Annotated in this window: 110 protein-coding genes and 5 pseudogenes (2 of these 115 running past the window's edge); 51 read left to right on the top strand and 64 right to left on the bottom strand. The window is 33.9% G+C overall.

Annotated features, from left to right (window positions below; translation table 11 throughout):
- Positions 1 to 984 carry the 5' portion of a glycosyltransferase family 9 protein gene (locus tag ACNC7R_RS14645; RefSeq protein WP_417941805.1) on the bottom strand. The gene continues 75 nt to the left of window position 1, outside the view, so the window shows 984 of its 1,059 coding nt (coding positions 1–984); the start codon lies at positions 982 to 984; its stop codon lies off the left edge, out of view.
- Positions 985 to 1,133: 149 nt separating this feature from the next.
- Between ACNC7R_RS14645 and ACNC7R_RS14640 the strand changes: the two genes are divergently transcribed.
- The gene (locus ACNC7R_RS14640) at positions 1,134 to 1,892 is read left to right on the top strand and encodes a lipopolysaccharide kinase InaA family protein (RefSeq protein ID WP_417941804.1); all 759 of its coding nucleotides are present in this window, start codon (positions 1,134 to 1,136) and stop codon (positions 1,890 to 1,892) included.
- A gap of 80 nt (positions 1,893 to 1,972) precedes the next feature.
- Here ACNC7R_RS14640 and ACNC7R_RS14635 read toward each other — a convergent pair whose 3' ends face one another.
- Positions 1,973 to 2,788 carry a 2,3,4,5-tetrahydropyridine-2,6-dicarboxylate N-succinyltransferase gene (locus ACNC7R_RS14635; RefSeq protein WP_223681478.1) on the bottom strand — a complete coding sequence of 272 codons (816 nt, stop codon included), beginning with the start codon at positions 2,786 to 2,788 and terminating at the stop codon, positions 1,973 to 1,975.
- A 255-nt stretch (positions 2,789 to 3,043) separates the two neighbouring features.
- On the opposite strand from ACNC7R_RS14635, the gene ACNC7R_RS14630 reads away from it, so the two are divergent.
- The 3 genes from ACNC7R_RS14630 (at position 3,044) to ACNC7R_RS14620 (ending at position 5,902) form a co-directional block, all read left to right on the top strand.
- Positions 3,044 to 3,673 carry a PAS domain-containing protein gene (locus tag ACNC7R_RS14630; RefSeq protein WP_417941803.1) on the top strand — a complete coding sequence of 210 codons (630 nt, stop codon included), beginning with the start codon at positions 3,044 to 3,046 and terminating at the stop codon, positions 3,671 to 3,673.
- A gap of 187 nt (positions 3,674 to 3,860) precedes the next feature.
- Positions 3,861 to 4,277, top strand: coding sequence for a Holliday junction resolvase RuvX (ruvX, locus tag ACNC7R_RS14625; protein ID WP_278009327.1), 417 nt, complete (start codon positions 3,861 to 3,863; stop codon positions 4,275 to 4,277).
- 125 nt (positions 4,278 to 4,402) lie between these two features.
- Positions 4,403 to 5,902 (top strand): malate:quinone oxidoreductase, encoded by a 1,500-nt coding sequence (locus tag ACNC7R_RS14620; RefSeq protein ID WP_417941802.1) that lies wholly within the window; start codon positions 4,403 to 4,405, stop codon positions 5,900 to 5,902.
- A gap of 47 nt (positions 5,903 to 5,949) precedes the next feature.
- Here the strand turns inward: ACNC7R_RS14620 and ACNC7R_RS14615 are convergent, their stop codons facing one another.
- Positions 5,950 to 8,169: an FUSC family membrane protein gene (locus tag ACNC7R_RS14615; protein WP_417941800.1), complete on the bottom strand. Its 2,220-nt coding sequence runs from the start codon at positions 8,167 to 8,169 to the stop codon at positions 5,950 to 5,952.
- Positions 8,170 to 8,354: 185 nt separating this feature from the next.
- On the opposite strand from ACNC7R_RS14615, the gene def reads away from it, so the two are divergent.
- The 3 genes from def to mazG all read left to right on the top strand — a co-directional run bounded on the left by def (position 8,355) and on the right by mazG (position 10,329).
- Complete coding sequence (gene def, locus ACNC7R_RS14610; RefSeq protein WP_417941799.1) at positions 8,355 to 8,945, top strand: peptide deformylase; 591 nt, start codon at positions 8,355 to 8,357, stop codon at positions 8,943 to 8,945.
- Between the two features lie 39 nt (positions 8,946 to 8,984).
- Complete coding sequence (locus tag ACNC7R_RS14605) at positions 8,985 to 9,464, top strand: DUF5606 domain-containing protein (RefSeq protein ID WP_163395075.1); 480 nt, start codon at positions 8,985 to 8,987, stop codon at positions 9,462 to 9,464.
- 94 nt (positions 9,465 to 9,558) lie between these two features.
- Complete coding sequence (gene mazG / locus ACNC7R_RS14600) at positions 9,559 to 10,329, top strand: nucleoside triphosphate pyrophosphohydrolase (RefSeq protein ID WP_417941798.1); 771 nt, start codon at positions 9,559 to 9,561, stop codon at positions 10,327 to 10,329.
- On the opposite strand, the gene ACNC7R_RS14595 is transcribed toward mazG, so the two are convergent.
- Positions 10,324 to 11,010, bottom strand: coding sequence for a Crp/Fnr family transcriptional regulator (locus ACNC7R_RS14595; protein WP_417941797.1), 687 nt, complete (start codon positions 11,008 to 11,010; stop codon positions 10,324 to 10,326). The genes mazG and ACNC7R_RS14595 overlap by 6 nt on opposite strands.
- A 202-nt stretch (positions 11,011 to 11,212) precedes the next feature.
- On the opposite strand from ACNC7R_RS14595, the gene ACNC7R_RS14590 reads away from it, so the two are divergent.
- From ACNC7R_RS14590 to ACNC7R_RS14555, 8 genes are all read left to right on the top strand, one after another.
- The gene (locus ACNC7R_RS14590) at positions 11,213 to 13,609 is read left to right on the top strand and encodes a heavy metal translocating P-type ATPase (protein WP_417941796.1); all 2,397 of its coding nucleotides are present in this window, start codon (positions 11,213 to 11,215) and stop codon (positions 13,607 to 13,609) included.
- 95 nt (positions 13,610 to 13,704) lie between these two features.
- Positions 13,705 to 13,896 (top strand): cbb3-type cytochrome oxidase assembly protein CcoS, encoded by a 192-nt coding sequence (ccoS, locus tag ACNC7R_RS14585; protein ID WP_417941795.1) that lies wholly within the window; start codon positions 13,705 to 13,707, stop codon positions 13,894 to 13,896.
- A 2-nt stretch (positions 13,897 to 13,898) separates the two neighbouring features.
- Positions 13,899 to 16,085: a cytochrome-c oxidase, cbb3-type subunit I gene (ccoN, locus tag ACNC7R_RS14580; RefSeq protein ID WP_417941794.1), complete on the top strand. Its 2,187-nt coding sequence runs from the start codon at positions 13,899 to 13,901 to the stop codon at positions 16,083 to 16,085.
- A gap of 7 nt (positions 16,086 to 16,092) precedes the next feature.
- On the top strand, positions 16,093 to 16,287 hold the full coding sequence (locus tag ACNC7R_RS14575) for a CcoQ/FixQ family Cbb3-type cytochrome c oxidase assembly chaperone (protein ID WP_278009334.1): 195 nt from the start codon (positions 16,093 to 16,095) through the stop codon (positions 16,285 to 16,287).
- Position 16,288: 1 nt separating this feature from the next.
- Positions 16,289 to 17,200 (top strand): cbb3-type cytochrome c oxidase N-terminal domain-containing protein, encoded by a 912-nt coding sequence (locus ACNC7R_RS14570; protein WP_417941793.1) that lies wholly within the window; start codon positions 16,289 to 16,291, stop codon positions 17,198 to 17,200.
- A 36-nt stretch (positions 17,201 to 17,236) separates the two neighbouring features.
- Complete coding sequence (ccoG, locus tag ACNC7R_RS14565) at positions 17,237 to 18,655, top strand: cytochrome c oxidase accessory protein CcoG (RefSeq protein WP_417941792.1); 1,419 nt, start codon at positions 17,237 to 17,239, stop codon at positions 18,653 to 18,655.
- 229 nt (positions 18,656 to 18,884) lie between these two features.
- Entirely contained in the window at positions 18,885 to 19,334 is a 450-nt protein-coding gene (locus ACNC7R_RS14560; protein WP_417941791.1) for a FixH family protein, read from the top strand.
- A 147-nt stretch (positions 19,335 to 19,481) separates the two neighbouring features.
- Positions 19,482 to 20,183, top strand: a complete 702-nt coding sequence (locus tag ACNC7R_RS14555) for a sulfite exporter TauE/SafE family protein (protein ID WP_417941790.1) — start codon at positions 19,482 to 19,484, stop codon at positions 20,181 to 20,183.
- Between the two features lie 90 nt (positions 20,184 to 20,273).
- On the opposite strand, the gene ACNC7R_RS14550 is transcribed toward ACNC7R_RS14555, so the two are convergent.
- The 6 genes and pseudogenes from ACNC7R_RS14550 to ACNC7R_RS14525 all read right to left on the bottom strand — a co-directional run bounded on the left by ACNC7R_RS14550 (position 20,274) and on the right by ACNC7R_RS14525 (position 24,067).
- On the bottom strand, positions 20,274 to 20,867 hold the full coding sequence (locus tag ACNC7R_RS14550) for a leucine-rich repeat domain-containing protein (RefSeq protein WP_417941789.1): 594 nt from the start codon (positions 20,865 to 20,867) through the stop codon (positions 20,274 to 20,276).
- Between the two features lie 149 nt (positions 20,868 to 21,016).
- The gene (locus tag ACNC7R_RS14545) at positions 21,017 to 21,508 is read right to left on the bottom strand and encodes a hypothetical protein (RefSeq protein ID WP_417941788.1); all 492 of its coding nucleotides are present in this window, start codon (positions 21,506 to 21,508) and stop codon (positions 21,017 to 21,019) included.
- Between the two features lie 9 nt (positions 21,509 to 21,517).
- On the bottom strand, positions 21,518 to 22,693 hold the full coding sequence (locus ACNC7R_RS14540; protein WP_417941787.1) for an ImmA/IrrE family metallo-endopeptidase: 1,176 nt from the start codon (positions 22,691 to 22,693) through the stop codon (positions 21,518 to 21,520).
- A 140-nt stretch (positions 22,694 to 22,833) separates the two neighbouring features.
- Positions 22,834 to 23,298: pseudogene (locus ACNC7R_RS14535) on the bottom strand (coproporphyrinogen III oxidase); the annotation flags it as partial.
- Between the two features lie 299 nt (positions 23,299 to 23,597).
- Positions 23,598 to 23,828 carry a type II toxin-antitoxin system RelE/ParE family toxin gene (locus ACNC7R_RS14530; RefSeq protein ID WP_417941786.1) on the bottom strand — a complete coding sequence of 77 codons (231 nt, stop codon included), beginning with the start codon at positions 23,826 to 23,828 and terminating at the stop codon, positions 23,598 to 23,600.
- On the bottom strand, positions 23,825 to 24,067 hold the full coding sequence (locus ACNC7R_RS14525; RefSeq protein WP_417941785.1) for a type II toxin-antitoxin system ParD family antitoxin: 243 nt from the start codon (positions 24,065 to 24,067) through the stop codon (positions 23,825 to 23,827). The genes ACNC7R_RS14530 and ACNC7R_RS14525 overlap by 4 nt, the downstream gene beginning before the upstream one ends.
- A gap of 204 nt (positions 24,068 to 24,271) precedes the next feature.
- On the opposite strand from ACNC7R_RS14525, the gene ACNC7R_RS14520 reads away from it, so the two are divergent.
- Positions 24,272 to 24,394, top strand: a complete 123-nt coding sequence (locus ACNC7R_RS14520; protein ID WP_417941784.1) for a hypothetical protein — start codon at positions 24,272 to 24,274, stop codon at positions 24,392 to 24,394.
- A gap of 317 nt (positions 24,395 to 24,711) precedes the next feature.
- Here the strand turns inward: ACNC7R_RS14520 and ACNC7R_RS14515 are convergent, their stop codons facing one another.
- From ACNC7R_RS14515 to prfB, 12 genes and pseudogenes are all read right to left on the bottom strand, one after another.
- Entirely contained in the window at positions 24,712 to 26,361 is a 1,650-nt protein-coding gene (locus tag ACNC7R_RS14515) for an HsdM family class I SAM-dependent methyltransferase (protein WP_417941783.1), read from the bottom strand.
- A gap of 1 nt (position 26,362) precedes the next feature.
- Positions 26,363 to 27,457, bottom strand: coding sequence for an AccI family restriction endonuclease (locus tag ACNC7R_RS14510; RefSeq protein WP_417941781.1), 1,095 nt, complete (start codon positions 27,455 to 27,457; stop codon positions 26,363 to 26,365).
- Positions 27,444 to 27,746 carry a helix-turn-helix domain-containing protein gene (locus ACNC7R_RS14505; protein WP_417941780.1) on the bottom strand — a complete coding sequence of 101 codons (303 nt, stop codon included), beginning with the start codon at positions 27,744 to 27,746 and terminating at the stop codon, positions 27,444 to 27,446. Before ACNC7R_RS14505 ends, ACNC7R_RS14510 begins: the two co-directional genes overlap by 14 nt.
- Before the next feature lie 271 nt (positions 27,747 to 28,017).
- Positions 28,018 to 28,245: pseudogene (locus ACNC7R_RS14500) on the bottom strand (tyrosine-type recombinase/integrase); the annotation flags it as partial.
- Between the two features lie 401 nt (positions 28,246 to 28,646).
- The gene (hemN, locus tag ACNC7R_RS14495; RefSeq protein ID WP_417941779.1) at positions 28,647 to 30,011 is read right to left on the bottom strand and encodes an oxygen-independent coproporphyrinogen III oxidase; all 1,365 of its coding nucleotides are present in this window, start codon (positions 30,009 to 30,011) and stop codon (positions 28,647 to 28,649) included.
- Positions 30,012 to 30,128: 117 nt separating this feature from the next.
- Entirely contained in the window at positions 30,129 to 30,605 is a 477-nt protein-coding gene (locus tag ACNC7R_RS14490) for a hypothetical protein (protein WP_417941778.1), read from the bottom strand.
- Between the two features lie 100 nt (positions 30,606 to 30,705).
- Positions 30,706 to 31,053: a hypothetical protein gene (locus ACNC7R_RS14485; protein WP_417941777.1), complete on the bottom strand. Its 348-nt coding sequence runs from the start codon at positions 31,051 to 31,053 to the stop codon at positions 30,706 to 30,708.
- A gap of 100 nt (positions 31,054 to 31,153) precedes the next feature.
- Positions 31,154 to 31,576 (bottom strand): DoxX family protein, encoded by a 423-nt coding sequence (locus ACNC7R_RS14480; protein ID WP_417941776.1) that lies wholly within the window; start codon positions 31,574 to 31,576, stop codon positions 31,154 to 31,156.
- Between the two features lie 119 nt (positions 31,577 to 31,695).
- Positions 31,696 to 33,324 (bottom strand): acyl-CoA carboxylase subunit beta, encoded by a 1,629-nt coding sequence (locus ACNC7R_RS14475; protein WP_417941775.1) that lies wholly within the window; start codon positions 33,322 to 33,324, stop codon positions 31,696 to 31,698.
- Between the two features lie 132 nt (positions 33,325 to 33,456).
- Positions 33,457 to 34,455 carry a UDP-3-O-(3-hydroxymyristoyl)glucosamine N-acyltransferase gene (gene lpxD, locus ACNC7R_RS14470; protein WP_417941774.1) on the bottom strand — a complete coding sequence of 333 codons (999 nt, stop codon included), beginning with the start codon at positions 34,453 to 34,455 and terminating at the stop codon, positions 33,457 to 33,459.
- A 557-nt stretch (positions 34,456 to 35,012) separates the two neighbouring features.
- On the bottom strand, positions 35,013 to 35,459 hold the full coding sequence (gene msrB, locus ACNC7R_RS14465) for a peptide-methionine (R)-S-oxide reductase MsrB (RefSeq protein WP_417941773.1): 447 nt from the start codon (positions 35,457 to 35,459) through the stop codon (positions 35,013 to 35,015).
- A gap of 86 nt (positions 35,460 to 35,545) precedes the next feature.
- A protein-coding gene (prfB, locus tag ACNC7R_RS14460; protein ID WP_417941772.1) for a peptide chain release factor 2 occupies positions 35,546 to 36,644 on the bottom strand; the annotation gives its coding sequence in 2 pieces (ribosomal slippage) (positions 35,546 to 36,580 and positions 36,582 to 36,644; 1,098 coding nt in all).
- A 140-nt stretch (positions 36,645 to 36,784) separates the two neighbouring features.
- On the opposite strand from prfB, the gene ACNC7R_RS14455 reads away from it, so the two are divergent.
- The gene (locus ACNC7R_RS14455; protein ID WP_417941771.1) at positions 36,785 to 37,804 is read left to right on the top strand and encodes a threonine aldolase family protein; all 1,020 of its coding nucleotides are present in this window, start codon (positions 36,785 to 36,787) and stop codon (positions 37,802 to 37,804) included.
- Positions 37,805 to 37,884: 80 nt separating this feature from the next.
- Here ACNC7R_RS14455 and ACNC7R_RS14450 read toward each other — a convergent pair whose 3' ends face one another.
- Positions 37,885 to 38,205 carry a YbaB/EbfC family nucleoid-associated protein gene (locus tag ACNC7R_RS14450; RefSeq protein WP_417941770.1) on the bottom strand — a complete coding sequence of 107 codons (321 nt, stop codon included), beginning with the start codon at positions 38,203 to 38,205 and terminating at the stop codon, positions 37,885 to 37,887.
- A gap of 149 nt (positions 38,206 to 38,354) precedes the next feature.
- Here ACNC7R_RS14450 and ACNC7R_RS14445 point away from each other — a divergent pair, with 149 nt between their 5' ends.
- Positions 38,355 to 40,415: a S9 family peptidase gene (locus ACNC7R_RS14445; RefSeq protein WP_417941769.1), complete on the top strand. Its 2,061-nt coding sequence runs from the start codon at positions 38,355 to 38,357 to the stop codon at positions 40,413 to 40,415.
- A gap of 71 nt (positions 40,416 to 40,486) precedes the next feature.
- Positions 40,487 to 41,527, top strand: a complete 1,041-nt coding sequence (locus tag ACNC7R_RS14440; protein WP_417941768.1) for a PLP-dependent cysteine synthase family protein — start codon at positions 40,487 to 40,489, stop codon at positions 41,525 to 41,527.
- 81 nt (positions 41,528 to 41,608) lie between these two features.
- Here the strand turns inward: ACNC7R_RS14440 and ACNC7R_RS14435 are convergent.
- The 4 genes and pseudogenes from ACNC7R_RS14435 to ACNC7R_RS14420 form a co-directional block, all read right to left on the bottom strand.
- Positions 41,609 to 41,995 (bottom strand): annotated as a pseudogene (locus ACNC7R_RS14435) (peroxiredoxin family protein); the annotation flags it as partial.
- A gap of 18 nt (positions 41,996 to 42,013) precedes the next feature.
- Entirely contained in the window at positions 42,014 to 42,775 is a 762-nt protein-coding gene (locus ACNC7R_RS14430) for a DUF4369 domain-containing protein (RefSeq protein ID WP_417941767.1), read from the bottom strand.
- 260 nt (positions 42,776 to 43,035) lie between these two features.
- Positions 43,036 to 43,476 carry a KTSC domain-containing protein gene (locus tag ACNC7R_RS14425; RefSeq protein WP_417941766.1) on the bottom strand — a complete coding sequence of 147 codons (441 nt, stop codon included), beginning with the start codon at positions 43,474 to 43,476 and terminating at the stop codon, positions 43,036 to 43,038.
- Between the two features lie 245 nt (positions 43,477 to 43,721).
- Positions 43,722 to 43,967, bottom strand: a complete 246-nt coding sequence (locus ACNC7R_RS14420; protein WP_417941765.1) for a hypothetical protein — start codon at positions 43,965 to 43,967, stop codon at positions 43,722 to 43,724.
- 86 nt (positions 43,968 to 44,053) lie between these two features.
- Between ACNC7R_RS14420 and ACNC7R_RS14415 the strand changes: the two genes are divergently transcribed.
- The 10 genes and pseudogenes from ACNC7R_RS14415 to ACNC7R_RS14370 all read left to right on the top strand — a co-directional run bounded on the left by ACNC7R_RS14415 (position 44,054) and on the right by ACNC7R_RS14370 (position 52,267).
- A complete protein-coding gene (locus ACNC7R_RS14415; protein WP_417941764.1) occupies positions 44,054 to 44,596 on the top strand; it encodes a hypothetical protein in 543 nt (180 codons plus the stop codon).
- Complete coding sequence (locus tag ACNC7R_RS14410; protein ID WP_278009350.1) at positions 44,596 to 44,742, top strand: hypothetical protein; 147 nt, start codon at positions 44,596 to 44,598, stop codon at positions 44,740 to 44,742. The genes ACNC7R_RS14415 and ACNC7R_RS14410 overlap by 1 nt, the downstream gene beginning before the upstream one ends.
- Positions 44,743 to 44,830: 88 nt before the next feature.
- A complete protein-coding gene (locus ACNC7R_RS14405) occupies positions 44,831 to 45,064 on the top strand; it encodes a hypothetical protein (protein ID WP_417941763.1) in 234 nt (77 codons plus the stop codon).
- A complete protein-coding gene (locus ACNC7R_RS14400; protein WP_417941762.1) occupies positions 45,036 to 45,428 on the top strand; it encodes a YchJ family protein in 393 nt (130 codons plus the stop codon). The genes ACNC7R_RS14405 and ACNC7R_RS14400 overlap by 29 nt, the downstream gene beginning before the upstream one ends.
- Before the next feature lie 110 nt (positions 45,429 to 45,538).
- Entirely contained in the window at positions 45,539 to 46,657 is a 1,119-nt protein-coding gene (locus ACNC7R_RS14395) for a vWA domain-containing protein (protein WP_417941761.1), read from the top strand.
- Between the two features lie 89 nt (positions 46,658 to 46,746).
- Positions 46,747 to 48,210 carry an AAA family ATPase gene (locus ACNC7R_RS14390; RefSeq protein ID WP_417941760.1) on the top strand — a complete coding sequence of 488 codons (1,464 nt, stop codon included), beginning with the start codon at positions 46,747 to 46,749 and terminating at the stop codon, positions 48,208 to 48,210.
- Positions 48,211 to 48,323: 113 nt separating this feature from the next.
- A complete protein-coding gene (locus tag ACNC7R_RS14385) occupies positions 48,324 to 48,998 on the top strand; it encodes a response regulator transcription factor (protein WP_417941759.1) in 675 nt (224 codons plus the stop codon).
- On the top strand, positions 48,999 to 50,402 hold the full coding sequence (locus ACNC7R_RS14380) for a HAMP domain-containing sensor histidine kinase (protein WP_417941758.1): 1,404 nt from the start codon (positions 48,999 to 49,001) through the stop codon (positions 50,400 to 50,402).
- 77 nt (positions 50,403 to 50,479) lie between these two features.
- Entirely contained in the window at positions 50,480 to 51,193 is a 714-nt protein-coding gene (locus ACNC7R_RS14375; RefSeq protein ID WP_417941757.1) for a hypothetical protein, read from the top strand.
- Positions 51,194 to 51,511: 318 nt separating this feature from the next.
- A pseudogene (locus ACNC7R_RS14370) lies at positions 51,512 to 52,267 on the top strand (bestrophin family ion channel).
- 415 nt (positions 52,268 to 52,682) lie between these two features.
- Here ACNC7R_RS14370 and ACNC7R_RS14365 read toward each other — a convergent pair.
- The gene (locus ACNC7R_RS14365; protein WP_417941756.1) at positions 52,683 to 54,107 is read right to left on the bottom strand and encodes a PLP-dependent aminotransferase family protein; all 1,425 of its coding nucleotides are present in this window, start codon (positions 54,105 to 54,107) and stop codon (positions 52,683 to 52,685) included.
- 101 nt (positions 54,108 to 54,208) lie between these two features.
- Between ACNC7R_RS14365 and ACNC7R_RS14360 the strand changes: the two genes are divergently transcribed.
- From ACNC7R_RS14360 to ACNC7R_RS14345, 4 genes are all read left to right on the top strand, one after another.
- A complete protein-coding gene (locus tag ACNC7R_RS14360) occupies positions 54,209 to 55,120 on the top strand; it encodes an EamA family transporter (RefSeq protein WP_417941755.1) in 912 nt (303 codons plus the stop codon).
- A 97-nt stretch (positions 55,121 to 55,217) separates the two neighbouring features.
- Entirely contained in the window at positions 55,218 to 56,072 is an 855-nt protein-coding gene (locus tag ACNC7R_RS14355; protein WP_417941754.1) for an EamA family transporter, read from the top strand.
- Between the two features lie 468 nt (positions 56,073 to 56,540).
- Positions 56,541 to 57,827, top strand: coding sequence for a Glu/Leu/Phe/Val family dehydrogenase (locus tag ACNC7R_RS14350; RefSeq protein WP_417941753.1), 1,287 nt, complete (start codon positions 56,541 to 56,543; stop codon positions 57,825 to 57,827).
- A gap of 131 nt (positions 57,828 to 57,958) precedes the next feature.
- Positions 57,959 to 59,182 (top strand): sterol desaturase family protein, encoded by a 1,224-nt coding sequence (locus ACNC7R_RS14345; protein ID WP_417941752.1) that lies wholly within the window; start codon positions 57,959 to 57,961, stop codon positions 59,180 to 59,182.
- 288 nt (positions 59,183 to 59,470) lie between these two features.
- On the opposite strand, the gene ACNC7R_RS14340 is transcribed toward ACNC7R_RS14345, so the two are convergent.
- From ACNC7R_RS14340 to ACNC7R_RS14330, 3 genes are all read right to left on the bottom strand, one after another.
- Positions 59,471 to 59,905, bottom strand: coding sequence for a DUF6526 family protein (locus tag ACNC7R_RS14340; protein ID WP_417941751.1), 435 nt, complete (start codon positions 59,903 to 59,905; stop codon positions 59,471 to 59,473).
- 97 nt (positions 59,906 to 60,002) lie between these two features.
- The gene (locus ACNC7R_RS14335) at positions 60,003 to 60,590 is read right to left on the bottom strand and encodes a DUF4142 domain-containing protein (RefSeq protein ID WP_417941750.1); all 588 of its coding nucleotides are present in this window, start codon (positions 60,588 to 60,590) and stop codon (positions 60,003 to 60,005) included.
- An 87-nt stretch (positions 60,591 to 60,677) separates the two neighbouring features.
- Positions 60,678 to 61,169: a DNA-deoxyinosine glycosylase gene (locus ACNC7R_RS14330; RefSeq protein ID WP_417941749.1), complete on the bottom strand. Its 492-nt coding sequence runs from the start codon at positions 61,167 to 61,169 to the stop codon at positions 60,678 to 60,680.
- Positions 61,170 to 61,339: 170 nt separating this feature from the next.
- Between ACNC7R_RS14330 and ACNC7R_RS14325 the strand changes: the two genes are divergently transcribed.
- Positions 61,340 to 62,365, top strand: a complete 1,026-nt coding sequence (locus ACNC7R_RS14325; RefSeq protein WP_417941748.1) for a helix-turn-helix domain-containing protein — start codon at positions 61,340 to 61,342, stop codon at positions 62,363 to 62,365.
- Between the two features lie 360 nt (positions 62,366 to 62,725).
- Here ACNC7R_RS14325 and ACNC7R_RS14320 read toward each other — a convergent pair whose 3' ends face one another.
- The 8 genes from ACNC7R_RS14320 to ACNC7R_RS14285 all read right to left on the bottom strand — a co-directional run bounded on the left by ACNC7R_RS14320 (position 62,726) and on the right by ACNC7R_RS14285 (position 74,513).
- Positions 62,726 to 63,469 carry a DUF2625 domain-containing protein gene (locus ACNC7R_RS14320; RefSeq protein ID WP_417941747.1) on the bottom strand — a complete coding sequence of 248 codons (744 nt, stop codon included), beginning with the start codon at positions 63,467 to 63,469 and terminating at the stop codon, positions 62,726 to 62,728.
- 153 nt (positions 63,470 to 63,622) lie between these two features.
- Complete coding sequence (locus ACNC7R_RS14315) at positions 63,623 to 65,314, bottom strand: AIPR family protein (protein ID WP_417941746.1); 1,692 nt, start codon at positions 65,312 to 65,314, stop codon at positions 63,623 to 63,625.
- A 210-nt stretch (positions 65,315 to 65,524) separates the two neighbouring features.
- A complete protein-coding gene (locus ACNC7R_RS14310; protein ID WP_417941745.1) occupies positions 65,525 to 66,724 on the bottom strand; it encodes an NAD(P)/FAD-dependent oxidoreductase in 1,200 nt (399 codons plus the stop codon).
- Positions 66,725 to 66,805: 81 nt separating this feature from the next.
- Entirely contained in the window at positions 66,806 to 69,604 is a 2,799-nt protein-coding gene (locus tag ACNC7R_RS14305) for an AsmA family protein (RefSeq protein WP_417941744.1), read from the bottom strand.
- A gap of 12 nt (positions 69,605 to 69,616) precedes the next feature.
- On the bottom strand, positions 69,617 to 70,435 hold the full coding sequence (locus ACNC7R_RS14300; protein ID WP_417941743.1) for an MlaD family protein: 819 nt from the start codon (positions 70,433 to 70,435) through the stop codon (positions 69,617 to 69,619).
- Between the two features lie 23 nt (positions 70,436 to 70,458).
- Complete coding sequence (locus tag ACNC7R_RS14295; protein ID WP_417941742.1) at positions 70,459 to 71,238, bottom strand: ABC transporter ATP-binding protein; 780 nt, start codon at positions 71,236 to 71,238, stop codon at positions 70,459 to 70,461.
- A gap of 1 nt (position 71,239) precedes the next feature.
- A complete protein-coding gene (locus ACNC7R_RS14290) occupies positions 71,240 to 71,998 on the bottom strand; it encodes an MlaE family ABC transporter permease (protein WP_417941741.1) in 759 nt (252 codons plus the stop codon).
- Between the two features lie 241 nt (positions 71,999 to 72,239).
- A complete protein-coding gene (locus tag ACNC7R_RS14285) occupies positions 72,240 to 74,513 on the bottom strand; it encodes a glycosyltransferase (RefSeq protein ID WP_417941739.1) in 2,274 nt (757 codons plus the stop codon).
- 348 nt (positions 74,514 to 74,861) lie between these two features.
- Here ACNC7R_RS14285 and ACNC7R_RS14280 point away from each other — a divergent pair, with 348 nt between their 5' ends.
- A complete protein-coding gene (locus ACNC7R_RS14280; RefSeq protein WP_417941738.1) occupies positions 74,862 to 75,950 on the top strand; it encodes a DNA topoisomerase IB in 1,089 nt (362 codons plus the stop codon).
- Positions 75,951 to 75,952: 2 nt separating this feature from the next.
- On the opposite strand, the gene ACNC7R_RS14275 is transcribed toward ACNC7R_RS14280, so the two are convergent.
- On the bottom strand, positions 75,953 to 76,465 hold the full coding sequence (locus ACNC7R_RS14275; protein WP_417941737.1) for a DinB family protein: 513 nt from the start codon (positions 76,463 to 76,465) through the stop codon (positions 75,953 to 75,955).
- Between the two features lie 5 nt (positions 76,466 to 76,470).
- Positions 76,471 to 76,860, bottom strand: coding sequence for a VOC family protein (locus tag ACNC7R_RS14270; protein ID WP_417941736.1), 390 nt, complete (start codon positions 76,858 to 76,860; stop codon positions 76,471 to 76,473).
- A 252-nt stretch (positions 76,861 to 77,112) separates the two neighbouring features.
- Here ACNC7R_RS14270 and ACNC7R_RS14265 point away from each other — a divergent pair, with 252 nt between their 5' ends.
- Positions 77,113 to 77,898, top strand: coding sequence for an IS982 family transposase (locus ACNC7R_RS14265; RefSeq protein WP_417943144.1), 786 nt, complete (start codon positions 77,113 to 77,115; stop codon positions 77,896 to 77,898).
- A gap of 36 nt (positions 77,899 to 77,934) precedes the next feature.
- On the opposite strand, the gene ACNC7R_RS14260 is transcribed toward ACNC7R_RS14265, so the two are convergent.
- From ACNC7R_RS14260 to ACNC7R_RS14210, 11 genes are all read right to left on the bottom strand, one after another.
- Complete coding sequence (locus ACNC7R_RS14260) at positions 77,935 to 78,144, bottom strand: hypothetical protein (RefSeq protein ID WP_417941735.1); 210 nt, start codon at positions 78,142 to 78,144, stop codon at positions 77,935 to 77,937.
- A gap of 11 nt (positions 78,145 to 78,155) precedes the next feature.
- Positions 78,156 to 78,536 (bottom strand): DoxX family protein, encoded by a 381-nt coding sequence (locus ACNC7R_RS14255; protein WP_417941734.1) that lies wholly within the window; start codon positions 78,534 to 78,536, stop codon positions 78,156 to 78,158.
- 347 nt (positions 78,537 to 78,883) lie between these two features.
- Positions 78,884 to 79,636, bottom strand: coding sequence for a GNAT family N-acetyltransferase (locus tag ACNC7R_RS14250; protein WP_417941733.1), 753 nt, complete (start codon positions 79,634 to 79,636; stop codon positions 78,884 to 78,886).
- 72 nt (positions 79,637 to 79,708) lie between these two features.
- Positions 79,709 to 80,314, bottom strand: coding sequence for a Crp/Fnr family transcriptional regulator (locus ACNC7R_RS14245; RefSeq protein ID WP_417941732.1), 606 nt, complete (start codon positions 80,312 to 80,314; stop codon positions 79,709 to 79,711).
- 378 nt (positions 80,315 to 80,692) lie between these two features.
- On the bottom strand, positions 80,693 to 81,202 hold the full coding sequence (locus tag ACNC7R_RS14240) for a hypothetical protein (protein WP_417941731.1): 510 nt from the start codon (positions 81,200 to 81,202) through the stop codon (positions 80,693 to 80,695).
- A gap of 243 nt (positions 81,203 to 81,445) precedes the next feature.
- On the bottom strand, positions 81,446 to 82,864 hold the full coding sequence (locus ACNC7R_RS14235; RefSeq protein ID WP_417941730.1) for a TolC family protein: 1,419 nt from the start codon (positions 82,862 to 82,864) through the stop codon (positions 81,446 to 81,448).
- A 129-nt stretch (positions 82,865 to 82,993) separates the two neighbouring features.
- Entirely contained in the window at positions 82,994 to 86,158 is a 3,165-nt protein-coding gene (locus tag ACNC7R_RS14230; protein WP_417941729.1) for an efflux RND transporter permease subunit, read from the bottom strand.
- An 11-nt stretch (positions 86,159 to 86,169) separates the two neighbouring features.
- The gene (locus tag ACNC7R_RS14225; protein ID WP_417941728.1) at positions 86,170 to 87,312 is read right to left on the bottom strand and encodes an efflux RND transporter periplasmic adaptor subunit; all 1,143 of its coding nucleotides are present in this window, start codon (positions 87,310 to 87,312) and stop codon (positions 86,170 to 86,172) included.
- 319 nt (positions 87,313 to 87,631) lie between these two features.
- Complete coding sequence (locus tag ACNC7R_RS14220; RefSeq protein WP_110348150.1) at positions 87,632 to 88,225, bottom strand: TetR/AcrR family transcriptional regulator; 594 nt, start codon at positions 88,223 to 88,225, stop codon at positions 87,632 to 87,634.
- Between the two features lie 189 nt (positions 88,226 to 88,414).
- Positions 88,415 to 88,615 (bottom strand): hypothetical protein, encoded by a 201-nt coding sequence (locus ACNC7R_RS14215; protein ID WP_417941727.1) that lies wholly within the window; start codon positions 88,613 to 88,615, stop codon positions 88,415 to 88,417.
- A gap of 280 nt (positions 88,616 to 88,895) precedes the next feature.
- Positions 88,896 to 89,312, bottom strand: coding sequence for a hypothetical protein (locus ACNC7R_RS14210; RefSeq protein ID WP_417941726.1), 417 nt, complete (start codon positions 89,310 to 89,312; stop codon positions 88,896 to 88,898).
- A gap of 319 nt (positions 89,313 to 89,631) precedes the next feature.
- On the opposite strand from ACNC7R_RS14210, the gene ACNC7R_RS14205 reads away from it, so the two are divergent.
- Complete coding sequence (locus ACNC7R_RS14205; RefSeq protein WP_417941725.1) at positions 89,632 to 89,913, top strand: cupin domain-containing protein; 282 nt, start codon at positions 89,632 to 89,634, stop codon at positions 89,911 to 89,913.
- Here the strand turns inward: ACNC7R_RS14205 and ACNC7R_RS14200 are convergent.
- From ACNC7R_RS14200 to ACNC7R_RS14180, 5 genes are all read right to left on the bottom strand, one after another.
- The gene (locus ACNC7R_RS14200) at positions 89,894 to 90,478 is read right to left on the bottom strand and encodes a hypothetical protein (protein ID WP_417941724.1); all 585 of its coding nucleotides are present in this window, start codon (positions 90,476 to 90,478) and stop codon (positions 89,894 to 89,896) included. The two genes, ACNC7R_RS14205 and ACNC7R_RS14200, sit on opposite strands and share 20 nt — an antisense overlap.
- Positions 90,479 to 90,493: 15 nt before the next feature.
- The gene (locus tag ACNC7R_RS14195; protein ID WP_417941723.1) at positions 90,494 to 90,907 is read right to left on the bottom strand and encodes a hypothetical protein; all 414 of its coding nucleotides are present in this window, start codon (positions 90,905 to 90,907) and stop codon (positions 90,494 to 90,496) included.
- A 76-nt stretch (positions 90,908 to 90,983) separates the two neighbouring features.
- Positions 90,984 to 91,898, bottom strand: coding sequence for an SMP-30/gluconolactonase/LRE family protein (locus tag ACNC7R_RS14190; RefSeq protein WP_417941722.1), 915 nt, complete (start codon positions 91,896 to 91,898; stop codon positions 90,984 to 90,986).
- Positions 91,899 to 92,352: 454 nt separating this feature from the next.
- Positions 92,353 to 92,895 carry a tetratricopeptide repeat protein gene (locus tag ACNC7R_RS14185; RefSeq protein ID WP_417941721.1) on the bottom strand — a complete coding sequence of 181 codons (543 nt, stop codon included), beginning with the start codon at positions 92,893 to 92,895 and terminating at the stop codon, positions 92,353 to 92,355.
- A 239-nt stretch (positions 92,896 to 93,134) separates the two neighbouring features.
- Positions 93,135 to 94,124, bottom strand: coding sequence for a LamG-like jellyroll fold domain-containing protein (locus ACNC7R_RS14180; protein ID WP_417941720.1), 990 nt, complete (start codon positions 94,122 to 94,124; stop codon positions 93,135 to 93,137).
- 399 nt (positions 94,125 to 94,523) lie between these two features.
- Here ACNC7R_RS14180 and gnd point away from each other — a divergent pair, with 399 nt between their 5' ends.
- The 4 genes from gnd to ACNC7R_RS14160 all read left to right on the top strand — a co-directional run bounded on the left by gnd (position 94,524) and on the right by ACNC7R_RS14160 (position 98,995).
- Positions 94,524 to 95,423, top strand: coding sequence for a phosphogluconate dehydrogenase (NAD(+)-dependent, decarboxylating) (gene gnd, locus ACNC7R_RS14175; RefSeq protein ID WP_417941719.1), 900 nt, complete (start codon positions 94,524 to 94,526; stop codon positions 95,421 to 95,423).
- 203 nt (positions 95,424 to 95,626) lie between these two features.
- Positions 95,627 to 96,946: a gluconate:H+ symporter gene (locus tag ACNC7R_RS14170; protein WP_417941718.1), complete on the top strand. Its 1,320-nt coding sequence runs from the start codon at positions 95,627 to 95,629 to the stop codon at positions 96,944 to 96,946.
- Positions 96,947 to 96,951: 5 nt separating this feature from the next.
- Positions 96,952 to 98,370: a gluconokinase gene (locus ACNC7R_RS14165; protein WP_417941717.1), complete on the top strand. Its 1,419-nt coding sequence runs from the start codon at positions 96,952 to 96,954 to the stop codon at positions 98,368 to 98,370.
- 121 nt (positions 98,371 to 98,491) lie between these two features.
- Entirely contained in the window at positions 98,492 to 98,995 is a 504-nt protein-coding gene (locus tag ACNC7R_RS14160; protein WP_278009392.1) for a hypothetical protein, read from the top strand.
- Between the two features lie 90 nt (positions 98,996 to 99,085).
- Here the strand turns inward: ACNC7R_RS14160 and ACNC7R_RS14155 are convergent.
- Positions 99,086 to 99,589: pseudogene (locus tag ACNC7R_RS14155) on the bottom strand (YiiX family permuted papain-like enzyme); the annotation flags it as partial.
- Positions 99,590 to 99,601: 12 nt separating this feature from the next.
- Positions 99,602 to 99,769: a hypothetical protein gene (locus ACNC7R_RS14150; protein WP_417941716.1), complete on the bottom strand. Its 168-nt coding sequence runs from the start codon at positions 99,767 to 99,769 to the stop codon at positions 99,602 to 99,604.
- A gap of 186 nt (positions 99,770 to 99,955) precedes the next feature.
- Here ACNC7R_RS14150 and ACNC7R_RS14145 point away from each other — a divergent pair, with 186 nt between their 5' ends.
- The 3 genes from ACNC7R_RS14145 to ACNC7R_RS14135 are packed head-to-tail and all read left to right on the top strand — an operon-like array spanning position 99,956 to position 103,978.
- Positions 99,956 to 101,374: a Gfo/Idh/MocA family oxidoreductase gene (locus ACNC7R_RS14145; RefSeq protein WP_417941715.1), complete on the top strand. Its 1,419-nt coding sequence runs from the start codon at positions 99,956 to 99,958 to the stop codon at positions 101,372 to 101,374.
- A 9-nt stretch (positions 101,375 to 101,383) separates the two neighbouring features.
- Positions 101,384 to 102,592, top strand: a complete 1,209-nt coding sequence (locus tag ACNC7R_RS14140; protein ID WP_417941714.1) for a Gfo/Idh/MocA family protein — start codon at positions 101,384 to 101,386, stop codon at positions 102,590 to 102,592.
- Between the two features lie 18 nt (positions 102,593 to 102,610).
- A complete protein-coding gene (locus ACNC7R_RS14135) occupies positions 102,611 to 103,978 on the top strand; it encodes a 3-keto-disaccharide hydrolase (RefSeq protein ID WP_417941713.1) in 1,368 nt (455 codons plus the stop codon).
- Positions 103,979 to 104,186: 208 nt separating this feature from the next.
- Here ACNC7R_RS14135 and ACNC7R_RS14130 read toward each other — a convergent pair whose 3' ends face one another.
- The 4 genes from ACNC7R_RS14130 to ACNC7R_RS14115 all read right to left on the bottom strand — a co-directional run bounded on the left by ACNC7R_RS14130 (position 104,187) and on the right by ACNC7R_RS14115 (position 106,904).
- Positions 104,187 to 104,534, bottom strand: coding sequence for a bleomycin resistance protein (locus ACNC7R_RS14130; RefSeq protein WP_417941712.1), 348 nt, complete (start codon positions 104,532 to 104,534; stop codon positions 104,187 to 104,189).
- A gap of 42 nt (positions 104,535 to 104,576) precedes the next feature.
- Complete coding sequence (locus tag ACNC7R_RS14125) at positions 104,577 to 105,122, bottom strand: hypothetical protein (protein WP_417941711.1); 546 nt, start codon at positions 105,120 to 105,122, stop codon at positions 104,577 to 104,579.
- A 426-nt stretch (positions 105,123 to 105,548) separates the two neighbouring features.
- Positions 105,549 to 106,418: a TolB family protein gene (locus ACNC7R_RS14120; RefSeq protein ID WP_417941710.1), complete on the bottom strand. Its 870-nt coding sequence runs from the start codon at positions 106,416 to 106,418 to the stop codon at positions 105,549 to 105,551.
- A 15-nt stretch (positions 106,419 to 106,433) separates the two neighbouring features.
- The gene (locus tag ACNC7R_RS14115) at positions 106,434 to 106,904 is read right to left on the bottom strand and encodes a group II truncated hemoglobin (RefSeq protein WP_417941709.1); all 471 of its coding nucleotides are present in this window, start codon (positions 106,902 to 106,904) and stop codon (positions 106,434 to 106,436) included.
- A 377-nt stretch (positions 106,905 to 107,281) separates the two neighbouring features.
- Between ACNC7R_RS14115 and ACNC7R_RS14110 the strand changes: the two genes are divergently transcribed.
- From ACNC7R_RS14110 to ACNC7R_RS14080, 7 genes are all read left to right on the top strand, one after another.
- The gene (locus tag ACNC7R_RS14110) at positions 107,282 to 107,830 is read left to right on the top strand and encodes a type 1 glutamine amidotransferase domain-containing protein (RefSeq protein WP_417941708.1); all 549 of its coding nucleotides are present in this window, start codon (positions 107,282 to 107,284) and stop codon (positions 107,828 to 107,830) included.
- Positions 107,831 to 108,373: 543 nt separating this feature from the next.
- A complete protein-coding gene (locus ACNC7R_RS14105) occupies positions 108,374 to 108,703 on the top strand; it encodes a hypothetical protein (RefSeq protein WP_417941707.1) in 330 nt (109 codons plus the stop codon).
- Positions 108,704 to 108,707: 4 nt separating this feature from the next.
- Positions 108,708 to 109,832, top strand: a complete 1,125-nt coding sequence (locus ACNC7R_RS14100) for a YncE family protein (protein ID WP_417941706.1) — start codon at positions 108,708 to 108,710, stop codon at positions 109,830 to 109,832.
- A 240-nt stretch (positions 109,833 to 110,072) separates the two neighbouring features.
- Positions 110,073 to 111,485: a leucine-rich repeat protein gene (locus ACNC7R_RS14095; protein ID WP_417941705.1), complete on the top strand. Its 1,413-nt coding sequence runs from the start codon at positions 110,073 to 110,075 to the stop codon at positions 111,483 to 111,485.
- Between the two features lie 187 nt (positions 111,486 to 111,672).
- Complete coding sequence (locus ACNC7R_RS14090; RefSeq protein WP_417941704.1) at positions 111,673 to 112,839, top strand: hypothetical protein; 1,167 nt, start codon at positions 111,673 to 111,675, stop codon at positions 112,837 to 112,839.
- Between the two features lie 32 nt (positions 112,840 to 112,871).
- Positions 112,872 to 113,792, top strand: a complete 921-nt coding sequence (locus tag ACNC7R_RS14085) for a hypothetical protein (RefSeq protein WP_417941703.1) — start codon at positions 112,872 to 112,874, stop codon at positions 113,790 to 113,792.
- A gap of 539 nt (positions 113,793 to 114,331) precedes the next feature.
- A complete protein-coding gene (locus tag ACNC7R_RS14080; protein WP_417941702.1) occupies positions 114,332 to 114,892 on the top strand; it encodes an REP-associated tyrosine transposase in 561 nt (186 codons plus the stop codon).
- Between the two features lie 408 nt (positions 114,893 to 115,300).
- Here ACNC7R_RS14080 and ACNC7R_RS14075 read toward each other — a convergent pair whose 3' ends face one another.
- A protein-coding gene (locus tag ACNC7R_RS14075; protein WP_417941701.1) for a hypothetical protein crosses the window boundary here: on the bottom strand, positions 115,301 to 115,343 show its 3' end. Its footprint extends 620 nt past the window's final position; only the last 43 of its 663 coding nucleotides appear in the window; its start codon lies beyond the right edge, outside the window; it ends in the stop codon at positions 115,301 to 115,303.

Raw genomic sequence — 115,343 nt, 5'->3', positions numbered from 1 at the left:
CGGGTTTTTTTCTATTTTTTTGCGTTCCTCAAAAGTAAAACTGTCAAATAGATTAGGTTTCATTTCCAGTAAATGGACAGAATGATGCAGTTTTCCATCTTCGAAACTTGCCCAGTGATCTTTGTTTACATAAGGAGAAAATATAGTAAATGTAGGCTTGTTTAAGGCCTTAGCAATGTGTACCGTTCCTCCTTCGTTAGAAACCAAAAGTGCAGATTGATTCATTAATTTAATGAAATCACGAATGTTTTTGGCATAAATATCTAAAATGATGTTGGATTTATTTCCACACATTTCATATATTTTCAAAGCTTCCTCTTTTTGATGCGGTGCATAATTGAAGAGGATATTTACATTATAGTTAGAAGCAATAAAATCAACCATTTTCGCTACATATTCATACGGCATTGATTTTTGTGGTGTACTTCCCAAAACTCCAAGAACAATCACTTTTTTATCAGCGTATTTCCCCAGCCAGTCTTCTTTTTTTTCTTCGTCAGTCAAAAATATTTTGGGATGGTAATCTATTGGTTCAAAATTACCAGCCTGACTTAATAAATGAATCCGGTCTTCGATTGCTTTGCCGCAGATTTTGGTTTTTTCTTTAGATATAGTTACCGGATGCGTGTAATAACCCCAATTTCCTAGTTTTTTTCGGCTTTTATGCCCAATTGTCTGTTTGGCTTTAGAAAATTTACAAATGAGTTTGCTTTGTGTTTTTGAATAAGGATCAAAAATAATATCATATTTCTCTTTTCTGATCTGGCGAATCAGTTTCAGCAAAACTGGAATTTTTTTCAGCTCTTTATCATTAATTGAAATGATTTTGTCAATGTTTGGGTTCTTCAAAATTACGCCGTGAGTAAAATCATAAGCCATAAAATGAACTTCACTTTCTGGATATTTCGCCTTAAAATTATTAGCAATTACTGAACTGATCAGGACATCTCCAATCCGTTTGTTTTGTATGATTAAAACTTTCATCCTAAAGTTATTTTTTTTTATTGACTTGGGCTTAGTTCTCAATATTGAGTTTATAATTCATCCTAAAAGAAAGTTCTGTTTCTTTTGATACATTACTTGGTGCAAAGTACTATTTTTTATACTTTTAAACCAAATTATAATTGTAAGCTGTGCCAATAATCATTCATTCGAAATATAAAAACAAAGAAGAAGCTATATTTCAGTTAGTTGCTGATTTTTTTACTAAAGGAAATATGATTGTTAAAGGCTCCCGCAATACAATCAAGTCGAATTTTCTTGGTGATGAAAAAGTAAATATCAAATTTTTTCAGAAACCCGGACTATTCAAATCAATTATCTATTCTTTTTTTAGAACTACCAAAGCTAAACGGTCTTTCGATTATGCCAATTATTTGACTTCCCATACTATTTTGACGCCTTTTCCAATTGCTTATATCGAAAACAGGAGTCGCTTAGGACTTTTACGGGATAGTTACTACGTTTCTCAGCAAATCGATTATGATTTTACGATTCGTGAACTAATTCACGATCCTCTGTTTCCGGATAGAAATGTGATTTTAGAGCAATTTACGGAGTTTACTTTTAAAATGCACGAAGCCAAAGTCAATTTTCTGGATCATTCTCCTGGGAATACTTTAATCGTAAAAAAAGCTTCGGGTCAATATGAATTCTATCTGATAGATTTAAACCGAATGAATTTCAAAAACTTATCTATCGAAGAACGAATGGATAACTTTAAGAAAATGTGGCTGTCCAAAAAAATGGTGAAAGTAATAGCGAAAGCTTATGCCAGATTAAGTGGTGAACCTGAAGAGAAACTACATGCCATTCTTTTGGAAAAAACGCTTCAGTTTAAAAGAAAAATCACCAAGAAGAAATACCTAAAAAGAAAGATAGGCAGGAAATAAAAACTGTATTAGAAAAGCAAAATCCAAATTCCAATCGATTTATCAATTGAAATTTGGATTTTTTATTTTGAGTAATCGGATTATACCGCTACGTCATATTCTCTTAACGCATTGTTCAATGAAGTTTTCAAATCAGTTGAAGGTTTACGTGTACCAATGATTAAAGCACAAGGAACCTGATATTCACCTGCAGCAAATTTTTTAGTATAGCTTCCAGGAATCACAACAGAGCGAGCTGGTACGAAACCTTTCATTTCAACCGGTTCATCGCCTGTAACGTCAATGATTTTTGTTGAAGCAGTCAAACATACATTTGCCCCTAATACAGCTTCTTTACCTACGTGAACTCCTTCTACAACAATACAACGAGAACCAATAAAAGCACCGTCTTCGATGATAACAGGAGCAGCCTGTAATGGTTCTAAAACCCCACCGATACCAACACCACCGCTTAAGTGAACGTCTTTACCAATCTGGGCGCAGCTACCAACAGTAGCCCAAGTATCAACCATTGTTCCGGCATCAACATAAGCCCCGATATTTACGTAGCTAGGCATCATAATTACACCGCTTGAAATAAACGAACCATAACGGGCAGAAGCTCCAGGCACTACACGAACTCCTTTGGCTGCATAGTCTTTTTTTAATTCCATTTTATCATGGTATTCAAAAACTCCTGCTTCCCATGTTTCCATTTTCTGGATAGGGAAATACATTACAACCGCTTTTTTTACCCATTCGTTTACCTGCCATCCGTCACCTTTTGGTTCAGCAACGCGAAGTTTTCCAGCATCTAATAATTCGATAACTTCTCTGATAGCATCAGTAGTTGCTGTTTCCTGCAATAAAGCTCTGTTTTCCCAGGCTTGTTCAATTATAGTTTGTAAAGAACTCATATGTTTAAATTTTTGGCAAAGATAGCGCATTTGAGTAAAATCAAAATAGCAAATCAATCTGAAAATGTTATAAATACAACTTTTTGTTTTTTATTTAAGGAATTATCACAAATTTAAATGTCTCACAAAATGTATTTTCTTTACTATTATTTCATGATAAAAATCAGATTTCATGATTTTTCTTCGAATTAATTTTGCGCCATAATTCCTGAGGTAATTAAAGGAATTGAAAGTACTAAATTAATCAGAACCAATATGAATCAGGAAAATCAACTTCAAAATCGGGTTACAGTTATTGACAAAGAGGTTACGTGGGACAAAACACAAGTAATTATGAGTAAAACAAATGCTTTTGGTATTATTGAATATGCCAACGAAGTTTTTGTTGATGTTTGTGGTTATGAAGATTATGAACTAATGGGACAACCTCATAATATTATTCGCCACCCGGATATGCCCAAGGTTATTTTTAAGGTGCTTTGGGAAAATTTGAAACAAGGGAAAAATTTTCATGCAATCGTAAAGAATCTGGCAAAATCGGGGAGGTATTACTGGGTAATAACTGATTTTGATATTGCAAGGGATGAAAATGGTGTTATCGTAAATTATTTTGCAAGAAGACAGGCCGTTCCTCAGGAAGTTATTTCGCAGCACATTGAACCTCTTTACAAAAAGTTGCTTCAAATTGAAGCAGCAAGTGGTGTTGAGTATAGCGAAAAATATTTAATTGGATTTTTGGAAGAAAAAAAGAGAAGTTATATCGAATATATTAAGGAGCTGATTTATGAACATGAAAAGGCTCAGTCGAAATTTGCTCAATATGAACTTAAGGAAGATGATGAAGAAGAGGAGAAAGGTTTTTTTGGCAGATTATTTGGCAGATAATACTGCTTTATAATGTTTTTTTAGTTGTTTTAAATTTGGTTAAAATCCGTTTTGAATTTTTCAGGGCGGATTTTTACTTAGTATTATAAAAATAATCATAATGATAAGCAATAAGGAAGTTTATATTTCTATTTGCTGCTGGGAATTTGAAAATTAAAATAGTTTATCTTTGAAAAAAAATAAAAAAATGCCCAGAATCCTTTCCATAGACTACGGACAAAAGCGTACCGGAATTGCGGTAACTGACGAAATGCAAATTATAGCGTCAGGTTTAACTACGATTCCAACCAATACTTTAATTGATTTCCTAAAGGATTATTTTGCTAAAGAAAAAGTAGAGGCGGTTTTAATTGGTGAACCGAAACAAATGAATGGTCAGCCATCTGAAAGTGCATCTGTAATAAAAGGTTTTGTAACTCATTTTTCGAATATTTTTCCGGATATGAAGGTCGTTCGTGTAGATGAACGCTTTACTTCAAAAATGGCTTTTCAGACCATGATCGACAGCGGACTAAGTAAAAAACAGCGTCAGAACAAAGGATTGATTGATGAAATTTCCGCAACGATTATGCTTCAGGACTATCTTTCTTCTAATCGTTTTTAGGTTTTAGGGCTATAAATTTCACTTTATTTAGAAAAAAATGTAATTATCTAACTATTATCTTTCAAAAATTAGTTTTTTTTTGGGATTATAAAAAGTACCTTTGCATTTTAAAATAAAATACTGTTATGCCTGACAATACAATACGTTCTAATAGTGAAGTAGTGCTTATTGGAGCTGGAATTATGAGTGCTACACTTGGAGTAATTTTGAAAGAATTACAACCTGATATAAAGATTGAAATTTACGAAAGACTGGATGTTGCCGCAGCTGAAAGTTCAGATGCATGGAATAATGCAGGAACAGGACATTCTGCTTTTTGTGAATTAAATTACACTCCTGAAAAAGCCGATGGCTCTGTAGATCCTAAAAAAGCCATTAGTATTGCCGAAGCTTTTGAGGTTTCGCGTCAGTTTTGGTCTTATTTAGTACAGCAAAACAAGGTGCCTTCACCTGAAAATTTTATTAAAAGTGTACCACATATGAGTTTTGTATGGGGTGAAAAGAATGTAAAATACCTGAAAACCCGTTTTGAGGCTTTACAAAAAAATCCATTATTTTCTGAAATGCTTTTTAGTACAGACTTTGAGCAATTAAAACAATGGATGCCATTAGTTATGGAAGGAAGGCAGCCTGACGAAAAACTGGCAGCTACTACCATGGCAATTGGGACAGATGTGAATTTTGGCGCTTTAACAAGAAGTATGTTTAATTATCTGGAAAAATTAGACGGTGTTTCTTTGTTTTTTAATCATGAAGTTAAAAAACTAAAGCAACGTGATGACAAATCATGGAGAATTAAAATAACAGATTTAGGTTCTGGCGAAAAAAGAAAGACTTATACAAAATTTGTATTTATTGGTGCCGGCGGAGGTTCATTGCCATTGTTAGAAAAAGCAAATGTACCTGAAGGGGACGGTTATGGAGGTTTTCCTGTAAGCGGTCAGTGGTTAAAATGTACCAATCCTGAAGTTATTGCAAAACATCAGGCAAAAGTTTACGGAAAAGCAAGTGTTGGAGCTCCTCCAATGTCTGTTCCGCACATTGATACACGTGTAATTGATGGAGAAAAAGCATTGCTTTTCGGACCTTTTGCAGGTTTCTCAACCCGTTTCTTAAAAAACGGATCCTATTTAGATTTGCCATTATCAATTAAGGCAAACAACCTTATCCCCATGTTATCAGCAGGGTATAATAATATTCCTTTAACAAAATATTTAATAGAACAGGTTCGTCAGTCTCCAAAAGACAGAATAAAAGCTTTACGCGAATATTTGCCAACAGCAAGATCTAAAGACTGGGTTTTGGAAAAAGCAGGCCAGCGCGTTCAGGTAATCAAAAAAGGTGAAAATGGTGGTGGAGTTTTAGAATTTGGTACCGAAGTAATCAATACACAAGACGGAACACTCGCTGTTTTATTAGGAGCATCTCCGGGAGCTTCTACCGCAGTTTCTATCATGGTTGATTTAATTGAACGATGTTTTAAAGATCAGATAAATACACCGGAATGGGAAGCAAAACTGAAAAACATGATTCCTTCTTACAAGCAGACTTTAAATGACAAGCCCGAGTTGTTAGAACAAATTAGAAAACATACAGCAGAGGTTTTAAAACTGAACAGAAATTAATAGGAGAAAATACCTTATTAATCACAAATAAAACAAATCCGGATGAATTAATCCGGATTTGTTGCTTTTAACTCTTTTGTAATCTTTACTATTTTTTCAGCTAAATTACTCATCCAGATCAATTGTTCTATAACCATTTGGGCTTCCTGCATTTTGGCCTGTCTGGTTTCTTTATCCAATTCTTCATCTGTTGCCAGACGAGTAAAGTTTTTGCGTTTCATTTCTTCAAATTGCAAAGTCACATCTTCTTTGTCAAAAAAAGTATCGGTTATGATGGTTTCATTTCTTAAAATTGAAATCGAATGATCTAAATTTAATAGAATGGTTTTAATGATATAATTAAATGATTCCGATGCAGATGTAGTCTGGTGTGCCTGAATGTAAGTTGATAATGAAGCTAAGGCCGAAAGCAAAGAATGATTTAGAACTACTAATTTATTTACCAAGGGCAGTGTTTTCTGCTTTGATTTTGGTTCCTGCATCATACGCTGAAATGAAGTCATCAGATTTCCAATTTCTATAAAAACATTCTTTCTTGCGAGGCGGTAAGAAGTTGGAACTTCACCTTTTTTATTATAAAAATCCGCAATTTCCATAAGGTAAGTTCTGTTGGCACGAATAGAGTTTTCAATATGGATAGGTGTATTTATAAATTCCCAGGCTGGCCATAAAAACTGATTGGCAATAAACGCCAGAATTGCCCCAACAAGCGAATCCAGAATCCTGAACTGAATTACTTCTACAACATTTGGAACCAGAATTCCATAGATGAAAACGACATACATAGTCACGAAAGTCGCACTGATTTTATAATTAGCCTGAGCGAAAGAAATTCCAAGCAGCATACAAATAATGGAAAAGATACTTAAAACCACATGATTTTGTACAACAGAAACAATTCCGAATGCCAGTAAGCCTCCTAAAAGAGTGCCGAAAATTCGATTGTAAGACCGTTCTTTCGTTAAGCCGTAACCTGGACGCATTATGACAACGATGGTTAATAAAATCCAGTAAACGTTTTGAAACGGAAGAAACTTCCCAACGATAAATCCAATTAAAATGGTTATGGTTAACCGTACAGAATGTCTGAAAATAGAAGAAGAGAAGCTCAGATTTTCAATCAGCGTTCGTAAAGGATAATATTGTGGGGTTAAGAACTTTTCAAGTTCCTTGTCTTTGTCTTTTAGTTTGTAAGATTGCATTGCCAACGAGAATGCTCTTTGTATGATTTTTATTTTTCCAACCTGATTTTTAGCATATTTCAGCATGTTGGTCAGCATCAGAACACCTTCAGCTGCTGCTTCTTTTCCTAATTTTTTTTCATAGTCAAAAATGGCAAATTCCAGAGCGTCAAGTTCATTTTTTAAATCATTTTTATCAACGTAAACCGCAATATGATGTACATTTTTAGAAAGTTTTTTTAAGGTAGAAGCAAGTTTGTATGCTACATTTTGATAAGTTCTTAAAACATCCGGATGTTTGTTAAACTTTTCATGAATTTTACTGTGATCGAAAGACGTGTATAAAGCCAGTTCCTGAATTTCAAGCAGCGTAATAAAAACCAGTAACATTTTTCGGTTCTGACTCGTAGTCGAGCTGCTTTGGTTTCCAATAAGTACTTTTCGTAAATCTTCATGAATCTCATTTAACTCTACCTGAATGCTTAATTGCTTTTCAATAATTGCTTTTCGGTTAGCTTCCGGACTCCAAAGATCCCCCCTGAGTTTTAAATACTTTGCGGTTAATCTGATTCCGCGTGCAATTTCAAGTTCAATGTATTTATAAGGTTGTATGAAATGGAAGGCAAGAGAAACAATCAGATATAAAATTCCTCCGGTATAAATATAGCCTGAGTAAGCAAAGGCTTCCCAGCCTTGATGTATATGTCCAAAAGATAGAGAAATTGAGATTAAAGCAGAAAAGGAAACCAAAGTAGCTCTTTGACCGTAAACAGAAATCATAGAGCATAAAAAAAGTAAAAATCCTAAAAAGGGATAAAATAAATAAGGATAAGGATATACAAGGTTTACTAATAAATTAACGCCGGCTACAATAAATGAAGCTACAATCAATCCTTTTATTTTATGGTTTAATGTACTTGGAATGTCGCTTGGATAAGTATAAAAAGCACCCAATGCAATAGTAAAACCAATTTCAAAATGTCCTAAAAAATTAAAAATCAATACAGGGATAACAGAGGCTATAGTTACTTTTGAAGCATTTAAAAACGAGGTGCTGTTAGTGAATTTTACAATACGGTCAAACATATAAATTGGTTTAAAACAAAGGTAAGATAATTTGGTATAATTATGGCTGAGATTTCAAGGTACAGCCAAAAAGAGATTTAATATATTATTTTCAAATGTTCATTGACTATTTTTTACTATTTTTGACTGCTAAATTTGAAAGGGCAAATTAAATTTTTAGTAAATAAAAAAACAATATAACATAGATGATTTTACCAATTGTAGGATATGGGGATCCCGTTTTAAGAAAAGTTGGTGAGGTAATTACACCGGATTATCCAAACTTAAAAGAAACAATAGCAAATATGTACGAAACCATGTATAATGCATATGGTGTAGGACTTGCTGCGCCACAAGTAGGCCTGGCAATTCGTTTGTTTGTGATTGATACAGCACCTTTTAGCGATGATGAAGAGTTAAAAGAAGATGAGCAAAAAAGCTTAAAAGGTTTCAAAAAAACTTTTATCAATGCAAAAATTGTGAAAGAAGAAGGAGAAGAATGGAGTTTTAACGAAGGATGTTTAAGTATTCCGGATGTACGTGAGGATGTGTACAGAAAACCCACTGTTACACTGGAATATTGTGAGGAAGATTTTGTAATGAAAACGGAAGTTTTTGACGGATTGATTGCAAGGGTTATTCAACATGAATACGACCATATAGAAGGAATTTTATTTACGGATAAAATATCATCTTTAAAGAAGCGTCTGATTCAAAAAAAACTAAAAAATATTACCGAGGGTAAAACTTTTCAGGAGTACAGAATGAAATTTGCATCCGCTAAAAAAGGCAGATAATATAATACACCAAAAATTCTTAATACTAATTTAATAAACATGAATTTAGACAAAATTTTAGCCATTTCAGGAAAGCCTGGTTTATATGTATTGAAAGTGCAAACGCGTACAGGTTTTGTGGCAGAATCATTATTAGACGGAAAAAAAATTACTGTAAACTTAAAAAGCAACGTAAGTTTATTATCTGAAATTTCAATTTATACTTACGAGGGAGAAAAGCCTTTGACAGAGGTAATGCAGCGTATTGCTGTTAAAGAAAATAAAGAACAGGCAATTTCTCATAAAGAAGACAATGCAAAACTGACTGCTTATTTTAAAGAAATTTTGCCAGAGTACGATGAAGAGAGAGTGTATCCGTCTGATATTAAAAAAGTATTAAATTGGTATAATATGCTTCAGGCAAAAGGGCTGGTTACGGATGAAGCCCCTGCTGCAACTTCAACATCAGAAGAAATTGCTGTTGAAGAACCAGTAAAAAAAGCTCCTGCAAAAAAAGCAAAAGCTAAAAAAGAAGAATAGTAGTTTATATTTAAATATATTAATCCTGTTAAGATGTTTTCTTGACAGGATTTTTTACTTTTACAAGATTTGGTTACCATAAAATTTCAAAAAAATGAGCAAAGAACTTCAGCTTAAAGCCTTCGAAAGATTATTAATTATCATGGATGAACTTCGTGAGCAATGCCCATGGGATAAAAAGCAAACTTTGCAAACCCTGAGACATCTTACAATAGAAGAAACTTATGAATTAGGAGATGCTATTCTGGATAATGATCTTAATGAAGTTAAAAAAGAGTTGGGAGATCTATTGCTTCACATTGTTTTTTACGCCAAAATAGGTTCTGAAACGAATGATTTTGACATAACTGATGTATGCAATGAAATCTGTGATAAACTGATTCACCGTCACCCTCATATTTATAGTGATACTGTAGTAAAAGACGAAGAAGAAGTCAAACAAAACTGGGAAAAATTAAAACTTAAAGAAGGGAAAAAATCTGTTTTGGAAGGGGTACCACGAAGTTTACCGGCATTAGTAAAAGCAAGCAGAATACAGGATAAAGTAAAAGGCGTGGGTTTTGACTGGGAAGAGCCGCATCAGGTTTGGGATAAAGTACAGGAAGAACTGGAAGAATTGCAAGTTGAAGTTAAATCCGGAAATCAGGATAAAATCGAAGCCGAATTTGGCGATGTTTTATTCTCAATGATCAATTATGCCAGATTTTTAAATGTAAATCCTGAAGATGCTCTGGAACGAACCAATAAAAAATTTATTAAACGCTTTCAGTATTTAGAAAATAAAGCACAAGAATTAGGAAAACCCCTTATGGAAATGACTTTGGCAGAAATGGATGTATTTTGGGACGAAGCCAAAAAACTATAACTGTTCAGCTAGTTTTTTTAAGGCTTTTACGTTTTTAAGCACAATTTTTTTACCTACCAGTTCAATTAATTCCAGTTTGTTAAAATCAGACAGTAATCTTATACAGCTTTCTGTTGCTGTACCAATCATACCGGCAAGTTCTTCTCTGGTTAGCTGTACTTTCAGTGTTTTATCTTCGTTTTCGCCAAAAGCATCGTGCAGGTACAATAAAGTTTCTGCGAGTCTTTCTTTTACCGTTTTTTGTACAAAGGCAATTTTGTCGTTTTCGGATTCTTTCAAATCTTCACAAACAGATTGCATCATATTCAATGAAAACTGATTGTTATTATTAAAAAAGTTTATGATTTCAGACTTTGGAATAAAACAAACTTCCATGTCTGCAATTGCTTTTGCTGATAAATTTGCAGGCTCATTGCTAATCATGGAGCGCTGTCCTAAAAGCTCTCCGGATTTTACCAGTTTTATAATCTGATCTTTTCCGTTGGCGCTTAATTTAGAGAGTTTTCCTATTCCGTCTTTTACGCAAAAAACACCGTTAGTTATTTCGCCTTCCTCAAAAATAGCTTCTCCTTTTTTTATTTTATGAGTCGTTTTACTATTTGCTAGTTTTATAACTTCCTCTTTATTAAGTGCTTTTAAGGAAGAAAGCTGGCGTACGATACATTGGTCACATTTATTCATAGGAAAAGTATTTACTGCAAAATTAACCAATAATCAGTTTAGTAGGTTAAATTATTTTGAAAAAAGAAAGATAAAGTCTCTTCTTAAATTTTGGCTATTTATTTTCTGAAATTTAAAAATCAATTTCATTTTAACATGATAAATGTCATATTTATAGAGGCTTATTATTTTGAATATTTGTTGCAATAAAAAGAAATAAATTATGAGCGGGCAGAGTTGTTTTCATTGCGGACTTACAATTCCTAAAAATGAGGTGATCAATTTTGATGAAAAAAAATTTTGTTGTACAGGCTGTAAAACAGTCTACGAAATTTTTAGTCTTAATGGTTTAACCTGCTATTATGATTTTGAGAAATCACCTGGTGCTACTCCTCAGGACATTAAGGGGAAATATGACTTTTTAGATAATGAAGTCATTATCTCTAAAGTTTTGGAATTTCAGGAAGGTTACACTTCAATTGTATCTTTGAATATTCCGCATATTCATTGCAGTTCATGTATATGGATTCTTGAAAATCTTAATCGTTTGCAGCCCGGAATCAGTATTTCACAGGTTAATTTTCCTGAGAAAAAGGTCAGAATCACGTTTAACTCTGAAACAGTTTCTTTAAAATCAATTGTGTATTTATTAAGTTCAATTGGTTACGAGCCTTACATTAGTTTAGAAAATTACGAAACCGGAAAAACAAAAGTAGACAGAAGCCTGACTTATAAATTGGGTGTTGCTTTTTTCTGTTTTGGGAATATAATGTTATTGTCATTCCCTGAATATTTTGAGATGAAGGAGTTTTGGCTGGATAGCTATAAACCCTTCTTCAGACTTTTGATTTTTCTTTTGGCATTGCCAAGTTTCCTCTATTCTGCGAGCGGTTACTACATTTCGGCGTATCACAGTATTAAAACGAAGATGTTAAATATTGATATTCCGATTGCATTGGGAATTATAGTAATGTTTATTCGCAGCTCTTACGATATGTTAATGGATCATGGCCCGGGATTTTTTGATAGTCTGGCAAGTCTGGTTTTCTTTATGCTGCTTGGTAAAATGTTTCAGACTAAAACCTATAGCTTTCTGAGTTTTGAAAGAGATTTTAAATCGTATTTTCCAATCGCAGTTACCCGAATCAATCCCAATACATCTGAAGAAAGTGTTCCGATTTATGATGTTTTAAAAGGAGACAGGTTGTTGATCAGAAATCAGGAATTAATTCCGGTTGATGGAATTCTGATTAGCGAAAAAACAGAAATAGATTACAGTTTCGTTACCGGAGAAGCAGTTCCGATAACTAAAAAATCAGGCGACAAAGTTTTTGCCGGTGGAAAACAAATTGGAAAAGTAATTGAAATGGAAGTCCTGCATTCGGTTTCACAAAGTTATCTGACGCAGCTTTGGAGCAATGAAATTTTTCAGAAAAAAGTAGATCAAAAGCATAAAACCATAACAGATGCAATAAGCCGGTATTTTACCCCAATCTTACTGCTTATTGCATTTGCTGGTTTTGGATACTGGATATTTTTTGATACAAATACCGCTTTTAATGTTTTTACAGCAGTTTTAATTGTAGCCTGTCCTTGTGCACTGGCACTTACAGCTCCGTTTACTTTTGGGAATATCCTCAGAATTATGGGAAAACAAAAAATGTATCTTAAAAATGCTTTGGTCATTGAACAGCTGGCAAAAGTTGATACCATTGTTTTTGATAAGACGGGAACCATTACGACCAATAAAAAATCAAATATAAGGTATGAAGGAAATACGCTTTCTGATGAAGATTATGTGTTGATTAAAAATGTACTTCGGGCTTCCAATCATCCTTTGAGCAGAATGTTGTATGATTTTCTGCCACAAGTAAAAAGAATTAAAATGGATGCATTTGAGGAAATTACCGGAAAAGGTATTTTGGCTTCTTTTGACAATAAAACAATCAAAATTGGTTCGGCTTCTTTTGTTGAAAGGACTAATGATACTGATGAAATTGAAAAAACAGCCCTTCATATTAACATTGACGGGATATATTATGGACGATTTAATTTCCAGAATCAGTATAGAGATGGTCTCGGAACGTTATTTAATACTCTGAATAAGAATTACGAAATAAAAGTTCTTTCCGGTGATAATGATGGTGAAAGAGCCAATCTGGAAGATATTCTGCCAAAAGGTACCGAACTTATCTTTAATCAGAAACCGGAACAGAAGCTGGAATTCATTCGTGAATTGCAGGAAAAAGGACAAAATGTAATGATGGTAGGAGATGGACTGAATGATGCTGGTGCTTTGGCTCAGAGTAACGTCGGGATTTCTATTTCAGAGAATGTCAATGTGTTTTCTCCGGCTTGTGATGCAATTCTGGATGCAGGTGAATTTTCACGACTGAATTACTTCTTAAAGTTATCTCATAAATCGATTATGATTATCAAGATGAGTTTTGGTTTATCGCTTATTTATAATGTAGTCGGGCTTTTATTTGCTGTTACAGGCAATCTGCTTCCGCTGGTTGCGGCTATCATCATGCCGTTAAGTACAATTACCATTGTGAGTTTTGTGACTTTGATGTCTAATTATTTTAGCTCCAATGATTTAAGTGAATATAAAGAATGAACTTCATCTCAAATTTAACATACGTTTTTGACTATGATAAATATCATATTTTAATAGGCTTTAACGAAGTAATTTTGATCAAATAAATTTAAGATATGAGTGTTATTTATCTATTAATTTCAGTAAGTATTTTTGTCGCAATATGTTTTTTTATTGCCTTTATAGCTGCTGTCAAATCCGGACAGTATGACGATGATTATACACCCTCGGTCAGAATCCTCTTCGATGATGAAACCAAAATTAGCTCTCAAAATAATAATTTACCAACAGAAGAAAAACAAGTTTAATTATGGAAATGGAACAATTTTACTACGACAACAAAATCGTAAAAAAATTCATTTATGCTACCATTCTTTTTGGGGTGGTAGGGATGTTAGTAGGGCTGACCCTCGCGGTCATGTACCTTTTTCCCAACATGACCGATGGGATTTCGTGGCTTAGCTACGGTCGTTTAAGACCTTTACATACCAATGCGGTAATTTTTGCCTTTGTAGGGAATGCTTTTTTTGCAGGTATGTATTATTCGCTGCAAAGATTACTGAAAGCCAGAATGTTCAGTGACTTTTTAAGCAATCTGCATTTCTGGGGATGGCAGCTTATTATTGTTGCTGCAGCCATCACATTACCATTGGGATATACTTCATCTAAAGAATATGCCGAACTCGAATGGCCTATTGATATTGCAATTGCATTAATCTGGGTGGTAATGGGAATCAATATGATAGGAACAATGATTCGTCGTAGAGAGCGCCATTTGTATGTAGCTATCTGGTTTTACATTGCGACATTCGTTACAGTAGCCGTTTTACATATTTTCAATAATATAGAAATTCCGGTTTCAGGATTAAAAAGTTATTCTGTTTACGCTGGTGTTCAGGATGCCTTGGTGCAATGGTGGTACGGACATAATGCAGTGGCGTTTTTCTTAACCACTCCATTCTTAGGATTGATGTATTATTTTATTCCTAAAGTAGCCAATAGACCGGTTTATTCTTATCGATTGTCGATCATTCACTTTTGGTCATTGATTTTCATCTATATCTGGGCAGGACCACACCATTTATTATATTCTGCTTTGCCAAACTGGGCACAGAATTTAGGGGTTGCATTTTCTGTAATGTTAATTGCTCCGTCATGGGGAGGTATGATTAACGGATTATTGACTTTAAGAGGTGCCTGGGATAAAGTTCGTGTAGAGCCGGTATTGAAATTCTTTGTAGTCGCAATTACAGGTTACGGAATGGCCACTTTTGAAGGGCCAATGCTTTCTTTTAAAAATGTAAACGCTATTGCGCATTATACAGACTGGATCGTAGCACACGTACACGTAGGGGCTTTAGCCTGGAACGGATTTATGTCTTTCGGTATTATTTACTGGCTGATTCCGCGAATGACCAAAAGTCAATTGTTCTCTACGAAATTAGCGAATTTCCATTTCTGGATTGGAACTTTGGGGATTGTCTTGTATGCTTTACCAATGTATGTTGCAGGTTTCCAGCAGGCATCGATGTGGAAACAGTTTAACCCTGATGGTACTTTGACTTATGGAAACTTCCTTGAAACTGTTACAGCCATTATGCCATTGTATTGGATGAGAGCTATCGGTGGTAGTTTATATCTAATTGGAATGCTGACGCTGGTTTACAATATCATCATGACTGTCAGAGCTGGACAGCCTGTAGAAGACGAATTAGCTCAGGCTCCTGCATTACAAACCATTAAAAGCGGCAGAATTAGTGGAGAAAAATTCCACTCATGGTTAGAAAGAAAACCAATTCAGTTAACAATTTTGGCAACTATTGCCATTTTAATTGGAGGTATTATTCAGATTGTACCAACAATTATGGTAAAATCGAATATTCCAACGATTTCAAGTGTAAAACCATACACACCATTAGAGTTGGAAGGACGTGATTTATATATTCGCGAAGGGTGTGTAGGCTGTCATTCACAATCAGTTCGTCCGTTTAGAAGCGAGGTGGAACGTTACGGCCCTCAGGCCAAAGCAGGAGAGTTCGTGTACGATCATCCATTCTTATGGGGTTCAAAACGTACAGGTCCTGATTTGCAGCGAGTAGGAGGTAAGTATAACGATAACTGGCACTTCAATCATATGTGGAATCCGCAAAGTACATCTGCCGGATCTATCATGCCAGGTTATAAATGGCTGTTTGATAACAAACCATTGGATATTTCATTACTTGAAAAGAAAATGAAGGCAATGAAGTCATTAGGTGTGCCTTATTCAGATGCAGAAGTTGCCAATGCTCAGAAAACGTTGAGAACTCAGGCGCTTGCCATTGAAAAAAGCTTAGAAAATGACCCTGACTATGTAAAAAGTTATGAGGATAGCAAGAAAAAAGCTGCTGCAAAAGGCGAAAAATTTGTTCCTATGAACGAAAGAGAAATTGTAGCCCTGATTGCTTACATACAAAGGCTTGGGACTGATATCAAAGTAAAAGAAACTTCAAAATAACAGCATTATGTTTGAACAGATAAAACACAATATGGAAACAATATCGGGTATAGAAATTTACCCGATTCTTTCCCTTCTGATTTTCTTCTTCTTTTTTGTGGGATTAGGTTTCTGGGTGTTTTCATACACAAAAGATAAAATCAGAGAGATGAGTCAAATTCCTCTGGAAGAGGGAAGTATTATAATTTCAAAAGATAAATAAAATGAAAAAGTTTTTTCCAGTATATGTTAGATTGCCATTGGTTTTCTTTATCGTATTTGCTTTGATGGAATATTTTATAGACTCAGGCGACAGACCTGCCTTTATCAAATATCCAATGGTTTCGGTCTTTTTATTTGTCTTTTTGTTTATTCTGATTGCGATCGAAATTACACTTAATGCTGTAAATCGTGTCATGTATCAATTATTGTCTCCGGAAGAAAAAGAAAAACTGGCCTACGAAGAAAGTCTGAGTTTCAAGGAAAGTGCCTGGTTTAAGAATCTGATGAACAAGCTCACGAAAACGGAGCCAATTGAAAAAGAAGGCGACTTGTTGATGGATCATGATTATGACGGAATCAAAGAACTGGATAATAATTTACCGCCATGGTGGGTGTATTTATTCTACATCTGTATTGTTTTTGGAGTGGTTTATGTCTTTTACTTTGATGTTTACGGAGGAGACAATCAGGAAATGGAATTGAAGAAAGAAATGGCTCAGGCAAAAATTGAGGTAGAAGAATATCTTAAAACGGCTCCGGATCTCATGGACGAAAAAACAGTAGTTCTGCTTACAGATGAAGCAAGTTTAGCTGCCGGAAAAGAAATTTTTACCACTAATTGCGCTGCCTGTCACAGAGCAGATGCCGGAGGACAAATTGGTCCGAATTTAACAGATGATCATTGGATTCTGGGAGGCGGAATCAAAAATGTTTTCCATACCATTACCAATGGAGGACGTGACGGAAAAGGAATGGTTTCCTGGAAAACGAACGGTATGAAACCAAAAGAAATTCAAAAAGTAGCGAGTTACATTTTGTCTTTACAGGGAAGTAATCCAAAAGACGCTAAGGCAGCTGAAGGTGAGGTTTGGGTAGATGAAAGTGCTCCAAAAAAAGATGCCGCAGCAAAATAAACAATAGATAATACAGTAGTTTTAAAAATAAATACCATGTCAAATTTACCAGACGAAGCTTTTAGAGATACCATCGGAACCATTGATGAAGGCGGAAAACGAAAGTTTATTTATCCTAAAAAACCGTCTGGTAAGTTTTACGAATATCGCAAAATAGTCAGTTATGTTTTATTGGCGATTCTGATTGCAAATCCGTTTATAAAAGTTAACGGAAACCAGTTCATGATGTTCAATGTTCTTGAGCGCCGTTTCAATATTTTCGGATTCCCATTCTGGCCGCAGGATTTTTATCTTTTTGTGATTTCGATGCTCGTTGGGGTAGTGTTTGTCATTCTGTTCACAGTTGTTTTCGGAAGGATATTTTGCGGATGGATTTGTCCTCAGACCATCTTTCTCGAATTGGTTTTCCGCCGAATCGAATATTGGATTGACGGTGACCGCGGCGCACAATTGCGTTTGGCAAAGCAGCAATGGAATGCAGAGAAAATCCGAAAAAGGCTTACCAAATGGTTGCTCTTCTTCCTGATTTCTTTCGGGATTGCAAATGTTTTTCTGGCGTATTTAGTGGGTAGCGATACGTTGTTTCTAATGATGGAGCAGGGACCGATTGAACAAGCGGGCAATTTTACGGCACTGCTGATTTTTACCGGTGTTTTCTATTTTGTTTTTGTATGGTTTCGAGAGCAGGTTTGTATTATTGCCTGTCCGTATGGCAGATTACAAGGGGTACTTTTAGACAATAAATCCATAAATGTAGCTTATGATTTTGTCCGTGGCGAAAAGGAACTGGGGCGTGCCAAATTCAATAAAAAAGAAAACCGGGCATTAACCGGAAAAGGAGATTGTATCGATTGCCACCAATGTGTACACGTTTGCCCAATGGGAATCGACATTCGAAACGGAACTCAACTGGAATGTACTAATTGTACTGCCTGTATTGATGAATGCGATTCAATAATGGATTCGGTTGGTCTGCCAAAAGGGTTGATTCGTTATGCGTCTGAAGATGAAATAGAGAAAAATGAACCTTTTAAATTCACAACCCGAATGAAAGGATACACGGCAGTCTTATTCATTCTATTAAGTGTTTTTGTTGGAATGTTGTTTTTAAGAACCGATGTCGAAGCTATTATTTTGCGTTTGCCAGGTCAGCTTTTTCAGCACAAAGGCGATAAAATCAGCAATGTTTATACCTATAAAATTGTAAACAAGACCATGGAAGATTACAACGATATCCATTTTGAGTTAATCGATCAGAAAGGCGAAATCAGCAAGGTGGGTGAACAGCATTTTAAAGTAGCAAAAGAAGGAATCTCACAGGGAACCTTATTCATAGAAATCAATGAGGTGCTGCTGGAAAGCGACAAAACCAAAGTTAAAATTGGTGTTTACAACGGTAAGGAATTGCTGGAAACCACCACTACAAATTTCTTAGGACCGAGAAGTTTTAATTAAACAACAAACTTTTTTAGGTATAATTTTAAATATAAACTTTTGGGTGTAATTATTAAACGTCAGTTCGAGTGTTTTTTGTGTAGAGAAACGGAACAAAAAATGTATCGAGAACCATCTTTAATGATGATTTTTCTGTTCTCGATACAATCCCGATGAAAAATCGGGATTACTTGAACTGACGAAAAATTATCATCAAAACCAATTACTCCCATTTTAAAATAACAATAGTATGAAAATCAATTGGGGAACAGGAATTGTCATAGCATTCGGATTGTTTATGACCTTTATTTTATATTTTGTTTTTGAAGTGCAGTCCAACAGTAAATACGACAACGATTTGGTTGTTGAAGAATATTACAAGCACGATTCGCATTTTCAGGAGGAAATGGCACGCATTCAGAATGCACATGATTTGCAGTACAAGCCTTCGATTAAGTATGTGGAAGACGGAGTTAAAATTACTTTTCCGGAAACTTTCGAAAGCCATAAACTAAAAGGAAATGTGTTGCTGTATCGTCCTTCAAACAAAAAGTTTGATTTCAATACTCAGATTGCACTAACCAATTCATCTTTGCTTATTCCGCAAAAAAAATTGGTAAAAGGACGCTGGGATGTCAATATGGAATGGCAGTACGAAGGGAAAAAATATTTGACCAAAGAAGTTATCTACGTAAATTAAAAAACGTGAGCAGGTAAAAATTGAAGTTATTTTTAGTTTTTGAATCCGCAAAATCTGCGTGCCAAAATTTTCACGCAGATTTTGCAGATTCAGCAGACTTTAAAAATCATTTTAATTGTTAAATCTGTGGAAAAAAAATAAAAAGTAATGTTGTATTCCGCTTTCATATTAGGACTTATCAGCAGTTTGCATTGCGTTGGGATGTGTGGTCCCATTGCGATGATGCTTCCGGTTGATCATCAAAATGGAGCTAAAAAAGTAGTGCAGATTATCACCTATCATTTGGGAAGATTAACAGCCTACGCCACAATCGGACTGATTTTTGGATTATTGGGAAGAGGTTTTTTCCTGGCCGGATTACAACAGAAAATGTCTATTTTTATTGGTTTGGCGATGATTGCTGCCGTTTTGATTCCGGAAAGCATCTTTTCAAAATACAATTTCTCTAAACCGGTTTATAAAGTGATTTCAAACCTAAAATCAAGTTTAGGAAGTCAGTTTAAAAACAAAAGCTATAAATCTCTTTTTACAATAGGCTTATTAAACGGCTTTCTACCATGTGGAATGGTGTATGTAGCTTTATTTGGAGCCATAGCGATGCAAAGTGCCGGTTTAGGCGTTTTATACATGCTCCTGTTCGGATTAGGAACTATACCTTTAATGACGATTGCAGTTTACATGCATTCTTTACTGAAACTGCCATTTCGTAATAAAATTCAAAAAGCAATTCCTTATGTTGCAGTAATAATTGGGGTTTTGTTTATCCTGAGAGGTTTAGGATTAGGAATTCCGTATGTTTCTCCATCTAATATGAGTTTGTTTGTACAGGGGAGTCCAGATTGTCATTGAAACAAAGAGAAATACTTTCTTTTGAATTAAAATGAAGGTAGGTAAATGAACGAAAAAGCTATCCAAAAACCAGCGATTAGTAATCTGTTTTTATGGAAGTATCCTCGTTTTTTTCATTTTATTTTTTAAATTTATTAGGTCTTCTCTTTTATAAATACCTGTTCCGCTAAAATTTATTTCTTTCAGATTACTGGGGAACAAATTCCAATCTAGATCCGTAAGTTTTGTATCTGAAAGCCCCAAAATCTTTAAATTTTGCAATTGAAAAAGTGTTGAGGGTAATTTATTTAGTGAACAATTTTCAATACGGAGTGTTTTTAATTTAGTTAATTGAAATATTGAATCAGGAATTGAATCTAAAACAGTTCCTCTAAGCATTAAAAATTCTAATGATTTTATATTTGTTATCCACTCGGGAAATACTTGGATTGGGCAATTTAATACTGATATTTTTTTAAGCTTTTTTAAGTTTGCGATTTCATTAGGAAGTTCAAAATCATTCAAATAATAAATGCTTGGATTAGCTTGAATTTCTAAAACTTTGAGATTTACAAATTTTGAGAAGATTTCTCCTTGATATTTCAAATTTTGATCATAAGAAAGAAGTTGTAGTTCTATACAACTTTCGGGATTTTTCGAAGCCTCTATTAATGATGAGAATTTGGATTTCTTGAATAAAATCATTTTCTATTAGATATATTGTTTTCGGGATGTAACAGGTTTAGGGCTAAATTAAAGCTCATTTTTTGGATTTGTCAAATCATAAATACGAATAAAATATCATCTTTTATTAAGTCAATAGCATAATCCATTATACTATCTGTTGCTTTTATTTAGTCTTGATGGCCATATCCTAGTTCTTCATTTTTGTCCCAAAATGCAATAAAAAGTTCAGCAGCGGTTCCTTTTCTGCTTGTCCAATCAGCCACTATTTTGATTGCTTCTTCTAAATCTTCTACATAAGCCATTCTTCCATCACTTCCTCTAATTCCTTTTTCGTCCTTTTTTGCACCTCTGTTTATAAGGATATTTTTTTCGTCATAAACTATTCTTCTTACATCTTCAAATTCTTTACCCTTTGGCAAAGAGTCTTTTAAGAGTTTTGTGAGTCCATGATAATATAGTTGGAATTTTTGTACAGGATCGTCAATTCTTTGACCAAGAAGCAGTTCAGCTTGGTTTTCAATTACAATTTCAGAATCAAGATTTATGATAAGCTGTTCACCTTTAATTTCTTCTGACTTCTGTAATATTTCTAATCTTTCCAAATCTTCTTTGGAAAGTATTCTTTCAATCTTGTTGTTGTCAATATTTTTATCGCTCATTTCGATAATTTATACAGTTAATAATTCTTTTATTTTTAAGGCGTTTTCCTTTATTGACTCTATATCCCAATTTGAAGCATTTAGTTTTTTTGTGATACCTTTTATGTTAGGAAAATGTTCTTTAAAAGCTCCCCAATAATCATTTCCTTTCTCAGATTGTCGCCATTGATACTGAGAATATATTATACATGGATGAATTTGACATTCCTTTGCAAATTTTTCTACCATAAACTTGTTATGAATCATTTTTTCAATATACCTCATTCTCTCTGATGAAAATAAGTATTCTGAAGCAAATTCATTTGCTTTGTCTTCTTGAATTAAAAATAAGTCCGGTTCTCCAGATAAATGATAGTTTGTTTTTTGAATTGTTTCTAAGTCAAATAAAACGTGATGTAATTCGTGAATGAGAGCAAACCAAATTGTTGCGTAATTTTTATTGAAATCTGTTATTACAATACAAGGTTTGTTTTTTATTAAGAATGTCGCACCACGAATTTGAGTTTTTGGTAATGAAGGTTGGAAAACTATGGTAACTCCAATATTGTATAAAGCTTGAAAAACAGTTAATAAACCTGTTTCAATATTTTGTGTATAAGGTTTTACTTTTGGAATTAAATCAATGAGGCTCTGTCTGTTGTATTCATTAGGATTGTCGATTAATTCAAAATATTTATAGCTTGATTTAATCCAAAAATCTTTCATTTTATCGCTGAATGATTTTTTTGTTCTACTGTAAAATGCTTCATTTAATTCTCTATCGTATTCATAAATGCTATTGATGTCGAAGAATTTGCAAATTCTTTCTTTTAATATTTCTAATGAATCATTTTTACCGATAAAACCTAAACTTGTTAAAGTTTTAAGGTCAAAAAATTTATTTATAAAGGTAATGTCCATTGAGGATTGAAGTTCTTTTATTTCCTCAACAGGTCTATCTTTAAAATAAACAATTAAAGCTTGATTAAAATCTATTTCTAAAAATTCAGCAAGTTTTAATAGTTTGATAATATCGGTTTGTTTCGAAGTTTTATCAAGAATAGCATCTAGACTTCTTCTTTCCATTCCAGATAGTTTTTCATATTGAGTTTTAGTCAAACCAGAATCCTCAAGTTTCTCTTTTAGTAAATCTTCTAAAGATGGACCATTATATTGAAAGCTTTTATTTAAAATATCGTCTATCATGTATTTGTCGAGGTAAATGTACCGCAAATATAGTTAAATGTTTTAAATAAAATAAAAAATAGAGGTAAATTTACCTTTTTTTTGATTTGATGTTTATTAAATATCTAATTATAATAATATAAAATAATCTTGTTCACTGTTTAAACCGTCATCGAAAACAAATTGGTTTCCGGTGATTTTCTTTTTAAATGTAAATCGAATGCCATACTGATATTGCGTACAAATGGTCTTCCGGCTTCAGTAATGCTAATTTTGTGATCTTCAATTACAATCAATTCATCGTTTTCTATTTCTTTTAAATCCAGTAAAACAGCAGGAAGTTCTTTAAAATATAAGCTTTCATCACTCCAGGAGGTTTCCAGTTCGCAAGTCAAATTCAAGATATGTTTTCTGATAATTAAATCTTCATCTGTTAAAACATGCCCTTTGATAACAGGAAGCTGATCCCATTCCAATAATTGATAATAATCTTCAAGACTTTTGGTGTTTTGGGCAAAACTATACCAGCTGTCACTAATAGAAGAAGCACCTAAACCAATCATAAGTTGCGTTTTCGAAGAACTGTAACCCATGAAATTTCTATGCAGCTCCTTGTTTTGTGTGGCTCAATCTGGCTCGTTTACAACGATTACCTGTTTAGTTATAGAAACTAAATAAAGCGTTTGTAACGCGGCTGTTTACATGAATTCCCTACAAATTTATAATGAACTTTTGTTTTAATAACCGCATTACAAATGCTACAATTTATTTTTTAATTTATGTAGGAACTCGTTGCAAACGAGCACTAGAGCGGAGTCCGGATTGTCATTAGATGAGATGTTATTAGGAGGAATTATGGGGCGTTCTATTTCAAGTGTTTTGGGAAGTCCATCATCTTGTGGAGTATTCTAATTATATCGATTTTCTAATCTCCATATTTGAAAAATATATAATGAGAGAATGTACGAAAATAATAAAACTCTGAATTTGCCATTTCCAATTTCTTTGCCTTACTAGGATTCTCGCTAAAAAGTGCAATTTCTTCAATTATGGATTCGAAATATTTAGTGGCTTGAACTTCTGACCATTCTTGAAATGTATAAAGCCAAATATCATTTAAATCTCGATAAGCAGCTTCGGTTATTCTATATTTCATAAATATTTTTTCTTGATTTCTTCGAGATGTTTTTTCGGATCGTAATTTTCGATAAATCCGCTTTTTTCTCCAATTTCAAGTTCATTTTGCAACCACTTAGTTTTGTTTTCTTCAACTTCTAATAATCTAAGTGCTGATCTAACTACATCACTTGCTGAACTGTAGCGTCCAGATGAAACCTCATTATTTATGAAATTATTAAAATGGTCTCCTAGTAATATTGATGTGTTTTTTGCCATGACAAATATTTTTATTCAAATATACCAAACTATGGTATAAAATGAGATGTTTTGAGGATTTTTAACAGAATGGCTCATAACGTTCTGGCATTAAAGAGGGTTTGAGACATTTTTCGGATTTGCCAAATCATTGAATCTGGTGCTCGCTTCAACGAATGCTTGGTTGCTTATAAATAAGCTTTTGTTTTAATAACCGTATTACAAATGCTACAATTTTATCTTTTAATTTATGTAGGAGCTTTTGCAAGCAAAACTCCAAGTAAAGGTCTTGGAAAAAGCAGAAAAGAAGCCTTTTTTGCCCAAATGTCCCTGCTGCAAAACAGGTAATTTACACCCAATAGCAGTTTTTGACCAGCGTGGTCCACCTGCTTGGTATCTTGGCGGTAGCCAAAACCCAATTCCCCGTGAAAGTTAATTTTACGGGTAAAGGAATTTATGCACTAAGGTGAAGGAAAACACGACAAAACCATCTTTGAAACCACTTCAAAAAAAAAGAGGACACTAAATCCTCTTGAAATTCTTCTGACTCCTTTATCGAAAACCCCATAGTAGCGGAATCTCAGCGGTTTCGTTCAACACGGGCTTCATTGTTCGTGCTTCGCACGCAACGAATCCCTTGCTGTTACCTGCTGGCTTTTCTTTTATTATTCGTTGGTGCTGGTAAAGGCATACTCTTTTGCAATTTTTGGTTTAGCGTTGGCTTGTGCGAATTGCAAATGTGTATGACTTTTAGCGTTGGAATATTCAGTTCGTAATATCATATCAATTTCGGCTATGTATTTTTCATTTTCTGTTTGTCTGTAGTTGGAATACAATTCTAAAATTTCCTCAACTTTCGATTGAGATAAGATTGATAAGTCAAGCATTTTAGATTTGTTCAAGTCATTTGGTTCAAACTTCTTTAACCCATTTCCATATTCTCTTCTGTTATCACTAAATATGTCTTTAGAAACATCGGTTAATAGATAAGCAAACAAAAGGTCAATGCTTACCTTAGAGAACAAGTCCGAATTTGTTGGATAAACACAATGAAAAGTAGTAAGATTAGAAATGTTTGCTTCATTTCTGATAAACTTGACACCATTTCTATTAAATACAGAAACCCAAATAGGGGCAGGAGGACGTTTTTCTAAAGCATACCAAGGCTTTCTACTTTTGGTCAAAAACTTTTCGTTTATTTCTTCTTGCTCTCCTTTTTTGATATAGTTTTCAACTTCTTCACTTTTGGATTGTTGTCCATTAAAAAGGTAAGTTAGTTCGTCTTTTTTGATAAGATTTTTGAAATTTTCACTGGTAAAAAAATTAGTTTTTACGTCTTTAGCTTTACAAATACACGGCAATAGGTTTGATTCTGGAATATTGAACTCTTTTGCCTTTGAAGGTTTAAATGTGAAATATTCATTTGCACCTGTAGCAATGCCTCTAACTACTTTTGCGTATGTAGAAAACGGAACAAGGTTATTATAATTAATTGAGTTTTGTACTTGATAATATTTACGCCATTTTATAGTTGGGTCTAAATCTTCTGGAGCAAATGAAAACTCTCCTTTGCCTTTCGGATATGAATCAATATAACTTTTGATTAGCTGTAAATCTGATTTTGAATCAATAGTTGAAATATGTATTGCAGAATTATAATTATCATTGGCTAAAAGAAGAATAGATGCGGTTGTCATTGCATCATCAAAAACATTTTCTTTAAAGTCGATAACGAATAAATGTCTTAATGTTTTTGTTTTAACAAGGTATTCCTTTATTAATTTTCCGTAGTCAGAATTCAAAAACTCCGAAGGAATTATGTATGCAGCTCTACCTTCTTTATTCAACTGAAAAACCGACTTCAAAAGAAAAAGAGTGTAGAGATTGGTAAATCCGTTGAACTTGAATTTTAATTTACTTTCAACTTCTTGTAAAATTTGTTTATTGTCATAATCGTGAAACTTTAAATATGGCGGATTGCAGATAATACCGTCATATTTATTTTTCCAATCATTAAACATATAATCTTCAAGATTTAAAGAAACATTATTGAAAGACTCAAAGTGGGTTTTAGCTTCTTTTAAAATGGTTTCATCAATATCAAATCCTTTTATATTAAGGTTACTGTTTTTATTAAGAAGTGTCCTTGAAAAAATACCCAATCCAAAAGCTGGCTCAAGAATAGTTTTGCAGTTTTCATTTCCTAACAACCAATCCGACATTAAATCAGCAATCGGTTGGGGTGTGAAAAATTGAGCAAACTTTTTTCTGTGTTCCAGGTCTGTATTTTTCGAATATTTTTTTTCTAAATCCATTTTAAAAATCTGATATGTTTAATAATGCCTTTAAGCTATCAATGTCTAAATAAGCTGTTCCCTTTTCAAAACTTACATAGAATAGTAAACGACCTCTACCCATTTCTCTCCTAACGCTTTTATGTTCGGGTTCCAATATTTTGTACGCAACTTGATTTGTGTGTCGGGTGTTTATCTTAATAGTGGTTTTGTTTTGATTTTTAATGTCTTTACTTATTTCATAATGCTCTCCCTCTTTATCAGAATCGGTAATAAGTGTAAGAATGTTTTTAAAAGAGATTCCATACGACTTGTCAAAGAAAACTTGAAAATAATAATGAGGTACATTGAATGTTTCAGCCCATTTATAAACCACTTTAATATCCTCAACCTTTGGTGTTATACTTAAATAGTCTCTTTTTTGGCTGATGCTAATATTATCTTTTAAGTCTTTGAATAATTGAGTCAGTTCTTGTAGTCTTTCAGTTGAGTTCCAACTTGGTCTGCGAAAAGTAATTGCATTAATTGTTTCTTCGTTTATGCTTTTGAGTATGTCTAAATATGCTTTCTTTTTAGGATGCTCAAATACATCTGAAAACTCATTTATTATTTTGTCTTTTAATGATAGTGCAGTCTCCAAATGGAATTTTGTTCTTTCCTGCATTTCGCCCTCATACTTATCAATTAAAAAAGCACTTGAACGTATTTCCAATCCTGCAATTGCCTTTTTTACATAATCAGTAATTTGTGAGTGCTTAAGCTTGCTAATGTCGTGACCTAATTTTTCATCAAAATCAGATTTTCTAAAAACTAATAAATCCGGTCGTTTGCCTATTGTGTCTAATTCGTCTTGAAATTCGGTGTAGAATTCATCAAACCCAATTTCACCCGCTACTAAATCATCAGATTTCCCGTAACGAACAGCAACATAATTTTTTGATGTTTCATTGATTGCTCTGAAAATTAAATCTTCTGCCCAATCTCCTTGTTCCTTATTTGTTATAAAATTTGAAGATGCTTGAGTTGGAGGAGAAGTCCTATCTCTTGGTATTGAAAAATCAACAATTGTATCGGGAATTGTTTTTGTTATTTCCCTTAATTCATCAAAGTATGTCATATTGCTTTCTATATTTTATTTCTTGTTCGGCTACTTTTAAAGCATTTAATGCTTCCTGTTCATCTTTTATTATTTCATATAATTTTGTTCCAATCCATAATGCTTCTAATTCTGAAATGGGACAATTAAAAAGTTCACTAATTTTAATAAGATGCTCTCTTTTTAGGGTTTTTTGATTGTTTTCAACTTTGCTTAAAAATCCATCTCCAATCTCAAGTTTAGAAGCTAATTCCCGCTGAAACATCCCTGATTGCTCTCTTAATTCCCTAATTTTCTGCCCAAGTGTCATTGTACCTTTTTTAGACTTGACTTAATTTGGTCAAATGTAATAATAATATTCGGAGTATTGTTATAAGCGTGGGTAAAATTTTAGCTCTTTTGGTTTTAGCATTGGCTATGAGTGTCGGCAAAAACCAAATGTGCTAAAATGTGCGGCTGGATTTTCAGCTTGCAGGTAACTCGTTTATATGCGATACAAACATTCGCATATCTACCCAAATTTAGGTGTATATACGAAGGTTTGTTTCGTATTATTTTTTTTCAAATATATTTATTATTTCTTACAAATCATCAAAAGGACTTTTTATTTGCTGGATGCTTTTTGTACTTACATGTGTATAGATTTTGGTCGTTTTGCTACTATTGTGACCTAATAATTCCTGAATGTAACGTAAATCTTTTCCGGTTTCTAATAGATGCGTTGCATAGCTATGTCTTAACCAATGTAAGGTAACTGGCTTTGTTATTTCTGCTTTTTTTAATGCCTGATTTAAAACTTGTTGTAAACTCCTGTCATTATCAAGGTTTCAATCTGGTGTTCGCTTGCAACGAGTACCAGTTTACTCATTGAAACTAAATAAAGTGTTTGCAACACAGTTGTTTACATGAATTCAATGAACTCTTGTTTTAATGATCGGATTACAAATGCTACAATTTATCGTTTAATTTATGTAGGCACTCGTTACAAACGAGCACCAGAAAGATATCTACCCAAATTTAGGTGTATATAAGAAGTTTTTTTGTTTTATATTTTTTCAAATACAATCTTTTCGTTCTAAATTACCTTTTCGCCTTGATTACCACTGACAAAATTTTTCTTTGTTTTGAGTTTTTGTTAAGATCTCCGTTTAGTTAATTATCCTAATCGTATACAATATCTATTCAAATAATATGAATATAACTGTTCCTTTTAAACCGTCATCGAAAACAAATTCGTTTCCGGTAATTTTCTTTTTAAATGCAGATCAAAAGCCATACAGATGTTGCGCACAAAGGGTCTTCCGGCTTCTGTAATGCTCATTTTTTCTTCTTCGATTATAATTAACTGATCTTTTTCCATTTCTTTTAAATCCGATAAAACAAAAGGCAGTTCCTCAAAGTAAAAGGCTTTATTGTTCCAGGAAGTTTCAAGGGTACAGGTTAAATTCAGGATGTGTTTTCTTATAATTAAATCTTCATCTGTTAAAATATGCCCTTTGATAACCGGAAGCTGATTCCATTCTAATAATTGATAATAATCTTCAAGACTTTTGGTGTTTTGAGCAAAACTATACCAGCTGTCGCTAATAGACGAAACACCTAAACCAATCATTAGCTGTGTTTTCGAGGCACTGTAACCCATAAAATTTCTATGCAGGGTTTTATGCTGCGCCGCTTTATACAGGCTGTCAGAGGTTAAAGCAAAGTGATCCATGCCAATTTCATGATAACCGTATTTTGAAAGCATTTTTTTTCCAATTTCGTATAGCTTTCTTTTTTCGGCATCTTTGGGTAGGTCTTCGTCGTTAAATCCACGCTGTCCGTTTCCTTTAATCCAAGGTACATGAGCATAGCTGTAAAAAGCGAGTCGGTCTGGTTTTAAGGAATTCGTTTTTTCAATAGTATCAATGATATTTTCAATCTTCTGAAAAGGCAATCCGAAAATAATGTCATGACCGATAGAAGTATAGCCAATTTCTTTTGCCCAAAAAGTAACTTTGGCCACATTATGAAACGGCTGAATACGGTGAATCGCTTTCTGTACTTTTTCAGCATAATCCTGAACTCCAAAACTTAACCGGCGAAAGCCTAAATCATATAGTTTTTTTAGCTGTTCGTAAGTGGTATTATTAGGATGACCTTCGAAACTGAATTCATAATTTTCGGCTTTATGGGATAAGTTTAAAATGCCATTTATAAGATTTTCTAAATTATTTACGGAGAAAAAAGTAGGGGTTCCGCCGCCCAGATGGATTTCTTTTATAATGGGTCTTTCAGAAAGTAGATTGCAATATAAACGCCATTCTTTTAAGACAGCCTGAATATATTTTTCTTCAACAGCGTGGTTTTTTGTAATTCGTTTGTTGCAGCCGCAAAAAGTACACATGCTTTCGCAAAAAGGCAGATGGATATACAAACTTATTCCGTTTTCTGAATTGCTTTCTGTGAATGATTTTTGAAGCGATTCAATCCATTTTTGCTGGGTAAAATCGATTTCATTCCAGTAAGGAACTGTGGGATAGCTCGTATATCTTGGTCCGGGCACATTGTATTTCTGAATCAGTGAAATTTCCATAACAAAGCATTTAGAAGACCAAAATTACTTCGTCACAGGAAAGATAAAAATGATAAATATCATGTTAAGCCTAAATAAAAAGAGACTCATTACGAGCCTCTTTTCTGAATTAAATAACTAACGTGAAATAGAATCCTGGATGATTTTAAGCCATTTTTTTGCAAACTGATGATCCTGGTAAACGCTTATTTGTTTGATGCGGTCATCATCAAAATCATAGAAGGGTATGGTAATTTTTTTAGATGTTTCCTTTTCCTGAAATTCAAAATCGATTTTGATAATAGTATCTGAATTCCCATCAGTAGTCAAAACCAATTTACAGGAAGAAACACTTTTTAAATCCACATAAGTTGATTCCTGTTGATTGGGATTGAAATTCATCAAAATGAATTTTCGGTGTTTTTGATCTATAGTGAGTGTTTTATTATTTTGAGATTCAGTCAAATCAAAATCCTGCGGATGAGTTGGATTGAATTTCTTTTTAATATTCAGGATTTTGGATTTGTTCGCAGCGCTCGATCGTGCTGAAAAATAGATTGGGATGGCGACTATGACTGCAATCACAATTCCCATTAGGGTTATACTTGTTTCCATGATTTTTCGGATTGGGTGAATAAATGAATTGTAAGCTGCTTATAAATAGCTGCTTATTTTTTAGAAGAATCAGTTCTTCGGATTAAATTCATGTATTTGACTACCAGAAAAAATGGAAGGGGTAGAGCATCAGAAAGACCTTTTTGCTCTGTGTAAAAAATTGGTTTGAAAAGTTTGAAGCTGATTTTACTGCCAGATAATATGGTACAACAGCCAATAATGAGTGAAACCATTTGACTACAGTAGTATAGTTTGTTTTGATATTGGCAGCAAAGTGATAATTTGACTGAGGCTGTATAAAAGCCAGAGAATCGGTATAATCTTTAGAAAAATTGGTGTCTGTTTTTTGACTTTCGGTTTTTTGTACACTAATCTGTTTTGCCTGAGCAGCAAAAAATCCCATGATCAGAAGGGTAACAAAAATAACGGTCTTACGAATCCAATTCATGGAGGCGAATTTAATTCATAAAACACAATTAACGAAATTTAAATTGCTAATTACTTCTTAAAAGTTATCCTCAACTTTTATGAGTTGAGGATAATGTCAGTTATTGCTGCATTTTGAAGTAATAATCGGCTGAATGTTTTCCTCCTCCATAAAATAGGAAGAATATGCAAAGTAACAATATTGCTATTGCTACAATCAGGCTTTCGGAGTGCATGCGTCCCATAAAATTTACCAGTACGGCACCAAATAATATAGGGAGCTGAGATGCAATTGCCCAACGGGTCAGTAATCCAAAAACAATCATTATTCCTCCGATCATGTGGGCAGGAGCGATATAATGCAAAAGAAACATGCCGCCACCATACTGATCAACAGGAGAAATTAAATCATGCAGGTACTGGGCATTCGTGACAAATGAAATTCCTTTCATGAATAAAAAAACGCCTAATACAATACGTACTAAATCCAATGGTAAATAAGTATGCGCATTAGCCCACTTATTCAGACTTTTTACATTTTCCATGATACTACATAATTAAAAGTTGTACACTAAGTTACAAAAATTTAATGATATGTTTGTTTTAAGTGTCTGAAAATAAGGTTTTTGATTTTTTATTGGTCGTATTTTGTTAATTTAAAAATTCAGACTTGAATAACGCCTAAATTAAATGGTTTTTGAATAGGAGCGTGGTTTGCAGCTTCGATTCCCATAGAAATCCAGGTCCGCGTTTCTAACGGATCTATGATAGCATCTGTCCATAATCTTGATGCTGCATAATACGGGGAGGTCTGTTCGTCGTAACGTGCTTTTATTTTGTTAAATAACTCAGTTTCTTTAGTTTCATCAACTATTTCTCCTTTCGCTTTAAGCGAAGAAGCCTCAATTTGCGCTAATACCTTTGCAGCCTGAGTTCCACCCATTACAGCCAGTTCTGCGCTTGGCCAGGCACAAATTAGTCTTGGGTCATAGGCTTTTCCGCACATGGCATAATTTCCTGCTCCGTATGAATTTCCGATAATAACAGTGAATTTTGGTACAACAGAATTACTAACGGCATTGACCATTTTAGCACCGTCTTTTATGATGCCGCCATGCTCAGATTTAGATCCGACCATGAAACCTGTAACATCCTGTAGAAATACTAATGGAATTTTCTTTTGATTACAGTTGGCAATAAAACGCGTCGCTTTGTCAGCACTATCCGAGTAAATGACGCCTCCAAACTGCATTTCGCCTTTTTTGGTTTTAACGACTTTCCTTTGATTTGCAATAATTCCAACAGCCCAGCCGTCAATTCGGGCATAGCCTGTAATAAGAGATTGTCCGTAACCTTCTTTATAAGCTTCAAATTCAGAATTGTCAACCAGACGTTTAATGATTTCCATCATATCGTACTGTTCTGCACGTGATTTGGGTAGTATTCCGTAAATATCATTTGGTTCTAAAGCTGGTTTTTCAGTTTTGATTCTGCTAAAACCAGCTTTATCGTAGTCGCCAATTTTATCTACAATATTTTTGATTTTATCTAAGGCATCTTTGTCGTCTTTTGCCTTATAATCGGTTACGCCAGAAATTTCGCAGTGTGTGGTTGCCCCACCTAAAGTTTCATTGTCTATGGTTTCACCAATTGCTGCTTTTACGAGATAACTTCCGGCAAGGAAAATACTTCCTGTTTTATCGACAATCAAGGCTTCATCGCTCATGATAGGAAGGTATGCTCCTCCGGCAACACAGCTTCCCATTACAGCAGCAATCTGCGTAATTCCCATGCTGCTCATTTGGGCATTGTTTCTAAAAATGCGCCCAAAATGTTCTTTATCAGGGAAAATTTCATCCTGCATGGGCAGATAAACCCCCGCACTATCTACTAAATAAATAATAGGAAGTCTGTTTTCCATCGCAATTTCCTGCGCACGTAAATTTTTCTTACCTGTAATAGGAAACCATGCTCCGGCTTTAACTGTTGCGTCATTAGCGACAACAATACACTGTTTTCCTTTGATGTATCCTATTTTAACAACAACGCCTCCCGAAGGACAGCCACCATGTTCTGTATACATCCCTTCGCCTGCAAAACCACCAATTTCAATACTTTTAGACTTTTCATCCAATAAATAAGCAATTCTTTCGCGAGCTGTCATTTTGCCTTCAGAGTGCAATTTTTCAATTCTTTTTTCGCCCCCGCCTAATTTTACTTTGGCAAATTTTTGTTTTAATTCAGAAAGTAAAAGTTTATTGTGATCTTCGTTTTTATTGAAGTTTAAATCCATGATATAATATTGATTTTACAAAATAGTGTTGGCTAATTTACAAAATAGAAGTTAATTTTGAAGGATTATAAATGCGTTGAAACAAAAAAACAGAAGTTTCAGCTTCTGTTTTTATATCAATATACAATCAAATTATTTTTTAGAATCGCAAACCATTCTTTTTAAAATGGCCCATTGTTTTAAAGCATCACGGGCTTCAACGGCAGGATATCCCAGCATTGTTTTTCCTGCAGGAATATCTCCGGTAACACCTGAACCGGCACCAACAATAGCACCATCGCCAATAGTAGTATGATCTTTTATAGAAGCGCTTCCGCCAATAATAACTCCATTACCTAAAGTTACAGAACCGGCTAAACCGCTATTTCCGGCCATAATACAAAACTTGCCTAAGTTACTGTTATGCCCAATTTGAACTAAATTATCAATTTTACATCCGTCTCCAATCACAGTAGAACTAAATTTTCCGCGGTCAACACATGAATTTGCACCAATTTCGACTCCGTTTCCAATAATTACATTACCAATTTGTGGAATTTTTACCAAGCCTTTCTCTTTGCATGGGCGGAATCCAAAACCGTCGGCACCAATGGTTGCATTTGGATGGATAATACAATGACTTCCTATATGACAACGTTCGCGAACTACAGCTCCGGACCAGATAATCGTATTATTTCCGATTGTGCATTCATCCAAAATAGTAACATTTGGATAAATCGTAACATTAGCAGCGATTTCTACTTTTGGGCCAATATAACATCCTGCTCCAATTTTACTTCCTTTACCAATAACAGCTGTCTCATCTATAACAGCAGTTCTGTGAACTTCATTATGAAATATCGGACTTGGCGGAGCAAAAAGTGCCAGAATTTGTGACATGGCGAGATCAGCATTTTTTACTTTAATAAAAGCACGATTCTCTCCTGGTTCAATAGAAATATCTTCATTAACAACCGCTACAGGGGCTTTTGAAGATTCCCAAAATTTTTCGTATTTTTTATTTCCTATAAAAGAAATTTCAAAAGTTGTTGCTTTTTCTAATTGCTCAGTTCCGGTTATAATTTGAGAAGTGTTACCGTAAATTTCACCATTTATAACTTCGTTGATTTCTTGAATTGAATAGGATTTCATTTATTGAATTAAATTGATTAGGGATAATTTTTTACCAAATAAAATGAATTACATTTGAATTACCTAATCTTGTTTTTAAGTTTTTTTAAATATGTATTTAAATTAAATATTTAAAATTATTTTTTTTAACATTTAAATATTAAAATTGGTAAATTTTTGACCAATTATTAACTATGTTTTAATTTGTAATTCTTTAAAAAAGATTGTAAACCCAGTGTTTTATTGTATTAATTTTCTTTAAATTAATAGTTAAGATTGTTCTTTAATGGGAGCGGAGTGTTACTTTTAGAAAGTTTATAAGTCTATATGTGATTATTTTTGAAATAAAGGGTAATTTGTTTTTATTTAAACTTTGCAAGCAATAAATAAAATCAAGTGATTTTTTTATCTTTTTAATGATTAACGTTTTGCAAATGAAATATTAACAAGTTAAATTTTAAAATGATATTTTACTAAAGAGATCTTTGATCTTATTTGTGACGTTTAAGAATGAATTTAAAACAAAAAAGCGATTCATTTTTTAGGTGAATCGCTTCATTAGTAGTAATTTCTTAATGTTACTCTTTAACTTTGGTAAGGGAAACAGCATTGATGCAATATCGTAAACCACTTGGTTGAGGACCATCAGGAAAAACATGACCTAAATGTGCGTCGCAGGTATTGCATACTACTTCAACCCGAATCATTCCGTATGATTTGTCAGCATGATAGGCAATTGCATTTTCTTTGACAGGCTGAGTAAAAGACGGCCAGCCAGTTCCTGATTCAAATTTTTCAGAAGCATCAAAAAGCAAAGTGCCACAGCATTTACATTCGTAAATTCCAGGTTCAAATAAACTGCACATTTCAGAACTGAATGATCTTTCAGTTCCTTTTAGTCGTGTTACCTGAAATTCTTCCTGAGTCAATGATTGTTTCCATTCTTCCTCCGTTTTTTCCACTCTTTTATCGGGAGTTGGATTTCCTTTATTTGTAAAATGAATTACATCTGCCCATTTTATCATAACTTTTCTTTTTAGTTGAATGTTTCAGGTTTCAAGTTAATGTAAGCCTGTCACTGAACACTATAGTCTGAACACTAAAATACTATTTATTCTTCTTCTTTTTGTCCCATCATCATTAAATATGCTTTAAGGAAGGGGTCAAGATTTCCGTTCATAACGCCATCAACATCACTGGTTTCATAGCCGGTACGAACGTCTTTTACCAATTTATAAGGCTGCATAACGTAATTACGTATTTGCGAACCCCACTCGATTTTCATTTTCCCGGCTTCGATATCGGCGCGTTGTGCCTGCTGTTTCTTTAATTCGATTTCATACAATTGAGAACGAAGCATTTGCATAGCACGCTGTCTGTTATCTTGCTGAGATCTGGTTTCAGAACACTGAATCTGAATTCCGGTTGGTTTGTGAACCAATTGAACTTTGGTTTCAACCTTGTTAACATTTTGTCCTCCGGCACCACTTGAGCGGGATGTAGTAATTTCGATATCGGCAGGATTAATGTCAATTTCGATACTGTCATCAACAAGCGGATAAACATAAACAGATACAAATGATGTATGACGTTTGGCATTACTGTCAAAAGGTGAAATTCGGACTAAGCGATGTACGCCGTTTTCTCCTTTTAGATAACCAAAAGAATAATCACCTTCAAATTCTAACGTTACGGTTTTGATACCGGCAACATCACCTTCCTGAAAGTTCAGTTCTTTTATTTTATAACCATAACTTTCGCCCCACATCATGTACATACGCATCAGCATTCCGGCCCAGTCACAACTTTCAGTTCCACCGGCTCCGGCTGTAATCTGTACGACGGCACTTAAACTGTCACCTTCGTCAGAAAGCATGTTTTTGAATTCGATGTTTTCAATGTGCAGCTGGGTTGCGTTGTAATTTTCATCAAGCTCTTCAACAGAAAGTTCTCCTTCTTTATAAAAATCATAAGCAAGCTGGAGTTCATCTGTAAGTTCGACTGCTTTGTTGTAATCTTCAATCCATTTTTTCTTGTTTCGAAGATTTTTTACAATCATTTCTGCTTCTTTTGGTTTGTTCCAAAAATCAGGAGCAAAAGTTTTTTCTTCTTCGTTTGCAATTTCGATTAGCTTGGCATCAACGTCAAAGATACCTCCTCAACGCACCAAGGCGCTCCACAATACCTTTTACTTGTTCGGCTGTTGTCATAAATTAATTAATAGTTTTATATGTTTTTTACAAATATTACGTTTAATTTGGTACAAGTTAAAAATTATTAAATCTCGCAGTTAATAACTAACAGTAATACGTAATTTTGCTGTACAAAAATAAGATATAGTTTTTAGAATATGGAAATAAATTTAATTAGCGATACCATTACCAAACCTTCATACGAAATGCTGCAGTATATGTTTAACGCTCATGTAGGCGACGATGTATACAGACAAGATCCGACGGTTATCGAATTAGAAACCAGGGTGGCTGAGTTTTTTGGAATGGAAGCTGGACTTTTTTTTCCTTCAGGAACTATGGCGAATCAAACCGCTATTAAACTGCATACTCAGCCCGGAGAACAATTAATTGCTGATAAATATGCACATATTTATAACTATGAGGGTGGCGGCGTTTCTTTCAATAGTGGCGTATCATGCTGTTTGCTGGATGGAGATCGTGGTATGATAAATGCTGCTCAGGTCGCTGCAGCTATAAATGATCCCGAATTTTATCACAGTCCGTTAACGACTTTGGTTTGTGTAGAAAATACTACGAATAAAGGGGGCGGTGCCTGCTATGAATTAGAGGATTTAAGAGAGATAAAAAAAGTTTGTGATGCCAATAATTTGAAGTTTCATTTGGATGGCGCCAGAATTTGGAATGCCTTGGTCGCTAAAAGACAAAATCCGAAAGAATTTGGAGCTATTTTCGATACTATTTCAGTTTGTTTGTCAAAAGGGTTAGGGGCTCCAATAGGTTCTATTTTGCTGGGTACCAAAGCAGATATTCACAGGGCGTTAAGAATCAGAAAGATACTCGGGGGCGGAATGCGTCAGGTTGGCTATTTAGCAGCCGGAGGATTGTATGCTTTAGCACACAATATTGAGCGAATGGCCGAAGATCATCGAAGAGCTAAGGAAATTGCATCAGTTTTAAAAACAAAGCCATGGGTGGCTGCTATTGAGCCTGTGGAAACCAATATTTTGATTTTTTCATTGGCGGAAGGTTACAGTGATCAGCTTTTAATAGAGAAATTAAAACAGAAAAATATTTTAATAAGTTCAATGGGAAACAATAAACTTCGAATTGTAACCCATTTGGATTATAAAGAAGTTATGCATACTTATGTGATGGATACGCTTCAGAAGTTTTAGAAAAAAGTTAAAAGTTATTCGTTAAAGGTTTAAGTGATTCAAAACTTCTAACTCATAAACTTTTAACTCATAACTTAATATTACTTAAAAAGATTATCCATTCCCGGAATCATAGGCATATCCATTTTTGCTACTGCATCAAGTTCTTGCTCGTTTATACGTGTTGCTTTTTCGATAGCTTTGTTTAGGGTTACAATTAAATAATCTTCCAATTGTTCCTTGTCTTCAAGCAATGAATCATCAATAGAAACAGTCTTTATTTCTCGGCTGGCTGTAATAGTGATTTTCAACAATCCGTCAGCACTTTGTTCATCAATTAAAACAGTATCCAGACGCTTTTTTGTGTCTTCAATTTTTTGCTGGGTCTCCTTAAGTTTACCCATCATTCCCATTAAATCCATTTTTTGTTTGATTTTTAAATTATTTCATACAAAATTAGTATATTGCTATATGAAAACAATAGATTTTTTTATGAAAAAATTAATTTCGCTTCTCTTATGATTGTGCTATTTTTGTCTCTTCTTATTAAAACTAATGCCTAATTAAATAAATGCAAAAAGATATAGTAGTTCCAAAAGCAAAAGAAATTCCGAAGTCATTAAAAAAACATAAAGAAACACGTGTCGATAATTATTTCTGGCTAAATGACAGGGAGAATCCTGAAGTTATTGATTATCTGAATAAAGAAAACGATTATTATCGAAAAATGACTGCCCATACGAAAGATTTACAGGAATCTTTGTATGAGGAAATGAAAGCAAGAATTAAAGAAGATGATTCCTCTGTTCCTTACTTTTATAATGGTTATTATTATATTACCCGTTTTGAAACAGGACAGGATTACCCAATTTTCTCAAGAAAAAAAGGAAGTCTTTCTGCAGAAGAAGAGATTATGTTCAATTGCAACGAATTAGCAAAAGGTCATGCGTATTTTAAACTAGGAGGATTAAGTGTAAGTCCGGATAATAAATTTGCCAGTTTTAGTGTTGATATTGTAGGAAGAAGAATTTATACCATTCAGATTAAAAATTTGGAAACCGGGGAGATCCTGCCAGAGAAAATCGAAAATGTAACCGGAGAATCAGTTTGGGCAAATGATAACAATACTATTTTCTATGTCAGACAAGATGAGGTTACTTTGCGATCGGATAAAGTTTTTAGACATAAATTAAGTTCAGATTCCGCAACAGATGTTTTGGTTTTTAATGAAACCGATGACACATTTAATGTTTCGGTAAGCAAAGAAAAATCCAGAAAATATATTGTTATTGGTTCAGGTAGTACTTTAACGACTGAATACAGAATTTTAAATTCGGATACTCCCGATGGGGAATTTGAAGTGTTTCAGACCCGTGTTCGTGGTTTAGAATATAGTATCTCTCATTATGAAGATTCGTTTTATATTTTGACGAATAAAGACAAGGCAACGAATTTTAAGTTGATGAAAACGCCTGAAAACAGAACCGAGAAAAAATTCTGGAAAGATCTTATTCCACATCGTGAGGATGTTTTGCTGGAAGATATTGAAATATTCAAAAATTACTTAGTCGTTGAGGAACGTTCAAACGGATTAAATCATATCCGGATCATACCCTGGAATGGAGATCCTGATTATTATTTGCCGTTTGGTAGTGAAACCTATAATGCTTATACCACAACTAATATTGATTTTGATACAGATGTTTTACGTTATAGCTACCAATCACTGGCAACACCATCATCTGTAATTGATTTTAATATGAAAACTAAAACCAAAGAAATCTTAAAAGAACAAGAGGTTTTAGGAGGGAAATTTGATAAAAATAATTACATAGAAGAAAGAGTCTGGGCAACTGCCAGAGATGGTGTGGAAATTCCAATTTCGATGGTTTATCGTAAAGGATTGGAGAAAGATGGCAAAAATCCGTTGCTGCTTTATGCATATGGATCTTATGGGATTACAATGGAAGCCTATTTTTCGTCAACAAGGCTTTCTTTACTTGACCGCGGATTTGTGTATGCAATTGCTCATGTAAGAGGAGGTGAAGATTTAGGAAGACAATGGTATGAAGATGGGAAACTGTTAAAAAAGAAAAATACCTTTACAGATTTCATCGATTGCTCTAAATTTGTGATAAACGAGAAATATACCTCTGCGAAACATTTGTATGCAGAAGGAGGGTCTGCTGGAGGACTTTTGATGGGGGTTATCGTAAATGAGGCTCCGGAATTGTATAACGGAGTTATTGCTCAGGTTCCTTTTGTAGATGTTGTGACAACGATGCTTGATGATAGTATTCCATTAACAACAGGGGAATATGACGAATGGGGCAACCCGAACAATAAAAAATATTATGATTATATGTTATCGTATTCGCCATATGATAATGTAAAAGAGCAAAAATATCCTAATATGTATGTTTCTACCGGATTGCATGATTCTCAGGTTCAGTACTGGGAACCTGCAAAGTGGGTGGCAAAACTTAGAAATCTAAAAACAAACGATAATCTACTGTTTCTGGATACTAACATGGATGCTGGTCATGGTGGGGCTTCAGGCCGTTTTCAGGCTCTAAAAGACTTGGCAAGGGAATTTAGTTTTTTATTAGATTTAGAGAAAATTCAAAGCTAATTAGAAATTTTTTGTTAAATTTGCAACCTATCGGGGTTATCAAAAAAATTCCCCTGATTAACTATTTTTTTATGAAAGAAGAAATAAATGCTTATAATAATGTTTTAGAGTTAATAGGGAACACCCCCCTTATTAAGCTAAATAAAGTCACCGAAGGGTTAGAAGGGAATTTCTACGCAAAGGTAGAAGCTTTTAATCCGGGACATTCGTCAAAAGATAGAATAGCATTGTATATCCTTGAAGAAGCGGAAAGAAGAGGGATTTTGTCTCCAGGTGATACCATAATTGAAACAACATCTGGTAATACAGGTTTTAGTTTGGCTATGGTAAGCATTATAAAAGGCTACAACTGCATATTGGCAGTAAGTTCAAAATCATCCAAAGATAAAATTGATATGTTGAGGAGTTTAGGAGCAAAAGTATATGTTTGCCCTGCTCACGTTTCGGCAGATGATGAAAGATCCTATTATAACGTTGCAAAACGTTTGCATGAAGAGACAAAAGGTTCTGTTTATATTAATCAATATTTCAACCAGCTAAATATTGATGCACACTATAATACTACCGGACCTGAAATCTGGCAGCAAACCAAAGGTCAGATTACACACTTAGTTGCTTGTAGTGGAACAGGAGGAACAATCTCAGGAACTGCTAAATTCTTAAAAGAGCAAAATCCAAATATTAAAATCTTAGGAGTTGATGCTTTTGGATCGGTTTTGAAAAAATATCACGAGACAAGAGAATTTGATACTAAAGAAATTTACCCGTACCGTATTGAAGGTTTAGGTAAGAATTTAATTCCTTCAGCAACAGATTTTGATATTATCGATAAGTTTATGAAAGTAACGGATGAAGAGAGTGCTCATACTGCAAGGGAAATTACACGTAAAGAAGGATTGTTTGTTGGTTATACTTCAGGTGCAGTGATGCAGGCGATTAAACAATATGCAGAAGAAGGGGAGTTTACTAAAGATAGTAATATTATTGCGATATTCCCTGATCATGGTTCTCGTTACATGAGCAAAGTATTTAGCGATGACTGGATGAATGAACAAGGGTTCTTTGATAGCGTTAACGAAGAAGAAGCTCAAAAAATTGAATTTGTAAAGTAAAGTAATTAAAATTACTTTTTAAGTATAAACAAAAAAAACTCCAGATGAAAATCTGGAGTTTTTTTGTTTATAGTATTTTATCTATTTTGCTAAAAGCTCTAAAACTTTTGCTCTTAATTCAGGACCTCTTAAGTCTTGTGCAACGATCTTACCTGATGAATCAAGTATAAAGGTTGCGGGGATAGATTCAACGCCGTATTGTTTTGCAATTGGTTCATCCCAGAATTTTAAGTTGGAAACGTGTGTCCAGGTTAAATTGTCTTTTGCAATGGCTTCTTTCCAGGCTGATGATTCTTTATCAAGTGAAACACCAATGATGTTTAATCCTTTTGAATGAAGTTCTTTGTAAATGGCTACCACATTAGGATTTTCCTTTCTGCATGGTCCACACCATGAAGCCCAAAAATCTACAATTGTTACTTTTCCTAAGCTTTCTTTAAGCGATACTGTTTTGCCTTGTGGATTAGGAGCTGAAAAATCTGACCTTCATTTAGCGCTGCCAACAGGAGGAGCTGATGCACCTACTGCAGGCATTTTCATTTGCCCAATTTTTTCTTTAATTGCTTTTCCTGGCTTAGTATTTTTTAAAGACTCGTCTAAAGAGTTGTATAGACCTTCTGTTTTTTTGAAATCAGAGCCTGGATCATTGATTAGACTTTGGACAATTAAAACTGAAATAAAAGATTTTGGGTGTGTTTCAGCATAAGCTGTGTATTTCTTCTTAGATTCAGCCTGAACATCAGTCTGGATAGTCATATACTGTTTCATCAGACTATTTATAACTGCTGTGTCTTGTTTTTGTTGAGCAGTCTGCATAGCCTGAGTATTTTTTTTCTGAAAATCCATTAGTCTTTTTTGAACTTTTGTAAGATCTTCATTGAATTTTACGTACTCATCATTACTGTAAGTACCTGAAATTTTTGACTTATGAATACTATCTTTATCCACCTCAATTTTAATTTCACCGGTTTCCAGGATAAATGGCACCATACCTTGTACATCCTGAACAATTAAGGTATGAAAAGCTGGTTCAGTAACTTTTCCTTTTATTTCAAATTTTCCATTTTCAACTTTTACTGTATCAAGTGGCAAAGTAGCCATTGTGGTTGGATCCTGACCTTGAAGGATTATTGTTTTTCCATTCTCAATTCCTTTTGCAGTTCCTGTAATAAGGTATTCTCCATCTTTAACTTTGCTGCAAGAAATTATCGCTGCAGAAGCGGTAAGTAAAAAAAATATTTTTTTCATTATAAAAAATTAATTAGTTAATTGATTTGCGCAACAAAAGTATTTAAAAATATAGAACATCAATAATTTTACTGCCTAAAATTTTGTTATAGTTTGTTTTATTTTAAAAGGTTTGTAGTTAGGTGTTTAGTGGGTTTTAAAGCCTGATAAAATAAATAACGCCTTCACTATTCAGAATCATATTAAACAATTTGGTGCTTTTGAGCATAAAAAAAGCATTCTGTCATCAGAATGCTTTTAAAATAATATATAATGGAATTTTATTCCTGATTTGTTTTCTTTCTCCATGTAAAAGAGTTCAAAATGTGTCTTTTTGCAAATCTGGCAGGAGAATCAGCGTTTACCATTTTTACATAAGTAGCTTTAGGTACGCTAATGTATTCGTAAACACTTCCGTTAGAGAAATCAATAATTAAACGACCTTCTACAAATTTGAAATCTGTAATAGTACAAGTAGTAATTGTTTCTGTGTACTCAGGTAAGTTAAGCTTAATGGTATCTGGATGGATGCTTACTAAAAAATGGTAAGCTTCAATGATCGTTTTGCTTTTTTCCTCTGCAGCTTTTAAACCAGCATCATCTCCCTGAAATTTGTCAGGATGAGCTTCTTTCATCGCATTACGATAAATGGTTTTTAAATCTTTTAGCTCTACAGTTTTCTCTACGTTTAGTAACTTACGGTATTCAACTATTTTTTTCATAAATAAAAGGGAACTACTTGTCTATTAGTTTGAAATCGATATTAATTAGTTCAAATCGACAAATTTTTTGCAAAGGTACACTTTTTTTTAACTTTTTAGTTTTGATGTAAAAAATATTCAGGAAAGTTACTTTATTAAAACATTAACAGATAGTGTTTAGTTCGTTTAATCACAGATAGTGTTTAAAAAAAAACATTCTGAAAGGCAAACCATGAAACAAACAAACCATGAAACCTGAAACAGTATTATTCGGGCTTATGGTTTGCTTTGTCGAAATTTCTTGATTTTTTAGGATATTGTTTATAGCTCATATCGCTTGGATTTTCAATAACAGATTTTATTGTAATCCAGTCACCTTCTTTAAATTTTGCCTGAACCATTTTATAGTCTAAGAGATATACACCGCAGAAATAATTATTGTTTTCATCTTTTTCGATAATACCTGTAAAAACTCCTTTTTGGGGCATTTTTTGTTGTTGATCTTTAGACATGATTTTTTATTTTGAAAATTAAAAGGCAAAGGTAATCAATTTAGGTTGGTTTTAGGGAGTTCGTGACAATCTGAGTATATTTGCATATGCAGAAAAATTTTAAGCCACATCCGAATTCCTTCAAAAATACATTTTGTGTTTTTAGTGAAGTGCTTCCAAGTCAAATTGAAGGTTTGAAAAAGCAATTCGAAAGTAAAGCTGGAAGTACATACTATTACACTGAAGAAGGAATGTATCGTGTTTCGAATCATTGGGGAAGACTGGCTAATAGTAAATGGCGTTTGATAGCCCGGAATCCTGAAACGGAATCTAAAATGAAAATAGGTTTTGCAAAATGGGAAGAATTTTATCCCGATAATGCCGAAGAGAAATTGTATTACCTTAAAGCAGATTTCGAAAACAATCTTGCGAATTATGAACACAAGAATAATCCGGAATATGATCGTAAAGCAATTTTAAGGACTAGTTTTGAAACAGCAAAAAGATTAAAACAAGTAAGGAATCTTCAGAAATTGACTTCGTGGGCAAAATATTTTGATCATGACGATATTGATGATCTGCGAAAACAGCTTATCAACGAATTAATTTATACGGAGAAAAGTTTAGAACAAATTAAAAGAGAAATATAATGGGGCGCAATAACGAACGAAATATCAAAAAGCATAATGACAAATTGCACAAAACCCAGGTAAAAGCAAAACAAGCTGAATTGGCACGCAAAGAAAGGCTGAAAGAAATTGTAAAGAAGTTTAACGAAAATAAAAACGAAGAGTAATAAAAATAGTTTCAAGTTCCAGGTTTGATGTTACAAGTTAACGTGATGATGTAAAACCTGAAACTTGAAACCTGAAACAAAAGATAAAATGAGTAATAAATTTGAAACGTTAAAGGCAAGTGTACAGGAAATTATTGATCTGATTGCTGCAGAAAATAACAGAGAAGCTAATAACAAACTGCTTGAAGTAAGTGAAGTTCTGGATGAAATGATTGATTTTGCTGAAGAAGATGAAGAAGTGCGTGAAATAACCCGTTATCAGGTGTTACTGAATCAGCTTCATGTAAAAATTAATGGAGAAGAACCAGTTGATGGAGAATAAAACGTGTTTCTGTGATACAGGATTGCCTTTTGAGAAATGCTGCGGATTATATCTTCAAAATAATCAAAAAGCGCCAACAGCTCTGGCTTTAATGCGATCCAGATATTCGGCTTATGCCACTCAAAACGCAGATTATCTCTTAGAAACCACTTATATTTCTGAAAGGAAGTATTATTCAAAAGCCGAAATTTTGAAATGGGCAACAAGTAATATGTGGCAACAACTCGAAATTTTATTTTACACAGAAAATAAGGTGGAGTTCAATGCTTATTTTTTGGATGAAAATCAAAAACCGCAAATTCATCATGAGTTTTCAACTTTTAAATTTGAAAACGGAGAGTGGTTTTATCTGGACGGAATTTAAATAATTGTCAGTATTATCGTTGATTTCTAAGGGTTTTTAATCAATACTTTAACTAAAAATTAATAACTGTTTCTTTTTTCATAGTTCTAAAAAAGATTAATTTTAGAATTATGAAAAACGAATTTAAAAAAGGTTTTTATTTTAAGACTTACGAAGCGCCTTTTCAGTCTCCTTTTGAAAAGCTTTTTGGTATATTCAAGGAGCTGATTACCCATACTTCCGGTGATTTTGATGAAGCTATAGACTGGCTCCGTGAGCTGGATAAGGAGTATAAACTGACTGATGAAAACTACACAATCGATGATTTTATCGAAGACCTAAAGAAAAAAGGATATATAAAGGATGAAGTCAAAAATGACGGAACTCCAGGTTTTGGAATTACAGCCAAGACAGAAAGAGCAATTCGTCAGCAGGCTTTAGATCAGATTTTTGGAAATTTAAAACGTGCCGGAAACGGTAATCATAAAACCAAACATGCCGGAAACGGTGACGAGCATACTGGGGAATTTCGGGAGTTTAATTTTGGTGATGGTTTAGAGCGTATTTCATTGACAGAAAGTCTCAGAAACGCACAAGTCAATAATGGTGTTGAAAGTTTCATGCTGACAGAAAATGATCTGGTTGTCGAAGAAACACAATTCAAAGCACAAATGAGTACGGTTTTGATGATTGACATTAGTCACAGTATGATTTTGTATGGTGAAGACCGAATCACACCTGCCAAAAAAGTAGCGATGGCTTTGGCAGAATTAATTACAACGCGTTATCCAAAAGATACCTTAGACATTCTGGTTTTCGGAAATGATGCCTGGACAATTCCCATTAAAGATTTGCCTTATCTGCAGGTAGGACCCTATCATACTAATACTGTTGCAGGATTGCAGTTAGCCATGGATATTTTGCGTAGAAAACGAAATACCAATAAACAGATTTTCATGATTACTGACGGGAAACCAAGTTGTGTGCGTGAGCGTGACGGTTCTTATTACATGAACAGTAATGGTCTAGATGAGTACATTGTTGATAAATGTTATACTCAGGCGCAGCAGGCGAGAAAATTACACATCCCGATTACAACTTTTATGATTGCCAGAGATCCTTATTTGCAGCGATTTGTGAATCATTTTACTGAAGCCAATCAGGGAAAAGCATTTTACACCGGACTAAAAGGTCTTGGAGAAATGATTTTTGAAGATTATGAAACAAATAGAAAAAAAAGGGTTCGTTAAGATGTAAATGTATTAATTGTAGTGAAAAACTTACAATATGTCTGATTCCAAATCAAAAACATAATAACATAATCTATATTTCAATAAAAATGGAAATAAACAATATAAAAACATTAGGTCAGTTAAAAGCTGCTGGATATAAAAGTACAAGTATAAAAGACGAGTTAAGAAACAATCTTCGTGAAAAAATAAAATCAGGGAAACCTGTTTTTGAAGGGGTACACGGATTTGAAAATACCGTAATTCCTGAATTGGAGCGTGCAATCCTTTCTCGTCATAATATCAATTTGTTAGGGCTTCGCGGACAGGCAAAAACACGTTTAGCACGTAAAATGGTCGAGTTGTTGGATGCATATATTCCGTTTGTTGCCGGTTCAGAAATTAATGATGATCCGCTGAATCCAATTTCCCGTTTTGCTAAAGATTTAATTGCAGAGAAAGGCGATGAAACTCCAATTTCATGGCTACACAGAAACGATCGTTTTTTTGAAAAATTAGCAACGCCTGATGTTACAGTAGCCGATTTAATTGGAGATGTTGATCCAATAAAAGCTGCAAATCTTAAACTTTCTTACGCAGATGATCGAGTAATACATTTTGGTATGATTCCAAGAGCGAATCGCTGTATTTTTGTGATTAATGAATTGCCGGATTTACAAGCCAGAATTCAGGTAGCCTTATTTAATATTTTGCAGGAAGGCGATATTCAGATCAGGGGTTTTAAATTAAGGATGCCGCTTGATATGCAGTTTATATTTACGGCAAACCCTGAAGATTACACTAATCGAGGAAGTATTGTAACACCGTTAAAGGACAGAATTGGATCTCAAATCCTGACACATTATCCCGAAAGTGTAGCTATAGCCAGAACCATTACCGAGCAGGAGTCTAAATTAGACCAAAATCAGACAGACATTGTGTATGTTCCAGGTCTGGCAAGGGATATTTTAGAACAAATTAGTTTTGAAGCCCGTGAAAGCGAATATATAGACAACAAAAGCGGTGTGAGTGCCAGAATGAGTATTACAGCTTTTGAAAATTTGATAAGTACAGCAGAACGACGTGCTTTAATTTCGGGTGGTGAGAAAACTACACTTCGCTTATCAGACTTTATCGGAATTATTCCGGCGATTACCGGAAAAGTCGAATTGGTTTATGAAGGTGAACAAGAGGGAGCTGCTGCCGTAGCGCAGAATTTAATTGGTTCTGCAATTCGAACTTTGTTTACAGATTACTTTCCGAAGATTGAAAAATTAGAAAAACCAGGAGAAAAAACACCTTATTCAGATTTGATTGAATGGTTTTTTGCGGAAAGTGGTTTCGAATTATTAGATGAAGCTTCTGATGCTGAGTACCAAACCATTTTAGACGAGGTAACTCCGTTGGATATTCTAATTAAGAAATACCAGCCACAACTAGATAAAAAGGATCTTTATTTCATGAAAGAATTTGTTTTATGGGCATTGGTAGAATATAAAAAACTAAGCAAAGACCGTTTCGCAACCGGACATCAGTTTAAAGATATGTACGGAAGTTATATTAGTAAATTATAATTGCAATATTTTATTAAACCTGACAATAGAAATGTTGTCAGGTTTTTTATTTTAAGTTTTAATACCCTATTTTACGTTTCAATGCTTATTTTTGCTTCAATACACATATTCTGATGAAATTACTCATAGTCGAAGACGAACCCAATCTGCTTTCTATTTTACGTAAAGGGTTCGCTGAAAATAATAACGATGTCAGCGTGGCTCTTGACGGTACAACAGCATTAGAAATGATTCATAATTATACTTTTGATGTAGTAGTTTTGGATGTAATGCTGCCGGATATTAACGGAATTGAAATTTGCAGAAGATTACGTGCCAGTAAAAATTTCGTTCCGATTTTGCTTTTAACAGCTCTGGGAACTTCAGAAAATATTGTAACCGGACTCAATGCAGGTGCAGATGATTATTTGGTGAAGCCGTTTAAATTTGGTGAACTTGATGCAAGGGTTAATGCCTTAAACCGAAGAGCCCATCAGGACACAGAAAAAGTGGATACGATAATAATTGGTGATCTCGAAATAAACGGCAAAGCCAAAACAGTAAAGCGTGATGGCGAACCTATTATTTTAACAGCCAAGGAATTTAAATTATTATATTATTTAGCAAAAAACACAGGCAGAATAGTCTCAAGGGATCAGATTTTAGATAATGTCTGGGACATTAATTTTGATATGAATACTAACGTTGTGGATGTTTATATCACGTATTTAAGAAAAAAAATAGACAAACCTTATAAAACCAAACTTATTCATACCATGAAAGGTTTGGGTTACGTTATACAGCTATAAATGGATATCAGAAAAAGAATTACTTTTACTTACGTAGCACTTTCTACCTTTAGTACTTTGCTGTTGAGTGTCATAGTATTCGTGTTATTCAGGGAAAATAACCGCTACCATTTCTTAAAAAGACTCGAGGACAGATCGAAAATTGTAGCTTCCATTCATTTTCAGCATGATCCTGAAAAAATAAAATATTACAGTAACTTAAAGAAAAACGGGCTTGAAGAACTTATCGAAGAAGAAGAATATGTTCTTAAAATAAATAGTGCTAATAGTTTTGACTATAATACAAAACTGAATTTGCCGAACGAATTTTATTCTACTATTCTTCAGACTGGGAAAGATTATTTTGAAGTTAACAGCAAATATTATCTGGGGCAGGTTTTTACAGAAAGGAATCAAAAATACATTGTAATTGTTGGTGCTCGTGACCACAGAGGAAAAACCACAACTGTTTACATCGTGAAAATATTATTTTTCGGAGGTATCGGATTTATATTTCTGGCTTTCATATTAGGACGCTTTCTGGCAAAACGAGTCATTAACCCGGTAGCCAGAATTACTAAAGAAGTAAACAGAATCAGTGCATCAAACCTTCATAACAGATTACCGGAAGTTAAAAACTCAGATGAAATTTCAGATCTGACAGCAACTTTTAATGATATGCTGGATCGGTTGGAAACCTCTTTTGAAATTCAGGCAAATTTTATTAATAATGCATCCCATGAACTAAAAACGCCTATTACAACTATCATTGCCGAAGCTGAGATTATGCTTTTAAAAGAGCGTGAAAAAGAAGAATATATACAGTCTTTAGAAAACATCTACAGTCAGGCATCTAAATTAGGCAACCTGACAGAAAGTCTTCTTAAACTCACTCAAACTGGCTATGATGGTAACAAACAGGTTTTGGATATTGCCCGAATCGATGAGTTGTTATTGGAAGTAAAATCTGATCTGGATAAGATTTTTCCGAACAATCGTGTTAGTATTAAACTTAATTTTGCTCCAACAGACTCTAATTTACTGTTAATTGCGTGTAATAAGCCGCTATTAGAGCTGGCAATCAACAATATTATTACCAATGGTGTAAAATATTCTGACAATAATGAGGTTTTTGTAACACTTTCTGCAAATAATGATGCGATTAAAATTTCGATAAATGATATTGGTATCGGTATTCCGCCAGAAGATATTCCGCATTTATATGAACCTTTCTTCCGGGGTAAAATTGCGGCAAAATATATCGGTTACGGTTTAGGACTTCCTTTGGCTTCCAAAATCATTCGCATGCATGATGGAGAAATACAAGTACAATCGGAACAGAATAAGGGTACGATTGTAACGATCATTTTTAAAAAGTCAAAAGACAAAAAGAAGAACATTAAAAATTCTAATGTTGAATCTTAGAAAATTTTAATTTTAGATTAAGACCTTTCTAATTATCAGGTTGTTATTTTGTCTGTATAAACTAAAAGATTATACATATGAAAAATTTCCTGATACCTACGACTTTAAAAGACGATACCATTTCTGCTATAAAATCGGCAATTAGCCAGGCAAAAAATGCGGAGTGCGAAATTGTTCTGATGATGGTTGCTGAAACACCGGATTCATTTTCATCTTCTCATTTTTTGCGTGAAATGCGAACCGGACTTACTAAAAGTCAGGAAGAAGTTTTGGCAACCTGTAGATATTTGATCCATCATACTAAAAACTGCCAACTTAAAATCCATAATCAATACGGACTTTCATTACCTGTTTTTAGAAGGGTGATTGAAAATTTCTCCATAAAATTAGTTATTCTTCCACATTCTTATAAACAGGAAACCAAACGTATCCACCAATATCTCGTACAATTAGCAGGAAATCAAAAATGTCCTGTTCTGCATTTAGGAAACGAAAAATTCAAAGATTTCAGTAAAGCACTTTATATTGAAACCAGCAGTGCCAATGTGCATGTAAAGGATGTTCAGCAGTTTCTAAACGAAAATTTCTCTTATGAAATTGTTAGCCAGGCTTCAAAAACTGAAGATTATGAAAATACAGCTCCTTTATCTGAAGCGATTTCAAAATACGAGATTGATTTGTTAGTTGAAACACGCAAAGGAGAAAAAATTAAATTCAAAAAATTAAAAAAACAGCATATTAATGAAAAGCTGGGGCTTCCGGTACTTTCATTATACGAAGAGCTGGTTTAATTTTTTTAGTGAAGAGTAATTAGTAAAGAGTAATTAGTAAAGAGTAATTAGTAAAGAGTAATTAGTAAAGAGTAATTAGTAAAGAGTAATTAGTAAAGAGTAATTAGTAAAGAGTAATTAGTAAAGAGTAATTAGTAAAGAGTGATTAGTAAAGAGTGATTAGTAAAGAGTGATTAGTAAAGAGTGATTAGTAAAGAGTGATTAGTAAAGAGTGATTAGTAAAGAGTGATTAGTCTTTCAGAGCAATAAGAAATAACTACAAAGCTAATTACTAAGGACTAATCACTAAGGACTCAATAATAATTTAAAACCGAAAATATGTTATTAAAGAAAAGAATACCAATGAAGTACGTTCTCGGGAAAATTAAAGTAGAACTTGGACTTGTAGCCGCCTACACTATAGTATTTGAGGTTTTTCACCACTATTTTGTTACGCTTCCCGTAGATATTCCAATAGCTATTCCAACCATGATTGGAACCATTATATCGTTGTTATTAGCTTTTAAATCAAACCAGGCTTACGACAGGTGGTGGGAAGCCAGAATTGTGTGGGGAGCTGTTGTAAATGATTCAAGAACGTTAATTCGTCAGGTCCTGACATTTTACAAAGACCCGGATTTTTCTGTTGAGGCCAGTGAATTTAAGGAAAATTTCGCCAAAAGGCAGATAGCATGGTGTTATAGTTTAGGGCAGTCACTTCGAAACAGGGATGCGATAAAACCGCTTAAAGGTCTTTGAGTGAAGAAGAAATAAAATGCATCAAAAATCATCAAAATATACCAAATGCAATTTTAATGCTGCATGCAAGAGATGAGATCTTCGAAAGGCAAAAAATGATAAGGCATTAATATGTATCAACAGGTAGAAATTGACAATACATTTTCGAGATTATCTGATGAAATGGGGAAATGTGAACGAATTAAAAATACTATTTTCCCAACAACCTACAGTATGTATATTCGATTAACATTGTACATGCTTATTTTGTTACTTCCTTTTAGATTAACAAGTGTATTGAGCTGGTTTGCAATTCCATTAATTACAGCTATTGCCGGAGCTTTCTTTTTAATCTAAAAAAAAGGCGATTATTTGCAGGAAACTTTCGAAAACAGACCAACAGATACGCCGGTTACGACTATTGCAAATACAATCGAAAAAAATATTAAACAGATGTTAAGAGCCTGTTTAGATTTTATCTAATTGCTTTTTACGGCTTATTTTCCGCTATATTTCGTTAAATTTACTCAAAAACAAGTCTATTATTCTTTCAAAATTTGCCTCATCTATCGAAAAATAATCTCATAAAAATCTAAATATTTAAATTTTAAACAGGCTCTAAATGAATATCAAAGTGAATTTGATCTAAAAGAAGAATCAAAAAAAACGGATAGTAATATTTATTATGTTTTGTAAATTAATTTTTGGTTTTAATTGTTGACCGGACAGTAAGTAGTTGTACTGTCCGGTTTTTTATTTTTAAGCAAAGTACTTATAAAGTTTGATGAGCCAGTTTGCCTAATGTTTGTATGGAGTGTCGTAATTCATTGGTCCATGGCAAGCCAAAACTCAGTCGCATGCAATTTGAAAATTGATCCTGAAAAGAAAAAATACGTCCCGGAGCAATGCTGATATTATGTTTCATTGCCCAATGATAAAATTCGGCAGTATCTATTTTTTTGTCAAGTTCAATCCAAAGGAAAAAACCGCCTTGAGGCTGGCTTACTTTTGTGCCTTTTGGGAAAGATTCTAAAATCGTATTGATATAATTATTGCAGTTATAATTGAGAATCTGGCGAATTTTACGAAGATGATTTTCATATCGGCCATTTTTTAGGAAATCACCCACAACTTCATGTGTAATGGTAGGAGAGGAGATGGTGTGATATAATTTTGTCCGTAATATTTCTTTTTTAAATTTTCCCGGTACAACCCAGCCCACACGATAACCAGGGGCCAAAGTTTTAGAAACCGAACTGCAGCACATTACAATTCCGCTTTTATCATACGTTTTACAGTTTGTTGGCCTTGATGAGCCAAAATACAAATCACCATGAATATCGTCTTCAATCAACGGAATATTGTGTACTTCCATCAAACGAACAGCTTCTTCCTTATGTTCGTTTGGCATCATACTTCCTGATGGATTACTGAAGTTACTCATCAATACACAGGCTTTTATTTTTTTTGTTGAAATGGCTTTTTTTAAAGCTTCAAGTTCAATTCCGGTAGTTATGTTAGTTGGCAATTCCATTACATGCAGACCTAATGATTTGGCAAGCTGTAATACGCCAAAATAAACCGGACTTTCGGTAATAATCGTATCGCCTGGCTTTGTTACGGCCATCAAACAATAAGAAATGGCACTCACACAACCGGGAGTCGTAATAATATCCTCTTCTGTTAAAGTGCCGCCCCAGTTAAATGACCAGCGGGCTACTTCTTTTCTAAGATTAACATTTCCCTGCATTTCTTCATAACTAGTTCCGCTATTTGGCAGCTGTCGCATCGCCTGAATCATTCCTTTATTGAGTTTTGCTATTGGAAGAAGTTCATTCGATGGAAAACCTAATGAAAGCATTGTGACAGTAGTACTGGTCATATTTCCGTAAACCATATCGATTAAATCTTCACGGTCAATATTTTGAGTGGTCAGAACAGGAGAACTGGGAGTTGGTTCAGGAGCAATTCTTGCCGAAATATTGCTTACGTAATAACCTGATTGCGGTCTTGATTCAATTAGTGACCGACTTTCAATTTCGTAATACGCTTTACTTACCGTGCTCATGCTGTAGCCTGTTTCTGCACACACTTCCCGAATCGATGGCAGTTTGTCCCCAACGTTTAAAAGGCCCGATTTTATTTGTTTTTCAATAACATCAGCAAACTGTAAATAGAGATAATTTGAATTTCGCATAAAAAAAAACTGTTCTGCTGCAATTTACAAAAACTGTATCTGTATTGCTGTATTCTTTTTAAGAAATTTGCTCTATATAAATATCAAACAAGAAATCCCCCATGAAAACAACAAAATATTATTTAACTGCGATTACAGCTTACACGACCTGGGGTTTTTTCAGCCTTGTGCTAAAACCAATACACGAATATGCTTCGCTGGATATTTTATTCTATCGTGTTTTTAGCTGCAGTATGTTAATGCTGCTGATTTCATTTGCTTTTAGAAGAAAAAAAATACAGGAAACGATTGAGATTTTCAGGACTTTATCCCCTTCAGGAAAAAGAAAAACCATTTTATTAAACATTGGAGGAAGCTTTTTTCTGATGGCTAACTGGTTTACTTTTATTTATGTCATGAACCATGTTAGTGTAAAAGCGACTTCTTTGGCTTATTTGGTTTGTCCTATTTTAACAACGCTCCTGGCTTACTTTATTTTGCGCGAAAAATTGAAAAAAACTCAATGGCTCGCAGTAGGACTAAGCATTTCGGGCTGTTTGTTGTTATCCTATGCAGCTATTATGGATATGTTTTTTAGTATCATTATCGGATTTACATATGCCTGTTACTTAGTAAGTCAGCGTGTGAATAAAGGTTTTGATACGTTTATTGTACTGACATTTCATATTACGTTGGCAGCTTTACTTTTATTACCGTTTTATCCGTTGTATAGTGGTCCGGTACCTAAAGAGTTTACTTTTTATTTTTGTATTGAAACGATAGCTGTATTTTTCACCATTATACCCTTATTCCTGAATTTATATGCACTATCGGGAATCAATTCCTCAACAGTAGGAATGCTGTTGAATATCAATCCGATGATTGCTTTTGGGCTCGCTTGTTTCGTTTATAAAGAGAAAATTACACCGTTGCAGATTTTGGCTTATAGTATTATTTTTATGGCTGTACTCGTTTTTAATTCACACCATATTTTTTTCAGGAAGCAAAAAGGTATTCTGACAGCTAAAAACTAAAATGTAGAAATTAAATATTTGTCCGGAGGATTTATCATCTGTCCGGACTTTTTTTCAAGGATTTTAAACTTTATTTTTGTACTTAAAAATAAGTAAAATGTTGTTTCTGATTTTAAGTATTATTTGTAGTGTAACAGTAGGCGTTATTTTTAAAATAATCCGTTATTACAATTGTAACCCTGTTCAGATCATTACTTTTAATTATGTGTTTGCACTCTTATTTTGTTATTTTACTTTTAGTCCAAATCTGGATGAGGTTGATGCAAAGGCACCCTGGAATATTTACCTTTCAATAGGTGTTTTGCTGCCAGTTGTTTTCCTTTTTTTAGCATCTTCGATTAAACATATGGGCATCGTAAAAACCGATGCGGCTCAGCGACTATCTCTTTTTATCCCGATACTCGCAGCCTGGCTTCTTTTTAAGGAAGAATTTAATGCTTATAAAGTAATAGGGCTTGCGGTTGGATTTTTAGCTCTTTTGTTCATTTTGAAAAAGCCTTTCGATAATGAAAAGAACAACTGGATTTATCCTGCATTAGTTTTATTAGGTTTTGGAGTAATTGATATCCTTTTTAAACAAATTGCGCTTTACAGTGATCTGCCTTATACAACTTCTTTATTTATTGTCTTTTGTATCGCCTTACTGATTTCTTTGGTAATTGTGATTTATAATGCTGTAGTGAAAAGAGTAAAGTTAGAAATTAAAAATACCCTTTTCGGAGGATTGGTAGGACTCTTTAATTTCGGAAATATATTGTTTTATCTCAAAGCACATCAGTCATTTTCAGAAAATCCCTCCACTGTTTTTGCCGGAATGAATATGGGCGTCATTGTTTTGGGGAGTCTTGTGGGAGTACTTTTTTTTAAAGAAAAATTATCCAAAATCAACTTTTTAGGAATTCTTTTAGCCTTAATTGCTATTATTTTCATTGTGTTTTCTCAAATCAAGTAAATATTAATTATCTGTAAATCATTGAATTAATTTATTTTTTTTAGACTATTTTCTTTTTTTTATAAATAACTCTATAAATTCTATAGAATTTATAAAATATATTTATAAATTTGCCTTAACAATGAAAAACTTTAATCGAAATATCATGTCATTCAGATGCAGCTTAGTGATGTGCTGCATGTTGAATCATTTCCTGAAATGGCGTTAATAGAGAAAGTTCTTGTTAGTTTTTTTTTTTTAAGCCTTTCATCAACCATGAAAGGCTTTTTTTAGAATTTATTTAAAACCATAGATATGAGATCAAATAAATATACCAATACGCTGATGCAGGGCATTCTTATCAAAATCCCTTGTTGCAGCTGCTGTAATGAAGTAAAGAAAATGTGAATCGCTCTTTTGTAAAACAAAGAAGACTTTAAAATATAAAATTTCAAAAACAATTGAATAAAAATCTTAAACCAAAAAATTATGAGCCTAGGAATAATTAAACAGAATCCTTTTCAGTCAATGATTGACCGTTTTAATATCGCAGCCGATATTTTAAACCTTGATGAATCGATCAGACAGAAATTGCAGAAACCAGAAAAGCAAATTGTTGTCAATTTTTCGATAAAACTGGATAACGGGACAACGAAAAACTTTGAAGGATACCGTGTTATTCATAACACAGCCTTAGGGCCGTCAAAAGGAGGCATTCGTTATGATACCGCTGTAAACCTTGATGAGGTGAAAGCACTGGCAGCCTGGATGACCTGGAAATCTGCTGTAACCGGAATTCCGTTTGGAGGAGCAAAAGGCGGAATTATTTGCGATCCGAGAGAACATTCTAAAACAGAATTAGAGAAAATAACGAGAGCGTACACAAAAGCATTAGCAGATATTTTTGGCCCTGAAAAAGATGTTCCTGCACCCGACATGGGAACAGGTCCTGACGAAATGGGCTGGCTAATGGATGAATTTTCTTTGGTTCACGGCAAAACAATTCATGCTGTTGTGACAGGGAAACATTTACATTCCGGAGGTTCTTTGGGAAGGGTAGAAGCCACAGGAAGAGGGGTTAGTATTATTACGCTTCTGGCACTTCAAAAGATAAAATTAAGACCGGCAAGATCGACAGTCGCCATTCAGGGATTTGGAAATGTGGGGTTGCATTCGGCTTTGTTTTTATATGAAAAAGGGTTAAAAGTAGTTGCTGTCAGCGATGTTTCGGAAGCTTTCTACAATCCTGAAGGGCTTAATATCCCAGAGCTGATTTTGTATTATAACCTCAATAATAAGAGCATTAAAGGATACCCAAATTCGGTAACCATTAAACATGAAGAATTATTGCTTTTGAAAGTTGATGTGCTGATCCCGGCAGCAAAAGAAGATGTGATTACGCAGCAAAATGCGAATGATATTAAAGCCAAAATTATTGTTGAAGGGGCTAATGGACCGGTTTCTTCAGATGCGGATAAAATTTTGCATCAAAATAATGTTTTAGTGGTACCGGATATTCTGGCAAATGCAGGTGGAGTGACTGTTTCTTATTTCGAATGGCTTCAGAATTCACTTTTAGAATCATGGAGAATTCATCAGATTAATAAGCGTTTGGAAGATATACTCGAAAAAGGCTTTGAAACTGTTTTTAGAATTGCAGACAAACATAATGTTAGTCCCAGAATAGCTGCTTACATTATTGCTTTACAAAAAGTAGCCGATACGCAATCTGTAAAAGAGGTCGCATTTGAAGCACCAAAATTCAAGCAGAATTAATAATGAAACGAATTAAGTAAAAGATGTTTTCATTAGTTGTTAGAAATGGTAATTAATGAAAATGTCTTTTGGGTTAAATCTTAAATTGAACCATAATAAGTTATTTATCAGTTAAAAAGTAATTTTTAAAAATGGAACATATTCATTTTCTCGCGTTCGCTATGCCTGCGTTTTTCATTTTTTCATTTTTGGAATATAAACTGGCACAGCGCAGAAAACAACCGGAGATCTTCAATTACGAAAGCTCAGTTTCCAACATTAGCATTGGTATTGCAGAAAGATTAATTAATCTTTTTGTCATAGGGAGCTTTTATCAGCTGTATTATTTTATCTATGATCATTATCGGTTTTTTGAAATTCCGAATAATGTTTTTGTATGGTTTGCCTTAATTTTAGCAACAGACTTTGTTTGGTACTGGTATCACAGGCTGGGTCATGAAGTTAATTTTTTCTGGGCAGCGCATATCGTGCATCATCATAGTGAAGAATTTAATTTTACTGCCGCAGCCAGAATTACGACTTTGCAGGCAGTTGTTAGAACGGGGTTTTGGTGTGTTCTTCCTCTCGTTGGGTTTCACCCTGATATGGTAATCACGATGTTGATTGTGCACGGAGCCTATTCTTTTTTTACACATACACAGCTTATCGGAAAAATAAAATGGCTTGAGTACGTTTTTGTTACGCCATCAATTCACGGAGTTCATCATGCATCTGACGAAAAATATCTCGATAAAAACTACGGAGATATGTTTACTTTTTGGGACCGTATTTTTGGTACTTTTCAGGAGGAGGAAGAGAAACCAAAATACGGTTTAACCCACCCGTTAAAAAGTTATAGTTTCCTATGGCAGCATACACATTATTACTTCGAGATTTATGAATTATGGAAACAATCGAAAGGTTTTAAAGCCAGATGGAATGCCGTTTTTGGGAGCCCGGCCCATATGGATCAGGATATTCGGTCTAGGTTAGAAAAACGTTTTTTGCAGGAGAAAAGAAATCCGCATCAAAGGCTAAGATTTCGTAATTATCTTTATATCCAATTAGGAATTTGTACATTATTTCTAACCGTTTTTACGTATTATTTTGATCTTGTGAATCTTTTGGATAAAGTTTTCGTACTGTCTTTTATCCTGATTACACTGATAAACTGCGGTGCTTTACTGGAACAAAGAAAATGGATCTATTATCTGGAATATGGTCGAATATTTATTGTAACTACCTATTTTTTATACGAAGAAAATTTATTGACATTTTTATTTGTTCCGATTGCCATTATGATTTTTGCAGAGCAGTTGTTTTCGCTCAGCACACATTATCAGAAAATGGTGCTGCAGCTGGAAGCTTCTGAGTAAGGAAATATAAGTTTTAGCCAACAAAAGATTATCATTATACAGGACTCTCGATGCATTTTTTGTTCCGTTTCCCTGCACAAGAAACATCGAACAGATGATGTAATGATTTGATCTAGCGGGTTGCAATTTAAATTCAGGTTTTATTTGATTTCTGGGAGCGTGTGAGGGATAGGAGCAAATTACCGAAGTAATGCAGATAGCCCGACAGCATCGTGATAAGAGGGCGAATAACCGCTATGTAGCTTTGCCCTCTTATCACGATGCTGGCACACCCGGAATGTAATTGAATCATACCCGATTATAATCGCCTTTCCAGAATTTTATGGCCTTTTTTATATCGTCTCCAGAAAGGTTTTCTGTAAGGGCACGCTCAATTAGTGGCAAAAATTCAGTGTCGGGCGCAAAGCGGAATGCAAATATCTGATCGTTTGTAAATTTGTGTTCAATAGTTTCAAATCGGGTTCCGGTAAGTACAAAATAGCGGTATCGAAGTTCCAGTTTAATAATTCTGTTTTGTAAGATTAAGGCATAATGCTGGCGAAGCATAAAAGCAACACAGAACAGGAATATGAATATTACAGCAATGAATCCCCAGATTAAGTGTTGGGGAGTGTTAAACGCAAAATAAATGCTAAAAGCCAGAAAAATAATCAGAACAGGGTAATAGATGAAATGATGTGGTGTATAAAATCGAATATGATTTTGATAAGATTGCACTTTCATGATAGGTTTTTGTTTTTGGTGAAACGTAAAAAAGCTATTTAAAAAATAGCTTTTTTCCAAAGAAATGAACATACGGTAAAGTACGGTTTTTCGGGTATTATTTTTTATCTAAAGCCTGTTTAAGCTGTTTAGCATGCTGTAGGTGCGCAGTCAATGCTGTAACATTGTTTGAAGCCCATGTTTTTATTTCCGGATCACTAGCACTTTCAGATGCTTTAGTAAATTTATCAATTGCTTTTTCATGTCCGTCAACCATCATATCGGCAAACTTCTTGTCAAAATCAACCCCTGTTTTTTTGTTAAGTTTATCGTATTCGTCTTTTCCTTCTTCAGTAATCGAAGTTGGAAGTGAAAAATTTCGCTTATCGGCTATGGCTTTAACTTCTGCAGTTGATTTTGTATGCTCATCGACCAGCATTTTACCAAATTTTTTAACCTCAGGATTGGTACTTTTTGTTTGGGCAAGTTTTCCAATTTCGATTTCAGCCAGATTGATTTCTGCTGCATCCACTAAAAAATCAGAATCATCTTCTTTAGAATCTATTGAGTCAAATTTTGCTTCGTTTTGATCCTCTGCAACTTCTTTTGGGTCTTCTTGTTTTGCTTCATTTTTGCAGGAGTTTAAACTCAGTAAAACAATTCCTGCTCCTAAAACTACTTTACTTCCTAAAAATATCTTTTTCATGATTTTTTATGTTTAAAATTTATGAAAGTAAAATTATTTAAACAGGCATAAGGTATTTTACACTTTGATTTGATAATGTTATATCATTCAAACTTTAAGAGAATGGCTAATCATTTTCCATTCATTGAGTTTTGACTCAAAAGTCTTGCTTGCGTTAGCGGGACTTGTAGAAGGCAATGTGATGTGCTCATACTTATTTTCTAATTTGACATATTTTTTAAAAAAGGCAGCTGCTTTCTGTCCATTGAAAAAAATGGTTTTAATGTTTGGATGTTTTTTTAAAAATTGCTCAAAATCATTTGTTACTTCATTTTTAATGGCACTGTCAAGACTGCCTATTCTTTCACAAAATTGCAGAACGTCCCATAGGGCGATGTTGTTTTTGATTAAAAGATTTTTCCTTGTTTCATAATCTTTAGAAAAATCTTCGTTTAAAACTTCAAACATAAAGCGCCAGAAATTGTTTTGTGGGTGACCGTAATATTGTTGTATCTCCAGCGACTTTGTACCTGGCATTGTTCCTAAAATTAGGATAGAGGCATCAATTGAAGCGATAGGGGCAAAGGAAAAACTTTTCATATATCATTTTTAAAAAGTAAAGTAGGAGTAATTATAAAACAAATCTCAAAAATTATATAACATTTTTGAAGGTGTTTTAGACGAATTTTGAAATTCATCATTAGAAGAAAAATATTGTAATTCAGTTCTTAAGATATAAAGATAATTTTAGAATTTTAAATCCGAGCAAAATGAAAATAGTAACTATACATAACGATAAAATTAAAAATATATTCGAAGAGCTAACTGAAAGTTTAGGAGGTAAGATAATTTTTGATTCAGATGAATATGGTTTAGAAGTCAGCAATAATTTTGCCAAAGGGACTATTGTAGGATCTTCTTTTGGTGATGCTGTTTCCTGTTTGCAATTTGATATGGTTTTTTCTGAAGATGTCAGAATTTGTATCGGAAATCCGGATATTTCTCCGGTTTATTTTGCTTATTGTTCAAAGGGAAATTTAGCACATAGTTTTGGAATGTCTGGTGTTGAAAGAAAACTGAAAAAGTTTCAGACTGCTATAGTTTCATCCAGACAAAATGAAGATAATATTTTGTTTTTTGAAAAGAATACCAATACGAAAGTGACTTTAATCGTAGTAGGAACTCAAAATGCCAATTTAGCTGAAAATAATTTTTTGAATCGTAAAGTAAAAGAAACTTTTTTCGAAAAGAACCCTTCGGATAATTTTTTCTATGTGGGTTCTTATAATTTAAAAATAGCCGAAAAAATAGAGGAATTAAATGCCGTTACCGAAACCGGAATTGTTCGCAATCTTTTAAAAGAAGGCATCCTGAAAATTATTCTGGCAATGGAAATCCAGCAGCATTCTGATGATATGAATAACGGCTTAAAAGAATCAGGCTGTCTGACATTAAAAGAGATGGAGGAAATAAAAAAGCTTTCAGACCTTATAAAAGGAAGTCCGGAAGAGCCATTTACTATAAAATCGCTCAGTAAACTGTCTGGTTTGTCACCTAATAAGTTACAGGAAGGCTTTAAAACGATCCATGACAGAACGGTAAATGATTTTATCACACACATGCGAATCTTAAAAGCCGAATTTTTAATTAAAAACTCCGATTTAAATATTTCTGAAATAGTGTATTGTATCGGTTTTACCAGCAGAAGTTATTTCTCTAAAATCTTCAAGCAAAAATTTAATTGTAGTCCAAAGGAATATAAATTCAGTCAGAATCAGCTGGCAATTACGGCATAATATAAAAACGCTGAGAGGCTAAGGTTTATTATTTGATTATTTAGTACTTTTTGATAACAGACTATTTTCAGTCTAAAAACCTTAGTTTCTCAGTTTTTTATTGTTTTGAGTTGTTTGAATTTGAGAAAGTATAGGTTTCAAAAGCCACACGAAAGGATTCGTGCTGGAGCGGTGAAGGAAAACACGACAAAACCATCTTTGAAACCACTTCAAAAAAAAGAGGCGCGATAGCCTCTTGAAATTCTTCTGACTCCTTTATCGAAAAAACCATAGTAGCGGAATCTCAGCGGTTTCGTTCAACACGGTCTTCATTGTTCGTGCTTCGCACGCAACGAATCCCTTGCTGTTGGCGGTTGTTTTTTATTTATCTATTCCGAGTTGTTTTCTAAAATCCATATTTAGACTATATTGTTCTTCGATAGGAACTTCTTTTCTTGAATTTTTATTTATTTCTTTACCTTCTTTTGTCCAAAGAAAAGGTACGAAGTTATAGACTTTATCTCCATTTAAGTTTTCAACATCTTCTTTCCAATTTGTCCATCTAAAACCTTTGTAGAATGTTTCTAAATCATTGTTAAAGCAAAAAACTAAAAATTCCGAATAAGACAAATCTAAAGGTTCAAACTCTAAAGTGTCAGGCGCAAAATAATAAATCTTCCCAACGTCTTTTCCTAATCCACCTCCGTTTAATAAAAAAAATCCACCAATTACATCGTCGGCAATCAATAAAAAAGGAGTTGGCTTTCCAAATTCGGTTATAGTTTTTCCAAAATTCCAATCTGGAAGTGTTCGGTTAAGTTTTTCGTTTCCAGAACCTAAAATTCTAATCCAACCATTATCGACTAATATTCCGCCCGTTTGATAAACAATCGCTCCCATCGGTGAACGAGTTGTAATTTGAGTTTTGAATAATGCTTCTTTTGCTTTTTCGTTATCGACTTTCAGTATTTCAATTTTATTTTTTGCTGAACTTATCCATTCAATTACCAATTCCCAACCTGGTTCCGTATCATTTATTAATTCTTCAACTTTTCTCATTTTATCTTGTGAATAAACATTCAAATTCACGATGATTAATAATATAAATAGAATTTGTTGTTTCATTTTAGTTCTGTTTTTTGGCAAAATAACCGCCAACGTGCCGCGGCTTTGCGAAGGCGGGGATTTTTAGCACTAAACTTCATTAGATGCACAAAACTTGAATTAAGCACTTCGCTGTTATAGAAGCACGAAACCCCCGCTTTTGCAAAAAGGCTGTTATGCACTGTATTTCTTGTGTAATTCGGCATTTATTAAATTATCAAATGATGAAGATTTTAAAGTGTTATTCAAATCTAATTTAAAGCTTGGATTTTCACTTATTATTAAATTAAGTTCATTAATAGAGGTCTCAATATGAGGTATCAAAATGTCAATATTATCTTCAAGATCTTTAAGATTTTGGTTTAGAACATCATTTACTAACCAATTGTCAGATTTTCTCCAAACAAATGCAGTCATTCTTGAAATATGAAATTGAGAGTTTTTAGCCAAATATCGCAAAGTCTCATCCTCGCTTATAACGTATTCAGAAGAATTAATGTAGGCAGCTGTTTTGTTTTTAATGAGGTAACTTATTATGAAAGCTTGAATAGGTGCAATTTTGAATATACTATCATAATAATCGCTCCAAATCTTATACTTCCTACTTCTAGAATCAGAAGGCCTTTTTAAAACAATCGCTAGATATGATGTAGCAGCAACTTCATTGGGAATGATTCTGTTTATGTCTTTGTCTTGATATTGTCTGGGTTTTCTTTCAAAGAAATAGTTGTGTATTTCAAAAGCTCTTTCAAAGTCTCTTTGAATTTTATCATTAGCTCGTAAATTTCTATTTGTTATTTTATTTTGATTGTTAGTTGTTAATACGACCTTGTCAACTAAACCCAAATCAGAAGTTTCAAATATCTTTAAAATCACATTTGTGTTATCTTGTAATAAACCTTCCTTTTCTGCAATTGCTAGAGAAGATGATGTTTGACAGCCATTGACAATCTGAAGGTTTTCGATTTTCATATGAGGATTGTCAGGGTCTGTTACTGGGTCTACTTTATCACAAACAATTGTTACACCATTATTAAGAAACCAAAAAAGCGGACTTGTTTCTTCATTTGAACAAGTTTCTTTTATGTCTTTATTAACTGTGCCTAAATTACCCAAATACTTTCTAACATTTAAGTCAAAAATAAAACCCTTGTCATCTTCATTAACGATTCTAGCAATTTCTTTTGCCGTGGTGGTACATATAATACCCTTTAAACCAAATGCGTGATATTTTATTAAAGATGGGGAGTTTGTGTCATACTTAATTTTAATGTTTGCATTTATTTTTTTGTTTTTCTTTTCTTGCGAATTAATCCTATCTACAATCTCAATAGCACCTATTGATTCAAATGAAAAAGAAGAGTAGGTACCATTATCAAATTGCTCAAATATTACTTTTAATTCTTGGTTATATTCGTCTGAGAGATTAGTAGATAGCCCATTAGTAATGTATGCAACTTCTACACTAACATTTGATGGACCTACAAGGTTAATTAAATCTTTACATTCTAAAATCTTATCTCTAAACTTTAAGTTTGATAAAGTTAGTATATCTGCTTTTCTGCGATTAAAAATCCAATTAAGTCCATTTCTAATTTGAATTAGTGAATTAGATGAAAAAGAGTTTTCATTTTTAACTTGGGATATATAAATGGTTCCTTCTCCATCTTTATTGTCAATAGTAATGTTGTCGATTTGTTTGTCCTGTCCACCGTCAACATCATCGTTTGGGTCAAATGAATGTACACTTGTGTCAGTGAAAAGACAATGTGCAAAAATTTGAAATGCTTTATCTTCGTTACTTAAGCCAAATGTCTCGTTTAATTTTTCGATTTGGTCTTGTACAATTTGTTGTCTGATGTCCATATTTATTATTGTATTGTCAGTTTTTTAATATAGTGCATAACTCGTTTATATGCGATACAAACATTCGCATATCTACCCAAATTTAGGTGTATATACGAAGGTTTGTTTCGTATTATTATTTTCTCAAATATATTTATTATTTCTTACAAATCATCAAACAGTATTTTAATTATCTAATAGGAAGGAATTAAGTTTTAAATGAATAGTAATTTACCTTCCAAATCGGTAATATTCTAAATCCGGATGTTTTTTGTTTTTTATAGAATGTAAAACAGAATTCATGGCCATAACGCTAAAAGTGATTCCGTTACCGCCAAATCCTAAAATGTAGTGTTCGTTTACATCAGGATCTGGTTTTCCAAAGTAGGGCAGGCCGTCTTTGGTCTCGCCAAAAGTACCAGCCCATGAATAATCTATTTTGAAATTAATTTTCGGGAATTTTTTTTCGAATTTATGTAAAAGAAACTTTTCTTTTCTGGGCAGAAATTTGTCACGTTTTACAGGATCCTTAAAATCTTCATCCGCACCGCCCATAATAATTCGGTTGTCAGATGTCGTCCTAAAATATAAATAAGGTTTAGAAGTATCCCATAAAATGACTTTCTTCAAAGCATCGGGTAAATTAGGAATGCTTTCTGAAGTAATAACGTAGGTACTCTTAAGATCGACTACTTTATCTTTAAGCGTTTCGGTACTTTCATATCCGCTGCAATGTATAATATGATTTGCTGTTATGGTGTGTTTATTTTGAGTTCGGGCCATCATTTTTTCTTTTTGCTTTTCTGTCGAAATGATATTCGTACGGTCAAAAATCTGCATTCCTTTTTTTTCGCAGTAAACATATAAATCATGCGCAAGTCTGTACGGATCCATCACGGCAGCTGTGTTAGATTCTATGGCTGCAATGGCATTTAATCCGTATTTCTCCAAATCCCATCTTTCCAGCCAGTTTACATCAAAACCATGCTCTTTTCGGGCATTAAATTCGTTTTTTAAAAAAGGAATATCTTTTTTAAAAGAGCAGAAATAAATGCTTTTTTTGAATTCAAAATGGCAGTCGCTTTTTACATCGTCTATAATTTTACGCAGGTCAAAGATGGCTTTTTTCCCGTTGCTATAGCTGTCAACTGCGCATTGTGTACCTCTTAAATTTATAAGTTCATGCAGCGGAACATCGATTTCGTATTGCAGCAGGGCAGTACTTGCTGCGGTACTTCCGTTGGCAATGTCACGACGGTCCACGACTACAACTTTTTTTCCTTCATTAATGAGCTGATAGGCAATCAGGGCACCGGTAATCCCACCTCCAATGATTAAAATATCCGTTTCAATATCAGAATCTAATGATGGGTAACTCGTATCCATTGCGTATTTTAAGGGCCAGAAACTTTCTGTTGAGCGTAATTTCATGTTTTTATGGCTTTGGCGTATATTTTTATATTATTGGGTTACGTTTTTTGATAAATGTGTTTTTTTGAACTCTATTTATTTTTACTTCACTTTTTCTTTCTTTACAACTCTATTGCTTTTTTCGTTGTAAACAGCACCTAGTATTTCTTTTCCTGTTTTGCTGAATATTTTTATTTTCGGGTTTTCGTGAGTACCGGTAATGGTTATAGGAAAACCAATAATCCCAAATGGCGGAAGCCCCAATCGCATTCTTAAATCCAGTAATCCGCTAAAACTGGTCGTTCCTTTTATAGTTGGTCTAAAACTGGCTACACTGAAAGTAAATGGTTCAAGGTGAATGAGGTTTTTATCAATTTTTGATTTAATTTCGATACCTTTCATATCAGGATTATTCAGACCATCCTGACCGGTTTCAGAACTTATTCCGTCAAATAATTTGAGACCTTTGATTTTTACATCGCGCAGATTGAGGGTACCGCCTCCTTCAAGAGATTCGTAAATCGGACTCATATTTCCGTCCAAATCGCCTTTTACTTTGTAATCTACAGAGATAATTCCATACGCTTTTTCGGCGGCAGTTACCATATCATGAAACATTGGAATTTCTTTGTAAGCTCTTTGAACACTGAAATCTTTGGCACGAAAATGTGCATCAAAACGAGCCGAAGTAGGAGATTCATTTGTGTATGACGCATCAACCACCAGTGCACAATCAATAATATTAAACACAGCATTTTGCAAGTAAAAATTGCCTTTAGAGATACCTGTTTTTCCTTTAAGATCATTAAAAACAAGACCATTATATTCGACTTTATCTGCATTTGCAGTAAGGCTGACATCTAAATTTTCAGGTATAATGACCACTCCGCTCATTTTTGGATGATCTTTTTTTGCATATTCTACTTCTAATTTTCGGTCTGTATTTTCACCTTTTTCCAAAGCCATAAATTCATCTACATTGATCAGTTTCGATTTCATATTGAAATTACCGCTTAAAGTTCCGCGTGATTCCAGGAAATAATTGATTGTATTTAAAAGGTATCCATTAATATTAAAATCTGATTTTCCATAAGAAGCGTAGAATTTCTCGAACCACATTTTTTCATTCTGAAATCTGAAGTTTCCCTGTTTAATAAAAAATGCTTTGGGAAAAAGTGCTGATGTTGCCTTGATGTTTTTTAGTATGATAGTTCCCTTATTGTTCAGCTTATCATATTGTCCGTTTGTAGCATAGCTTTGTTTTCCCTGAAGTGCAAGATCTGCTTTGGCATAACCCGAAACATCCATTCCTTTTCTTGAGAATACTTTGTAAATATTCCCTACGTTGAGTTCGCCCTTGATTTTTGCATTATACCCCAGATCACTAAAATCTGAAAGTGCGGCATTTACATACACGGGATTGCCTTCAAAAACAAAAGAAGCAGGGGCTACAGCAATAATCAAATCTTTGTAGGTACCAGCTTTATTAAGTGCATTGGCTACAAAAGTGATATCGGTAATTGGGTTAGGATATGAATCTGTTTTGAGCCAGCCATTACGTAATGAAATGCCGCCGATGGTTTTTGGGAATAGTTTTTTTGAAGTACTGAATGTGCCCTTTGCCTGAATATTGGTTTTTAAAATTCCTTTGAGTTCTAAACTGCTTAAGCCTATTGCGGCATCAACAGTTGCGAGGTCCAATGCGCCTTTTACGCTTGCATCTACATCCATTTCACTAAAACCTTTGCTTCGTAAATAAGCAGTGAAATAATCTTTTTCGCCTACTTTAAATTTAAAAGTTTTTAAATTCACTAAAAGCTTCTCTACATCAAGAGCAGGCATAATGGCATTCAGATTCATTTGAAAATCGGTTAAAGGGGCAGGGGCATTCTGATAATCGATAGCGCCTTCATTAACTTTTAGATTAAAAGCTAAGTCGGGCTTTTGCTTTTTAGATACATTGTAATTGCCTTTGAAAGTAAAAATCAAATCACTTTTTCCGGAAATTTCGGTTTCTTCAAGCCATTTTAAATATTCAGGAGGCATTACAGACAATAAGTCTTTTACGGTAGTGTTCTCTGAAGCAGCCTTGATATTGATTTTGTATCCATCTCTTAAAATGGTAAATAAACCGGTAAACTTTAAAGGCAGCTCGTTAATTTTTAATTCATTTTTCTGCAGAATGAAGGAAAGTGCGTTTGTGTTTATTCGTGTAATTAAATCGGCGCGCAATTCTTTTTTTCGGAGATATGCTGTCCGGTCGTAATAAAAATCGAAGTTATCGATTTTTGCATCTGTATTGAGATCGAAAATATCTTCGCTTAAATTCCCTTTTCCAACATAATTGAAACCTTTAGCATCAATTAGAATCTTAGCCGATCGGTCGTTATATTTGATGTGACAATCTTTAAAATCAATACGTTCCAGGCGAATTGCAGTTCCTTCTTCAGGGGCATTTTTATCCTTTTTTACATCTTTCGGAGCAATATAAATGTTATAATTGGCTTCTCCTTTTTGGTTGACCATTACATTTATATCTGCATTCGAAACGTATAGTTCATTAATTTTTACTTCATTATCAAATAATAGTCTCTTGATATTGATTCCAAAAGAAACCTGTTCAGCTTTTAGTAAAGTGTCATTTTTGAAAGGTACGGAGCCTGTAAGGGATAAATCGTCAAGTGAAACTGTGAGTGAAGGAAAGTGCGTAAAGAAGGAAAAATGAGATTTTGAAAATTCCATTTTACTGTCTAATCTTTCATTGGCAATTTTTTTTACCTGAGAAGCAACAGTACCCGGGAAAAGCAGCGGAATCAAAAAAAGTAACAGCAAAATACTTGCTATTACTATTCCTGAAAATTTTGCTGTTTTAAAGGCAATATGTTTGAATTGGGAATTCATGTGCGTAAACTTTTATTTATTCTCTTTTTTATTTTCCTCAGCTTTTTTAGCTGCTTCCTCCTCTTTTTTCTTTTCTTCTTTCAGTTTTTCTTCCTTTTCTTTCTCCGCTTTTTCAAGCTGTTCTTCCTTTATTTCTCTTGCTTCTTCCAGTTTTTTTTCCTTCTCTTTTTCTTTTTTCTTATAGTAACCTCTTAACAGAAAGTTGCTTTTGGCAGCTTCCATATTTTCACTGAATCCTTTTGTGCCTTTTTCAAGATTGTTAAGGGTTTTATCCATAGCGTCTGCCATTCCCGGATCGCTAATTAATTTTGACAGCGCCCCATTACCATTGTTCATGCTGTGGCTGAAAATCGCCAGTTCTTCTGAAATAATACTGACATTATCCATACTTTTTTTAACAGTTTTCATGATGTCACTCATTTCTACACTGCTAACTGAGGCAATTTGTCCGTTATTTTCAATCGCTGTCTGTGACTTTATGCCGGGAGTGATGGTAAGTACTTTATCTCCCATGAGACCGTCAGATCCAATACTTGCCCTAGCATCAGTTTTAATAAATTTGCGGACATCATCTTTAATGACCATTCCTACTACAACGGTAGAATCATTAACCAGCTGAATTTCGTCTATAGTCCCAATGTTGATTCCGGAAAATCGTACATTATTACCCACCTCCAATCCGCTTATAGTTTTAAAACTAGATGTAATTCGGAATGTAGATCCAAAAAGATTTTTTTGTTTTCCGATAAAGTAAACTGCGAGTATAAAAAGCAGTAAACCTATTGTTACAAACATTCCTAATTTCCAGTTATATCCAGATTGTTTCTTCATGATCTTTATTTTTGGTTTTAATTTTATTCAAAGAATGAGCGTACCCATTCGTCTTCACTTTTTTCTAATTCTTCGTAAGTTCCTTCGGCCTGTATTGTACCTTCTTTTAAAACGATAATACGATCAGCGGTTAATTTTGCACAAGCCATATCATGTGTAATAATGATTGCAGTGGTTTTTTGCTTTTGTTTGATATCTAATATCAATTCGCTGATTTCTCTTGACGTAATCGTATCTAATCCGGTAGTGGGCTCATCATATAAAATAATTTCAGGCTTTAAAATCAGAGTACGTGCCAGACCTATTCTTTTGCGCATTCCGCCTGATAATTCAGATGGCATTTTATCAATTGCATCGCTCAGTCCTACATCATCCAGGGCTTCCATAACTTCTTTCTCCACTTCATCCGCACTTAAATCGCGCTTGTGTTTTCTAAGGGTAAAAGCGAGATTTTCTCTTACTGACATCGAATCGTATAAAGCCCCGCTTTGAAACAAAAATCCAATGCGAACCCTCATTTCATTGAGTTCCTTTTTTTTAAGTTCCAATACATTTTCACCAAAGACGTTTATTTCGCCTTTATCAGGAGTAATAAGTCCGACAATGCATTTTATGGTTACCGATTTTCCGGAACCTGAGCGTCCTAAAATGACTAAGTCTTCGCCTTTTTTTACGGTAAAATTTACTCCTTTTAAAACCTGGTTATTCTTACCAAAAGTTTTATGTAAATCTTTGATTTCGATTATGGGATTTTTTTTACCTGCATCGGTTATAGGTTCTGTATTTTCTTTTTCTTTAATCATCTTAAAAAAATAAATCGGTTATCTGAACGGCAAGCATATCAATAATGAAAATCGAAAGAGAAGCTGTTACAACTGCAGAATTTGCAGCCTTTCCAACACTTTCTGTCCCGTTGGAAGCATTGAATCCTTTGTAACATCCAATCATTCCAATAAAAAATCCAAAGAAAAAAGTCTTTATCGTGGCGGGAATCAAATCCAGAAACTCAAGTGACTGGAATATCTTTGTGATGTATCGGTAGAAGCTCATATCACCATGTAGATTAACACCTATATATCCTCCGAAAATTCCAATTGCATCTGCAAAAAAAACAAGAATCGGAACCATTAAAGTGGTAGCAAGGATTCGGGTAACAACTAGATAATTATAAGGATTAATAGCGGAAACTTCCATGGCATCAATTTGTTCGGTGACCTTCATAGAACCTAATTCAGCTCCAATTCCGGAGGATACTTTTCCGGCACAAATCAAAGCGGTGATTACGGGTGCAATTTCACGAATTAAGGAAAGAGCCACCATACCTGGCAGCCATGATTCGGCACCAAATTTTACTAAGGTAGGTCTTGATTGCAAAGTAAGTACCAGTCCCATGATAAACCCTGTTATGGCTACTAATGGCAATGATTTATAACCAATAATATAACATTGTTTGAGGAGTTGTCTGGTTTCATAAGGTGGGACAAAAAGCTCTTTAAAAAACCGGACTGCAAACATTGTTGCATTTCCTATATCTTCGAAAGTATTTTTTAAGGTGAGAATCAAAATGTTTAGATTTAGAGTTATGTGTTTTGAAAATCAGTTTTTTAACAATTGTATGTTCTTTTTTAATTATAGTTGAAAATTACTTCTTTACTTGTTAAAATTCTTTACACAACTTTTTTACAACCTTATATAATTTTCATTCGGGCGCAATAATTACATAAAAGTAACGTTTAGCAAAAGTCCTGAATAAAAAAAAATCCCTTTCGTTAAAAAGGGATCTGGTTTTAAACAGGTAAACACTTTAAGAATTTATGATGAGGTCTGCCTTTGCTTTAACAATGTCAATTACCTTGCACTCGGCTTCTTTAAAATTTTCCATGATTAATCGGGCTGTCAGATAACAGACAGTTGATTCTGCACCCTGGTTAAGATTTATATTGTCTTTTTCAAGACCGTCATATCCACCACCACTCACCGGATTATACATAATCTGATTTAAATGATTTTTACCTAAAAACCAGTTAAATGCGGTTTTCATGTATTCTTTGTACAATGGATTTTTGAATGCATTGTAAAAGCCATTTAATGTCTGAATAATGTATGAAACGTCAATTGGTTGTTCTCCATATTCTTTAGGTTCAGAACCTTTATGATACCATCCGTTATTTGAAATAACTTTGAAACCATTTTTCGTGAACATTTTGGAAAGAAGGAAATCAAGGGATTCTAATGCTATTTTTTTATAAATAGGCTTATTGGTTGCCAAATAAGCGTAAAGCATCGATTCAGGAAGAATTCCGTTTCCGTATGTTAAATAATTTTCGAACCATTTCCAGTCTTCAGTGGCATGAATTTCGTAATTCGAAATCAGTTTAGCATTTAATTTATTGATGATTGCCGAGACATATAGGTTAGGAATTGCAGAATGGTACAGATACAATCCTTTTGTGGCAAACCCGATTGAACGCGGCGACTGAATCGTTTCAGCCCAAGGCAGACTTTTCAGGAAACATTCTGAAGCTTTTTGTACCATATTTTCAGGCAAAATATCTTTCATGGCAATCACGCTTCCTAATGCCCAGATGCCTCTTGCGTTTGAATCTTCCAGATTAACCTCAGCGTTTTGTTCAATATGTTCTCTGTTGTGTTCGTCAACATAATTAATGAAGCTTCCGTCCGGTTTTTGGCAACGGTGAATAAAATCCAGATAAATCAGCATATAAGGCAAATCATCTTTGTCTCCTGTCAATTTATAATGCATGCCAACGGCTACCAGTGCTCTGGCATTATCATCAAGAGTATAACCGGAAGACAAATCAGGAATCGAAATGTTACTGAATTGAATCATGCCTAATTCGGTTGTCAGTTTTTTAACGTGTTTCAATTGAATTTCAGGATAATCAAATTCAATCACAGTATCGTTTTCAATTAGATTAGTGTATCTGCTCATGTGTGTTATGGCAACATTTTCCCATGAAGATGCTCTCATTTTGCGGAAAGCATTTTTACCCATTTCTTCTCTTAGATTATCATCAGAAAGCAATTTAAGTGTTGCTTTAGCAAACTGGTCAACATTTCCAATATCAACTAGAATACCACAATCTGAACTTAGAACTTCTAAAGTATGAGGAATTTTTGAAGCAACAAGAGGACATGCACAGCTCATCGCATAAGCAAAAGTACCGCTTACAGCCTGATTTGGATCTTTTGAAGTAAATAAATAGACATCAGTTGCTTTCAGATAATCCAAAAGCTCATTTGTTTCTAAATATTGATTGATGAAACGAACATTGTTATGTAAATTTAATTCTTCAACAAGTGCTTCTAATTTATTACGGTAATGATCAATACCGTCTATAATTAAATTAGGGTGCGTTCTTCCTATAATCAGATACAGAACATTTGGCTCTTTTTCTACAATTTTTGATAAAGCCTGCAATCCGGTTTCAATATTTTTTCCTTCACCCAGGAGTCCAAAAGTAGAAAGTACTTTTCTGCCTTCAAAATTGAATTTTTGTTTTGCCTGTTCAGGAGTTTCATAGACCACAACGTGCGTTCCGTGAGGTACGCAGGTGATAGTATCTTTCTGAATGTCATAATCTCTCATTAGGATTTCCTGAGATTGATTAGTCATCACAAAAACAGAATTGCTATAACTTAAAAGTAACTTTACAAAAGTTTTTAATTCCTCATTTGGATTTTGGATAACACTATGGAACGTAAAGGTTACTGGTTTTTGTATAGCATTTAAAAACTCTAATAAATAATCTCCGTAATTACCGGCAAATAAACCAAATTCATGCTGAATGTGTACCAGTTTTACCAAATCGTCATTATTGATTTCTTCGGCTACTCTTACATAATCTTCCTTGTCGTTTGTATTTAATGTAAAAGCCTGAGTTGGATTTTCTTTAGGAGATTTTACCAGTTCACAAATTTCACAGCTGATTGAATTTCCATATACGTCCATAATCCCTTTGATGGTATCTTGTGTATAAGTAGCAATACCACATTGAGTCGGCGGATACGTAGACATGAAAATAATTTTCGATTTAATAGTTTGTAGCGTTTTCATTGGGATCATTTTATTTCGTTTAATAAATCATTCGGTTCATATAAGAAGCAAAGGTTTTTAATGTTTTTTTGTAACCAATTCTTTACTTAATTTATTTTGATATAAAATTATTTTAGAAGCAAGCCTGTACTTAATCCAATCAGCTAAAAAATTAACTCAAAAGGTTTCAGATGGGAATTATGTAAAACTATACAGCTTGTAATTAGTGTTTTAAAGTTAAAAAAAAAATCAATAAGATTAATACTATATTTTTTATTGTATGAAATTTATGATTTATTTAAAAAACTGTAAATCAAATACTTGGTTTTTGGTTATACCTGAAAAATACCCCTTATTTATTATACAAATATGAATACAAATACACAGTTCAAAGATAAATTAATGACCCTTTTAATCACGAAACCTCAAAAGGCTATAGAAAAACTAGATTTAGTTTATGTAAGTGATAAATTAATGCCCATAGAAAGATGTAAAGATGGAGATACTTTTGTTTACAAAAAAAATGGGAAAAGTATTAAAAAGAAAAGCGAATTAAAACGCATTCACAGTCTGGTTCTCCCACCAGCGTGGAAAAATGTCAGGATTTCGGATTTATCCAATGGTCATCTTCAGGCGGTCGGACTGGATCAGAAAAACCGAAAGCAGTATCGCTATCATCCAAAGTGGAATTTAATCCGAAACCAAACCAAATTTTATAAAATAGCCGATTTTGGGAGAATGCTCCCCGTTATAAGAAAACAGGTCGATTCTGATTTAGAAAAAAAAGAATGGTCAAAAGAGAAAGTCGTTGCCCTGGTTATTCGTTTAATGGAAGAAACCCATATCAGGATAGGAAATGAAAAATATGCCAAAGACAATAAATCTTACGGACTTTCTACACTGCGAAAAAGACACATTAACATTGATAAAAACGCAATAAAATTTGAATTTACCGGTAAAAAGGGGATACAGCATACGATAACAATCCGAAATAAAAAGCTGATTAAATTAGTCAGCAAATGTGAAGAAATTCCGGGTTGGGAGGTTTTTAAATACTACGATGAAAATGGCGAAAAGAGAATTATGGACAGTCACATGGTCAATGTATATCTGCATGAAATATCAGGAGAATATTTTAGTGCCAAAGATTTCCGGACCTGGTCAGCATCTGTTATTTTCTTTGAGACATTAATGGAATTAGGGATTGCAGAAGATGAAAAGGAAATCAGGAAAAATATTTTGACTGCTTTTGATGTTACCGCTGAAGCTTTAGGAAACACCCGAAATGTTTGTAAAAACTATTATGTGCATCCGTTATTGATTTCAACTTATGAAGACGGAACGATTAAAGAATATTTTGAGAAATTTAAAAAAAGCCGCAGTAACAGACAATATTTTTCCCGTACCGAAACAGTATTTTTAGAAATGATCCAGCATTATCAGCCGTTATCTGTTTAAGCTTACGGATTGTTTTTTAATGAAATATAGATGTTTTTTAGCTGATAAGTATGTCTTTGCGTATGGAAAACCCCAAAATGAAGCAACTCATAGATAGTTAAATTTCCTATGCCTGGTATTTCAAAATCCACACAGGTAAGCGTTAAATCATAATTCCCGGCTATGCTCAGCATTTCATTTTTGATCTTTTGAAGCGTTGATAAAAGAAGAATTTTGTCGTATTCTTTAGTTTCCGGATATATAAAATCTGGGGAATCATATTTTTTGTCTAAATCAAGGAATATTTCTTTGAGTCTAGCAATCTTAGCATCAGCTGGCTGATCTGCCTTTTTGGGATTTGAATCACAAATTTCAGTAAAGCCAGATGTTGCTTTTATAATATGTCGGGTCACCTGGCCAGCAGTCCAGCTTCCTTCAAACGGAATGCGATTAATCTCCTCTTGTGTAAATAGAGAAATTGTTTCGTTTAATTCTTCAAAAGCTTTGGTAATTTCTTCTTTTAGTTCCGTTTTCATAATTTTTAATTAAGATGTGAATTATTTACAGAGGTGATCCACCATACATTTCCAAAGGGATCTGTTACGCCACAGGTTCTTCCGTAATCCTGATTGCTTAATTCCATCAAAGAAACTGCCCCATTTTTTATTGCTTTTTGATAGGTTTCATCTGCATTAGGGACATATACAAACAGGTTTGCTGTTTGTTTTGTCCAGTCAGTAGTTTCATCGGTTACCATTATGGTACTGCCGTTTAGGATAATTTCGGCATGCATGACAGTTCCGTCTTCCCGAAGGGATTTTGTAGTAGTTTCAGTAGTACCAAAAACTTTTTTTGTAAAATCGATAAATTTTGAGGCGCCCTGCAAAATCAAATATGGCATGATGGTCTGATGTCCTTTTGGTAGGTTCATTTTGTACTATTTTAAAGTTGAATCTTAAAATTACGATTTTTATTTTATTGTTTTACCCGTTGGGTGAAATTATTTGAGTTAAATTAAAAACGATTAGATATTGGTCAAGACACTGCAAAGCAGTATCTTGAAGTCGCTAAACAACCAATATCCATGTCAAATATAGTTAAAAATTATTTTAAGGTTTTAGAAGTTATAAGTTCTTTGAATTATGATTCAGTATCTAAATCAAGAGTTGGAAGAAGTAGCAAGATGTCTGATTTAGAGGTAATAGCACTTAGTCTAACAGCTGAATTCATGTCTATTGATAGTGAGAATTCACTTTTTAAACAGATTAGTTCCGGTATGATTCCTAATTTAATTGAACGTAGTCAATTCAATAAAAGAAGAAGAAAACTGTTTTTGTTTTCTGAAGAAATCAGAACCAAATTAGCCAACCGATTCTTGGAGTTCGAAAACTATTTTATTGTTGACAGTATGCCGTTGGAAATCTGTAAATTTTCTCGTCACAGCAGAATTAAGATCTGTAAAGATGAATTTGAAACAGCTCCTTCTAAAGGTTTTTGTGCTTCACAAAACAGCTGGTTTTATGGTTATAAGCTTCATGGGGTTTGTTCTGTATCTGGAGTTTTTCATTCTTTAGACATTACAAAAGCAGAAGTTCATGATGTTCATTTTTTAAATAACATCAAAAACCAAATGTCTGATTGTGTTATTCTTGGAGATAGAGGTTATCTTTCCCAGAGTGTTCAATTAGACCTATTTCAAACAGTTAAAATCAAATTAGAAACCCCAAAAAGAATCAATCAGAAAGACTATAAACCACAGCCATATATTTTTAGAAAATCCAGAAAAAGAATTGAAACTTTGTTTTCACAACTATGCGACCAGTTTTTAATTCGAAGAAATTATGCTAAATCTTTTAATGGTTTTAAAACAAGAATTTTAGCAAAAATAACGGCCATGACATTAATTCAATACATTAATAAATTCATATTTGACAGACCTATCAACAATATTAAAAATCAACTAATTTAATTTCACCCAACGGGTTTGTTTTGTTAATCAGTAATTCTATAAAAGCACTTCGCAATGAAAACCATGCGAATTTAAAAGTTCGATTATTTTGTGATTTGAAATTTCGGAAGCATGAATCCGCAGAATTTTATCGCAGTCTTCCAGATCAAAATTGATGACGCTGTTTGGGAAATGCTCAAGAAGCCTCCCTATAATCATTTCTGACTGTGCTGCTTCCTGAACATTTGTTTTAAAAACTTCTATCATCGCAATCTGATTTATATAGAACTTTTTTTAGCACGTTCTATTTTATGATAATAGACATAAGAAGTCATTAAAATCGCCAGAATGATTAAAGGTAAGAATCCCTGAAAATCCAATCCGTCAACTGCAAAATGACTTATGGATGCAAATATAAAGTCGAAAGCAAAACCTGCATAAGCCCATTCTTTAACACGATTTGGGACTTGTGGAATCACTAAAGCCAATACGCCCAGAATTTTGAAAACCACTAATGCATTCCCGAAATATTCAGGATATCCCAAATGTCTGATTCCTTCTTTTGCTAACTCAGTTTGTGAGGTTAGTGCAGGCATAACACCTTCAAAGAGAAAAATAAGAATGGTGGTTGTCCAGAAAATAATTTTTTCTTTTTTCATTGGTTTGTTTTATTAGTTAAATATTACATACGAATTTACTATTACTATCTTTTAACAAAACAGGTATTTCTGACTATTTTAGGGGCATTTAGGACATGTTGATGATTTTTTTTAGATTGGAAGAAGAAAGATGATAGAACAAAGAATTAAGCAGGATGGGGCAGCTTGATTCTGTATAATTTGCTTGAGAATTTTTGGTAAAGTAATCGCAATCTTGTCATTTCGACCTTTTGGGAGAAATCATACTAGTAACTCGACAGCAGTGAGTTGCTCTCCCTCAGTGATTTCTCCTTTCGTCGAAATGACAAAAAATCCGTTTTAACCACGTTTCGTTTAGTGAATCCGTATTATCCGTTAGGCATGCACTCGCTTTTCAAAACATAATTTCGAATTACAAATAAATCCTCAAAACCTAATCGGCTATAAATGTCTTTTCCCATCGCTGATGCTTGCAAATGCGCTGTTTCAGCATTTAAATCGATAGAGAGATTTAGGGCAAATTTCATGATTTCCTCTGCAAAGCCCTTTCTGCGCATTTCGGGAATTACGCCAACACCATGAATCCCCATATCTTTTCTGGTTTGGTAAAGCATAAAAGTTCCGATTGGTGTTTTATCTATTGCAACCAAATAGAAATGTACGTTTTGATAATCCTGAATTAGAATGTCTTTGCTGATGACATAGCCAAAAGCATTCGGATAAACCTCTGACCAGATTCTGGCATCTTCCTCAGTAGTTACTTTTTTGAAAATTAAATGATTCTGAAGTGTAAATTTTTGATTTAGCTTTAAAAACATACCAATCTGCTCGGTTTTGATTTCAAAACCGTTTTGTTCCAGAAAATTATTGGAATCACTTTCAAAAACATCCCAATACGGAATTACCAAACCTGGATTGTTTTTTACAATTTGAATAATTTTGGGAAGATCCTTTGAAGTAATATCTTCTTTAAACCACAACTTGTTAGGCCAGCCTGAATTTTCTATTCTGCAGTATTCTATTGCGTTCTGTTTGTTGTAGGCAAGGAGAGGAATTCCAACTGTTTTCCAGAAGTCGGTTAGATTGTCAATATTATCTTTGATGAGGTTTACATTTTTCATTTTGAAGGATGAATTTAAATAATAGGGCAAAGATAAATTTAGCTTTTCTGAAAAACCTTTACATATGTTGATTTACAAATCTTTTTCAAGACTTTTTCTGATCCTGCTTAATTGGGTGGGGGTAATGCCTAAATGTGAAGCGATATGCAATAATGGAATACGATCTGCAATATCAGGATGTTTATTAAGAAGTTGTACATATCTTTCAGTAGCGTTTTGCATAACGAGTGCCACTTCTCTTTGTTCTTTTTCGATGATCCAGTTTTTTTCTAAATGAGCAATATAGAAGTTCTTAAGATCGTCGTTTTGATAAATCAAATCCATATATTTTTTATAATTGATGTTGATTAAAATACAATCTTCCAAAGCTTCGAGAGTAAAATTTGAAGGTATCTGCAGCATCAGTGAAACTTTCGAACCTGCGAATGTATTTTCGAAAAAGAGATTTTTATTATAGAAATTTCCCTCTTGGTCAGTGATAAAAGCTCTTAAAATTCCTTTTGCTATAAAATGCAGGTTTTTAGCGATTTCTCCGTTTTGTAATAATGTTTCTGCTTTTTTTAAAGTGTGGAATTCGGTGATGTTTTCAATGAGTTTCCAGGACAGATCAGAAAGAGGGTAATAACTTTCGATGGTTTGTTTAAGATTGTTGAGGTATATTTCTTTATTGAAAGTCATAGTAAATGGTTTTGCTGCAAAAAAGCCAGGACACAAAGTTTGCTTTTTCAAAAGTAAGCAATAAACGCAATTTTGTCATTTCGACGAAGGAGAAATCTCCTCAAGAGGCTCCGCAAAGATTGAAGATTCACTGTATGGAGCTTATCACGGAAATCCTTCGTTCTTAGGGATGAAATGTAACGAGAAAAACTCTCGCAGATTTTGGAGATTAAGCAAATAAAATCTTTTTTTAATCTGTGAAATCTGTTGCAAAAAAATCTGCATAATTTGCTGGAGACTTAAAAAAAAGTACTTTATAACGTTTTTGTAGCAAATAAAAACCCAAAAAAACTCAGAGCTTTTAGCGGTTTAATTCAAAGAATATTATACTTTTTTTATTTAATCAGCATAATGATAAATACTTCTTTTGACTGTATTATTTATTTTTTCAAGCGTTACTTCTGTGACACCACCTTCATAATTCATTGAAATTGCGACTTTGTTTTTCGAAATTTCATAATCAATAGAGATTAATCCGTTTTTATTTACTGCAACAGATTTGTTTGTATTTGGAATCTCTCTTAAAAAATAATCTGATTCTTCTACTTTTTTGTTTTTAATAATATTTTGATAAGCTTTATTAAGGGCTGTATTTTGTATTATACATTCTCTCCCAGATCCCATTATTACTTCTACCTCTTTGCAATCTTCTTTTTCTTCGCTATGCTTTTGTTCTGTTTTAGAAATGACAGAAATATTAGCAACTTCACTAGCTTTTGCTGATTCTAATTCATGCTTTGAATCGTTTATTTCGGTTTTCGTAGCTCTTTCTGCTGTTGCTTGAGAATTTTTCTGGCAGCTAATTGCAGTTATAAAAATGATGAAGAATATAAAAGAGTAGGTTTTCATAAGGATATAAATTTACATCAGTAAATATATAAAATTATAAAAAGAATATGCTTTTGAGAGTTTCTTGTGAAGATCCTTCCTTCTTAAGGATGACAAGATGGAGATAACTCTAAATAATTAAATTATAATGTTTCTGAAGAAAGCAGATATATCTTTTTACATTGGGAAGCGAACAGCCAAAAAAAAGCGCTGCAAAACCGAAGTCTCACAACGCTTTCCGAAATAAATAATTAAAAACGGGTATTATTTCCAGCCTCCACCCAATGCACGATATAATTCGGTATTGGCAGAAAGCTGTGCTCTTTTAATGTCTGCTAATTCTAATTCGCTTTGCAGTAAACTTGCTTGTGCAGAAAGGACTTCAAGATATTCAGCCATTCCGTTTTTGAATAACAAATTCGAATTTTTAATGGCTTGTTGTAATGTTTTTACACGTTGCTGCAGAAAAGTTTGTTGTTGTTCTAATTTTTCTAATTTCACCATTGCATCGGCAACTTCGCTAACAGCAACTAAAACAGTTTGTCTGAAGTTCAGGACTGCTTTTTCTCTTTCCGCAACAGCGATATTATATTGCGTTCTGACTTTTTTGTTGTTTAATAAAGGCTGTGTTAAACTTCCAAGAGCAGTTCCAAAAAGTGAAGCCGGAATATTGAACCAACTGCTGGTTTCAAAAGAGTTTAATCCGCCTTGAGCTGTGATTCTTAAAGCAGGATAAAGATCCGCTTTTGTGATTCCGACATTTGCATTGGCAGCTTTTAAAGCTAGTTCAGCGCTTTTTACGTCAGGTCGTCTGCTTACCATTGAAGACGGGATTCCGACTGCTGTATTATTTCTTATATCAATAGCACTTAATACAATACTTCTTTTTTTAGCATTCGGAAATGATCCTGTCAATACACTTAAAGCATTTTCCTGAATGGCAATATTTTGTTCTAATAAAGGAACCAGTTGCGCAGCAGTTAATTTTTGTGCTTCAGATTGCTGAATCGCTAATGAAGTAACTTGTCCTGCTTCATATTTTAAGTTGATGATGTTGGTCGTACTATCATTCAATTGTACATTTTTCTTAGCAATTTCCAATTGAGCATCCAGCATTAAAAGATTGTAATATCCTTTAGAAACATTAGCTACAATATTAGTTTGCAGTACTTTTTTTACTTCTTCTGACTGAAGATAACTTGCAAAAGCGCCTTTTTTCTGGCTTTTGATTTTTCCCCAGATATCCGCTTCCCATGAAAGAGAAACTCCGGCAGAATAATCTTCTATGTGTTGTTTACCTAATGCCTGATTCAGGTTCATTCCGGTAAAACTGTTTTCAGACGGACGGTTGGTGTTGGCATTTACAAATAAATTAGTCTGAGGAACATTATTCCATTTCGATTGTGTGAATCTGTATTGTGCAATTTCGATGTTTTTGGCAGCAATCTGCAAGTCATTGTTTCTCGCCACAGCACTATCGATTAGCTCCACAATATCACTTTCTTTGAAGAAATTTTTCCACTCCAAATCTCCGATACTCGTTGTGTCAGCTGAAACTGATGCACTCCTGAAATTTTCAGGAAATGCATCTTTTGGAGTTTCAATATCCTTAGAAACTTTACAGGATATGAATGTGACGATCAAAATAGCAATCATCACGATTTTGGTTATATAATTTTTCATTTTACTTTGTCGTAATTAAATTTCTGGACATTTATCTTTTTTAGCTTCGAGGTCTTTCGAAACTTTATACGATATGTATGCTAGGCATCCGATGATTGTCATCAGAATTGTCGTTATATAGTTTTCCATTTATTTTTCTTCGTTATGAATTACAGCTACCGGTTTTCCGGAAACCTTTTCTTGTAAATGTTGGAATACGATAAATAAAACCGGGATGATCATTAACCCAAGAATTACTCCCGAAACCATACCTCCGGCAGCACCAATACTAATCGAATGGTTACCCTGAGCCGATGGTCCTTTGGCACTCATCATCGGAATTAATCCTACTACGAAAGCCAGCGATGTCATGATAATAGGACGCAGACGTAATTTGGCAGCATCGAGAGATGCTTTAACCAAAGCTTGTCCGGATTTTCGTTTTTGAACGGCAAATTCTACTATCAGAATTGCGTTTTTAGCGAGTAGTCCAATTAGCATTACCAATGCCACCTGAACATAGATATTGTTTTCAATTCCGGTTAAACCAATGGCTGCGAATACTCCAAAAATTCCTGCAGGGATTGATAAGATTACGGCAAGAGGCAAAATGTAACTTTCGTATTGTGCAGCAAGTAAGAAATAGACAAATATCAAACACAATAAGAAAATCGTTGACGATTGCCCTCCGGAAGAAATTTCTTCTCGGGTTTGCCCGGAGAATTCATAACTGTAACCTGCAGGTAATTGTTGTGCTGCCACTTCTTCGATTGCTTTAATAGCATCTCCGGAACTAAATCCAGGTTTCGGAATTGCATTAATCGAAATCGAGTTGAACAAATTATATCTCGAAGCCGTTTCAGAACCATAAATACGGCTTAGTTTTACCAAAGTATTTATAGGGACCATTTCTCCATTTTTGTTTTTTACAAACACACGGTCAATTGCAGTAGGATCAGCTCTGTCGGCAATATCTGCCTGAACAACTACACGGTAATATTTACCAAATCGGTTAAAGTCGGAAGCCTGTGCACTACCAAAATAGGCCTGCATGGTTTGCAGAATATCTTTTACTTTAACGCCTAACTGATCTGCTTTTTCATCGTTGATATCCAGTTGTAATTGTGGATAATCGGCTTTGAAACTGGTAAAGGCTACGGCAATTTCCGGACGTTTCATCAATTCACCAATAAATTGCTGGGAAATGCCACTAAACTTATCCAGTTTACCTCCGGTTTTATCCTGAAGAACCATATCTAATGCCTCAACATTACTAAATCCGGGAACTGTCGGGAAACTAAATACGAAGAAACTTCCACCTGAAATTGCGCCTAATTTTCCGCGGACTTCATTCATAATTTCATCAATATTTTTAACTTCTCCACGCTCTTCATTTGGTTTAAGCAATACGAAAACTACCGCAGATGATGGGCTAGTAGAGTTTGTTAGCAAGTTGAAACCTGAAATTGCAGTTACAAATCGGGAAGAACTTAAACCTCTTAACGTATTTTCAGCTTCGGTCATTACTTTTTGAGTTCCGTCCAATGATGTACCGGATGGTGTATTAACCGCAATAGCAATAAAACCCTGATCTTCTGTAGGAATAAATCCTGCTGGAGTCGTTTTGACCATTACAACTGTAGCAAAAGTAATTAAAGCCAATCCTCCTAAACTAACCCATTTGTTACGGATTAAGAATTTTAATCCGCCCACATAACGGTTGGTCAATGCTTCAAAACTATTGTTGAATCCGATAAAGAATTTCTCTTTGAATCCTTGTTTTTTGTAAGGAGCATTTCTATTATTCGCTGTGTGATTATCCTTTAAGAACAATGCGGCAAGAGCAGGACTTAAAGTCAAAGCATTAATAGCCGAAATGACAATTGCAATGGCCATTGTAAAAGCAAACTGACGATAGAAAACTCCAGTTGAGCCTTCCATAAAACCAACCGGCAGGAATACAGCAGCCATTACCAGCGTAATCGAGATAATAGCACCCGTTATTTCGTGCATTGCTTCATGCGTGGCTACTTTTGGAGACAAATGTTTGTGCTCCATTTTCGCATGCACGGCTTCGACCACTACAATGGCATCATCCACCACAATACCAATCGCCAGAATTAATGCGAAAAGCGTTAGTAAGTTGATCGAGAATCCGAATAACTGCATGAAGAAGAACGTTCCTAAAATTGCTACAGGTACAGCAATAGCCGGGATTAATGTTGATCTGAAGTCTTGCAGGAAGATAAATACCACGATGAAAACTAAAATGAAAGCTTCCAGAAGGGTATGTTCCACCTGTTCGATAGATTGATCTAGAGATACTTTTGTACTATAAAAAATATTGTGTTTTATGCCAGATGGAAAATCTTTAGAAGCTTTTTCCATCATTTTATTAATTGCAATCTGAATATCATTTGAGTTGGATCCAGCCAGCTGAATTACCCCAATTACAATTCCTTTTTTACCATTTAAACGAGTTAAACTGTTATAAGAGTAGGCACCAAGTTCCACTCTGGCAACGTCTTTTAAACGAAGTACAGAGCCATCAGTATTAGAGCGAATCGCAATATTTTGATAATCCTCAGGTTTGGTTAGTTTTCCTTTGTATTTAATTACATATTCAAAAACTTCTTTACTTCTTTCTCCAAATTTACCGGGAGCAGCTTCCAGACTTTTGTCCTGAATAGCTGCCATTACTTCATTTGGCGTAACATTATGAGTTGCCATTTGTGTGGGATTCAACCAAACACGCATGGAGTAATCTTTAACTCCGCCAAAAATACTGGCAGAACCAACTCCGGGAATACGTTTTAATTCCGGAATAATATTGATTTGAGCATAATTGGCAACAAAAGTCTGATCGTATTTTGACTCATCATCCGTGTACATACCGATTGCCATGATGAAACTGTTTTGTTGTTTCGCCGTGATTACTCCTTGCTGAACCACTTCTGCTGGCAGCTGGCTTGTCGCCTGAGCCACCCTGTTCTGAACGTTTACAGCAGCCTGATCGGCATCTGTACCTAATTTAAAGAAAACAGTAATAGCAAGAGTACCATCATTAGAAGCAGTAGAACTCATGTATGTCATATTTTCAACACCATTTATAGATTCTTCCAGAGAGGGCGCAACCGAACGTAAAACCGTTTCTGCGTTAGCTCCGGGATATACCGCCGTTACCAAAACCGATGGCGGCGCAATATCAGGAAACTGTTGTAAAGGCAATTTCGTAAGTCCAAGTACTCCCAGAATCACCAGTAAGATCGAGATTACGGTTGCCAGTACGGGTCTTTGTATAAATATTTTGAACATTTTCGTAAAAATTATTTTTTGTTAGTTATTTGAGCAACCTTAGCAGCTTTCTCAGGTTGGATCACTTGTCCTTCCTGAAGTTTATCAATACCACTTAATACAATTTGGTCACCGGATTTTACACCATCTTTAATTAGATAGTTAGTACCACTTTTGCCCACTACACTAATTGGTATTTTGGTAACCTTGTTGTTTTTATCTACCGTAAAGACAAAAACTTTATCCTGCATTTCAATCGTAGCCGATTGCGGAACCAGAATAGCATCGTCATGCTGTAATCCTAAACGGATTCTTCCCGTGTTTCCAGAGCGTAGAGTTCCGTTTGCATTCGGAAAAGTAGCTCTCAGCGTAATAGCACCTGTAGTTTTATCAAACTGACCGTCTACCATATCAATTTTTCCTGTTTGAGGATAAGCGTTATTATCAGCTAATATTAAAGAAACCGGAGGTAATTTTTTGATTTTGTCTCCAATGCTATTTCCTGCATACTGAGATTTAAAATTGATAAAATCTGTTTCTCCCAAAGAGAAATAAGCAAATACTTCATGTACATCAGAAAGTGTAGTTAACGGTTCAACATCTGTTGCAGACACCAAACTCCCTTGCTTTTTAGGCAGTCTTCCGATGTAACCGCTTACCGGAGCCGTAACATTAGTATATCCTAAATTGATTTTAGCAGAAGCCACCATTGCTTTTGCCTGCTCGATATTAGCAGCAGCAATTTTTTGAGAAGCTTTGGCTGTTTTTAACTGATAATCAGAAACTACTTTGTTTTGCACTAAAGGAGTTAATTTATCTACTTCTAACTGAGCGTTGATCAAAGCAGCTTCAGCAGCATGAAGACTGGCCAAAGCATTGTTTAACTGCTCACGAAAAGGACGTTCGTTTATTTTGAATAAAATCTGGCCTTTGCTTACATAAGAGCCTTCATCTACCAAAACACGGTCAAGGTTTCCGCTTACCTGTGGACGAATCTCTACATCTACAGTTCCTTGTATCGAAGCCGGATATTCATTATCGGTAGTAGTATTCTCGCTTGTTATCGATGCAACAGGTAAAACCGGTGGAGGAGGTGGTGCTGGCGCTTGTGATTTATCAGCACAACTGCTTAGTACAAGTGCCATAATAAAGCTGGTTATAATTACATTTTTCATTTTCATATTGGTTTTAATTTGTTGGACATTCTCGTTTTTAAAATTTTTATTTCTGGTATGCTGTAGATTCACTTTTTAAGTCTATTAAATTTTCTAACGTCGTTAAGTAAATTGATGCAAAAATTCAAATAATAATGCGTTCCAATTTCTGTTTCATAAATCGGTATTAAATTATTTATCGGTGTTAAGTAATGGTTTGAAAAAAGGGTTTGTTTATGTTAATTAAATTATTTATCACTGTTAAGTAAAAGAGTAAAAAAAAGGATTTGCTAAATTACCTATTAAATCATTTACCACTGTTAAGTTAAAATGAATTTTTTTATTGTATTGATTTTATGATCCCGCCAATAGCATCTTTTAGAATCTGTCCGTTAATAGTATCCAGCGAAATGCTTTTGTTGATAATATTAATCGCAATCAAACCATGAATGACCGAAAAGAAAGTAAAATACTTTTGTTTGATAACTTCTTCAGTCGGGTTGCTTTTTTTCATTATTTCTGCAATGACCGAAGTAAATAATTTATAAGGTGTTTTTGCAGCATCACATTGTTCAGAACAGCAATTCATTTGTACGCCAAACATCACCTGATACATTTCGGTATCTGTAAAGGCAAAATCCCAATAGGCCATCCACATGGCTTCAATCTGGTCTTCCGGTTTGTCAAACTTAGCTTTGGCATCTTCCAGCTCTTTACCTAATTTAAGGAAACCTTTACCGGTTAGCTCTCTTAATATTGCATCTTTATTTGAAAAGTACTCATATATGATGGGAGCAGTATATTCGATTCTGTCGGCAATTTTACGCATACTCAAACCAGTCCAGCCTTCTTCTTTGACGATATCATAAGCAGCGCCAAGAATATTATTTCTTGTCTCTTCTTTTTGTCTTAAAATACGATCTTTACTAGCCATTTTGAATAAGTATTAAATTGTTTAACACTGTTAGGCAAATGTAGGACGGTTTTTCGAATTATGAAATATTTTTATCATAATATTTTCTTATCGTACAATAAGCGTGTATAAAATATCTTTGTCTAACCTTGATTTATCTCAATTTTTAGGGTTTTGTTTTGTTTTTTGCAGCAGAAGATTTGTGTTTTTTTAAGGCGTTTTGTCCTGCTCTCCATTATATCTTTTGTGGTAAACCCCACCACAAAAGGATGCCATTTCGATCAGGGCTAAGGCATAAAGATATCGTTTTTCATAATTTTTAATCCAGATTCTTCTAAGGATATTTCCACATAATAAAGAAAAATTTTGATAGGAATGATAAATTAAATTGAACCGACAAATGAGTTCCATACGAGCGGGATATTTTTAACCAGAAATGAATATGCTTCGATCCTACGGATCTTTTTTCATATGCTGTTTCTTTGTAACCGGATTAAAATCCCGCCTTACAATATTAATTGAGCCGATTGGCTCTTTTTATATTTTTATGTAGTCTTTTCGAAAGGCAAGAATAAAAAACACTATGCAAAACCAGTTTTTCCTGTCCATTGAATAGGATACAGAATTAAAATTTTGGAAATAAGTATTTGAATGTTTGATTTTTAATAAGGTATTTGAGATGAAGTTATGATTAATCAAAATACTCAATTAGTTTTTTATCCTCCATTACAATATGATCTGTGATATGAAAGACTTCTTTAATCCAAGGGTGTTCTAACGCTTCTTTTCTATCTAGAATATATCCAAGAATTTTATGGTTCCAGGGAGACTCTTCTTTATCCATTAAACCTATTTGATATTCGTCATTATCACCAATCCAGATTCTAAATGAAAATGAAAATCTATTTTTAGGCTCATCATCTGTACCCCAATCGCCAATGCTGATTATTCCAATTGCAAATTGATCATCATGACCTTTTGTGAATCTCAAATAATAAATGGCAAACGCATCTTCATTTTTATAGACAAATCGGGTTAGTTTAATTGTTTCATTGTTGCAACAATCACAAACTTCGAGGATAGGTTCTTCAAATTCGATTCTTATCATTTTACAGGCTTCAAATATTTTTTCAAATGTATTAATTTTTGATTATGATTTACATTTTAGCTTTAGATGTATTGTGAGAACAAAAAAGCTCTAAACGGATTAATATACTTTACAAACAATTTTTGCAAAAACATTTTGTATTATTACAGAAAAAGTAAAAATGAAACCAGCATCCATTCTAAAAATTGCGATTGCTATTTTAATTGTACAATCAGAGCATGCTTAGGAAACTAAAAAAGAGACAACTCCAACAGAAATAAAATATTCGCTTGAAAACTGTGTCAATCATTTTGACCTAAACAAAGCCACAAAAACAAAAGTGGGTTATCAATATTGGTTTGCCAATAAAAATTTCACTCAGGAAAATACACTCAAAATGAGTATCGTCGAGCTTGGGAAATCAACACACGCGCCGCATCATCATCCCGAAGAAGAATTCTTCTATATCCTGGAAGGTACTGCCGAATTCTTTCTTGACGGAAAAACGGTCACAGCCGGACCAAATACCAGTTTTTATTGCCCTCCAAATGCGGAACACGGAATCAGCAATGTTGGGAAAACCGATTTGAAGTATTTGGTGATTAAGAAGGATTTGAGATAAATTTTCTAATTTGCTTTTTGATTAGATAATATATCCAGACAAATAACAAAAACAAAATGATCTTCATTAATAAAGCCAAAAAATAGTTTGGCGGATAAATCCCTATATCATTATACATTGTAAAGGTACTTGGTAAATAATCACGATGAAAAGTAATAATTAATATCACAAATAGCTCAATTGAAATAATCAGCAAAAAGCTAAACACAATTCTTAAAAAGACATTTTTATAGATTTTTCTAAATCGCAGAAGCTGTGTTATCGTAAACCATAAAATTGGCTGTAGCCAAAATCCAATTGCATATTTTCCAAACATTCTTTGTAGCATATAGCTTTGTTCTTCAGGATTACTTTCGGCATAAAAAACAATTGTTCCAATAATCCATACGAGAAAGTAAATGATTCCAACAAAGGAAATAAACTGAACAGCTTCTTTATCTGTTTTATATAATTGTGGCTTCTTCACAAAAACAGACAGCAATAAATAGAGTAGTGTATATAAGCCAAAAGCTGTAAAAAAGTCTATTGTTATGATTTGAAGAAGTAACAAGATGTTTTCTTTCATGTATTTTATAGATTGTTAATCGAAGTATGCAATTAATTCTTTATCCTCATCAACAATATGATCTGTGATATGAAATACTTCCTGAATCCATGGATGTTCTAATGCATCTTTTCTGTATAAAATCTTTTCAAGTATTTCATGTTTCCATGGTGATTCCTCTTTGTCCATTAAGCCTATCTGAAAATATGTCTCGTCCAGCCATATTCTAAATGGAAACGAAAACCTGTTTTTAGGCTCTTCATCTGTTCCCCAATCGCCAATGCTAATTAATCCAAGTGCATATTTGTCTTCGTGTCCCTTTGTGAATTTTAAATAATAAATAGCAAATGCATCTTCATCTTTATAAACAAATCGGGTTAATTTAACGGTTTCATTTTCGCAACAGTCACAAAGCTCTATAACTGGTTCTTCAAATTCGATTCGGATCATTAGAATGTTTTACAATTTGTAGTTTCAAATGTATGGATTTTGGATTGAGGATTCATACATTTTATAATGTGAGTTATTATTTCATTCCTTTAATATTCATTTCTAACGTATAAACGCTTTTACCTGCAGTAATAAATAAGGTTTTAAATTTTTTTCCTCCAAAGCATACATTTGCTGTCCACGGTTCTTTTACATCAATGTGAGTAATTTTTTCTCCCTTTGGATTAAAAATTGAAACGCCTTTTCCGGTTAAGTAAATATTCCCAGCTTCATCAATCGTCATTCCATCAGAACCTGATTCGGTAAAAAGTGTTTTCTCTTCTAAAGAACCGTCATTATTGATTTTATACGAGTAGGTTTTGTTTGCTTCAATATCAGCAACGTATAACATTTTGCCATCCGAAGTTCCTATAATGCCGTTGGGTTTTATCAGGTCATTGGCAACGTTGGTAATTTTAGTTTTATCAGGAGATAGATAATAAACGCATTCTTTTTCTATTTCTTTGGAAGTATGAGCCCAGTAGTCTCTTTGGTAAAAAGGATCTGTAAAATAAATACCACCTTTTGGATCAACCCAAAGATCATTGGGACCGTTAAATCTTTTGCCTTCAAAATTATTTACCAATACCGAAATATTTTTGTCCGGATCAATTTTCCAGATTTCATTTTTTTCATCGGCGCAGGCCAAAAGATTGCCTTCGTGGTCAAAATACATGCCGTTTGCTCTTCCCGCATTTTCCATGTAAACAGAAAGCACACCATCAACTGACCATTTCATGATTCGGTTATTAGGCTGATCAGTAAAAAAGATATTACCTTTTTTATCTACAGCAGGCCCTTCCGTAAAACTGTATTGATCTGATAATTTTGTGAGAACAGCCCCTTTTGCTATTATGTTGCGATTTTGATTTTCTGACATCTGAGAATACATAAAATTTGTAAAGGCGAAGGCAATAACGAAGAAGAGAAGTGTTTTTATTTTATGATTCATAAAGAAGTTTTTTAAACATTGATGTTGATCGTGTAACAAGCTATTTTTATTTCTGATATTCTGTAAAGTCTGGTTCAAAACTTGTAAAATAATACAATGCAATTATTATTAAGCAAATTATAATGGTCAATAAATTTTGTTTGAAAAATTTTAATGTCATTATAGTTAATAACCCAATTGTAATCATTAAACCTTTCTCTGCATATGGAGCAAAAACTTCAAAAGCCAAATATTTAGGAATCAATGGGTTTCTATAACTTAATTTTACTGAGCAATAAATAATGAATATGAATAACAAATGCAAAATCAATAGGATTATCAGGCAATTTGATATTCTTGCAATGCTTTTTTTGTTGTTTATTGCGTTTAGTTTTGTAAGCATTTTTTATGTTCAATTTATAGATTATAGGAATACAATTTATAATATAAGTTCCAGGTTGTTTAAAATCATTTATCAATCACAATAATGATTTTCTAAATATTTTTTAGAATCTTCATCCCCTAATTCGGTTGCTTTTTTCAAATCTTCACACCCGCCGGTTTTATCATTTAGTTTGGTGTATTTTAGAAGTGCTCTATTTGAATAAGCATATACAAAATCTTTATTTAAACGAATTGCGTGGTCAAAATCATCTTTAGAGTTTTTGAGATAATCAATTTCATAATAAGCTCTTCCTCTGTATGCATAAGGTTCTTCATTTTCAGGAGATAACTTTATCGCCGTTGTGTAATCGGAAATTGCTTTTTCGTATTCTTTTAAATCCATATAAGCACTACCCCGGGAGATATAAGCAGTAGGATAATCTTTGTCCCAATCATTCGATGCATTATATGATTTGATACAACCAACCAAATCACCTTTTGATTGTTTTATGAATCCCATCCAGTAATGGAATTTGACTATTGGAAAAAAGGGACCCTTCCAGATAGCCAGAAGTATATAAAAAATGGTACAAACTGCAAGAGAAATTATAATTGGCTTTTTGGTATTGCTCATTAGATGTGATGATTTCGTTTTGATTTTATCAAATGTAAATTTTTTATTTTGATTTCATTTTTTAGCCATTTTAAAAGGGTTATAAAATACGATTTAACTTAGTTTGTATGAGTTAAATTTTCAGAAAGTCATAATATGAAATTTTGAAAAAAGCGAATCATTAAAGCCACTCGATTAACAAAAAAACAGCTTCATTTAAGAAATTTAAATGAAGCCGTTTTTTACAGTTTAGAAAAATTCTACTTTTTAATGAATTTAATAGCTTTTCCACCATTCAGTTTTAAGAGATATGCTCCCTTAGTTAAATTTTGAATGTTGATTTTCGAATTATTATCAACAGTTCCACTTTTTACTTCAGCACCAGAAACAGTATATATTTTATAATTTCCGGTTTGAGCTAATTCTGAAATCTGAATAAAATCTGATGAAGGGTTTGGATACAATTGTAAACGATTATTTGCTCCGTTAAACTTGTCTGTTGACAATGTTACAGTGCTGTTTCCGATCCAGTTTGAAGATGTTCCGGTCAAGGCAAAGTTATTGAGTGTTCCGGGATTAGCACCTAATTCGTCAATCAAAGTAGTTTCTGAAGTATTGTTTCCATTGGCCGTTCCCTGATTGAATTTATAATAAGAAATTAAACCGGTCTGAGGAAGAATTAGCTGCGTGAATTTATTGGAATTTATTTCTGTCGCTGTTCTGGCTGTATTCCAGATGCGTACTTCGGTTATATCTACATTTAGATATCTGTTATCCACAAATGCTGATCCTATATATATTTTAGGATTTGCATTTAAAACAGTTGAACTAGCACTATTTGACTGATTATCCAATACTCCGTCAACATACAAAGCTGCACCAATATTAGCGTCTCTAACCACTGCAACATGATGCCAGTTCCCGTCTAAAACATTGATATTCCCGTTTACGTTTGTATTTGTACTGCCATCCCAAAAGCTTAATTTATTATTTAAGATTGAGAAAATAAAGTCATTATGAGAACCTCCAACATCTGAGTCCAGGATTCCGGCACCCTGATAAGCAACACTTCCAACAGGCGAATTGCTTAAAAGTTTTATGTGAGCTTCCAATGTAAATGATGATGTGGTAACATTATTAATAGCAACAACATCATTAGCGCCGTCAAAGTTTAATGCATTGCCCGATTGAGCATGTAGAGCAGTAGACAACAACATTAGTAATGATGCTAAAATGTAATTTTGTATCATAGATTTTGGTTTTAATTATAATTTAGAATACTAGTATACTTTTATCGATTCTTTTTCGTCTTAAAAGAAGAAAAATCTCACTTTTTTACTTCCGGATTATGGACATAAAGTAAGGTTTTAGATATATAAAAAATGATTTTTTGAGAAGCTAAAATACGATTTAAAATCTGATATAAACAAGAAAATTAGCACTAAATGTTAAACATTTAAGCAAATGATATAATGGATTCAAGATTATTATTCTGTTGTGTTTATCAGAAGTAGGATTCTTTGTTTTGTTTTCGATTATTAATTTTATTTAACATTTTTCTCACAAATTCCAAAAATTAAAATCCCAAATACCAACCCATAATGAATTGAAAGTAATATTTTTACGAAACAAATACAAAAACCACACACATGCAAGTAGGAATAATAGGACTCGGAAAAATGGGATTTAATCTCGCCTTGAATTTAAAACGCAATCACTATCAGGTTGTGGCACAGGATGTCAACACCGATTTTGTTTCAAAAATAGGCCAGGAGGGAATTGAAACTGCTTATACTGTTGAAGAACTCTGCCAAAAATTAACCGACAGAAGAGTCATTTGGCTCATGGTTCCGGCGGGCGAAATTGTAGATGGGGTAATTACTTCATTACTTCCATATTTATCCAAAAATGATATCATTATTGATGGTGGAAATTCGAATTACAACGATTCGAAACGCCGTTATGCGCAACTAAAAGAACACGGAATTGATTTTCTGGACTGCGGAACTTCGGGAGGAACTTCGGGAGCTTTAAACGGCGCTTGCACCATGATTGGCGGAGATGCTGATGTATTTGATTACGTAGCCCAGGTTTTCAAAGATATTTCGGTTGAAAATGGATTTCTATATACCGGAGCTGCCGGAAGCGGTCATTTTACCAAAATGGTCCACAACGGTATCGAATATGGTATGATGCAGTCTATCGCAGAAGGATTTGAGGTTTTTGAGCATTCCGAATTTGATATCGATTTTCAAAAAACCGCAAAACTGTTCAATCATGGCTCTGTAGTCCGAAGCTGGCTGATGGAACTCACCGAAAATGCCTTCTCAAAAGATGCAAGACTAGACGGAATAAAAGGAATCATGCATTCTTCAGGCGAGGGAAAATGGACACTCGAAACCGCTTTGGATTTAGGCGTTCCAACTCCGGTAATCGCCCTTTCGATCATGATGCGTTACCGTTCGCAAATGTCGGATACATTTTCAGGAAAAGTTGTGGCGGCACTTCGAAACGAGTTTGGTGGACATGCTGTAGAAAAAAGCGAATAATAGTTTAAACGTTTAATTTAAACACATAGAAACATAGGTTTTTCTTTTTTTTTGAATAATATAAAAGAGAAACTTATTTCTCAACACATAGCTATGAGTTTTTAAATAAGTGAAACGCCTTAATGAGCTTACAAAATCTATGATTCTATGTGTTTAACACAATTACACCCAAAGAATAGTATTCATTTATCATTTCGAAACTTATGTCATTACTGATTCTGATTGCCAGTATTCTTTTATTATTAATCCTGATTTCCGGGGTGAAACTCAATGCCTTTATAGCCTTGGTTATTTCCGCATTTTTTGTGGGAATTGCAAAAGAAATGCCTTTTATGGATTTGATTAATTCCATTCAGCAGGGAGTTGGAAGCACGTTAGGTTCTTTGATTTTGATTATTGCTTTTGGAGTTGTATTAGGAAATCTGCTTTCAGACAGCGGAGCTGCTCAGCGAATAAGTTCAGTTATGATTCGCTCTTTTGGAGTAAGACATATCAAATGGGCGATGGTGATTACCGGTTTCTCTGTTGGGATTTCAATGTTTTACAATGCCGGTTTCATTATTTTGATCCCGATGGTTTTTGCTGTAGCCAAAAGCACTAAACAGCCGATTATTTATCTCGGGATTGCGATGGCCTCAGCACTTTCCATCACACATGGTTTTTTACCTCCGCATCCGGGACCAACTGCCATTGCAGTTATTTTTAAAGCGAATATTGGCAAAACTCTTATTTACGGACTTTTAGTAGCCCTGCCTTCACTTTTTGCTGCCGGAATCGTGTTTCCAGAATTCATTAAAAAAATCAATGCTTTTCCGCCAAAAGGGTTATTCGAAAGTAAAACGTTTACGGAAGCCGAAATGCCTTCGTTCGGAATTAGTATTGTAACAGCATTAGTTCCGGTATTTTTGATGGGAATGGCTACGTTCAGTGAATTGGCTTTGACGGAAGAAAGTACATTGCGTTCTGTTTTACTTTTTATAGGAAACCCAACTACTTCGATGCTGATTGCGGTACTTTTTGCGGTACTTTCATTAGGTATTTTTCGCGGAAGAAAAATGCAGGATATCATGGATAAGTCGGGTAGTGCCATTAGTTCTGCTACGATGATCATTTTAATTATTGGGGCAGGAGGCGCTTTTAAACAAGTCCTGATCGATAGCGGAATCGGAACAGATTTGAGTCAGTTTTTCGAAAAATCATCGCTGTCTCCGTTGGTTTTAGGCTGGCTGATTGCGACAATAATCAGGATTGCTTTAGGATCTGCAACAGTTGCCGGGTTAACAGCAGCAGGGATTGTACAGCCTTTGGTAGTAGCTTCAGGTGTAAGTCCGGAATTGATGGTGCTTTCCATAGGAGCAGGAAGTTTGATGTGTTCGCACGTTAACGATACCGGATTCTGGATGTTCAAGGAATATTTCGGAATAAGTGTTTCAGATACTTTTAAAACCTGGACGGTAATGGAAACCATTATTGGCGTGATGGGACTAATAGGGGTATTGTTGCTTAATTTAGGGATCAAATAAAAGAAATGGAAGCACTTTATATAGGAATCGACATTGGTACCACGGCTACAAAAGCAATCTGTTTTGACAGAAACGGAAATGTAATCAGACAGTTTTCGCAGCCCTATCCAATGTACCATCCCAAACCAAATTGGAGTGTTCAGCATCCACAGGAGATTCTGGAAACGGTTTTAAATTGCATCAAAGAAATTACAAAAGAAATTCAGCCGGAGTTTATCAGTTTCAGTTCGGCGATGCAGAGTATTATTGCTATTGATGAAACCGGAAAACCTTTAACAGATGCTGTTTTATGGGCAGATAACAGAGCCAGCGGAATAGCTGAAGAACTGAAAAAATCAGAAAAAGGAAAGTATTTTTATCAAAAAACCGGGATTCCGATTCATCCTTTTTCACCTATGACCAAAATAGCGTGGTTGAAGGAATTTGACTCAGCGATTTTTTCGAAAACCTATAAATTCATTAGCATTAAAGAATATGTCTGGCATCATCTGACACATGAATACTGTACGGATACTGCAATGGCTTCCGGTACTGGATTATTGAATATCCATACGTTGCAATGGGATGATGAAGTTTTGGATTTTCTAAATATAAAAGCTCAACAATTATCCGCTGTTTGTGAGGTAACGCATCAATGCAAAGGTATTTCAGATGATTTTTTGTATGTAATTGGAGGGGGAGACGGTGCTTTGGCCAATTTAGGTACCGGAGCGATGAATAAAAATTGTATGGCGCTAACCATTGGTACAAGCGGTGCAGTGCGATTGCCTATTGAAAAACCTTATGTAGATGAACAGATGCGTACCCAATGTTATCATTTGATGGATAACCAATACCTGACTTTGGGAGCTGTGAACAACGGTGCAATTGTCCTGCAATGGCTTCGCGAAACGTTATTAAAAACAGACCAATCTTTCGAAGTCCTTTTTTCAGCAGCAGAAAAAATCCCCGCCGGTTCTGAAGGTTTGCTTTTTGTACCGTATCTGTTAGGAGAAAGAGCACCGATCTGGGATGCTTCTGCTCAAGGTACAATTTTAGGAATGCAGATTACACATACGCAAGCGCATTTGGTAAAGGCAACTCTGGAAGGTATTTTGTTTGGATTGTTCCAAATTACAGAAATTCTGCTTCCAGATCCCGAAAAAAGAAAACAAACCAAAGTCATGGCCAGCGGTGGATTTGGAAAAAGTGAATTGTGGCTGCAAATGGTTGCAGATATTTTTCAGATGACAGTAGAAACCTCGCAAACCATTGAAGGTTCTGCCTGGGGAGCTGTTTTGATAGGGATGAAATCTTTAGGAATTGACATAACCACCGAAAGCAAAACCGGAAAGACTTTTCTACCGAATGCTGTGCATAGAAAGGTATATGAAGATGCTTTTGTGAAGTTTAAAAAGGTTTATCCTGTATTGAAGGATTTGTAGTTATTTATGGAGATACTATTTAAATACATAGTATCATAGTTTTTCTTAGAAGAAAAGATTTTTTAATTATTTAAATTAATATAGGCTACGCATTATCGACAAACTATTAAATCGTGTATAAATGACAAAAGAAAAATTTATAGAAAATTTCAAACTTTTATTAGTTCATCTTCGTGATTTAACGGAAGAGTTTTGCTTTAATGATATTTCTGAAAACTACAAATTTGTTTTAGAACCAAGTGAAAGAAATGTGAGTGGACATTTGACGAAAGATGAAAATGAATACTTAAAAACATGGAATAAATTAGAAAATAAAGAAATCTCTTTTGAACAGGTTATTGAATTATTATATAAAAATGGAAAAACTCCAAAATGGGCAGATTGCAACATCAAATCATCAACTTTAGACAAAACTGTTGTGAAAATATTTTTTAGTCGTCAATTCAGAGATGAATCAGAAATTTATTATTTGGAAAGAGGAACCGGCCCATTTAAAGCCGTAGTAAATACTCCATATAAAAGTATAGAAAACTCTAGTGAAAAATTTGATGTCAACTGGAAAGAAAAACTTGAAAAAAGCAAAATTAAAAATATATTTTCTAAAATAAAGCATTTTTGGTTTTGAATAATGTGTTGTTATTTAGGTTTTTAAAGCAATTAAGAGTTTTATGTTTTTTCTTTTCTTGAAAAATTTTGGTTAAAAAATATTTATGATTTAATAAGTATCAACCACCGTTACCAATAAATCAGAATCTGCCAGATTAGATGGCGAAACCACTTTTTCTTCCAGCGGAATATCATTACCATATCTTTCTTTTAGAATCTTTTTAACCCTCTCATCATCTAAATTGAAATCTTTCAATTGCTGCAATTTTGATAATTCGATATTTGCTCCATTTTTATAGATTTTCCAGACTAATTCTGAACAATAAATTCGGGTGTCGGTCCATTCAAAAAAAGCATCGTATTCTTTGCCCATAAATTGCTGGCTGTTGTCTTTCATTTTTTGAAGCGTATCCGGAGTCAATATTTGAGCAGCATTTTTTAATCTTTTTACCATATAATTTTGATCTCTTCCATGCGTAATCCAATCGTCCAGACGGGTTAGTTTTACGGGCTGAACAGCTTCAAAAACAAACAAGTTTCCGTTAATTTCATAAATAATTCCGCAATGCGAAAACTTCGAATTGGTTGCAATTCGTACTGCCTCACACTGGGGAGATTCAGAAGTTTAAAAGATAATATCGCCATCCTGAATTTTCTCAGGCAAACTTGTTTCTCCTTTTGTTTTGGCTGCCAAAAACGGATTGTTTGGAAAAACCTGAAGCGTTACATACAGTGCACAACAAAAGCTAAGTAGAAAGGTAATGACGGGCAGGAGGTATTTTTTCTTTTTCATTTTAAATTTTAAAGCTTAAAAGTATTATTTATTTTGTACAGATCAGCAATTATTGAAATGAAACATGCAATAAAAGTAATTTAACGTTTTAGTTTGTTTTGTGAAATAATTCTAAGGATATCCTTTCAAAAGTATTAATTCCTTATATTTAAGCGGAACAATTTTTTAATTCAATAATTTGTACATATGTTTAATGATGATTATTCAAGAAGGAAATTTTTAAGGGATGCCTTATTAGCATCCGTTGCTCTTGCGACACCTGATTTGATAATGGCTGCAGGAAAGGCTTTTGCCAGTGTTGATAAAGTCAACCTTGCCTGTGTTGGTATCGGTAACCGTGGTGCAGAAATTATTAAAGCATTATACGCTACAGGATTAGCTAATATTGTAGCACTTTGTGATGTGGATTTGGAAGCACCGCATACATTGGAGATATTAAAAATGTTTCCTGATGTTTCAAGATTTAAGGATTTTAGGCAGATGTTCGATAAAATGGGAAATCAGATTGAAGCCGTGTCAATTGGAACACCTGATTTTTCTCATTTTCCTATTACCATGATGGCAATTGGTTTAGGAAAACATGTGTATGTAGAAAAGCCAATGGCGCGTACTTTTAACGAAGTAGAACTGATGATGAAGGCTGCTGCAAAGCACCCAAAAGTGGTTACACAAATGGGAAATCAGGGACATTCAGAAGAAAATTATTTTCAGTTTAAAGCATGGAAAGAGGCTGGGATCATTAAAGATGTTACCGCTATTACCGCACATATGAATTCACCAAGACGCTGGCACAAATGGGATCCAAAAATTACTTCGTTCCCGCCAGCAGAACCTATCCCTGCAACTCTCGACTGGGACCTTTGGCAGGGGCAGACAAAGGGTCATGATTTTAACAAAGATTTTATCAACGGACAATGGCGCTGCTGGTATGACTTTGGAATGGGAGCTCTAGGCGACTGGGGCGCACATATTCTGGATACAGCGCATCAGTTTCTGGATCTCGGACTTCCATACGAAGTTGATCCTTTGAAATTAGACGGACATAATAATTTCTTTTATCCTATGTCGACTACGCTTTCTTTCAAATTTCCAAAACGTGGTGATATGCCACCAGTAGAAATAAAATGGTATGATGGAGTAGATAATTTTCCTCCAATACCTGAAGGATACGGTGTACAAGGGCTTGATCCCAATATACCGCCTCCTAGTACAGGTGCCATTGAACCTGCAAAACTTAATCCGGGCAAAATTATTTACAGTAAGGAACTCACCTTCAAAGGAGGATCTCATGGCAGTAAATTGTCGATTATACCTGAAGAAAAAGCAAAGGAAATGGCTTCTAAATTGCCTACTGTCCCTATAAGCCCGTCTAATCACTTTGCTAATTTCCTCAAAGCATGTAAAGGAGAAGAAGAAACACGTTCGCCTTTTGCAATTGCAGGTCCGTTAAGCCAGGTATTTTGTCTCGGCGTTTTGGCGCAATGGACTGGTGAAAAAATTGTTTTTGACAGAACAAAAAAAGTGATCACAAGCAGTAAAAAGGCCAATCAATTGTTAATCGGGCCTCCGCCACGTAAAGGATGGGAAGAATATTATAAAGTGTAATTTTTATTTATGAAACGCAGGGATTTTATTCGCCAATCGGGATTATTTACCGCTGGAATGTTATTGCATCAGCAAATGCTGCATGCTTATTCTTTTACTGAAACGGCAAAAATAATTTCAGTTGGAATAATTGGCTGTGGCGACAGAGGTAAAGGGCTGGGAAGTGTCATTAACAGCATGCCGGAAGAATTTCAGTTAAAGGCTGTTTGTGATGTATTACCTTTCCGTCTGGATCAGGCAAAGAGACTGGATGTACACAATACTATCCGTTACGAAAAAGACTATCGTAAACTGCTCGATGATAAAACCATTGATGCGGTTGTTATCGCCACGCCGCTATACAATCATTATGAAATTGCAGCAGCGGCCATTCAGGCAGGAAAGCATGTATATCTGGAAAAAACAATGACCTACAATGCAGACCAGGCGCTTGATCTGGTTAAATTGGCGCAGCATCATCCGAATCAAATTTTACAGGTGGGACATCAATACCGATACACACCGCTTTATTTTAAAGTGAAGCAGATGATTGATAATGGTTATCTGGGTAAAGTAACACAAATAGATTGCCGATGGGATCGTAATGCAAATTGGCGAAGGCCAGTGCCTTCCGGTTATACGGATAAGCAGGTGAACTGGCGCATGTACAAAGAATATTCAGGAGGTTTGCCTGCTGAGTTATTATCACATCAGGTAGATTTTATTAACTGGGCTTTTGATACCCATCCCGATGAAATTTACGGAACCGGCGGTATTGATTATTACAAAGATGGAAGAGAAACTTTTGACAACATACAAACTATTCTTCGTTATAAGAAGGAAGGAATGATCGGAAATTTTGGGGCTACCTGCGCAAATGAAAAAGACGGATATCTTTTTAAGTTAAAAGGTACAAAAGGAACAATAGAATTGCTAATGGACGAAGGAATATTTTTTCCTGAGAAACAAACCAGAAAAGAACTCGAAACAGTTGATGGTGTTACCGGTGCTTCAAAAATTGAATGGAACAAAGAGGGTGGGACTCCCATTGTCAAAGAAAAAACAAAAGACGGCAGCTGGTATGCACTACAGGAGTTTTATAAAACGATTACAACCAATTCTAAACCGGTTTCAAATGTCATAACCGGTGCCAAAACAGCTTGTTGTGTGCATCTGATGAATAAAGCAATTTATAAAGATGATATTGAAAAATGGAAGCCTGAATATGATCTTACATAAGAATAAACAAAAACGACTATGAAAAAAATCACAATAATTTTTTTGTTATGTATTGCCGCCAATGGTGTTGCACAAAACAAAGAATGGAAATCCTTATTTGACGGAAAAACACTCAAAGGCTGGAAACAAGTGACCGGATCTGCACCTTACACTGTAGAGAATGGAATGATTGTAGGCACAACGGTTGATAAATCACCCAATTCCTTTTTAGTGAGCGATCAAAAATTTACCGGAGACTTTGTATTAGAAATGGAAACTATGTTATCTGGTGCAAATACCAATTCAGGTGTACAGTTTAAAAGTAATTTTGACCCTAAGGTAAATAATGGCAAAGGGCGTGTTTATGGCTATCAGTATGAATTAGATCCTTCAGCTCGTAAATGGAGTGGGGGGATTTATGATGAGGGAAGAAGAGAATGGCTGTATCCGGGATCCTATAATCCGGCAGGACAGCAGTTTTTTACACTGAACGTTTTTCATAAAATACGTATCGAATGTATAGGTAACTCAATAAAAACATGGTTAGACGATGTCCCGATTTCTTATCTGGTTGATTCTTTAGCTGTTAATGAGGGACTTCTTGCTTTGCAGGTACATTCTATTGGAAAACCGGAACATGCCGGGATTAAAATATGCTGGAAGAATATCCGTATTCAGACAAAAAATATAAAACCACTTCCTTTTCCAAAAGGAATATATGTTGTTAACCTTATGCCCAATAACCTTATTCTTTATGAGCAGGAAAGTGGCTGGAAATTGTTATTTGATGGAAAAAGTACATCAGGCTGGGTAGGTGCCCATAAAACTACTTTTCCGGAAAAAGGCTGGGAAGTAAAGGACGGTGTTTTGAAAGTATTGTCATCGTCCGGTGGTGAATCTACAAACGGAGGAGATATTGTGACTAAAGAGAAATACAAAGCATTTGATCTGTCTGTCGATTTTAAATTAACGAAAGGAGCAAATAGTGGTATAAAATACTTCGTAACACTTAATGAAAAGAGCAGTGGATCAGCTATAGGCCTGGAATATCAATTGCTTGATGATACACTGCATCCGGATGCAAAATTAGGTCGTGAAGGGAACAGAACTCTTGCTTCGTTATACGACCTCATTAAATCGCAAAAATCAGCACGATTTTTTAAGCAGCCCGGTCACTGGAACACGGCACGTATTGTTGTTTACCCTAATAATCATGTAGAACACTATCTTAACGGAATTAAAGTATTAGAATATGACCGCGGATCTCAGGCTTTCCGTGATTTGGTTGCGATCAGTAAGTATAAAGTATGGCCAAACTTTGGAGAGGCTCCGGTAGGACATATTTTAATTCAGGATCATGGCAATGAAGTAAGTTTTAGGAGTGTTAAAATCAGAGAGCTGAAATAAATTAGTTACTTTTTGGATAACCATACATAATAAAGCCAACGGTTTAGGTTGGCTTTGTCATTTAATTATTTTTTGACAGACTTTCTCTTTTTAAGCTTGAGTTAAAGCATTGTCTATATTTCTTTCATTAAAAGCAGTATAAGCTTTGTGAATTATATCTTTAGATTGATTTTGCATAGAATACTAGTTTTATTGGGTTTGTTATTTCTTACTGTATGCTCTGCCCAAAAGTAAGCAGATTATTATCAGGATCAAGCATCGAAAATTCCTTTTGTCCCCAAGGTTTAATTTGCAAAGAACCGTTAGGGTGTATCTCTGCTTTATTATCTAAGAGTGATTGATAAAATGTATCGATATCGTCGGTTCTGATATAGACCTGTCCATAATTTTCATTTGGATTAAGTTCTTTAAATTCAAAGAAATGAATTTGTATATTGTCTTTTTGAAGCATTAAATAATGATCAAAATCGGCATTTCCAAATTCCTCAAACTCTAGTTTATTGATGTAAAATTCCCTAGTGATAGTTTTATCACGAATAGGTAATTTTGGAAGCATATATTCGATATTATTTTGTTATTTAATTTGATTATAGTTATACTATAACTGTCTCATTTTTTGAAACATTTCTTCATACTTTTCTTTAAACATTCCTTCTGCTTTTTCGGGAAATGCAAATCCGTCAGGTCCTACATAAATATGAATAGTATTTTTATCCTCATTTACTTTTCTTACAGTATGATATTTGATCAGCCAGGCATCGTAATGTTCTATTAGTTTTGATGCTTCTCCTAACAGTTCCGGAGGCAGGTGATGTCCATTTTCTAAAAGAATATCACGTATTTTCTTGTTCGAGTTGTACATTATTTCGTCTTCAAAGTTGGGGTCATATTTTTTTAGCTTCGAATACGTATTTTCAAATGCAAGCCGGGTTCTGTTTAAATGCGTATAAACCTGTCCAAGGAGTTCAGTAGTCTGTTTTCGCCATTCAAAGTCGGTATTGCGTATTTGTGCAATTTTATCAAATTCATGTTTGATTTCAGCATTGCTTCTTTCGGTCTTTTTATGAAAGTAATACACAATAGCACTGGTTAAAATTGTTGTTATTATTGAGCTGCCTAAAATTGTTTTCAATAAGTCTTCCATATCGTTTCTGTTTTTTATATGTTATTTCAGAATATTTTTTCAGTCTAAAACAAAAATCAATTGTCATAGGATGAAGTATTCTTTTTAATAGTAAGCAATTTGTAAAAAAAAAAGTTAATTAAAAGATAGTCAGTTTTTTATGTTTTTAATCCTATGTATCTCAGTTTTTCTAAACTAAATCTTTTTGAAAGACAAACTCAAATCATATTAGCGATATTGGAATCTCTCATAACCTCAATTCTGTCCGCTTCAGTTCCCAGAAATTTTTCAATTTGTGGTTTGGTAATTACTTTTAAAACAGTCTTTTTAATAGCCTTAATAGAAAAGAAAGTTCGGAAGATTTTGGGTTGAAAAAGAATCGATTGAAACGATTATATTGTCTTTGTAACGAAGCCGAATGGTCTGCTCTTTATCATTAATTGCAGTTTATTTGTACTTATTGCTATAAAATTCAATGAAGTACAGGTTTTCCTTAAATCGATCTCCCTCTTTTTCCTGCCTTGAAAAGTAAAGCCTTTTTTCTTTTTGGTGAACAAAAGGACAGAACTCTGAAATTTTTGAGTTAATCGTGCCGCCTAAATTTTTTGGAGTTGTCCATCCATCTTTTCTTTTAAATGAAATATAAAGGTCAACTTCTCCAAACCCAGATTTATCTGAGGAAAAATAGATGATGTATTTTCCATCTGGCGAAATGTAGGGATTAGATTCTCTTTCGTTAGTGTTGATAGGGAAGCCCATATTTTGAGGTTCCTGATATTTTCCATCCTTTAATATAGAATAATAAATATCAGATAATCCTGTTTTGTTGTCGTTCTCTTTCATGAAATAAATTGTGCCGTCTTTTGTCATTGAAGCATACGACTCAGAAGCATCAGAGTTAATGTTGCCTTCCAGTCTGTAAGGTTGTGACCAGCCTTTGTTGCTAAGTTTTACTGCCCAGATGTCAAAATCTTTTCTGTCGGATGTTCTGTTCGTGTTTCTGTTTGATTGAAAAAGGACTGTTTTGCCATCAGGAGAAAATATAGGGTCAATGTCTTTCCATTCTCCATGTGCTGATGAAAAAGAAGCAACTCGGGGTTGAGTCCATTTTCCATTTTCTTTTACAGATTCCATTATAGTCAATGTGTCTCTTTTTCCTTTCGATAAAACCCATAATGCAGTTTTGGAATCCGGTGAAATCGTTAAACCAAATACACCGCCGTTAGAAATAGTATTGGGTTCAAAAAGTTTAGGAGATATCTGCGCCTTGATGAAAAATGTCAAAAAGAGAAGAATAAAAGAAAAACTAATTTTCATATTGATTTTAATTTTTTAATTGATATAGGGACCGCCAGTTGCGCCCCAGTCCCATTTTGGCATAGGGTCGTTTGAGTCTGTTGGATTTTCTGTCAGCTGAGAATTTATAACAGCCAGACGCGTGCCCCATTCGATATAACCAACGAAAGCCGAACGGAATTCAGGGTCGCTTTTTAATCCAATTTCATCTGAAGTTTGCAGAAGCAAATGAACCCAGCGCTGTCTCATTTGTTCTGTCAGCATTTTGCCAATATGTTTTCCAATCATTTTTGCATGGCTGCCATCGTCATTGGAAGTATATAATTTTTCACCGCCAAAAACTTCAGCAACAAAATGTGCTACGTGTTCTACATGATCAGGAGACATGTTTTTAAAGACTTCGCCCAATATTTCGTCATTGAGTACTTTTTCGTAAAATTTCGAAAATAAAGTTTCAAAAGTCTTCATGTCGCCTGCCCATTCATACAATGTTGGTATATTTTTCATTTTAGCTGTATTTTTCAATAATTGGCGAATAAATAAAATATTGGTTTGATTTACAGTATGTTATTTTAATTCAAAAATATGAAAATTTGCTTACAAATGATATTTACTTTTATAAAAGCCTGTGAAAATGAAATGATGCCTTTAATACAAGATTCCGTTTTTCGAAATATCTTATGGTCGGACTTTAATCATATAACCCTCTACTAAATAAAATAGAAATCAATCTTATATAATTTTACTTTAATTTTTAATAATGATCTGAATAGTAATTAATTAACTTTTAGTAAAGAAAGCTTTAACATGGTCTGTTTTTGATTGGCTAACCGAATAAGTAATTTTAGATAAATCAAATTAATAACACATTAAATTTTAAAATTATGAAAAAGAATATAGCCATATTAGCCACAAACGGTTTTGAAGAATCAGAATTAGCATCGCCTAAAGCTTATCTGGAAGAGCAGGGCTGGAATGCCGATATTATCAGTTTGAAATCAGGAACAATCAAATCCTGGAAAGACGGTAACTGGAGCAAAGAATATAATGTTGATGTAACATTAGATCAGGCAAATGAAGCCGATTACGATGCTTTGGTTCTTCCGGGAGGTGTTATAAACCCTGATTTATTGAGAAGAGAAGAGGCAGCAGTACATTTTGTACGCTCCTTTTTTGAAAGTAAAAAACCAGTAGCGGCTATTTGTCATGGTCCTCAGATTCTCGTAGATGCTGATGTTTTGCAAGGCCGAAAAGTAACTTCGTTCTTCTCGGTTAAAAACGATTTAAAAAACGCCGGCGCAGAATGGGAAGACGCAGAAGTAGTCGTTGACAACGGATTGGTGACCAGCCGTAACCCGAATGATTTAACGGCTTTTAATAAAAAAATGGTCGAAGAAATTAAAGAAGGAAAACACGAGCGTCAGACAGTGTAAAAAGATTAATTAGTTTTATCAGGTTACACAAAAAAATGCAGGATCAATTTTGGTCTTGCATTTTTTTTGTAATTGAAAGTGTAATTACACATAATTACATAAACGTTTAAAATCATTCCTTTATTTTTTGATAGGTGGTGTCGTTTTAGGGGAACATATCGGGCAATTATTTACCATTGTCTGGACAATAATGATGACATCGGCTTTTGCCCAAATCCAACTTTTTCCTAAATGGATAATTTGGATTGTTTGGCTAATTATGATTGGTGTTACAATTAGAAAACCGAAACTTTACTAACCAAAGCGGTAGTCTTTACATAAAAAAGAGTTCTGAAACTCTATAAAACATTGGTTTTTAAGCCATCATTTAAAATGATCAAAGGCTCTACTAAAAAGCTTTCAGTTTTATAAGCTAAATATGTGAAATAAAAAATCACTATATATAATGATTTTTTTAGTATTCAAGATTTGTAGTTTTGAAAAGACAATATTCATTGTTTATGGAAATAGTAGAAAAAAGCAACCATAATTAAAAACGACTCAGTGTCTGAAGATTTAGCAACCGGAAACCAGCTTTTCATTGTTCCTTATGATAAGGTTAGAGTATCCGTTTCTTATTCCAGAAATAGAATAACATCTTGTCATCAATTTTTATATAATGGTTTTGTTTACACCAGAGCTGATAATGAACCAGATGAAATCATAAATGATGATACCGTTTCCAATCTAGGAATCAATTATGATTTTAAGCTCTTAGATTCTTTTAAACTAGACTTTCAGGTTTTAAATGTTTTCAATGAAAATTATGAAAGCCCAGAAAACAGACCTATGACAGGTCGAAATTTCAATATGTATTTAATTTTAAAATTTTAATATTATGAAAATTAGCAATTTACTTTTAATAGCGTTTGGTATTTCGTTATTTATCTCGTGTTCAAATGAAGTTGAAAATGACGTTAAAAATGACGTTAAAAATGAAGTTGATAACAAAAAAAACACCGCTAATGGAGATTATTCCAATGGATTTTTTATCCTAAATGAAGGAGGTGCAGGTCAGGGAACAGTATCATTCTCTAGTAATGATTTTGGGGTTTTTACAAAAGATGCCTATACTGCAGAAAATGGAAGTGATTTGCTTGGAAAGGATGCTACAAGTATCTTTTTTAACGGCGACAATGCTTATATTATTGCCGGAGCATCAGATGTTATAACTGTTGTTAATAGATATACATTTAAATTAATAGCTAAAATTGACACAGGTCTTAAACAACCTAGATATGGAGTAGTAAAAGATGGTAAGGCTTATGTGATCAATTCTAATAAATATATTGGTTGGGGAGGCGCTTGGGATAATGATGATAGAGATGATTATATTGCTGTTATTGATTTAGCCACAAATAAATATGAATCTAAAATTGATTTGAATGCATCAGCTGACAGAATTATTGAAAAGGATGGTAAATTATATATGACGGAGTTTATAAACAATAATGACAATTTAAATTTATTGTTATTTGTTGTAGATATTGCCACAAAATCTTTAGAAACGCCAATAGTAATTACATCCGAAGCATATACTGATGCACTTTCGATGGAGGAAAAAGATGGAATTATATATATTTTAACAAACAATTATTTCCAAAAAAGCAAAAACAAAATAGTAAAAGTAAAAATAGCAGACAATACTATTTCTAGAATCACATTCCCTGAAGCTTTAGGCGAAGCTAGCTTTATGGATATTTATGACGATAAAATTTACTACACTGTAAAAAATTCGGTTTACGCCATAAATACTAATGCGACACAGGCTACAACGACACCAATTGTAACAGCTCCTACAGAAGCTTTTTATGGATTTGCTGTTAATAATAATCGTATTTATTTGGCAGATGGTGGAGATTATAAGTTAGACAGTAAAGCTTATGTGTATAATTTAACTGGAACTTTGCAAAAAGAATTAACTGTAGGTGTGCGACCAAATGGTTTTTACTTCAATAATTAATACATGGATAAGATAATACGTTGTTGATTCAGTAGTTGTGATATTCTGTTGAATGAATTAACGTATTAACCCGACAAAACGAATGGCAGAAAGTGCTGGGCAAAATCTAAAAACTAAACCTTTACAATAGAAAAATAATTCAAGTTAAAAAAGTTAACTATGAAAAGTAAAAAATCACTATTCATAATGATTTTTTTAGGATACAAGACTTGTAATTTTAAAAAAAATAACATCCATTTTATGAAAAAAAAAGTCCCCTTTAAGTTATTAAGTTTACTAGTAATACTAATGACTACTTTAGCTAGTGCACAAACCTTCACAGTCAACAACTTAAAATATACTATATTATCTGGATCAACTGCAAGTATAAGCGGATACGATTCTAAGCCAACAGGGATTTTAAATATTCCCAGTACTATTACTAATGCGGGTATTCAGTATACTGTTATAAGTATTGGTAATGACACTTTTTCTAATTGTACAGGATTAACGACTGTAAGTATTCCAAATTCGGTTACAAGTATTGGTCATAATGCTTTTATAGATTGTTCAGGATTAACGTCTGTAAGTATTCCAAATTCGGTTACATTTATTGGCGATTATGCTTTTTCTAAATGTAAAGGATTAACCTCTTTAAATATTCCTAATTCTCTTACAAGTATTGAGGCTGGCACTTTTTCTAATTGTTCAGGATTAACGTCTGTAAGTATTCCAAATTCGGTTACAAGTATTGGTGATGGTGCTTTTAATGGTTGTTCCGGACTAACTTCTTTAAGTATACCAAATTCGGTTACTAGTATTGGTCAGGGAGCTTTTAATTATTGTCAAGGATTAACGTCTTTGAGTATTCCAAATTCGGTTACAAGTATGGGTCATAATGCTTTTCAAAACTGTACAGCATTGAAGTCTGTAAATATTTCAAATTCTCTTACAAAAATTGGTATTTTTACTTTTGGTTATTGTTCAAAGTTAACGTCTGTAAGTATTCCGAATTCGGTTACAAGTATTGGTAATAATGCTTTTGCTTATTGTTCAGGGTTAACGTCTGTAAGTATTCCAAATTCGGTTACAAGTATTGGTCATGATAGTTTTTCTAATTGCACAGGATTAACGTCTGTAAGTATTCCAGATTCGGTTACGAGTATTGGTTATTTTGCTTTTACAGATTGTACTGGCCTGACGTCTTTAAGTATTCCAAATTCGGTTACAAGTATTAGTCCTTATGCTTTTAAAAACTGTACAGCATTGAAGTCAGTAAATGTTGGCTGGGCAAGTCCTTTAATTATAGATAACTTAGTTTTTTTAAATATTAATTTAAAAAATGTTGCGTTAAATGTTGCTTCTCCGGGTAACGTTGATGACTATAAAAAAGCCTATATATGGGAAGATTTTGCTTCTTTTAATCCCGTTTTAAGTACAAAGACTTATTTATTAGACAAGAGCATACTAGTATTTCCCAATCCAACTAAAGATTTTATCTCTGTTTCGGGTTTATCACAAACAGTAAGCTATAATATATTTAGTATTTCGGGAGCTAAAGTGTCTAATGGCACTGTTTCTAATAATGAAAAAATTGATGTTCAAAGCCTGAATAATGGAGTGTATTTTATGGAATTAGAAGAAGGTCATACGACTAAATTTATAAAAAAATAACTTAGTTTATATGTTGAAGAAGTTTTGTTTTGAATTAATAAACAACGAGTTGCATTTGTTTCAGCTTGTAATGTATATGATTTTGATGATAATAATCAAATTCAAAATATCACCTCTTATTGTATTCAAAAAGCTAAAAATCACTAACAGAAAAAAGAACAACGAACAGCAAATTAATATTTAAAAAATGATAAAAACAAGAACAATAACTGCTCTAATCCTTCTGACAATTACTGCAATCTTTATAAGTTGTAGTAAAGATGATAGTGTCAATCCGAATCCGAATCCGAATCAAAATTCAATTAATCTTGAAGATGCTAAACTGAATAACTTCCGATTATTTGGCATTACGCCCGTTTCAATCAATATTACACAACCCAGTATTGTAAATAATAAAGAAACGGTATTTGGGAAGATTGATATTGTTGTACCCAACACTGTTTCTTTGAACGGAATTGCTTCTTCCATTACATCAAATGAATTAAACCTAAGCAAATTTGCTATTCTACCAGGTAACAGTACAATGCTGAATTATGAAACACAAAATCACGTACATACTATTGTAAATGTGTTGGATAATTCGCAAGAATTATTACATTACACAGTAAATATTAAAAAAGAAGTAACACCAACACCATCTACATTAACAGTCGGTGATTTTAAATTTGAAAAAAGTAAAAATCCGCAATTGCCTAATGATGTAACTATTGAAAGACGCTTTGACGAAAATGCAAACAGACAAGTCATTTATCTATTTGTACCTAAAGGGACTGATTTTTCAAATTTAAAACCAACTGCTACATTTGATGCAGAAGAAGTATTCTATACCCAAGACTCTTCCATCCCGCTCTCAGATGTGAATACTCCATATCCAGCTGTAGCAACCAGTTTTGATTTTGCTTACCCAAAAAGTTTTATAATTGTTTTAAGAGACAAAGTAAATAACAGGTTAAAATCGGTCAATGTATTTGTTGATGTGAAAGATCCCGTAGAATTTACAAATACAGATATCACAACACCTAATATAATTGCTTCAACTTCTTCTACAAATTTTACAGCCATTATCGATTGGAGAAATGTGGGAAACCATAAATTAAGATTTCAAGCAGCAACTACCTATGAAAATTTAATACCAAATACAACCTCAAACCTTATCACTTCGAGTATGACTTTTATTGGAGATGGTATCATACCTAATCAAAGTGCTGGCGTAAATGTTCAAGTTAAGGGTAATTTGCCAGTCGGTCCATACAAAACTACAGCTGTTTTTTATACAAAATTTACCGGACACGATGCGATAAACGATTTAGTTAAACCTGCTAAAATGAATATTACTGCGAACATTACAAATTAAACTAAAACAACAATAAAACAAATAGTACAACTATGAAAAAGACTGCATTAACATTACTTTCTTTGTTTTTCTTATTATTCAGTTGCAATACAACTGACGACTCAGATTTACCAAAGCTTGAGGAACCAAAGCCTGAGGAACCAAAGAGTTATATTAAAACCATTGACTTTTCTTCTTCAGTAAGTTCTCCTGCTACAATTAATGACCTTGATGTTGAGAATGGATATCTTTATTTTATTCATAAAATCGGTATTTACAGAATTAACCTTAACTCAGATGCAAACACAGCAGAGTTTATAATTGAAGATGATGAACACTGGCCTTATACACTAAAAGTAATTGGCAACAATTTATATTATCAAGGTCTTTATGGTTGGACTATTTCTGACGATATCAAACAAGTCGATTTGAACTCTATTTCTAAAGGAGTAAAAGCTACCTATCCTATCAGAGGAACTTCTAGATCACAATTGTGTAAAAATTCAGGTAAATTATATTATACATCAAGCATTGATGCCTATTCGGCTCTTAATAATTTTTACGAATTTAATCCATCAACTACCCATCAATTAATCGCCACAGGTGACTACATTGTACCTAAAAATTTGAGAATGGTAGGTCAATTCTTGTATTTTTCATCTTTTGATGAGATTCGAAAATTTGATTTAAATAAGCCATCAGAAGAATCTTCAATTGTTTACACAGTTCCTAAGCAAGAAAAAGAAAGTAAAATTAGAGGATTTGATATCAAGGATAATATTATTTACTATACACTAGAATCCAGTAATAAACTCTATTCTAAAGACTTAAAAATTGTAAACCAAGAGCCAAAAGTTTTGGGAATCAATAATAATAAAGATGGCGTGGGATATGGGAAATTAATTTTGTCTGACAAAAAGTTGTATGTTGAAAAATTGACAGACTCACAATTAGATGTTTATGGGATTAAATGATTAACAGGCAAAAATCGATTTTTCGAGTGCGACTAAAAGTATCGAAAAAATGACGATTTTTAAAAAAAAATATAATCTCCGAGCTCCCACACGAATCCTTTCGTGTGTCTCGTCCTAAAATAAGTTTACATATTTATACTTAATCCCGAGCTCCCGCACGAATCCTTTCGTGTGGGCTTTTGAAATCTAATTTTCTTATTAGATTATAAGTAATTGTTTGTCATATATAAAACAACGATATATATTTACAGAATAATCTTATTTTTTTTATCAATAAGTAGAAATTACAAATTTCATAATCCTGAAGGATTGTATTTTATAAGTTTTGCAGTTGTGGGATGGTTAGATGTATTTACCCGAAATGAATATAAAGATTTGTTTATTGAAAGCATTGTCTATTGTCAAAAAAAACCCGAGCTCCCGCACGAATCCTTTCGTGTGGGCTTTTGAAATCTAATTTTCTTATAGATTATAAGTAATTGTTTGTCATATATAAAACAACGATATATATTTACAGAATAATCTTATTTTTTTTATCAATGAGTAGAAATTACAAATTTCATAATCCTGAAGGATTGTATTTTATAAGTTTTGCAGTTGTGGGATGGTTAGATGTATTTACCCGAAATGAATATAAAGATTTGTTTATTGAAAGCATTGTCTATTGTCAAAAAAACAAAGGATTAGAAATTCATGCATGGTGTATTATGAGTAATCATGTACATTTGGTTTTTCGTAGTATAAAAGGACAAAAACCTGAGTTATTAGTGGGTGACTTAAAAAGGTTTACCAGTAATTCAATAGTAAAAAGCATACAGGAAAATCCAAAAGAGAGTCGAAAAGAATTTCTGTTGGATTTTTTCAGAAAAGAAGCCCAAAAGAGTTCAAATGTAAAACATTACCAATTCTGGCGTCATGATAACAAACCAATAGAGTTGTGGAGCAATAAAGTAATTCAGCAAAAAATAGACTATGTGCATAATAATCCGGTAGAAGCTGGCTTAGTATATAAACCTGAAGATTATGTGTATAGTAGTGCTATAGATTATTCAGGACAGAAAGGTCTTATTGATGATGTAGTTTTATTTAGAATGTTTTAAGTATAAAACTCTGTTTTTAAAAGTTATATACGCTCCCGCACGAATCCTTTCGTGTGGCGTGTGGCTTTTGAAACCTAAATTTTATCATTTTGTACTCGTTGCAAATAAGCACCAAAGAGGTTTTCATTATTTTTAGAAGCAGAAAATTGGTCCTGATAATAGCTTTTAGTCCTGCTGTCCTTCCAATCTTTTATTTTTTAAAGGAAAAAATAAAAGGATTTTCCCTGCCATCGGGGCTACATTAGAAATTTAGTTTTTTTATGGTGATATAGTAATATTTAGAATGCTTTTTGAGGTATAAGAAAATCTGGTTTTCAAAAGCCACACGAAAGGATTCGTGCGGGAGCGGGGCTTCATTGTTCGTGCTACGCACGCAACGAATCCCTTGCTGTTGTGTGCTGGCTTTATTTATTTAATTAATTCATCTATCTTTAGATATTTTCTGATATAT

This window comes from Flavobacterium adiutor (genome assembly GCF_048282555.1).
In the GTDB taxonomy this organism is placed as follows: Bacteria; Bacteroidota; Bacteroidia; order Flavobacteriales; family Flavobacteriaceae; genus Flavobacterium.
The sequence above is the reverse complement of the archived record's forward strand: the minus strand, read 5'-3'. Positions and strand labels throughout refer to the sequence as shown.

Bases quoted from the DNA above. Each gene is read 5' to 3' on its own strand.
- ACNC7R_RS14635 (WP_223681478.1), bottom strand. From the start codon at position 2,788: ATGAGTTCTTTACAAACTATAATTGAACAAGCCTGGGAAAACAGAGCT.
- ACNC7R_RS14630 (WP_417941803.1), top strand. From the start codon at position 3,044: ATGAATCAGGAAAATCAACTTCAAAATCGGGTTACAGTTATTGACAAA.
- ruvX (WP_278009327.1), top strand. From the start codon at position 3,861: ATGCCCAGAATCCTTTCCATAGACTACGGACAAAAGCGTACCGGAATT.
- ACNC7R_RS14620 (WP_417941802.1), top strand. From the start codon at position 4,403: ATGCCTGACAATACAATACGTTCTAATAGTGAAGTAGTGCTTATTGGA.
- ACNC7R_RS14615 (WP_417941800.1), bottom strand. From the start codon at position 8,169: ATGTTTGACCGTATTGTAAAATTCACTAACAGCACCTCGTTTTTAAAT.
- def (WP_417941799.1), top strand. From the start codon at position 8,355: ATGATTTTACCAATTGTAGGATATGGGGATCCCGTTTTAAGAAAAGTT.
- ACNC7R_RS14605 (WP_163395075.1), top strand. From the start codon at position 8,985: ATGAATTTAGACAAAATTTTAGCCATTTCAGGAAAGCCTGGTTTATAT.
- mazG (WP_417941798.1), top strand. From the start codon at position 9,559: ATGAGCAAAGAACTTCAGCTTAAAGCCTTCGAAAGATTATTAATTATC.
- ACNC7R_RS14595 (WP_417941797.1), bottom strand. From the start codon at position 11,010: ATGAATAAATGTGACCAATGTATCGTACGCCAGCTTTCTTCCTTAAAA.
- ACNC7R_RS14590 (WP_417941796.1), top strand. From the start codon at position 11,213: ATGAGCGGGCAGAGTTGTTTTCATTGCGGACTTACAATTCCTAAAAAT.
- ccoS (WP_417941795.1), top strand. From the start codon at position 13,705: ATGAGTGTTATTTATCTATTAATTTCAGTAAGTATTTTTGTCGCAATA.
- ccoN (WP_417941794.1), top strand. From the start codon at position 13,899: ATGGAAATGGAACAATTTTACTACGACAACAAAATCGTAAAAAAATTC.
- ACNC7R_RS14575 (WP_278009334.1), top strand. From the start codon at position 16,093: ATGTTTGAACAGATAAAACACAATATGGAAACAATATCGGGTATAGAA.
- ACNC7R_RS14570 (WP_417941793.1), top strand. From the start codon at position 16,289: ATGAAAAAGTTTTTTCCAGTATATGTTAGATTGCCATTGGTTTTCTTT.
- ccoG (WP_417941792.1), top strand. From the start codon at position 17,237: ATGTCAAATTTACCAGACGAAGCTTTTAGAGATACCATCGGAACCATT.
- ACNC7R_RS14560 (WP_417941791.1), top strand. From the start codon at position 18,885: ATGAAAATCAATTGGGGAACAGGAATTGTCATAGCATTCGGATTGTTT.
- ACNC7R_RS14555 (WP_417941790.1), top strand. From the start codon at position 19,482: ATGTTGTATTCCGCTTTCATATTAGGACTTATCAGCAGTTTGCATTGC.
- ACNC7R_RS14550 (WP_417941789.1), bottom strand. From the start codon at position 20,867: ATGATTTTATTCAAGAAATCCAAATTCTCATCATTAATAGAGGCTTCG.
- ACNC7R_RS14545 (WP_417941788.1), bottom strand. From the start codon at position 21,508: ATGAGCGATAAAAATATTGACAACAACAAGATTGAAAGAATACTTTCC.
- ACNC7R_RS14540 (WP_417941787.1), bottom strand. From the start codon at position 22,693: ATGATAGACGATATTTTAAATAAAAGCTTTCAATATAATGGTCCATCT.
- ACNC7R_RS14530 (WP_417941786.1), bottom strand. From the start codon at position 23,828: ATGAAATATAGAATAACCGAAGCTGCTTATCGAGATTTAAATGATATT.
- ACNC7R_RS14525 (WP_417941785.1), bottom strand. From the start codon at position 24,067: ATGGCAAAAAACACATCAATATTACTAGGAGACCATTTTAATAATTTC.
- ACNC7R_RS14520 (WP_417941784.1), top strand. From the start codon at position 24,272: ATGCTACAATTTTATCTTTTAATTTATGTAGGAGCTTTTGCAAGCAAA.
- ACNC7R_RS14515 (WP_417941783.1), bottom strand. From the start codon at position 26,361: ATGGATTTAGAAAAAAAATATTCGAAAAATACAGACCTGGAACACAGA.
- ACNC7R_RS14510 (WP_417941781.1), bottom strand. From the start codon at position 27,457: ATGACATACTTTGATGAATTAAGGGAAATAACAAAAACAATTCCCGAT.
- ACNC7R_RS14505 (WP_417941780.1), bottom strand. From the start codon at position 27,746: ATGACACTTGGGCAGAAAATTAGGGAATTAAGAGAGCAATCAGGGATG.
- hemN (WP_417941779.1), bottom strand. From the start codon at position 30,011: ATGGAAATTTCACTGATTCAGAAATACAATGTGCCCGGACCAAGATAT.
- ACNC7R_RS14490 (WP_417941778.1), bottom strand. From the start codon at position 30,605: ATGGAAACAAGTATAACCCTAATGGGAATTGTGATTGCAGTCATAGTC.
- ACNC7R_RS14485 (WP_417941777.1), bottom strand. From the start codon at position 31,053: ATGAATTGGATTCGTAAGACCGTTATTTTTGTTACCCTTCTGATCATG.
- ACNC7R_RS14480 (WP_417941776.1), bottom strand. From the start codon at position 31,576: ATGGAAAATGTAAAAAGTCTGAATAAGTGGGCTAATGCGCATACTTAT.
- ACNC7R_RS14475 (WP_417941775.1), bottom strand. From the start codon at position 33,324: ATGGATTTAAACTTCAATAAAAACGAAGATCACAATAAACTTTTACTT.
- lpxD (WP_417941774.1), bottom strand. From the start codon at position 34,455: ATGAAATCCTATTCAATTCAAGAAATCAACGAAGTTATAAATGGTGAA.
- msrB (WP_417941773.1), bottom strand. From the start codon at position 35,459: ATGATAAAATGGGCAGATGTAATTCATTTTACAAATAAAGGAAATCCA.
- ACNC7R_RS14455 (WP_417941771.1), top strand. From the start codon at position 36,785: ATGGAAATAAATTTAATTAGCGATACCATTACCAAACCTTCATACGAA.
- ACNC7R_RS14450 (WP_417941770.1), bottom strand. From the start codon at position 38,205: ATGGATTTAATGGGAATGATGGGTAAACTTAAGGAGACCCAGCAAAAA.
- ACNC7R_RS14445 (WP_417941769.1), top strand. From the start codon at position 38,355: ATGCAAAAAGATATAGTAGTTCCAAAAGCAAAAGAAATTCCGAAGTCA.
- ACNC7R_RS14440 (WP_417941768.1), top strand. From the start codon at position 40,487: ATGAAAGAAGAAATAAATGCTTATAATAATGTTTTAGAGTTAATAGGG.
- ACNC7R_RS14430 (WP_417941767.1), bottom strand. From the start codon at position 42,775: ATGAAAAAAATATTTTTTTTACTTACCGCTTCTGCAGCGATAATTTCT.
- ACNC7R_RS14425 (WP_417941766.1), bottom strand. From the start codon at position 43,476: ATGAAAAAAATAGTTGAATACCGTAAGTTACTAAACGTAGAGAAAACT.
- ACNC7R_RS14420 (WP_417941765.1), bottom strand. From the start codon at position 43,967: ATGTCTAAAGATCAACAACAAAAAATGCCCCAAAAAGGAGTTTTTACA.
- ACNC7R_RS14415 (WP_417941764.1), top strand. From the start codon at position 44,054: ATGCAGAAAAATTTTAAGCCACATCCGAATTCCTTCAAAAATACATTT.
- ACNC7R_RS14410 (WP_278009350.1), top strand. From the start codon at position 44,596: ATGGGGCGCAATAACGAACGAAATATCAAAAAGCATAATGACAAATTG.
- ACNC7R_RS14405 (WP_417941763.1), top strand. From the start codon at position 44,831: ATGAGTAATAAATTTGAAACGTTAAAGGCAAGTGTACAGGAAATTATT.
- ACNC7R_RS14400 (WP_417941762.1), top strand. From the start codon at position 45,036: ATGGAGAAGAACCAGTTGATGGAGAATAAAACGTGTTTCTGTGATACA.
- ACNC7R_RS14395 (WP_417941761.1), top strand. From the start codon at position 45,539: ATGAAAAACGAATTTAAAAAAGGTTTTTATTTTAAGACTTACGAAGCG.
- ACNC7R_RS14390 (WP_417941760.1), top strand. From the start codon at position 46,747: ATGGAAATAAACAATATAAAAACATTAGGTCAGTTAAAAGCTGCTGGA.
- ACNC7R_RS14385 (WP_417941759.1), top strand. From the start codon at position 48,324: ATGAAATTACTCATAGTCGAAGACGAACCCAATCTGCTTTCTATTTTA.
- ACNC7R_RS14380 (WP_417941758.1), top strand. From the start codon at position 48,999: ATGGATATCAGAAAAAGAATTACTTTTACTTACGTAGCACTTTCTACC.
- ACNC7R_RS14375 (WP_417941757.1), top strand. From the start codon at position 50,480: ATGAAAAATTTCCTGATACCTACGACTTTAAAAGACGATACCATTTCT.
- ACNC7R_RS14365 (WP_417941756.1), bottom strand. From the start codon at position 54,107: ATGCGAAATTCAAATTATCTCTATTTACAGTTTGCTGATGTTATTGAA.
- ACNC7R_RS14360 (WP_417941755.1), top strand. From the start codon at position 54,209: ATGAAAACAACAAAATATTATTTAACTGCGATTACAGCTTACACGACC.
- ACNC7R_RS14355 (WP_417941754.1), top strand. From the start codon at position 55,218: ATGTTGTTTCTGATTTTAAGTATTATTTGTAGTGTAACAGTAGGCGTT.
- ACNC7R_RS14350 (WP_417941753.1), top strand. From the start codon at position 56,541: ATGAGCCTAGGAATAATTAAACAGAATCCTTTTCAGTCAATGATTGAC.
- ACNC7R_RS14345 (WP_417941752.1), top strand. From the start codon at position 57,959: ATGGAACATATTCATTTTCTCGCGTTCGCTATGCCTGCGTTTTTCATT.
- ACNC7R_RS14340 (WP_417941751.1), bottom strand. From the start codon at position 59,905: ATGAAAGTGCAATCTTATCAAAATCATATTCGATTTTATACACCACAT.
- ACNC7R_RS14335 (WP_417941750.1), bottom strand. From the start codon at position 60,590: ATGAAAAAGATATTTTTAGGAAGTAAAGTAGTTTTAGGAGCAGGAATT.
- ACNC7R_RS14330 (WP_417941749.1), bottom strand. From the start codon at position 61,169: ATGAAAAGTTTTTCCTTTGCCCCTATCGCTTCAATTGATGCCTCTATC.
- ACNC7R_RS14325 (WP_417941748.1), top strand. From the start codon at position 61,340: ATGAAAATAGTAACTATACATAACGATAAAATTAAAAATATATTCGAA.
- ACNC7R_RS14320 (WP_417941747.1), bottom strand. From the start codon at position 63,469: ATGAAACAACAAATTCTATTTATATTATTAATCATCGTGAATTTGAAT.
- ACNC7R_RS14315 (WP_417941746.1), bottom strand. From the start codon at position 65,314: ATGGACATCAGACAACAAATTGTACAAGACCAAATCGAAAAATTAAAC.
- ACNC7R_RS14310 (WP_417941745.1), bottom strand. From the start codon at position 66,724: ATGAAATTACGCTCAACAGAAAGTTTCTGGCCCTTAAAATACGCAATG.
- ACNC7R_RS14305 (WP_417941744.1), bottom strand. From the start codon at position 69,604: ATGAATTCCCAATTCAAACATATTGCCTTTAAAACAGCAAAATTTTCA.
- ACNC7R_RS14300 (WP_417941743.1), bottom strand. From the start codon at position 70,435: ATGAAGAAACAATCTGGATATAACTGGAAATTAGGAATGTTTGTAACA.
- ACNC7R_RS14295 (WP_417941742.1), bottom strand. From the start codon at position 71,238: ATGATTAAAGAAAAAGAAAATACAGAACCTATAACCGATGCAGGTAAA.
- ACNC7R_RS14285 (WP_417941739.1), bottom strand. From the start codon at position 74,513: ATGAAAACGCTACAAACTATTAAATCGAAAATTATTTTCATGTCTACG.
- ACNC7R_RS14280 (WP_417941738.1), top strand. From the start codon at position 74,862: ATGAATACAAATACACAGTTCAAAGATAAATTAATGACCCTTTTAATC.
- ACNC7R_RS14275 (WP_417941737.1), bottom strand. From the start codon at position 76,465: ATGAAAACGGAACTAAAAGAAGAAATTACCAAAGCTTTTGAAGAATTA.
- ACNC7R_RS14270 (WP_417941736.1), bottom strand. From the start codon at position 76,860: ATGAACCTACCAAAAGGACATCAGACCATCATGCCATATTTGATTTTG.
- ACNC7R_RS14265 (WP_417943144.1), top strand. From the start codon at position 77,113: ATGTCTGATTTAGAGGTAATAGCACTTAGTCTAACAGCTGAATTCATG.
- ACNC7R_RS14260 (WP_417941735.1), bottom strand. From the start codon at position 78,144: ATGATAGAAGTTTTTAAAACAAATGTTCAGGAAGCAGCACAGTCAGAA.
- ACNC7R_RS14255 (WP_417941734.1), bottom strand. From the start codon at position 78,536: ATGAAAAAAGAAAAAATTATTTTCTGGACAACCACCATTCTTATTTTT.
- ACNC7R_RS14250 (WP_417941733.1), bottom strand. From the start codon at position 79,636: ATGAAAAATGTAAACCTCATCAAAGATAATATTGACAATCTAACCGAC.
- ACNC7R_RS14245 (WP_417941732.1), bottom strand. From the start codon at position 80,314: ATGACTTTCAATAAAGAAATATACCTCAACAATCTTAAACAAACCATC.
- ACNC7R_RS14240 (WP_417941731.1), bottom strand. From the start codon at position 81,202: ATGAAAACCTACTCTTTTATATTCTTCATCATTTTTATAACTGCAATT.
- ACNC7R_RS14235 (WP_417941730.1), bottom strand. From the start codon at position 82,864: ATGAAAAATTATATAACCAAAATCGTGATGATTGCTATTTTGATCGTC.
- ACNC7R_RS14230 (WP_417941729.1), bottom strand. From the start codon at position 86,158: ATGTTCAAAATATTTATACAAAGACCCGTACTGGCAACCGTAATCTCG.
- ACNC7R_RS14225 (WP_417941728.1), bottom strand. From the start codon at position 87,312: ATGAAAAATGTAATTATAACCAGCTTTATTATGGCACTTGTACTAAGC.
- ACNC7R_RS14220 (WP_110348150.1), bottom strand. From the start codon at position 88,225: ATGGCTAGTAAAGATCGTATTTTAAGACAAAAAGAAGAGACAAGAAAT.
- ACNC7R_RS14215 (WP_417941727.1), bottom strand. From the start codon at position 88,615: ATGGAACTCATTTGTCGGTTCAATTTAATTTATCATTCCTATCAAAAT.
- ACNC7R_RS14210 (WP_417941726.1), bottom strand. From the start codon at position 89,312: ATGATAAGAATCGAATTTGAAGAACCTATCCTCGAAGTTTGTGATTGT.
- ACNC7R_RS14200 (WP_417941724.1), bottom strand. From the start codon at position 90,478: ATGAAAGAAAACATCTTGTTACTTCTTCAAATCATAACAATAGACTTT.
- ACNC7R_RS14195 (WP_417941723.1), bottom strand. From the start codon at position 90,907: ATGATCCGAATCGAATTTGAAGAACCAGTTATAGAGCTTTGTGACTGT.
- ACNC7R_RS14190 (WP_417941722.1), bottom strand. From the start codon at position 91,898: ATGAATCATAAAATAAAAACACTTCTCTTCTTCGTTATTGCCTTCGCC.
- ACNC7R_RS14185 (WP_417941721.1), bottom strand. From the start codon at position 92,895: ATGAGCAATACCAAAAAGCCAATTATAATTTCTCTTGCAGTTTGTACC.
- ACNC7R_RS14180 (WP_417941720.1), bottom strand. From the start codon at position 94,124: ATGATACAAAATTACATTTTAGCATCATTACTAATGTTGTTGTCTACT.
- gnd (WP_417941719.1), top strand. From the start codon at position 94,524: ATGCAAGTAGGAATAATAGGACTCGGAAAAATGGGATTTAATCTCGCC.
- ACNC7R_RS14170 (WP_417941718.1), top strand. From the start codon at position 95,627: ATGTCATTACTGATTCTGATTGCCAGTATTCTTTTATTATTAATCCTG.
- ACNC7R_RS14165 (WP_417941717.1), top strand. From the start codon at position 96,952: ATGGAAGCACTTTATATAGGAATCGACATTGGTACCACGGCTACAAAA.
- ACNC7R_RS14160 (WP_278009392.1), top strand. From the start codon at position 98,492: ATGACAAAAGAAAAATTTATAGAAAATTTCAAACTTTTATTAGTTCAT.
- ACNC7R_RS14150 (WP_417941716.1), bottom strand. From the start codon at position 99,769: ATGAAAAAGAAAAAATACCTCCTGCCCGTCATTACCTTTCTACTTAGC.
- ACNC7R_RS14145 (WP_417941715.1), top strand. From the start codon at position 99,956: ATGTTTAATGATGATTATTCAAGAAGGAAATTTTTAAGGGATGCCTTA.
- ACNC7R_RS14140 (WP_417941714.1), top strand. From the start codon at position 101,384: ATGAAACGCAGGGATTTTATTCGCCAATCGGGATTATTTACCGCTGGA.
- ACNC7R_RS14135 (WP_417941713.1), top strand. From the start codon at position 102,611: ATGAAAAAAATCACAATAATTTTTTTGTTATGTATTGCCGCCAATGGT.
- ACNC7R_RS14130 (WP_417941712.1), bottom strand. From the start codon at position 104,534: ATGCTTCCAAAATTACCTATTCGTGATAAAACTATCACTAGGGAATTT.
- ACNC7R_RS14125 (WP_417941711.1), bottom strand. From the start codon at position 105,122: ATGGAAGACTTATTGAAAACAATTTTAGGCAGCTCAATAATAACAACA.
- ACNC7R_RS14120 (WP_417941710.1), bottom strand. From the start codon at position 106,418: ATGAAAATTAGTTTTTCTTTTATTCTTCTCTTTTTGACATTTTTCATC.
- ACNC7R_RS14115 (WP_417941709.1), bottom strand. From the start codon at position 106,904: ATGAAAAATATACCAACATTGTATGAATGGGCAGGCGACATGAAGACT.
- ACNC7R_RS14110 (WP_417941708.1), top strand. From the start codon at position 107,282: ATGAAAAAGAATATAGCCATATTAGCCACAAACGGTTTTGAAGAATCA.
- ACNC7R_RS14100 (WP_417941706.1), top strand. From the start codon at position 108,708: ATGAAAATTAGCAATTTACTTTTAATAGCGTTTGGTATTTCGTTATTT.
- ACNC7R_RS14095 (WP_417941705.1), top strand. From the start codon at position 110,073: ATGAAAAAAAAAGTCCCCTTTAAGTTATTAAGTTTACTAGTAATACTA.
- ACNC7R_RS14090 (WP_417941704.1), top strand. From the start codon at position 111,673: ATGATAAAAACAAGAACAATAACTGCTCTAATCCTTCTGACAATTACT.
- ACNC7R_RS14085 (WP_417941703.1), top strand. From the start codon at position 112,872: ATGAAAAAGACTGCATTAACATTACTTTCTTTGTTTTTCTTATTATTC.
- ACNC7R_RS14080 (WP_417941702.1), top strand. From the start codon at position 114,332: ATGAGTAGAAATTACAAATTTCATAATCCTGAAGGATTGTATTTTATA.